Consider the following 110,324-nt stretch of genomic DNA (forward strand, 5'->3'; position numbering starts at 1 on the left):
ATCGATTTGGGAGTACGTGCGTTTCATGGGTGGTTCCTTGCATGCGATAAGCCATTGGTATCGCTACAAAGTCGCACTTCGAATTAGAACCCACCCCCCCACAAGCAAAAGTCGCATAAGATGGATTATGGAACTTATGCTGATATGGGGGATTGCACACCTCCAGCCCGAAAGCAAAACCCGATCAAAGGCTTCAGGCCGAAATCTCGATCACCATGCCATCAAACGCAGGCTCCACATTGGCGGGCGTCTCGGCGCGCACCGCCTCATAGTCCAGCGGGATATGCATATGCGTCAGCACCGCGCGCTGCGGCTGCAGGCGTTCGATCCACTCAAGCGCTTGGCCCAGCGACAGATGGCTCGGATGCGGTCGGTATTGCAGCGCGTCGACCACCAGCACCTCGAGGCCTTCGAGCTGGGTCGCGGTTTCCTCGGGAAAGTCGCTGACATCGGAACAATAAGCGAGCCCGCCGATGCGGAAGCCGAGCGACAGGATGTCTCCATGCACCAGTGTGAGCGGCAGGAACGTGATCGGTCCGCCGGCGCCGTCGATGGTGAACGGCGTGTCGTGGGCGATCACGTGCGGTGTGACGATGGGCGGATAGGAACTGCCGGGCGGCGTCTCGAAGCAATAGCCGAACGCGTCGCGCAGCCTTTCGAGCGTTGGCTTGTCTGCGTGGATGTCGATGCGATGGCGCTGCACCAGGAAGTAGCCGCGCAAATCGTCGATGCCGTGGATATGGTCGGCATGCGGGTGCGTATAGACGACAGCGTCGAGATGCGTCGCACCCGCATCCAGCATCTGCTCGCGGAAATCCGGCCCGGTGTCGATCGCGACGCGCGTTACTTCACCAGATTCTGAAATACGCTCGACGAGCGCCGCCGCACGCCGTCGGCGGCTCTTGGGATTGGAGGGATCGCAATTGCCCCAATCACCGACGATGCGCGGCGTGCCTGGCGACGAGCCGCATCCGGTGATGACGAGGCGCAGGCGATCGGCCATGTCTTACGGCCGCGGCATCTTGGAAAACAGGCGGAAGAAATTGTCCGTGGTGATTTCGGCGATCTCTTCATCCGCAACCCCGATGGCCTTCCCAAGGACCGCCGCCGTCTCCTTCACATAAGCCGGTTCGTTGCGCTTGCCGCGAAATGGCTGCGGCGCAAGATAAGGCGCGTCCGTTTCCACCAGAAGCCTGTCGCGCGGGACGCTTGCAGCGATCTCCCGCAGCTCGTCCGAGCGTTTGAATGTGAGAATGCCGGAGAAAGACACGTAGCCACCGAGCGCAACGCCCGCTTCCGCCAGCCCTCGGCCAGAGGAAAAGCAGTGGAGAACGAAAGGGAAGGCCCCCTTCCCCATCTCGTCCTCCAGGATTGCCGCGACGTCGGCGTCGGCGTCGCGCGCATGGATCACCAGCGGCAGGCCGGTGATGCGCGCCGCAGCGATGTGTGTGCGGAAGCCCTTCGCCTGGGCGTCGCGCGGTGCGTGGTCGTAAAAGTAGTCGAGCCCCGCTTCGCCGATGGCGACGACCTTCGGATGCTGTGCCAGCCGCACGAGTTCGTCGGCCGTCACGTCAAGCTCTTCCGCGGCATTGTGCGGATGCGTGCCGACCGAGCAATAGACCTGCTCATAGGCCTCGGCTATCGCCAGCACCTGTGGGAACTTCTTCACGCGTGTCGAGATCGTCACCATCCGCCCGATGCCGGTTTCAAGCGCGCGCGACACGATCGCGTCGCGCTCCTCGGCGAAATCCGGAAAGTCCAGATGGCAGTGGCTGTCGACAAGCATTTGCGGTCGCTCAGGCTGCGGTTTCCGGCTCGACATAGCGCGGGAAAATCGGCTGCGGCGCAGGCAATGCGTCGCCCGACGTCAGCGCGAACGCGTCCGCCAGATGCGCGAAGTCACGCTGGTCCGCCGGCACGGCAAGCAGGTCCAGCAGCTTGGCTGCCGAACCCGGCACATAGGGCTGGCAGAGGATCGCCACGCGGCGCACGGTTTCGGCCGTGGTCCACAGAACAGTTTCCATGCGCGCGGGATCCGTCTTGCGCAGCGCCCAAGGCTCCTGTCCTGCGAAATAGCGGTTGGCCTCCGCAACGACTGCGAACACCGCCGCCAGCGCCTGGTGGATCGCCTGCACGCCCATCGCCTTGCGGGCTGTTGCAAGCGCATCGTCCGCCATCGCCAACATCGCGGTATCGACGTCCTGCAGCCCGCCTTTCTGCGGCACCACGCCGCCGCAGTTCTTGGCGATCATCGACAGCGAGCGCTGCGCCAGGTTGCCAAGATCGTTGGCAAGATCGGCATTGGTACGGTTCACGATCGCGTCGTGACTGTAGTTACCGTCCTGGCCGAACGGCACTTCGCGCAGCAGGAAGTAGCGCACCTGGTCGAGCCCGTAATGGTCGACGAGCGCAAAGGGATCGATCACGTTGCCGACCGATTTGGACATCTTCTCACCGCGGTTGAAAACGAACCCGTGACCGAAGACGCGCTTCGGCAGCTCGATCCCGGCCGACATCAGGAACGCCGGCCAGTAGATCGTGTGGAAGCGCGTGATGTCCTTGCCGATGACATGAAGGTCAGCCGGCCAGAAGCGCCAAAGATCAGCGTTTTCATCGGGATAACCGACGCCCGTAATGTAGTTTGTAAGCGCGTCTACCCACACATACATCACGTGTTTCTCGTCGCCAGGCACCGGAATGCCCCAGTCGAAGGTCGTGCGCGAGATCGACAGGTCCTTCAGGCCGGACCTGACGAAGCTGACGATCTCGTTGCGGCGCTCGACCGGGCCGATGAAGTCGGGGCGTTCCTCATAAAGCTTGAGCAGCCGGTCGCCATAAGCCGACAGGCGGAAGAAATAGCTCTCCTCCTCCACCCACTCGACGGGTGTGCCCTGCGGGCCGTAACGCACGCCGTCGTCTCGCAGCTCGACCTCGTCCTCGTCGTAATAGGCTTCGTCGCGCACCGAATACCAGCCGGCATAACCGCCCTTGTAGATGTCGCCGTTATCCGCCATCGCCTTCCAGATCGCCTGGGAGGAGCGGTAATGGCGTTCTTCGGTGGTGCGGATGAAGTCGTCGTTGGATGCGCCGAGCGCTTCAGCCATGCGCTTGAACTCGGCCGCATTGCGGTCGGCCAGCTCGCGCGTCGACACGCCTTCCTTGCGCGCGGTCTGGTACATCTTGATGCCGTGCTCGTCGGTTCCGGTCAGGAAGAACACGTCCTTGCCGTCGTGACGCTGGAAACGCGCAAGCGCGTCGGTCGCGATCAGCTCGTAGGCATGGCCGATATGCGGTTTGCCGTTCGGATAGGAAATGGCAGTCGTGATGTAATAGGTCTGGCTTGGCATGGGAGGTCCGGCGATCGGTTTCTGGCGGTCAGATAGCGCATCGCAAAGGCAATGGCTATCCCGGTTCAGGGATTGGCGGCCCGCCACATTCGCTGGAGCAGCCCGCTGACATGCTGCTTCTTGTCGAGATTGTAGGTCTCGGTCTCTTCAATGGCCTGCTCAGCCTCGCGCCACAGCTCCGCAAGGCCGTCTGCACGGGCGCTGTCGCCGGCCAGCGCCGCGCCCCTGGCCTGTTCTGCGATTGCTTCCAGTGCATGCTGGTTGAAGATGGAGAACTGGACGGCTGCATCGCGACCGCTGACCGCCTCGGCCACGCGCCATGCGTCGCCATAGGCATAAGGCCGAGAGCGGAGAACACCGGACACCGCATCGGCGATGTCGAGCCCGCCATACTCGGTCAGCAGCAGCGCATCGCGCACACTCCCCCCTACCCGGGTCGCCAGCGCCGCACGGCCCGCTTCATCCTCCGGCACGGTGGTCTGCGACGCGTCCAGCACCTGCAACAGCGCTGCCGGCTCCAGCGGCTTGAACTTGATCGTCTGGCAGCGCGAGCGGATCGTTGGCAGCAGGCTACCCAGCGAATGCGCAATCAGGATGAAGAGCGTGCGCGGCGGCGGCTCCTCAAGATTCTTGAGCAAGGCATTGGCCGCATTGGTGTTCATGTCATCGGCAGGATCGACGATGGCGATGCGGTACGCGCCGTCATGCGCGGTCATCGACAGGAAGCGGTTGATCTTGCGAATCTCGTCGACGGTCACCACGGATTTGAAACCCTTGGTCTTGTCGTTGACGGGCCGCGTCAGGTGCAGCACCGCCGGATGCGACCCTTGCGCAATCTGGCGGAACAGCGGCGACGATGGGTCACGCTGCGAGAACCGCGGTGGCGCATCGGCGGCTACCGTGTTTGACAGCAGGTGCTGGGCGAGATGGAACGCGAAGGTGGCCTTGCCGATGCCGGGCGGTCCGGCAAGAAGCAGGGCATGGTGCAGCTTGCCCGCGCGGTAGGCGGAGGCGACCTGCACCATCGCCTCGTCATGGCCGACCAGCAGCGGGTTCTCCGCAGGCTCGGCGATGCCGGGGATGGTGTCGAACTGTTCCGGGGCGAGGCGCTCGAAGCTCATGCAGCGCCCTCCTCCGCCATCTCGCTACGCAATACGAGGGGGTGAACCGCCTCGGCGATTGCGGCGGCAACATCTTGCGGCGATTGCCCAGCGTCGATCACCACACAGCGCTCCGGCTCGGCCCTGGCTATGTCCAGGAACGCCTCGCGCCGCCGCCGGTGAACCTCCAGCGTTTCCTTTTCATAGCGGTCCGCGCCATCGCTTCCACGCCGCGCTGTGGCCCGACGCAACCCTTCTTCGGCATCGAGGTCGAGAATGATCGTCAAGTCCGGCACCATGCCATTGATTGCGACTTTCTCCAGTGCTCGCATGAAACCGGCATCGAGATTGCCGGTCACCCCCTGGTAGACGCGGCTGGAATCCATGAAGCGGTCGCACAGCACCACCGCACCGCGCGCCACCGCCGGGCGTATCACCTGCTCGACATGGTCGGAACGCGCCGCTGCGAACAGCAACGCCTCCATGCCTGGGCCGAACGGTTCCGCCGCGCCGGACAAAAGCACGTGACGTACGGCCTCTGCACCAGGCGAGCCGCCTGGCTCGCGCGTCACCAGAACCTCCAGACCGGTGCCTCGCAACGCCTGTGCCAGCGTGACGATCTGGGTCGATTTCCCGGCCCCCTCCCCGCCCTCGAAGGTTATGAAGATACCGCGCGCCACGTCCGCCTTTCAGCCGTTGGTCTTGGATCGGCAACACACCGCCGACTCCGCCTTTGCGTCCTCACATAGGCCACGCACGCGGGAATATCCATTGGCCAGTGCCCGGAACGACACCTAGCGCAGCCAGCCGACCAGCAGCTCTTCGACTGCATCGAGCGCGCGTTGGTGGAGAGCACCGGTCCCCACGCTCTCGGCGGCAAAGAGCGGTGTCTCCTGGCTCATCGTATCGCCGATCCAGACCTTGAGCGTGCCGATTTGGGCGCCCTCTTCCACCGGTGCGACGACCGGCCCCTCATAGACGATCCGCGCGATCAGCCTGTCGCGATTTGTGATCGGCACGAAGATCGAGATGGGCCCGTCTGCACGCAGCGCCACTCCGCCCTTCTCGCCCCCGAAGGTCTTGGCCTCGCCGACCACCTCACCGGCCTCGTAGAGATCGAGTTTTTCGAACGAGCGCATGCCCCAGTCGAGGATGCGTCGCGATTCCTCCGCGCGCTGGTTGTCGCTCTCCATGCCACTCAGTGCGGCGAACAGCCGACGCCCGTCGCGACGCACGGAACCGACGATCGCATAGCCTGACTCTTCGGTAAAACCCGTCTTGAGACCGTCGGCGCCGATGTTCAGCCCAAGCAACGGATTGCGGTTGCGTTGGAGGATCTTGTTCCAGGTGAATTCGGTCTGGCTGTAGTAGCGGTAGAATTCGGGATATTCGCGCCAGATGTGCTGGGCCAGCAGAACGAGTTCGCGTGCCGTGACCACCTGGCCGTCGGCCGGCAAGCCGGTCGAGTTGCGAAACACGGACTTCTCCAGACCGATCTCGCGTGCCCGCTCCGTCATCAGCTGGGCGAAATTCTCCTCCGAACCCGCCATGCCTTCGGCGATGATGATGCAGCCGTCATTGGCTGATTGCACGATCACGCCCTGGATCAGGTCTTCCAGCCGGATAGACGAGCCAAGTTCGGCAAACATGGTGGACGTTCTGGACGGTGCGCCGCCGGTACGCCAGGCGTTCTCGGACACCAGAAATTCGTCATCGAGCGTCAGCCGACCGAGCTTGATGGCGTTGAACACCACTTCCATGGTCATGAGTTTGGCAAGGGAAGCGGGCGGGAACAGCGCGTCAGCGTCTTTGGCATAAAGAACCGTGCCGGTGTCGGCATCGATCATGAATGCCTGTTTGGCCCTGGTCTCGAAGAGCTGTGCCTGTGCCCCAGCACATGCAGCCAGAAGCAACGAAAGCCCTAGAACATAAACGCGAAAACGCGCGAGCCTCACCATTCCAATAACCCCGAACCAGCCCTTGAAGCCCCGAAACTAAAGCATGGGCCATTCCATGGGAACCGCTCTGCCGGCGCGAGATGCAGCCGTGTCGACCGCCGACGGGCGGGCCGCAATGCCGCTCATCATACTCTGCCCTGGAAGATGGCGCTTGCGCCCTACTCGCGTACCGTCATCGCGTCGCTGGCGCCTGCCGCCCATGCAGCCCTGAGCAGGCTGTCGGTTGAAACCCGGCCATCCGAGCGCAGGCTGAGGGCAAACCCGTCGCCGCTCCAGTCGGTTTCGATGGTAGCCTTGCCGGCTGCCTCGAGCGCACGCGCCATCGTTCCGGCTTCGGCCTGGCTGGCATACGTGCCGACCGCGACATATTCCGAGGGGGCGGAAGCCGCCGTATAGCGCTTGTTGAGCGCGGCCAGGAGCGCGGCATTGTCGGGCGCGCTGCCGGCGAAGTCGGCGACCACCTGGGCTGCGCGCTTCACGCGCTCGTCGGCATAGGCCAGCGCTTCGGTGGGCTGCCCGGTACCGAGACGCCTTGCGAGCCCGACGCCAGGTCTTTCTGGCGCGATAGGACCGAAATCAGGCAAGATAGGATCGCCAGGCGCAGCCGCCACGGGCGCCTGGGATGCCTGCTGACCCGGGAAAACCGGCGCGGCCGCGGCAGAAACCGTAGGGGTCGGTCCATTCATGGCAATCATCACGCCGGTGGGCAGGCCATCGGACGGGTCGGGCCCGACACCGCCCGGCTTGTAGGATGCCATCAGGAAAGCGTCATCCTGTCCGTCGAGTGGCGCGCGCCCGACATATTCGACCTCAACTTTCGCCACGCCCTTCTGCGTGTAGTCGAGCAATTCGGCGGCTCGGCGCGACAGGTCTATGATGCGGCCATGCGCGAACGGGCCGCGATCGTTGACGCGAACGATCACCGACGAGCCATTCGCCCTATTGGTAACGCGCGCATAGCTGGGCAGCGGCATCGTCGGATGTGCCGCTGTCAGGTGCGTCATGTCATAGACTTCGCCATTGGCAGTGAGCCGGCCGTGAAAGGCGTCCCCATACCAGGATGCCATGCCGGAATTGCGGTAGTCCGGGTCTTCCTTGGGATGATACCACTTGCCCTTGACCTTGTAGGGCTTGCCGACCTGTTCGCGCCCGCCGCCGCGCGGCAGTCCGGAGCGCTTCATCGACACTCTGGGGCTGGCCTTCACCCCGTATTCCGATTCAGCGAAATATTCCTTGGTCGAGGTGCGCTTTGCCGACGCCGTCTGCGGCCCGGACGTCGAGCACGCCGCAAGCATCATGGATGTGACGGTAATCGTGACGAGGCCAACGCCGCGCGCCGTATGCCCTGCGGGCGCAGATGCCTTGCTTGTCAACGTCCCGAACCCCTCATGCGAAACCACACCGCCTCCTCGAAACCCCGCCGATGCGGTGGTTTACCCGATTACGATGCGTGATGACACCCTCGCGCAAATTGCGCATGCAATGCTTATTACCATGTTAACCGATTGTGACGGGATACGGGCAAGATTATGGCATTCGCTGATCAAACGACGCCAAGCCGCTTGCCGCTTGAATTGGTCGGCCGCCTGACGCATACACGTCGCACCGGAGGGATGGCCGAGCGGTTTAAGGCACCGGTCTTGAAAACCGGCGAGGCAGCGATGTCTCCGTGGGTTCGAATCCCACTCCCTCCGCCACTTGCCCTAGCGAAAGCGTTCTCCCGATCCGGCTGCGGTCGGATTTTTCCGTTGTTTTCGAGGGTTATGCGGGAGGGGCTGAGCACTGGCCGTGCCGCCGCGAGGCCCCGAAGCGGTCTCTCGGGGCCGATATTCTCCGGACCTGTTGCCTGCGCGGATTTAGTCAATTCTATCCAAGTGACTGAAAATATGTCAATTTTTGACTGGCACAGCTAATCACTTCGATTTCAGTGGCATTCGCCGCTATGGAACAGAAATCGAACGCCTGGACCATTCTCTGATGAATGTCAGCTGGAAGTCCCGTTCGATACGTCTTGGCTCGTCTCCCAGTCCGCGTAGGTGCGTCCATCGGGAAGCTTCCAGAGAATTCGGCCGTTTGCGCTCGCGCCGATGACGGTCGCAGCTGCGGCAGATGCGGACGTGAAGCTGTAGTCGCTCGTGAAGATGAGGAAATCACCTTCTTCGCGAAGGACGCCCTTCTCTATGAGGGTGTTCCTGAGGGTAACTGTGCCTCTCGGAATCGTTCGCGTCGTTCGAACTCTCGCCTTCGATCCGGCTGCAACGACAAAGTCCCCGGATGGCCCAATTTCCATATCAGCCGTGAACCCCTCGCCGCGAAAGAAAAACCGGGGGCTCTCATGGGCGCTAGCCTTAGGCAGATCCCGCTCCAACATCGGATCTGGCGTTCGCCCGCGAATTTCACGGAACAGATCCCAACCAAGCGCACCGACTAGCGTTTTTGTCTGATCCACGAACTCCTCCATCGCGGCGCGGTCGGGCAGAGGCAGCTTGCCGGCGTCGTCGGACGGTGTCCGCGAGTTGGGGATGGTCCAGCGCGGATTGCTCCCAACGCCGCGGATCAGGCAAGCCTCGACATAGCGAGCGTGGCTCTTGGTCAGGTTCTCGTCCTTGCTGATGAGGATCACAGTATCGATCCAGAAACCCTTGGCGTCTCGCCCGGCCTCATTTGAGTTGTGATACGACAGGCGAGCGCCGATGCCTTCGGACTCGCCGATGTATGCAAGCTGTCGGTCTTGAACGTCTTCGTCGTTGCCGATGAGGATATATACGCCCGGCCGCTCGATCTCTGGAAAAGCTTCGCGAACCCGTCGAAGCTGGTTGCGGCGGAAGGCTATCGCCTGGATCGTCGACATCGAGATTTGCGCCACCCGAATGCCGTTTGGATCACCATCAAGAAGGAAAATGTTTATCGAGCGAGGCTTGTTCATTCCGCCCCTTTTTCATGCAAGGGTGGTAACAAAAACTCGGTGGAGGCGGCGCGCCCAAAAACTCTTCTCAGTCGTCGATTAGTATCCGGCCCAACCACAGGGCGGAAAATCCAACGTACATGGCGCAGGTAAGTCATTCTAACCAAACCTCTGCCGCCAAGGGCAGTTCATTGAGCTCTGCGCGAGCATCTCGCCATGTCGGGTAATACTCCGTCATCTTTGCTACGAAGCGTTCGCTGTGCTTCGGTTCGATGAGGTGGACCATCTCGTGCAGGACAACATATTCCAGCAGGTCTTTCGGCTTCTTCACCAGCTCGGTGTTGAGGCGAATATTGCGCTGGCGAGGGTTGCACCCGCCCCATTTCGTCTTCATGCGCTGGAGGAAATAGCCGGCGACCTCGACGCCGAGCTTCGCTTCCCACTTTCGTATCAGCGGAGGGATAGCTTCATGTAGCAGTGACCGATGCCACTCCTGCATGACCTCTTCCCGCTTTGCGGGCGAGCTTCCGGGACGTACCGTGAGTGTGATCCTACGATGGTCCAGCCGAACGAAAGGCTTTATGTCCTTCTCAACAATGGAAAGTAGGTAGCGCCGTCCCCACAGATAGTGGCTTTCTCGCTCGACAAATTGGCGCGGTGTTTCCCGGGCCTGCCCGAGCAATTTCGCCTGCTGGTCCCGGATCCAGCCAATCTTGGATGCAGCATAGGCCCGGGCCACTTCCGGGCGGGTCGCCAGAGGCGCAACAAGTGTGACCCGCCCGCTCGGCGGATGCACCGACAGATGGACGTTTTTGATGTCCTTTCGGGTCATCGCGATGGTAATGTCGCCGAGCTGGATCGTTTCCGTCATCAGTAACCCGGCTGATTCTTGATGATTTCGAACAGCGCCAACGTGGCATCGCGGTCGCGGTCAAGAATGGGAAACAGGGCGTTGAGTACCTGCGCCTCGCGTGCCTGGTCGCCCTTCCATCCCGCGGGTGCGCGCTCCCTAACGGCCAGATCGATCCGCAGGGCCAGTGCGGCCTTGTCATCGTCATTTGCAGGGCACTGGAATGTTGAGGCCGATATCGATGCGAGGTTGTTGAAGACGACCGTCGCTTCCCGTTTGCCATGCAGCGCTGAAGGAACGCCAGCGTCGGGTTGCTTTGAAGCCAGCCTCTTAACCAGCTCTTCCGCCTTGCGGAGGAACTCCTCATAGGCGGCTGCGTCTGCCCGGCTCTGCTTGATCAGATCGTCCAAAAGCTTCGACATCTGATCGTAGAATCGGGGATCGGTGAGCTGGTCCCGGATGATTGTTTTGCGGACGTTGTTGATGATCCCCTCGGCAATGGCATTCTTCGTGAGCTTGCCCTTCTCGTTGAGCTTTCGCGCAATTGCGTCGTGGATTCCCGTCTCGATGATGAGCTCGGTCAGCGGGAGCTGGTCCAGCTCCCCCAGGTCGGCCGCCGGGTCGGCTTGGACATAGGTGTTTAGCAGATGCCGCATATCCGCTTCGTAAGGCTTGATGTCGAGCTCCTCGCCCGAGTGCTTCTTGATGGCTGAGCGGATCTCGCCGTAGAACTCCGCTTCCTTCTGCAAGGCGGCCGCGTCGGCGTCAGAGTATCCGGCTTCGGTGAGGTCCTGCGCGATGGCAGCAAAGGCTCGAACAAAGACCGCCACCGCCTTGTAGAACGAAACCCGCAACGGCTCGGTCTCACTGAGCGCGTTTGGGTTCGCAGCATCGCCGCAGAAATAATGAAGAAACTGCTCTACAGGATGAAAATAAAATGACTGAAAATACCAAAAACAACGAAATGGAACCGGACGATCAGCCCGAGGTCGAGCCCATCCCCGAACCTGAAGGCGAAACCGAAATCATCGAGACCGACTTCGAGATTGGACAGGATAACATCGCCAGTTCCTGGAAGCTTGAATTCGACATTCACCAGGTCGTGTTCACCGTTTCGGCGTTGGGGATCGTGGCCTTCACGTTCCTCACGATGGCCTACCAGACCGCGCTGGAGCCGGTGTTCCTGAACGTTCGCGATTGGCTGACCGGCAATCTCGACTGGTTCTTCCTGCTGTCGGGCAACATCTTCGTGCTGCTTTGCCTGTTCCTGATCGTGTCGCCGCTTGGCAAGGTGCGCCTCGGCGGCCCCGACGCGACGCCGTCCTATGGCTATGTCGGCTGGTTCTCGATGCTGTTTGCAGCAGGCATGGGTATCGGGCTGATGTTCTACGGCGTCTCCGAACCGATGAGCCATTTCGGGTCCGCCATGGGCGGCATCAGCGTCGGCGAAGACGGCCTGCGCACCGACTGGGCGCCGCTGGGCGGGGCCGAGGGCGATACCGCCGAGGCCGCGCGCCTTGGCATGGCGGCCACGATCTTTCACTGGGGCCTGCATCCTTGGGCGATCTACGCCGTCGTGGCGCTGGCCCTGTCGCTCTTTGCCTACAACAAAGGCCTGCCGCTGACCTTGCGCTCCTGCTTCTACCCGATCTTCGGAGAAAAGGTCTGGGGCTGGCCGGGCAATGTCATCGACATCCTCGCGATCTTCTCGACGATCTTCGGTCTTGCCACATCGCTGGGGATCGGCGCGCAGCAATCGGCTGCGGGCCTGAACTTCCTGTTCGGCACCTCGACCGCCAACCCCATGCTGGTCACGCTGATCATCGTCATCACGGCACTGGCGCTGGTGTCGGTGGTGGCGGGCCTGGATGCGGGCGTCAAACGGCTGTCGGAACTCAACATGGCGCTGGCGGCGATCTTGCTGATCTTCGTGATCGGTTTTGGCCCGACGATGGAAATCGCCTCCGGGTTCTTCTCCAACCTCGTGGCCTACGGGGAATACCTGCCGGCGCTTTCGATGCCCTTCGGGCGTGAGGACGCGAACTTCACGTCGGGTTGGACGGCCTTCTACTGGGCGTGGTGGATCAGCTGGTCGCCCTTCGTGGGCATGTTCATCGCCCGCGTCAGCCGCGGCCGGACGGTGCGCGAATTCCTGATCGCGGTGCTGATCGTTCCGACTGTGCTTTCAGTGCTGTGGATGACCGCGATGGGCGGCACCGCGATCGGGCAGGTGGTGAATGACGGCTTCACCGGGGTGCAGGACGCGGCGCTGGAACTGAAACTGTTCGAGATGCTGACCCAGCTGCCCCTGACCGGGCTGACATCGCTGATCGGCATCATCCTGGTGGTGGTGTTCTTCGTCACCTCCTCGGACTCCGGCTCGCTGGTGATCGACACCATCGCGGCGGGCGGCAAGGTCAATGCCCCTACACCGCAGCGGGTGTTCTGGGCCAGTTTCGAAGGCCTTGTAGCCATCGCGCTGCTGCTGGGCGGCGGTCTTGTGGCGTTGCAGGCGATGGCGGTCTCGACCGGGCTGCCCTTCACCATCGTGCTGCTGGGCGCGTGCTATTCCATCGTGCGCGGCCTGATGAGCGAACCGCGCTGACACATCGGCAGGGCGGCTTTGGGTCGCCCTGCCGGCCTTTGCGACCATGCCGCGCGGCGCGGTCGATGGCGGTGCGTTTTTCGGCGGTCGGGCCGCGCGTTCGTCGGCACACCCGGTTTATGCTGAGTTCATGGAACAGTTTCATCGCGCCGTCAGGCTTCTCTACACCGGCACGAGCGAAAGCGCCCGCCGCTTTCGCTACGGGCTGATTGCGTTCGATGCGGCCAGCATCGTCTATTTCATCGCGACCGCTGCCCTGCCAGCGACACCGACCATCATGGCACTGAACGCGGTTCTGGGCATCGTCATCTTGCTGGATTTCGCAGCCCGGATGTGGATCGCCCCCAACCGACGTCGCGAATTGCTGCAAGTCCATACCATCGCCGATCTGATCGTTGTCACATCGCTGCTGCTGGCGCCGTTTCTGGCCGAAAACCTCGGGTTCCTGCGCGTTCTGCGCGGGCTCCGATTGATCCGCTCCTACCATCTGCTGCGCGACCTGCGCAGCGAAAGCCTGATCTTCCGCCGTCACGAGGATGCGATCCTGGCGGCTGTCAACCTGTTCGTCTTCATCTTCGTGACCACGTCGGTCGTTTTCGTGCTGACCTTCGACGAGGCGGCCGGCGTGGCGGGCTACATCGACGCGCTTTACTTCACGGTGGCGACGCTGACGACCACAGGCTTCGGCGACATCACCATGACGACGCCGGGCGGCAAGCTGCTGTCGGTATTCATCATGGTCGTGGGCGTGGCGCTTTTCGTGCAGCTTGCACGCGCCATCTTCCAGCCGTCCAAGATCAAATATAAGTGCCCGGAATGCGGTCTGAAGCGGCACGAGCCGGATGCGATCCACTGCAAGCATTGCGGCGAGCCGCTCAAGATCGAAACGGAGGGCGAGACGGGGGCATGAGCGCCCCGGTCTCGCCCGATCACGGGCCGCAAGGCTGCTGCGCCCTGGACGTGAAGGCCGGGCATTATGAAAGAAAGCACATGTCCAAAGAAGCCGATCTCGACCCAAACGAAGAAAAACAAGCCGACGAATATTCGAACGTCCCGACGTCGGTGATTTTCGAGGCGATCCGCCGCGAGGGGGAGCACGAGCTGTCTCGCCCGCTGAGCGCGCTCTGGTGGTCGGGCGTCGCCGCGGGGCTGGCGATCAGCACTTCGGTGCTGGCCAAGGGGTTTCTCGCGTCGATCCTGCCCCACGCCGACTGGGCGGCGGGCGTCACCAACCTCGGCTACACGGTGGGGTTTCTCATCGTGATCCTCGGCCGGATGCAGCTGTTCACCGAGAACACGATCACGCCGATCCTGCCGCTGTTTCTCGCGCCGACGCGGTCGAACTTCGCGCAGACCGCGCGGCTGTGGGGGATCGTGTTCGCGGCCAACATGGCGGGCTGTCTGGCTGCGGCGCTGGTTCTGGTGCACGGGCACATCCTGCCCGATGCACGGTTCGAGGGCATTGTCGCCATTTCGCACCACTATGCAGAAGCCACACCGTTCGAGCATTTCGCCTGGGGCATTCCTGCGGGATTCCTGATCGCCGCGCTGGTCTGGATCTTGCCGCGGATGGAGAGCGCCGGCGAAGTGCTGATGATCGTGATCATCACGTATATCATCGGGTTGGGCGGCATGTCGCACGTGGTGGCGGGCTCGACCGAGCTGTTTGTGCTCGTCATGGGCGGAGAGCTTGGGTTTGCTCCGGCGGTCTTCGGCGGTATCCTTCCGGCGCTCGCCGGAAACGTTCTAGGCGGCACGGGCATCTTCGCGGCGCTGACTTATGCACAGGTGCGCGAGGAGATCTGACGGGCCGAAGCAATCCCCCCCGCCCGGACTGCTTGCAGGACGGACGATCCAGACATCGACGAAAACGCTCCACGCTCTCCGGTTCGTCAGGGTTTGTCGGGGTGGTGATTGTTCGGTGACAGCAGGTTGGTCACGGATTCGGGCAGGTCGGACACCTCGGCCTGTTGCTTCAGATCGCTTTCCTCGGATTTGAGGTCACCCTCGCCAGAGGAGACAGTGGCGGCTTCGGCCGTGTCGTCCGGAATGGCAGCACGCGACGTGTCATCCGCCGCGTCTGCCGCGAAGGGGATCCGCTGCAACGGCACCCCTTCGGGAAAGATCACTTCATGGACGGGTGCTGGCATCGAGATGCCTGCGTCCTGAAGTGCGCGCTTGATCTGGCGCATGACGGACGAGCGGACCTTGAAGAGCGAATAGGATTTGCCGTCGAACCAGAACTGCACCCTTAGGTCCACTGTCGATGGTCCCAGCTCGTCGACGATGGCAGCGGGTTCGGGCTCAGCAAGGACGGCGGGGTGCGCGTTCAGGATCGCAATGATGAGATCCTGAGCCTGCACGATCGAATTGTCGTAGCCGATTCCGACTGTGAATTCGGCGCGCCGGTTTGGATTGCTGGAGAAGTTCGTGACAACACTCTTGAACACCACTGAGTTGGGGATCTGGATGTGGTTGCCGTCCAGTGTCAAAAGGATTGTCGTGCGCATGTTCAGATTCTGAACAATCCCCTGATACTCACCAATCTTGATCCAGTCGCCGGTCCGGAACGGGTTGCGCGCGCTCAACAGGATACTTGCCAGCGAGTTCTCGGCAATCTCGCGGAACGCGAGGCCAACAATAATACCGACAAGACCGGTGCCGCCCAGCACCGTCACGGCTAGCCGGGTCAGCCCGGCTATCTGCAAGACAAGATACAATCCGATCAGGAAGACGGGTAAGGCGATGCCCCGCGCCGCGATGTCCACCAGCAAGGGTGATGTCATCCGGCGGTGCAGCAGTCGCCGCGTCAGGGCGGCCGCGCCGCGGGATAACATCCAAAAAACGATCAGGATCAGGATCGAAACGACCGTCAGGGGCGCGAACCATTGCGCCCGATCGACCAGCCGCTCCAGTTCGCGCCAGGTCGGGGTCAGGTCCCAACTGATCGGGCGCTGCACCGCTATGCGGTTGACCACGGCAACCACGTCCTGCGTGCGTAAGGCGAGTTGTTGTGCCCATTCCCGACGCTCGTCGGTCTCCGTCTGTCCGTCGAGAAACACGATGCCCTGACGCACGGAAACGGAAAGGGGATCAAACCAGCCGCTGGCCTCCAGAATGCTTGTCAGACGATCCGCGATCTGCGTATCGCGGGCTTCAGGCGCGACGGAGATTTCCCTGCCGGTGTCGGCTGTTGTCGCATCGTCGTCGGCTGGAACAGTCTGTGCCTCCACCGCTGTGCCGGCCAGGGTCAGCATGAAGATCGCAAGGATCGCGAGCGGTCTGACGATATTGGACAAACGAATGTGGGCCGACATCGTACACTCCATCCCAAAATCCCGAGGAACACCAAGTCGCGTGGCGCACGGCTTCAACCCGAAGGACAATATCAGCGACCACAGCCGCTTGTCTGCCAGACTTAATCTTGACGCGAGCAGCCTTGTTAGGCCCATTCGCAATGCGACTGGCGGGGTCATTCGTTTTGCACCTCATCGAGGCCTCGGGCGAGGATCGCACCCAGCGCCGCGATGACGGCGAAGCCGAGCAGGACCGGCGCGGGGCCGAAGCGGTCCGCCGCGATCCCGAACAGCCCGCCCGCCAGAAGCGCCGCCCCGATCAGCGTGTTCGAGAGCGCCGTATAGCGGGCGCGGAAGGCGTCCTCGGCCATGTCCGTCAGGTGCAGCTTGCGGCCCGCGCGCACCCCCTCATAGGCGATCTGGGCGGCAAAGATCGCCCCTGCGGCGCCAAACGCGCCGCCAAGCCCGCCGAGCGCGAGGCCCACGCCGCCCACCACCGCGAAGACAAGTGCTCCGAGGGCGCCCGCAGCCATCAGCGTCTGGCGGCTGGAGCGGTCCGACAGCCGCCCCCAGACATAGGACGCCAGTACCGAAGCCGCGGTCGAGGCCATCACCAGTGGCCCCAGTTGGTCGAGCGCGCTGCGCCCCGAGGCCGCCGACAGCATGACGATGAAGGGCGGCGCCAGCGCGGTGACGGCCAGCGCCGCCCGCGCGCCGACAAACAGGCGCAACTGGGCGTCGGTCATGATCGGGTCGATCAGGGCCGCCAGCGATCCGTCGTCACCCTCTGTATCGGGCGCTTTTTCGGGCTCGCGCAGCGTCATGAAGATGGCGGAGGCAAGCAGGAACGCCGCGCCGGCCACCGCGATGATCGCCGCCAGCGGGGCCACCGCCACCTCGAAGAGCCCGGAGGCCATCAATAGCCCCACGCCAAATACCGAGACAGACGCGACCGAGGCAGCAAGTCCGGTGATCGCGCCGCGCCGCGTCTTGGTGATGGTGCGCGCCAGCGCGTCCTTGTAGCTGACGGACGCGGCCGAGCGTGCGATCGCCAGAACCGCGAGACAGCCAAGGATCACCGCGCCCGCCACGGCGCCCGACAGCAGCAGCGCGGCGGCCGCGATGCAGAGCGCGGCCAATCCCTGCACCGCGCTGCCCACCGCCCAGAACCGCTTGCGCTGCGGGCTCGCCTCGACGCGACGGGCCAGCGCCAGTTGCGGCAGGAGCGCGCCCGCCTCGCGCACGGGCACCAGAAGCCCGACCATCGCGCCCGGCGCCGACAGGGCCGTCAGCAGCCAGGACAGGACCAGCTTGGGGTCGATCAGCGCGTCCGCCGTCTTGGTCAGGGTCAACGACACCACATGCACGACCCCGTTGCGCGCCTCGCCAGGCTCGATCTGCGCGGTCTGCGCGCCGGTGATCGCGCCGAAGGCGGATTTGACAGGATCGCTCATCGGGGCTCGAACTTTCCGACGGGGATCTTGAGGTAGCTGTGCCCGTCCGCCTCGGCCTCGGGCAGCCGCCCGCCACGGATGTTCACCTGAAGCGCCGCCAGCATGCGCTCCGGCAGCGGCAGGGTCGCGTCGCGCGCGTCGCGGGTGGCGATGAACTCGGCCTTGCCGATCCCGTCCTTGACATGGCGGTTGCGCAGGCGATGCTCCGCGACCGTCGCCATGTAGTCGGGCGCCGCGTCCTCAGCCGGATAGTCGTGGCCGATGTAAAGCCGCGTGCCGCCCGGCAGGTCGAGGATCGCGCGAATAGAATTCCACAGATCCTCGGTGCTGCCGCCGGGAAAATCCGCCCGGCTGGTGCCGCTCTCGGGCATCATGAGCGTGTCGTGCACGAAGGCCGCGTCGCCCGCAACATAGGTGATCGAGGCCAGCGTGTGACCGGGCGAAAACATGACCCGCACGGGGATTTCGCCCACCATGAACTCGTCGCCTTCCGCGAACAGACGGTCCCATTGCGAGCCATCGGTCGGTACATCGTCGCCGAGGTGATAGAGGTCGCGCCACAGCTTCTGAACGTCCGTCACCTTCTCGCCGATGGCGGTCGGTGCACCGATTTGCCTCGACAGGTAAGGCGCCGCGCTGAAGTGATCGGCATGGGGGTGCGTGTCTAGCACCCAGACCACCTCCAGACCTTCGGCCTTTACATAGGCGAGGATCTCGTCGGCGCTTTCGGTCGTGACGGCGCCGGCCTCGGGGTAGAAATTCCAGACCGGATCGACGATGGCGGCCTTCTTCGTCTCCGGGCAGTGGAAGACGTATTGCAGGCTTCCGGTGGGCCGGTCGAAGAAGGCGCGGACGATGGGAGACATGCGATTTACCTCGATTTTCTGCTCAGTGGGCAAGGACAAGCATCTGGAAGGCCATCATGGCCGAGAAGGCCAGCGTCACGGCGGTCGCCGCCGATCCGTGGCGAACCTTTTCCAGCGCGTCGGGGTAAAGTTCCGAAAACACCATCCAGATCATCGCGCCGGCGGCGAGGCCAAGGCCAACAGGCAGAAAGGGTCGGAAGGTTTCGACGAAGAGATAGGCGGGCGCGGCCATGATCGGCTGCGGCAGGCTGGTGAAGATCGCCCAGAGCGCGGCCTTCCAGACGGGTGAGCCGCGCGGCACCAGCACCAGCGCAATTGCCAGCCCCTCGGGCACGTTGTGGAAGGCGATGGCCGTGGTGATGTAGGTGCCGAGCCCCTCGGAGCCGGCGAAGGACACGCCGACGCCCACGCCTTCGGCAAAGGAATGCGCCGTCATGATGCCGAGGATCAAGAGCGCCTTCGCGGCGCCCGCGCCCTGCAAGTCGGCCACTTCCACGTCGCCCGCGCCCGCGAGCAACCGGTCGGCCAGAACGATCGCGCCCAGCCCCGCAAGCACGCCCACCAGCGTCAGCGTGATGTCGAGCGACACGCCTTCGGCGATCAGGCTGTGGCTGGCGGCCAGCATCAGCCCGGCGGCGGCGGCGTTCGACCAGCCCATCGTCCGGTCGCCAACCTTCCTGACGAACAGGAAAGGCAGCGCGCCCGCGCCGGTCATGATCGCGGTGAGACCCGCCGCGGCGACCACGATCCAGAGGGCTGTGTCCATGCTGAGTCTACAGAAATGCTTCGGTCCGACCCTTCGCTGCCCGCGATCCTTGCGCGGGCGGCGTGGGAAGGACGGTCAGTTGTTGGAGGCGTCGTCGTCTGCCGCGCTCCACGCTTCTGAAAAAGCTCCCCAGGCGTCGGAGAAGCCGGTCTTCAGTTCGTCCCAGGCGCTGCTCGCGCCGGACTCCAGCGCACCGTAGCGCTCGCCGAGGCGGTTGCGCGTCTGCCGCAGGTCGCGCAGCCGCGCCTCGGCGGTCTCGCGCGCGGCGTCAGACATCTCCGACCAGTTCTCACGCAGGGCCTGCTCGCGCCGCTCGATCTCGGCGTCGAGACGGTTGAGTGCCTCGCGCGCCTCGGCCAGCGCCTGGTCGCGCTCCTGCTCCGAATAGGCCGCGATGGCGTCCATCGCGTCGGAGATTTCCGCGCGGACCTCGTCGGCGGTGGTCAGCGCGTCCGAGTCCTGCGCCGCGGCGGGCATGGCGAGCAGAGCTGCGAGCCCTGCCGCCCGCAGAGTATCGAGGAAGGTCATCGGCATTTCCTCACTTGAAGCGGGCCATGGCGCTGTCGAAGGCGCCCGAGATGCTGTCCCAGGCCTTGTCGAAGCCCGCCTTCATGTCGTCCCAGGCGTCGTCGCTGGCCTCGCGCAGCTCCTTCAGCTTGGCCTCGGCCTCGTCACGCTGCGCGCGGGCCTCGTCGAGCTGCTTCTGCGCCTCGATCTTCGCGTCGGCTTCGGCCTCGTCGACCTGCGCCTTCATCTTGTCGATCTCGGCGTTCCATTGATCGATCTTCGCCTTGGCTTTTTCGATATACTGGTCCCGTTCGGACATCGGAGCGATTCCTTCCTGTTGAGGGGGCGTGCATATGCACGCGGTCAAAAGTTATCCGATTGCCTGCTGGTGGAATAGTAGGCTAAGTCCCGACCAGATGGATAAAATCATGGCACGAGGAGGCCGCACCATGTCCGAGACCACGAAACTTACACTGCCCGTCGTCGAGCTTGCCCGCGCGAACGACGAGTTCCGCAAGGTTCTCTGGACCGGCGACAAGACGCAGCTTGTGCTGATGGCTATCCCCGAGGGCGGCGAGATCGGCGGCGAGGTGCACGACGGGCACGACCAGTTGCTCTACTTCGTCGCCGGGTCCGGCGTGGCGAAGATCGGCGAGACCGAGACCGAAATCGCCGATGGCGATGTCAGCATCGTGCCCTCGGGCCAGTTCCACAACTTCCGCAACACCGGGTCAGGGATGCTGAAGCTCTTCACCACCTACAGCCCGCCCGAGCATGAACCCGGCACCGAGCACGCCACCAAGGCCGAAGCCGACGCGGACGAGTGAGCCGGTGAAGGTCGATACCGTTATCGTGGGCGCGGGGAGCGCGGGGCTGTCGGCCCTGCGCGAGGTGCGGCGTTACACCGACGACTTCCTGCTGGTGAACGACGGCCATTGGGGCACGACCTGCGCCGCGGTGGGCTGCATGCCGTCCAAGGCGCTGATCGAGGCGGCGAACGCCTATCATCGCCGCACCAGTCTGGATGAGTTCGGGATTCGGGGCGCGGAGGGGCTGCGCGCGGACATACCCGCGGTGCTGGCACGGGTGCGCAAGATGCGCGACCAGTTTGTGAAGGGGCCGGAAGCGGTGCCCGAAAAGCTGGGCAAGCGCGCCATCGCGGGGCGGGCGCGCCTGCTTGGCCCCGGGCGGCTGGAGGTGAACGGCGATACGATCGAGGCGCGCGCGATCATCCTCGCCCCCGGCAGCAGCCCCGTCGTGCCAGGCCCGTGGCGCGACTTCGGCGACCGTATCCTGACCACCGACACGCTGTTCGAACAGACGGACCTGCCGCGCCGCATCGCCGTCATCGGCATGGGCGCCATCGGGGTCGAGATCGCTCAGGCGCTGGCCCGGCTGGGGCTGGAAGTGGCGGGGTTCGACGCGGTCGAGGCGCTGGCGGGCATCGACGATCCGCAGGTGCTGGCCGCGTTCCGCCCGCTGATCGCGGCCGAAATCGCGCTGCATCTCGGCGCCCCGGCGGAGCTTGAGGATGCGGGCGGCGCGATCCGGGTCACCGGCGCGCAAGGGTGTTTCGAGGCCGACGCAGTTCTGGCGGCGATGGGGCGCAGACCGAATATCGACGGTCTGGGGCTGGAGACGCTCGGCGTATCGCTCGGCGATAACGGCATGCCAGAGGTCGATCCCGCCAGCTTGCGCATCGGCGATCTGCCCGTGTTCCTGACCGGCGACGCGAACGGGTATCGCCCGCTGCTGCACGAGGCCGCGGACGAAGGTCATATCGCCGGCCGCATGGCCGCGCCGGACGCAGGCAGCGCCGGGCTGTGCCGACGCGCCCCGCTGTCCATCGTGTTCTCGTCCCCTCAGGTGGCGCGCGTTGGCTCGCCGCTGTCGGAGCTGGGCGACGCGGACATCGCGACCGGCAGTGCGGATTTCTCGAAACAGGCGCGCGCTAGCATGGCGCAGACCGCCGCCGGCCTGTTGCGCATCCATGCCGAGCGCGAGACCGGACGCCTGCTGGCCGCCGAGATGTGCGTGCCGGGTGGCGAACACCTGGCGCATCTGCTGGCGCTTGCCGTGGAGCAGCACATGACGGTCGCCGACATGCTGGCCATGCCATTCTACCACCCGGTGCTCGAGGAAGGGCTGCGCAACGCGCTGCGCGACCTTGCCAAGGGCGTGGCGGGCGCGGGCGGATCGGATCTCTCCGACTGCAAGGCAATCGGCCATGATGCGCTTGATTGACGCCCATGCGGCGCGCAAGACAAGGCGGAACGGGCCATGATCTCGCGCTATGCCTGGTATCTTCGGGAGTTCCTCAAGAATGTCTGGGTCCGCGTCGTCGGTTTCGCGATCCTGGCCTTGCTCGCGGCTGTCCTTGCCCGGGTCCTTTCGCCGTATCTGCCGCCCGCGCTTGCGCTGCAGACCGGCTCCGAGGCGGTGTCGCAACTCCTCGGCATCCTGACCTCGTCGATGCTGGCGGTGACGACCTTCTCGCTTTCAATCGCGGTTTCGGCCTTCGCCGCGGCTGCGGGGTCGGCCACACCGCGCGCGACGGTGCTGCTGCAGGAGGATCGCACGACGCAAAACGTGCTGGCCACGTTTCTTGGCGCCTTTCTGTTCGGGCTCGTCGGCCTCGTGGCGCTTCACGCAGATTTCTACGATACCTCCGGCAAGGTGGTGGTGTTCCTGTTCACTGTGCTGGTGATCGGCCTCGTCGTCGTCGCGCTGATCCGGTGGATCGGTCACCTGATGCAGTTCGGTCGCATGGGCGACACCCTCGACCGGGTCGAGCGCGCAGCCTGCGACGCTCTGATGCGGCGGTTGGAAAACCCCTTTCTCGGCGGCAGGCCGCTGCGTGATGCGCCGCCCACGGAAGCCGCGATCATCGGTGCAGAAGACACCGGCTACATCCAGCATGTCGACATGCAGGCGCTTCAGGACTGCGGGGAAAGCCTTGAGGCCGATGTGTTTCTTCATCGTCTGCCCGGCAGTTTTGTCGCGCCGGGCACACCACTGCTGTCGGTGAAGTCATCGTCGCTCGACGACAGGCAGCTGGCCGACCTGCGCCATGGCGTCACCATCGGGCCGTCGCGGAAGTTCGACGAGGATCCGCGGTTCGGCGTCATCGTTCTTACCGAGATCGCCTCGCGCGCGTTGTCGCCGGCCGTCAACGATCCGGGCACGGCGATCGACATCATCGGCCGCCATGTCCGGCTTCTGGCGCGGTGGCGCCTGCGCGACGACGCCGAGGTGCGGTTCGACCGGGTTCACGTTCCTCCGATCCTTGTGCAGGATGTGATCGAGGATGCCTTTCGTCCGATCGCGCGCGACGGGGCAGCGCTGCCCGAGGTCCAGATCAGACTGCAGAAGGCGTTGGCCGCATTGCACGGGAGCGCGCCTGACATCTTCGGGCCCGCCTGCATGGCGATGTCACGCGAGGCGATCGCGCGCGCCGAAGCCGCATCGCTTCTACCGGCAGAAATGGCTGCCATCCGCAGCGTCGCGCCCGATCCGATCGAAATTCATGGGCACGTGCCGTGACGCCTTGTCCGTGCTTGGCTTTACCGAGATACGCAAGCCGACCAACTGATTGCAGAAACCAAATCGAAGGAACATGTATCGGCACCAAAGGCGCACATTGAAAAGCAAAAACGCCGTCACGCGCCCGCCATTCCTGGGATTGCAGCAGCACTTGGGATCGTCGTTGCAGTCTTGCGGGCTCACGGCCTGTGGGGTGGCGTACCGCTCGACGAGCAGGCCGTTCCGGCTGCGGCCACACAGGATTGACGAGCTGACGGCCGTCCTCCCGGATATTTCCGTGGCCAGCAACCAGCTGCTCTGGTCGAAGGCAGATAAGGCGAAGCGGCGGGTGCTGGCGGGGCTGCGGCGGTGGGGCTGGTTCGGCCCGGAAGATCAAGGTCCGCGCCCCGAATTCCACATGCTGTCAGAGGCCGCCGCCTCCGGACCCGCCGACATCACAATGGGCCACGCGTCGGGCCTCGTCACGACTAACCTCGCCGAAAGCGATGTCGCCGAGCGGGTGCGCAGACGCGAGGAGATGGGCGAGCCTTGCCGCACGATGGTGGGTCATTTCCGCCACGAGATCGCGCATTTCCTGTTCGAGCGTCTGGCAGTTACGGAGACGTTCAGGGACGGTTTTCACGCGCTCTTCGGCGACGAGACCGCAGATTACGGTGCCGCCCTGATGAGGCACTACGAGGCAGGCCCGCCCGAGGGATGGGAAAACGCCTATATCTCGTCCTACGCATCGGCGCACCCGCACGAGGACTGGGCCGAAAGCGCGGCTCATGCACTGCACCTTGTGGACATGGTCGACAGTTTCGCGGCGGCCCGCCTGTCTTCGGAAGCATTTTCCGGAGCCGGCTATGATGCCTATGCGGAAGAAGACGCCGCACGTCTTCTGACCGCGGCGATGGAGATCGGCGTCGCTCTCAATCATGTGAATCGCGCGCTCGGTGTCAGCGATCTCTACCCATTCGTTACACCCTCCACAGTACTTGAAAAGCTGGCTTTCGCTCAGAAGTGGCTGAAGCTCGGCCAGCCCGCTTGAGCTTGCTTTCCAGATACTATCGCCGAACGTGTCGCGTGCGGGGCATGTGTGAAAACAATAATTTAGACTGGAGAAGGTTGGATATCAGACCCATCCCCTCCGCCAACAGCCATTACTGCCATTTTCACCATCCAAGGTGTCGCCGATCGCCGCGCTCGACGGTGCTTGTGCGCCGCCATGATCCACGGGAAAGCGGGACCAGGTGATTTTCGACCCAGGTGGCTCGCCAAGGGAGCAGACCGCCGCGTGAGACAACGCTGTCATTGCCATATCGTCGTAAATACATGATACAACAGCCAAATCTGTTGGTCTGCTCATGGGGGCGCGTGATGAAATTTGGTCTTTCTCTGGTTCTTATCCTGGCTGCGACACCTTCCATTGCAGAACCGGCGGCCGGAGTTGCCTATCTTCACGACACCTCGGTGGAAGAGCGCCCGCTCTCCATGTCGATCTGGTACCCATCCGAGGAAAAAGCGTCCGCGACCATTGGCGGGAATCCCGTTTTCAAAGGGGTTTCGGCCACGCGTGATGCCCAGTTTCCGAAAGGCGTGCTGCCTCTGGTGGTGGTTTCACACGGAGGATTGCGATCCGCCACCGACTCCGGTGCCTGGCTCAGTTCTTCAATAGCGCAGGCGGGGTATGTTGTGGTCGAACTCAACGGCCCGCGTCCGGACAATGCGGCCATGGCGTTGAACGAAATATGGCAAAGACCGCAGGACATACACCGCGCCATTGATTTGGTGCAGGCCGACGCCACATGGGGCCCACGCATTGACGAAAGCAAAGTTTCCGTCGTGGGCTTTGCACTTGGCGCTACCGCTGCCCTCTCCGTTGCCGGAGCGAAAATGGATGTCGACGAATATATGCGCTCTTGCGCTACTGGCAGCGAATCTGAGGGGCCGGATTGTGGGTGGTATGCTGCACAGGGTGTAACCCTGTCTGAAACTAGTCAGGAAGGTCTGGCAGGGTTGGCACGAGATCCCCGCGTTACCTCGGTGATCGCCATAAACCCGGAATATCCGGCCATATTGGGCAGTATTGCTGAGGACGTTGGCGCGCTGCGGATTTATCTCGGAACGCCCGAGGCGGCAGCCGGCGGCGACCAAGCCGATCGATCCGTCGTCATACCGGACGCGTCCATTTTTGATGCTTTCGCCATCTGCACACCCGCCGGGCCGGATATTCTGGCCGCGGAGGATGGAGATTCATCCATCTGCGGCGTGTCTGCCGAAACACGGGAATCCATCCATCTGGAGACCGCACAGGCGGTCATATCCTTCCTGAGGGATCACAGCGAATAGGCGGAGGCTGACGCCGCTGAAACGGGCAGCAGCGTGCTTGCCTGCGGCACTCTGCCAGACGACCCGGTAGTCGTCCCATGGGTTCGACAGCGCGCTGTCGTGCGATCGACCATCGCTGCATTCAGCTACGGACCCGGTTTGCCCGCGCACATCGGTGAGAGGCCGCCGCGCGGAGATAGCCGAATCCAAGGGATTGCCGCTGATCCCCGGAGGGCGTCAGGAAAGCTTTACAAACGGTGATTTCAACTGATCAATTACATTCCGAGGTGCAGGCCGACATCCGTCAAGCCTGCCGAGAATTCGGTCTCTCTAAGGAGAGTGGTGCGGTCGAGAAGACTCGAACTTCCACGGGTTGCCCCACAGCGACCTCAACGCTGCGCGTCTACCAATTCCGCCACGACCGCACGTCACGAAAGGGCCGGTCGGAACCGGCTCGGCGCATGTAGCAAATCGGTATGCGGGGCACAAGTGCGTCGACACCGATTTGCGTACAATTACGAAAGCCGGACAATGTTCTACGAAACTGGACCTTTTTCCCACGATTCCCCATATCAAGGGGAGCCTCGGGACAGCCAGCCATGATCGAACGAAACCGGATGCAAGCCTTGTTCCTGCCCACCCTCGACAGCCCGCCCGTCGAGTGGCGAATCGAGCCGGGCCTGACGGACTACGAGACCGCCCTTGCGGTGATGGACGAGCGCGCCGCAGCTATCCGGGAGGCTGGCGCACCGGAGCTCGTCTGGCTGGTCGAGCATCCCCCCCTTTACACCGGCGGCACCAGTGCCGATCCGAAGGATCTGCTCGACAAGAACCGCTTTCCCGTCTTTGCGACCGGCCGTGGTGGCGAATACACCTATCACGGCCCAGGCCAACGGGTCGCCTATCTCATGCTCGACCTGAAACGCAGACGCGAGGACGTTCGCGCTTTTGTCGCGGCACTCGAAAGCTGGATCATCGGCTCCCTCGCACGCTTCAACGTGAAGGGAGAGCGGCGCGAAGATCGCGTCGGCGTCTGGGTCACGCGACCCGACCGCCCGCCCCTGCCCGACGGAAGCCCTGCCGAGGACAAGATCGCCGCCATTGGAATTCGCCTGCGCCGATGGGTCAGCCTGCACGGCATCGCCGTCAACGTCGAACCCGATCTGACGCATTTCGGCGGCATCGTCCCGTGCGGGATCGCGGGCTATGGTGTGACCAGCCTGGTCGACCTCGGCCTGCCGGTCACAATGGATGATTACGACGTTGCGCTGAAATCAGCCTTCGAAGAGGTTTTTGGCGCAACGGAAAATTCCCCCGAGCCTCACATCGAGCCAATGAGCAGCGCCATGGCGGTGACGAAGGCGCTCATCGTGACGAGCGAGAGGACATCCTGAACGAACTCGGCCATTTCTCTCTCCTGTATTTGTTGTGTATCCCTTATGTTTCTATTTTGTTCTCATGTCAAGCGCAGACGTGACCATGCGTCAGCGCATCGCGACGCATGCCCGGATAGATGCGGGACCGGCTTTTGATCTCAATGTCCAGTAGACTGTAGGCGTTTCGAACCCGCGCGCCTGCCACTGTCGCCACAACGCTGAAGGCGGCGCCCTTCTCAGACCTCGTTCAGCCCGTTCCTGAAACGGCGGGCGTTGGCGACGTAACTTTCCGCGGATAGACGCAGGCGCGCTGCCGCCTCGCCATCCAGCTCGCGCACGACCTTGGCAGGCGACCCGACGATCAGCGAATTGTCGGGAAAAACCTTGCCCTCGGTGATCAGTGCGCCGGCGCCGATCAGGCAGTTGCGCCCGATGCGCGCGCCGTTGAGTACGATCGCGCCCATACCGACGAGGCTGTTATCACCGATCGTGCAGCCATGAAGGATCGCCCGGTGACCGATCGTGCAGCCCTGCCCCACCGTAAGCGGAAAGCCCATGTCGGTGTGCAGGACGCAATGTTCCTGAACGTTGGATCCGTCGCCGATCTCGATCAGTTCGTTGTCGCCGCGCAGCACCGCGCCGAACCATATGCCCACGGCCCTGCCGAGCTTGACCTTGCCGATCAGCGTCGCATCCGGTGCAATCCAGATTGTCGGCTCGTCATCAATCTGCGGTACGTGGCCATCAAGCGCGTATACGGGCATGTCTTTCCTCCGAACGGGTGCGGATCACCCTAGGAGCCTCAACACGAGAAGCGCAAGTTCAACCGCAAGCACACCGAGAGCCATCGCCCAGATTCCAGCGCCCAACGCGCACAATGCCGCCGCGGTCCAGTCGATGGCGCCTGCCCGCCGTGCGGCAATCACCTCGTTGGTGAGCATGAATGGGCCTGCGGCCACCATCAGCGCCAGTGAGAACCCGAATCGTTCACGCCTGACGAAGGGCGGGTGAAACCCGAGCCGTCGCCCGGCCACGAGCTCGAAAATCGCCCCGGCAAGGCCGCACAACGTCAAACCGACGGCGAAAGCATAAGCCATGAGAGCAAGCGAGTGCATTGTTTACGCTCCGTTTACCATGCGGAGGCGATCTTCCCGACATGGCAATCGGCATCGCAGCAAGAAGCATGCCGGGCATCCCGTCCCGGAAGGGGACGACCACAAAAGGAACAGGCGACGGACGTGCGCGCAGACATGCTGCAGGAATCGCAAGGCGTCGACGCCAGCCCCCTCCGCTCCCGCTTCATGGCGCGCGTATTTGTGGCCTTTCTGGTTCTTGCCGCGCTTTCGGCCATCATCAGCGTGGCTGGCAAATGGTGGGGTCGGTCGATAGCCCTGGCCGGCCACAGCGACGATACCACCATTCGTGAGGTTGTGATCGGCAACAATGTCCTGGCCGTGCCAGCCAACATGATCCGTTTCGAGACGGCTCGCCGCAGCGGCGTCACCGCGCGCCTCGACCTGTACGCGCGCTGGCCGCAGATGGATGGCTACAGCAATGATGCGCGAGACGATTTCAACCACGCAGGCAACACGCGCAATATTCTGTTCCTGTCCTTCGACGAGCCCATCATGTCGCGCGATATGAGCGGCCGGTTCGAGCCGATCTATCGTGCCCTGATCGAAGGAGAAGGGCGCGCCGGACCGGGCGGCCTCACCGTCTATCGGTTTAGCGAGAAATCAGGTTATGTCGATGAAGTGCTCGTCGTCGGCGACGAGGACGGCCCTGCCCCCTTCGTCGCACGCTGCCTTTCGGGCCCGGCTGCGCGCGAGTCGCTCGCGCCTTGCGAGCGCGACATCCACATTGCCGACGGCCTGAACCTCACATACCGCATGCCGGCGGAACTGGCCGGATCATGGCGCGAGGTGGACGCTGCTGTGAAAAAGATGGCGGCCGGCCTGCTGCAGACCGGCCAATAGTGGCTTAGGCCAGATCGACGTCGAGAATCGCCATCGAGAAATTGTAGGAAAGATCGCCGTCGTCATCGTCCCTGAAGATGATGCCGAGAAACTCGTCGTCGAGGTACAGCTCGCACGAATCGTCCTTGCGCGGACGCGCCTTCACCTGAAGCTGCGGGTTCTGGAACGTGCGCTTGAAATAGGCGTCGAGTTTCCTGATTTCTTCGGGTTTCAAACCTGCTCTCCAGTGGGCTCTCTGCTTGCGTTGCAGCGCTTCTGACACGCCGAACACGACCATGTAAAGCCCGCGCCGGAGCTTTCAAGATGCCTGAAGGGAAACGCGCCCGTCAGCTTTCGGCGGCCAGCAGCTGGTCCATCGCTCGCGAAGGCTCGTCGCAGCCGGCTTCCCCGACAATGCGTGCCGGCACGCCGGCCACGGTCTTGTTGTTGGGGATAGATGTCAGCAGCACGGAGCCCGCCGCCACCTTCGAACAATGGCCAACTTCGATATTGCCGAGAATCTTGGCCCCAGCGCCGATCAGCACGCCGTGGCGAATCTTCGGGTGGCGGTCGCCGCCCGCCTTGCCGGTACCGCCAAGCGTTACGCCATGCAGCATAGACACGTTGTCCTCCACAAGCGCCGTCTCTCCCACGACAAGGCCGGTGGCGTGGTCGATGAAGATACCCTTGCCCAGCCGCGACGCCGGATGAATATCGGTCTGGAAAATCGCCGATGACCGGCTCTGCAGATAGAGCGCGAAGTCCTTGCGGCCATTGTGCCACAGCCAGTGCGCCAAACGGTGCGTCTGGATCGCATGGAAACCCTTGAAGTAGAGCACCGGCATCAGGAACCTGTCGCAGGCCGGGTCGCGGTCGTAATAGGCCTGAATGTCGACGCGAACCGTCGTGCTCCATTCCGGCGTCTCGCGCACCATCATTGCATAGGTCTGGCGGATCAGGTCGGCCCCCACATCGGGATGATCGAGCCGTTCCGACAGGCGATGGATGACGGCGCCCTCAAGGCTGTCGTGGTTGAGAATGGTCGAATAGAGAAACGCCGCCAGGAGCGGGTCGCGTTCAACCGCTTCCGTCGCCTCGCGCCGGACCGCCGACCAGATCGGGTCGACCGGCTGGATCGCCTCGGATCGCGCCACGCTGCTGCTGCTCATCGGGACCTCCCGTGTCAAACGCCTTGCTTTGGGCCGGTGCGAACCATAATCCCTTTGCAGTGTCAAATGAACCGCATTTTCCTGAACGTGTGTTCAATGGGATTGGTCGCATGCCGGATCACGTAATCGCGCAAACCGAGTTTCTCAACGTGGCACGCGCCGAAAACGGCGTCGTGACCGTCACGATCGAGAGACCCGCCCGCAAGAACGCCATGTCGCAGGCGATGTGGCAGGCCATGACATCCCTGTTTGAAGGGCTGGCTGGCGATCCCAGCCTACGTGCCGTCATTCTCAACGGCGCCGGGAGCGACTTCTGCGCCGGGGCGGACATTACCGAGTTCGATACCCTTCGCGGCCGTGCGGAAAAGGCACGCCAATACGAAGCCGAAAATTCCGCCACCTTCGCCGCCATCCGGCACTGTCCTGTCCCAACAATCGCGGCGATCAGGGGCATCTGCTTCGGTGGCGGGTTCGGCATGGCGGCTGCGTGCGACCTGCGGATCGCGTCCACCACCGCGCTGTTCAGCGTTCCGGCCGCACGGCTCGGCCTCGCCTATCCCGTCGACGCTATGGCCGACATCGTTCACGCGCTCGGGCCCCAACTGGCCAAATACCTGACTTTCTCGGCTGCACGCCTCGACGCGCAAGGCGCACTGGACGCAGGGTTCCTGCTGGAGATCGTGGAACCTGGCGGCCTCGACCTGCGCGCGACCGAACTCGCGGCAACGATAGCGGCCAACGCACCGCTGTCCGTGAAGGCATCCAAGGCCTCGATCCGTGCAACGCTGACAGGCAGCGCAGCGGATGCGGCCGTTGCAAGTAAGCTTGGCGACGAGACATTTGAAAGCGCCGACTATGCCGAGGGCCGACTGGCCTTCCGTGAAAAGCGAAGAGCGCTTTTTCGGGGCCGTTGAACGCTGCGGGTGGTTCCTGCCAGAATGTTGTCAGCATCCCGACTTGCCCGAATGGCGGTTTTCGGGTGGATGAAGCGATGACCGCTCGTAAACTTCAGCCATGACGATTCTCGTTTCCAACCGCCAGGCCCGCCGACATCTTCTCGCCCTTTGCGGCCTCGATGGCAGCCGGACCGGCCCGATGCGCAAGGATGAATTGGCCGCGACGATCGCCGATCTGGGATTCGTCCAAGTCGACAGCGTCAACGTGCTCGAGCGTGCGCATCACCACATCCTCTTCTCGCGCAGCCAGACCTACCGCCGCCGCGATCTGCAGACGCTGGTGGAAAAGGACGGCGCGCTGTTCGAGAACTGGACCCACGACGCGTCGATCATCCCCAGCGCCTTCTTCCCCTACTGGCGGCACCGCTTCGAGCGGGAGAAGCAGCGGCTGCGCACACGCTGGAAGGGCCATTTCGGCACTGAAGGCTTCGACGACGACCTCACACGCGTGCTTGCTCACATTGCCGACAACGGCCCGGCCATGGCGCGCGATTTCGAGGGCGACAAGCCTTCCTCCGGCTGGTGGGACTGGCATCCCTCCAAGGCCGCGCTCGAGTTCCTGTGGCGCACCGGCGACCTCGCCATCGCCCGACGCGAGGGGTTCCAGAAGGTCTATGACCTGACCGAGCGGGTGATCCCCGACGATCACCGGCGCGACGAAGTCGAGCATGATGCGTTTGTCGACTGGGCATGCCGGCAGGCGCTCATGCGCCTCGGCTTTGCCACGCGGGGCGAGATCGCTGCGTTCTGGGCACTTCTGACGCCGGCTGAAGTCGACGAATGGATCGCCAGGAATCGCGACGAACTGGTGCCGGTACGTGTCGAGAGTGTCGGCGACGGCAAGCCCCGCGTCTGTTTCGCGCTGCCCGGCGCGGCAGAGGCTGCGATTGAGGCTAACGAAGTGCAGGATCGTGTACGCATCCTGAGCCCGTTCGACCCGCTGTTGCGCGACCGTGCGCGCGCAGAGCGGCTGTTCGGCTTCTTTTACCGCATCGAGATCTTCGTGCCCGAAGCCAAGCGGCAATATGGCTACTACGTCTACCCCGTGCTGCGCGGCGAGCAGGCGGTGGGCCGCATCGACGTCAAGGCCGAGCGCGAGAGCGACGCGCTCGTCGTGCGGGCCTTCTGGTCGGAAGCCGGTGTGCGCAACTCCAAGGCGCTTATCTCGAAGCTCGAGGCCGAGCTCGAACGCCTGCGCCGGTTCGCCGGCGTTGGCCGCGTCGAATTTGTCGACGGATGGATGCGATGAGCACCCATGTCATCTTCTGGCGCCGGCTCGACGTGGAAGGTCACGACTGCTGCAGGCTTTCGCCGGTCGACGACGACTGGTCGATCGAGGGTGTCGCCACCTTTCTCCACGAAAACCAGCCAACCTGTCTGCGGTACCGGGTTCTCCTGCGATAAGGGATGGCGCACGCGCAATGCGACCGTATCCGGATGGCTGGGCGACATGCCGATCGAGCTGGAGATCGGACGCTCGGCGAATGGCGCATGGCAGATCAACGGCGTCGATCAGGATGCACCGGCCGAACTTGTCGACCTCGACCTTGGCTTCACCCCGGCAAACAACATCCTGCCGATAAGGCGTCTCGCACTTTCGGTCGGGCAGGAAACGCCTGCCCCGGCCGCCTATCTCGCCTTCCCCGCGCTACACCTGGAACAGCTCGACCAAAGCTATCGCCGCCTTGGTGACTCCCGTTACGCCTACGCCGCACCGCGCTTCGACTATGAAGCAACGCTGGAGGTGGCTGAAATCGGCTTCATCACCGCCTATCCCGGACTTTGGGAAGCCATTGGTTCGCCTTCGACTCAAGCGTCGTAGGTAACGGCGGCCACTGCGTCTTCGCTGCCTGTCTTAAGCCGCTGCGCGGTCGCTCAGGAAGTCCAGCACCGCCGCACTGAACACGTCGTTCTTGTCACCGGCCACCATGTGCCCTGCCCCGCCGACATCGACATAGCTGGCCGACGGCGCGGTCTCGACGAACTCGCGGGCATATTCCTCGTGCACCAGCTCGGATTGCATGCCGCGCACCAGCAGCACAGGCAGGTGCAGCTCTGGCAGGCCCTCAATCACTTCCTCCATGGTCTCGCGCGCATGCAGGTTGATGTTGCGCTCGCTTGTCATGAAGGCCGGGTCCCAGTGCCAGCGATAGCGGCCGTCCGATCCTAGCCGCAGGTTCTTGCGCAAGCCGTCGAGCGAACGCGGGCGCTTGCGGTTGGGCAGATACCCGGCGATCGCCTCGGCTGCTTCCTCCAGCGTCGCGAAGCCGTCTTCCATCCGCTCGCCCATGAAACCCTGGATTTTGGCAACACCTTCCGGATCCATGCGCGGGGTGATGTCAACCAGCACGAGCGAATCGAGCAGTGGCCCGTGCCGCGTCTCCGCGATCAGCATCGAAAGCCCGCCAAGCGAAGCGCCAACGGCCGCCGGCGTTGCGTGAAATCGTTCCTTCGTCTGGCGCACGAGCGCCACGGCATCGGCGCCATAGTCGGCAAAGCTGTAGTTGCCGCTCGGCACCCATTCGCTTTCGCCATGCCCCCGCAGATCAACCGCGATGGCGCGCATGCCGCTTTCGGCGACGCGCCTTGCCGTCGCATCCCACGCGCGGCGGGTCTGTCCACCGCCATGCAGGAAGAGCACCGGCTGTCCATGTCCGTCCCAGAGGTCGGCGACAAGCCGGTTGCCCTCCGCGCCTGCGAATTCGATCGGTGTTGGTGTCATGTAACCGGATGGTCCTTCAGGAATTCCAGCACCTTAGCTTTCCATGAGCGGTCGCCGACAGCGAGCATATGGTCGCGCCCTTCGATATCGAAAGCTTCGGCATCCGGCAGCAGCGCGGCGAGTTTCTGCGCAGAGCCGGCAATGTCGTCCTTCGTGCCGACGCCGATGAGCACGGGCTGGCGGATGCGGCCAAGCTCGTCCTCGGCGACGAGCTCGCGCGACGTCTCGATGCAGGCCGCAAGCGCTTCTCGATCGCTCTTTGTCTGGTCCGCGAAGGTGCGGAACATCCGGCCGCGCGGATGGCTGATCGCCTCCGGGTCGGGCGCAACAAGCGCCTCGGCGATCGGATCCCAGTCGCCGACCCCGTCGACCATGCCGTAGCCCAGCCCGCCGAGGATCAGCGTTGCGACTTTCTCCGGGTGCGCCAGTGCGAGGAAGGTCGAGAGCCGCGCGCCCATCGAATAGCCGAACACATGCGCCTTGCCGATGCCGAGGTGATCGAGCAGCGCGGCCGCGTCCTCGGCCATGACATCGGGAGTGTAGTCGGCGGGATCGTAGCTCTTGGTCGAACGACCATGGCCGCGATTGTCGAGCGCGATGGCGCGATAGCCCGCTTCCGTCAGCGTTTTCACCCAGCCGGGGGCAACCCAGTTGACGTGATGGCTGGATGCGAAGCCATGGATTAGGAACACCGGCTCGCCGGAGCCGCTCGCAGGCTCCCGGTCGATAAAGGCGATCTCGAAGCCGTCGTGTGAAAAGGTCTGCATGAAAGGCAATATCTCCGCAGCGCGGCTTAACCCGCGCCCGCGACCCGGTCGATGAGCGGATGGCGTATGCGCACGCCATCGGAAATGCCGGTCTTTTGCGCCGTGCCGCGTTTCAGTTCAAGCACGAACCGAACAGGTACATCGGGACCAATGGAAGCGAGTGAGAACGGTTCGCCGGGCAGCACCGCCGCAACCAGCCCGTCATCACCGATGAACACGAGATCCAGTGGCATCGGCGTGTTCTTCATCCAGAACGACACGGCGCGCGTCTGCTCGAAGACGAACAGCATGCCATGCATGTCGCCCATGCTGGTGCGGAACATCAGTCCGGCGGACCTTTTCAGGTCGGTGTCCGCCACTTCGATCGTGAAGCTTTGCTCGCCGGCTTCAGCCTCCGCCACAAGCGCGTCCGGGCTGGTCGGCAGCATCATCGGTTGCCCTTCGGCAACCGGAATCTCGCTCAACGCCCGCGGCGCCCCCATGGCAAGGGACGCGGCGATGAAAATCAGAAATATTCGGGCGAAACGCAACATGGACCGTCCTGCCTGCCGGCGGCCGGAAGGAATTGGCATCAATGCGCGACCGGCAGGGTTCCCATATCGGGGTGAATTTCGGCGGCCATAAGGCCCTTGTCCCCCTTACCGAAGCGCACCAGCACCACCTGGCCGGGACGCAGCTCGGTCAATCCGTAGCGCCGCAGGGTTTCCATGTGGATGAAAATGTCCTCGGTGCCCTCGCCGCGCGTCAGGAAGCCGAAACCCTTGGTGCGGTTGAACCACTTCACCAGTGCCCGCTCGAGACCGCTCTCGGCCGTCACGCTGACATGCGTGCGTTCCAGCGGCTGTTCGGCCGGGTGCACCGCATTGGTGTTGTCCATGGAGAGGACTTTGAAAGCCTGAAGGCCACGTTCGCCCCTGCGAACGAGGCAAACCACGCGCGCGCCTTCAAGCGCAGTCTGGAAACCGTCCTTGCGCAGGCAGGTCACATGGAGGAGCACATCGCCCATCCCCGCCTCGTCCGGCAGGATGAACCCGTAACCCTTGGCGACATCGAACCACTTGATCGCACCCGACATTTCAGCGAGCGCTGCCTCATCTCCGTTATCCGGACCCAAGGCTTCGTCAATGGCCGCGTAGCGCCTCTCTGAAGAGGCCTTGTCCCCCATCCCGACACACCTTTCTTCAATTCAGCCAAGTGATTCTGATCGACAGGATAACACCGTGCAATCGTGGGTTAGCAAGAGCCGGTAGGCATTTTTCAACATTTCGCGGCTGACAATACTGTGGTTTGTCTTCGATAAGCCCCGCCTGTCACGCCGACGGTTGCCCCGGATGCCGGCCTGCTCCATATCATGCCTGCAAACACGACCCACCCACAGGAACAATCATGCGCTATCTGCACACCATGGTCCGCGTGAAGGACGTAGACGCTTCGCTCGATTTCTATTGCCGCAAGCTGGGCCTCAAGGAAGTCCGCCGCATCGAGAACGAACAGGGGCGATTCACGCTCATCTTCCTGGCGGCGCCGGAAGACGAACAGGCCGGCATCGCCGACAAGGCGCCGCTGGTCGAACTTACCTATAACTGGGATACGGAAGACTATCAGGGCGGACGCAATTTTGGCCACCTGGCCTATGAGGTCGACGACATCTACGCCACCTGCCAGCACCTGATGGACAACGGCGTCACGATCAACCGTCCGCCTCGCGACGGAAACATGGCTTTCGTGAGGTCGCCGGACGGCATCTCGATTGAACTGCTGCAGAAAGGCCCGGCCAAGCCGAAAGCCGAGCCCTGGGCATCGATGGAAAATACGGGAAACTGGTAGGAAAAGGCTGGGGGCCGCATCAACAGGGCGGCCCTCTGCCATCAGCGTATCGCAAAGCTTCAGCGCTTCCCGCGCTTGGCCTCGTCAATCAGCATGTTTGCAATCTGCATGCGCAGGGCGGCACGCTCGCGAAGTTCTTCCGGCATACGGTCCGGGTGATAACGCAGGGCAAAGCTGCGTCTGGCACGGTCGAGCTCGTCCGGCTTGCTCTTCGGCCCGATCCCGAGTTCACGCGAGATCGAATCAGGGTCGAGGAAAAACAGATCCTCCAGCGCTGGCTGCAGGTTGGCAGGGCTTTGCGGCGCCTGCTTTTCCGTCTTGGTCTGGAACTGTTCAGCGTTGTCGCCGTATTCGCGCATCGCACGATCCGGAAACAGCGCAACGTTTTCAGCCTGAAGCCGCTCTATCTGGGCCAGCATGTCGACACGCAGCGACGGCGCAACGCCGCCCTCCGGCTCGTCGAACTCGGCATCGGCCGTAGCAGCGAGCAGCTGATCCAGCAGCGCACCAAAATCAAGTTCCGCATTTGCGCCCACCGAATTCTCCCGTTCCCAGGCGTTTGCGTCCGTTACCCACGCTAAGCGCATCCGGTTAAAAAGGTTCCCTTAAATTGCTGCGGATTTTCGCGATCCATCATTTCCGCCAGGCAGATGGACGCATGGCAGCCATGCGCATGCTGCACTGCACAATCCGAATGAAGGCATCTATATTCAGCCATCGGGAGGACAAACCGAAGGGAGCCTGACATGGGGTTCTTCACTGAGTTCTTCGTCCGCCCGCGCCCGGTAGAAGCCGAACGATATCGCGCAACGCTTGCCCTGCTCGAATCGATGAGCCCGGCGGATCGTGCGGACATCGGCATCAAACCGGCTGATTTCCCGAGGATCGCCCGCGAAGCGGCAAAACGGCGCCTGTCTTAGCCAGGAGCCTTCTTCTCCTCTCGCAGGGGAAGCGTTACTCTCCGTCAACCACGGAGACCGACGATGTTTCGCCCAGCTCTTGCCTGCATCCTTGCCGCCACAGCGTTTCCGGCGGTCGCCCAGGATGCGGATTATATCGACGACCGTTCCAGCCCGGCCGCGCTGATGCGCTCGCTCTACAACGCGATCAATAGGCGTGAATATGCCCGCGCGTGGAGCTACTTCGCCCAACCGCCAGCTGCCGATCTGGAGGCCTACGCCGCAGGCTATGCGGACACACAGAATGTGGAGCTGATCACCGGACTGGCGCGTGAGGAAGGCACGGCGGGTAGCTTCTACTACCAGCTTCCTGTCGCGATTCGCGCGCAAGCTGGCGACGGCTCAGCCCGTGTGTTCTCCGGCTGCTACACGATGCGCCTACAGGACCCGTCCGTGGCTGGCGATGCGTTCGAGCCGATGCACATCGAAAGCGCCACGCTCCGCCCGAGCGACGCGGAACTCGGCGAGGCGTTGCCGCGTAAATGCGGCGACGGCGAGGAACTGCCTCCGCTCGATCCGGTCGCCGAGCGCGCAAAGGCGATATTCGATGCCGCAGCCGTCGACAAATGCGACATCGCCCCGGCATTCGACGCGGAAGACACGGAACCGGACAGCCACACCCTGACCTTCCGATACGAACATGACGACGACGATCAGCCGGAACGCACGGCGCGGCTGTTCCGCTTCCTGTGCTATCGCGGCGCCTACAACGAATCGCACCTCCACTACCTCTTTACCGAAGAAGACGGCGTCCAACCGTTACATTTCGCCAAGCCGGCGTTCTACATTCACTATGTGGACGACGACCGGGAAGGCGCGGTGGATCACATTGCCCTCGAAGGATTCAGCGCAACTGCCGACCTCGTCAATTCGGCCTTTGACCCGGCAACGCTGACAATCACGGAATTTTCGAAATGGCGCGGCGTGGGCGATGCGGGCACGTCAGGCACCTGGCAATTCAAGGCTGGAACCTTCAGGCTCGTTCACTACGCGGTGGACGGCTCCTATGACGGCGAGATCAATCCGGAAGTCATAGTCGACTACGAATCGGCTCCTTAGCCGGCGCACTCACTCCCCGAATCCCCGCCCCGTTTCGCGCGGGTTGAGCCGGATCAGGCGCGAATCGAGCACAGCCGCCTGCCGGTGGATCACCGCCTTCTGGTAGTCGGGGTCCTTGACCATCTCCACGAAAGCCGCGCCGGACGGGTATTCGGCGATGAAGCAGCGGTCCCAACGCTCCTCCGCCGGACCGATCAGCATCAGCCGGAAATCGCCCGACCACGCGATACGGCCGCCAACACGGCGGAAGATCGGCCCGCTCTCGCGACCGTAGGCGGCGTAGGCTTCCGCCCCCGTCGCCGCGCGACCGTCTGGATACACAGCCTTGTCACGCAGCCGCACGAGGTTGAGCATGTGGATCGGCCCCTCCTCCGCCAGCCGACGAAACGCGCCGAACGTTTCCCGCGTCGGGTCGACATATCCTTCGCTCATGCGGATGCTCCTCCAATTGCAGTCAAATGATCATCACCTTGACGCATCCATCCAGTTCAGCGTGCCGCGCCAGTCGGACATGCGGATAGGCGTGCCGTGGCTGCCGGTCTCGAAGCGTACGAAGCGCGCCGGATAGCCGGGCGATTTCTGCAGGATCGACCGGAAAAAGTGTTCCTGCTGTTCAACGGGGAAAACCCTGTCGTCTCCACCGTGACCGAAGAACACCGGCACCTTGCGCTTGAAGGCGCGGCTGGAAAGAAAGCCTTCGTCCCAGTGCGAGCCGAGCAGGAGCAGACCGCCAAGGCGTGGCGCCACGCGCTCGTTGTCGGCAAGTCGCCAGCAGATACCCCCGCCCATCGAACCGCAGGCAACGAACACCGGCGCCTGGGGCGAGTGCGCGGCATAAAGCGAGATCAGGCTCGCGACCTGGCGCGCACCCGTCGCCCCGAAATCCGAGAAGTCGGTCGTGAGGTAGAGGCCGCCGTTGCGCGCGGCCAGATTCTTGATCCGGTTGAAATTGCCACCGAAAGTGAAGTCGTCCATGCCCTGGCGACGATTGCCGCCCTGCCCGTACAGATAGACCACGATGAACCGCGCGTTCTGCTGCCGTCCGACGGCCATGTGCGGCATGCGCGCGACCTCTGTGGTGGCAAGTAGATCCTGCTGGTCCCGCCGAACAGAAAGGTCGACATAGCGCCCGTTGACCCGCCGCTCCGGTATCTCGTCGCGTTGATTGATGTCGCGCTTGGAACGGTAGTCGACCGCCATGTAGAGGCCGTCGTCTGCCTGCCTGAGCACATGCGGATAGGCAAAAAGGTCGTCCTTGAAAGGTGCGAGCAACTCGGCCTGCGCGATGGACGTCGAAAGGAGCGCGCTGCAAAACGCGACCGCGAGCGTTTTCAGAAGAATACCCGAAAGGAGCGATGGACTCATGAGTGCGACTCTAAGCGAAGAGTGACGCGCGAGGCCAGAGCATCAGTCGGCAGGTTCGCCGCCTGCCAGCGCAAGCGCCTCCGGCGTGTCGATATCGAGGCTCGCGGCAGCACCGATCTCGATGTCAATCACGGGCAACTCGCTGCTTTCAACGATCTGCCGCGCACCGGTGTCGCCCTCAAGCGTCGCCACGGCAGCAAACAGCGACCGTGGCAGGATGACGGGATTGCCCCGCTTGCCGGCGTGGGTCGCCCGAATGATCGCATTGCCATGCTCCCGAACGAAAGCCTTCAAGAGCATGTCGATGTGGGCCGAAGTCACCTCCGGCATGTCGCCAAGCGCGACCAACGCACCCGCGGCGTCTTGCGGAAGCGCCGCAATCCCGGTCTTGAGCGAGGACGCCAAACCGCTGGCGTAGCCGGCGTTGTCGACCAGGCGCACATCGAGGCTGCCAAGGGCCGCCCGTACGCGATCTCCCTCATGACCGGTGACGACAACGACGCTGCGCACCCCCGAATCTGAAAGCGCTTGAGCCGCATGCCGAACGAGCGGCTGGCCGGAAATCCGTGACAGCAGCTTGTTGGGGCCGCCCATGCGCTGGCCACGCCCGGCCGCCAGCAGCACCGCATCCACCACAGCCTTGCGTGACGGCCGCGGCTCGCGCGGCTGAGGTCGCGTCTCGATCTCCATCAGAAGGCCGCCGACACCCATGCCGGCGATCTCGCGGTCTCCGATCGGCAGACCGGCCATGATGCGGTCCAGCACCCAGTCGAAACCGTTGAGCTTGGGGCTGCGTGCGCAGCCCGGTGCCCCGACGATCGGCAGCCCATCCAGTTCACCCAGCACCAGCAGGTTGCCCGGATCGACAGGCATGCCGACACGGCTGACAAAGCCGCCCGCGCCTCTTATCGCTGCCGGGATCACGTCATCTGGGTCCGATACCGCCGATGCCCCGAAGACGATGACCATGTCTGCCTCGCCTTTGAGAGCCGTGATCGCCTCCGCCATCTCTTTGTCGTCGTGCCGCGTACGCGTTTCACGCACGATGATGCTGCCGGAGCGTGCGAGCCGCTCCGCCGTCAGCCGTGCCGTCTTCTCGAGCACACTCGTTTTGACCGACGGCAATACGGTCTGTACAAGCCCTACGCGCCGGGGCTGAAAGCCGTGCAGTCCTATGACACCCCCGCATCCTGCGATGTCGGCCGCACGTTCGACCAGCGTTCCGGCCACCGCGAACGGGATGATCTTCACCGTCGCCAGCATCTGCCCGGCGCTCACAGGAGCAAATTCGGCAAGCGTGGCGAGCGTGATCGCCGGATCGATCGCGTTGATCGCATCGACGGCGGCGCGGTCGACAACGAACAATCCAGCCTTTTCGGCATGCAGGTTGACGCGGCCGGTCGCCGCGCGCCGCACTTCGATGCCCGGTGCGGCAAGGCCGTCGGCAATCTGCGTCGCAGCGGCATTTTCGTCGAGGTCGCCGGGTTCCAGCACCGCAGCGATGACCTCGTTCAGCCCCGCCGCCTTCATGGCAGCGACATCGTCAGCGCCGAGCACAGTTGCCTTGCGCCAGCTCCGACCTTCCACAGCTACGGAATGGGCAAGGACCGCGCCTTCCGCTTCATCGACGCTGACCGGCCCAAATTTCATTCCGCAGCCGCAGCCTTGGCACGTTCGGTACCGCGCGTGCGCAGGGCCTGCACGATCTGGGCCAGCACCGCGACCGCGATCTCTGCCGGGCTCGACGCAGCGATGTCCAGGCCGATCGGCGCGTGTATGCGGTCGATCTGCGCCTGCGTGGCTCCCTGCGACAGCAATCGCTCCACCCGCTTTGCATGGGTTTTGCGGCTGCCGAGCGCACCAACATAGAAGCATCCGGCCTCAAGCGCTGAAAGCAGCGGAAAGTCGTCGATCTTGGGATCATGCGTCACCGCCGCCAGGGCCGTGAACGCATCAAGAGGCTTTCGTCCCAGCACATCCTGCGGCCACTCGGCATGCAGATCGACTTCAGGAAACCGCTCCGGTGTCGCGAAAGCGGTGCGCGGATCGATGATTTCGACATCGAAGCCGGCCAGACGCGCCATCGGCGCCAGCGCCTGGCTGATATGCACCGCCCCGACGACGACGATACGCGGTGGTGGCAGATGTGCATTCAGAAACAGTGTGCGCCCATCGACCTCGATCGCCTGCGAACGCCCCGTGCGAAAGGCCTGCCGCGTCGCCTCGCCAAGCCCGCCCGCAACAGTATCGCTCTCGCGCACCACGCGACCGGAGCCGTCTGCGAGATCCGTCACGAGAATTGCAGCCCTGCGGGCGCGGCGCTCGGCGTTCAGCGTGTTGAGGACGGTCGGGTCCATGCTTCAGCCCAGACGCTCGACGAAGACCCTGATGCGGCCACCGCAGGACAGCCCCACCTGCCAGGCTGTTTCGTCGGCAACACCGAATTCCAGCATTCGCGGAGTCCTGGAGGAGATGATGTCGACCGCTTCGGCGACCACCGCGCCCTCGACGCAACCGCCGGAAACCGATCCGTGGAAATTGCCTTCTGCGTCGATCACGAGGTGGCTGCCGGCCGGACGGGGCGCGGAGCCCCAGGTCTCGACGACCGTGGCGATCGCCACGTCCTTGCCTTCGTTCTTCCATTCCTCCGCGATCATCAGCGGATCGCGTGCTTCGTCGGGTGTCGCAACCTGTGTCATTGGAAGCCTCCAGCCGTAATATGGTCACGCAGGCGCCTACCTGCCAAGACCCAGCCATTGTCGTGGGTCTGCTTCGCGCGAGCGGGAGGCCGAAAGCGCTTGCACGAGATCGGACAACGCCTCCAGCGAATGGACGGGCCGGAACTCGTCGACATGGGGCAGCATCGCCCGCACGCCCCGCGCACGCGCCTCGAACCCGTCGAAACGCAGCAGCGGATTAAGCCATATGAGCCTCCGGCAGGATCGCTTCAGCCGCGCCATCTCCTGTTCGAGCAGCACGGTATCCTCGCGCTCAAGCCCGTCGGTTATGAGAAGCACGATGGCGCCCTGCCCCAGCACACGCCGCGACCATTGATGGTTGAATGTGCGCAGCGTCTCGCCGATGCGCGTGCCGCCCGACCAGTCTTTCACAGACGCCGCGCACTCGGCCAGCGCCTCGTCGGGATCGCGCCGGCGTAACTGCCGCGTCAGGTTCGTCAGCCGCGTCCCGAAGACGAATGTGTGAACCCGGCTGCGGCTTTCGCTCAGCGCATGCAGGAAATGCAGGAAGATGCGACTGTACTGGCTCATCGAGCCGGAAATATCGGCCAGCACGACCAACGGCGGGTGAATCTCGCGCACCGAGCGGAATTTCTGCGGGATCAGGTCGCCCCCGGTCCTCAGCGCTGCGCGCATCATCGCCCGCGCATCGTGGCGCGAACCGTGCGGGTCCGGCCGAAAACGCCGGGTCGCGACGCGGTCATGCGGCAGTTTCAGCCCGGCGATCACGCGTTTCGCTTCGGCAAGTTCACGCGCCGTCATCTGCGCGAAATCCTTCTGTCGCAGGATTTCGTTGCCGGAAACGGTGAAACGCGCGTCGATCTCGATCTCGGGGCGTTCCTGAACCGGCTGGTTCTTGCGATGGCCCTCGAACATCGCATCGGCCACCCGCGTTTCCGCAGCCCGGCTCTTCTCGCGTTCGCGGCTGTCGGGCGCCACAGGCGAGAACATCGCGATCATCTTCTCGATCAGCTCACGCGATTTCCAGAAAAGCCGGAACGCCTCGTCGAAGGTTGCGTGATCCTCGCGTCGATTCACCAGCACGGCATGCAGCGTCCAGTAGAAATCGTCACGCCCGCCTATCCCGGCGGCAAGCACCGCCTCGATGGCATCCTTGACAGCCGCCGGGCCGACCCGCATGCCAGCCTTGCGCAGGGCGCGTGCGAAATAGACGATGTTGTCGGCGATGCGCCCCTGTGGATCGGCCGTCGCGGGTATCGTCGTCTCGACCATCGGAGGCTATTCCGCCGCGGCCAGCTCGGCCTTCACTTCGTCGAGGATGCGGCGTCCCTCGCCCTGCCCGATGCGTGCGATGTCGTCCTGGTATTTCAGCAGTACGCCGATCGTGTCCGAAACGGTTTCTGGATCCAGAGCGACCTTGTCGAGCTCGGTCAGCGCGCCGGCCCAGTCCAGCGTTTCGGCAACGCCTGGAGCCTTGAAAAGGTCGATCTGGCGAAGCTTCTGAACGAAGGAAACCACTTCCGCCGAAAGCCGCGCATTGGCATGCGGCACCTTGCGATGGACGATTTCCAGCTCGCGCGCCGCATCCGGGTAGTCGACCCAGTGGTAGAGGCAGCGCCGCTTCAGCGCGTCGTGAATCTCGCGCGTGCGGTTGGTGGTGATGATGACCAGCGGCGGCTCCGCAGCGCGGATCGTGCCCAGTTCCGGAACCGTCACCTGCCAGTCGGAGAGGATTTCCAGCAGGAACGCCTCGAAGGCCTCGTCGGTGCGGTCGAGCTCGTCTATCAGGAAGACGGGTGCCGCACCCTTGTCGCCCGTCAGCGCATCGAGCACCGGACGGCGGATCAGGTATTTTTCGGAAAAGACGTTGCGCTCCATGGCCACGCGGCTCGTCTCGCCCGTCGCTTCCTCCATGCGGATTTCGATCATCTGCGCGGCGTAGTTCCATTCATAGACCGCCGACGAGACGTCGAGCCCTTCGTAGCACTGCAGGCGGATCAGCCTGCGGCCCAACGCCGACGAAAGCACCTTGGCGATCTCGGTCTTGCCGACACCCGCCTCGCCTTCGAGAAACAGCGGCCGCTGCATGCGCAGGCTCAGGAAAAGCACCGTCGCCAGAGCGCGGTCGGCGACATAATCCGCGCCGGCAAGCATCTCGACTGTCTCGTCGATCGATCCCGGCACCGGGCGCGGCTTTGTATCGGCCATGGTCTCTCCGAATGCCCTATCCGAGAATACGGTAGGCGCGTTGGTGATAAATCAGCGGATCAAGGCTATCGCCGATCCGCACACCTGTCACCTTGCCGAACAGGACGCGATGCGTGGCGAAATCCTTCGCCTCGACAAGCTGGCAATCGAACGTGGCGACTGCTCCGGGCAGGACGGGCGCGCCCGAGGCTTCGGTTTCCCATCGGGCCAGGGCAAAGCGCTCTTCCTGCGACAGGCCGGTAAGGCCGGAGAACGCGTCGGCGAGCGCGCGTTGCTCCGTCGCCAGCGTGTTCAGCGCGAAAACGCCGTTCTGTGCAAAGCAGTCATTGTCCGTCTTGACGCGATTGAGGCAGACCAGGATCGTCGGCGGATCGTCCGAGACGGAACATGCGGCGATCACCGTCACGCCGCGCCGCCCGTAAGGGCCGTCGGTCGTCACCACGTGGACCGCACCCGCAAAACGGCTCATCGCCTCCCGATAGAGGCGTGGCTCGACAGCATTCTTCTTCAGCACCGCGTTTCCCGCATTTTCATCCTGACTGCATATAGGTTCCGGCGAGGATGCAACCAAGCGCCGCACCGGCCCCTGCCCCGCTCTAGCCTGTTGCGCCCTGTCCCACCAGCCTTTACCAAGTTGACGCACTTTCCACGAATTCACGGCGTCGGCAAAGCTTCATGCGTCATCCGGTCCAATCCCTGCTTCTGGCTTGCGCGTTAGCGCTTGCGGGCAGCGGCTATGCGGCGGCGGAGCGGATCGGGCTTGCCGCACCGCTCGAGGGGCAGCTCGCATTGCTGGGCCAGCAGATGCGCGATGGCGCAGAGATCGCCGCACGCCTTGGCGGACATCAATTGATCGCGGAAAACGACGCCTGCGACGCACCCGGCGGGGAGCGCGCCGCGCGCGCCTTCATAGAGGCAGAAGTCCAGATCGCCGTTGGTTTCCTGTGCTCGGAAGCGCTCGAGGCGGCATTGCCGCTGCTGCGCAACGCCAGCATTCCGGTCGTAACCTCCGGCGTGCGCAACAACGGAATCACCGACCGGCGCACACGCGAGGATTGGCTAGTCTGGCGGGCTGCCCCTCGCGCCGACGCCGAGCTTGCGGCAGTCGCTGACATACTCGTTTCGCGCTGGCGCGACGAACTCTTCGCCATCGTCGACGACGGAACCATCTATGGCAGGGAACTGGCCGAGTCCCTGCGGCTGGCCGCAGAACTGGCAGGCCTGCAACCCGTATTCTTCGACACATTCCGTCCGCAGTCGGACAATCAGGTCGGGTTGGTCGGGCGGCTGCGCCGAGCCGGCGCAACTCACATTTTCGTCGGCGGTGAGCGCGACGATGTCGCCATCATTCAACGTGATGCGGCAGGCCTTGACTACGAGCCGACGATTGCCGGCGGCGACGCGTTGCGCGCTGCCGGCGAGATTCCATTGGCCCCCGGAACGCTCATGATTGGCCTGCCGGAATGGGCCGAAATGCTTGACGAGGAAGCGGTCGAGCGCTTCACGGAAGCAGGCGTCATTCCCGAGGGTTACGTCGTTCCCTCCTACGTCTCGGTGGAGATCGCCGCGCAGGCCATGTCGACCGCCGACGCCGCGGACAGGCCGATTGCCGATGTCTTGTCTACCGGCAGTTTCGATACGCTCATCGGAACTCTGTCCTTCGACGACAAGGGCGATCTGTCCGAGAACCTGTTCCAGCTCCTTCGTTACGACGGCGAGCGCTTCCTTCCCGTAGAGTGACTGCATGCCTTTCCGGACCGGACCGAAAAACCTCATCACGGATGTCGCCGGGTTGCGCGTCGGCAATGCGGCGGACGGCCGCCTTAAGAGCGGTGTAACCGTCGTCGTTCCAGACCGCCCGGCCGTCGCCGCCGTTCAGGTTCTGGGCGGCGCGCCGGGCACGCGCGAAACCGATGCGCTGGAGCCCCATAATTCGCTGAAGGAAACCCATGCGCTGGTCCTTTCAGGCGGCTCGGCCTTCGGGCTGGACGCAGCCTCAGGCGTGCAGGCCGCACTTCGCGAGGATGGCGTCGGCGTCGAGGTGCGCGGCCAGCGCGTCCCGATCGTACCGGCGGCCATCCTTTTCGACTTGATCAATGGCGGCGACAAGGATTGGGGCCGCTACCCGCCTTATCGCGACCTCGGCTACGCAGCGGCACGCAACGCATCCGTCGATTTCGAGCTCGGCAGCACGGGCGCCGGCTGCGGCGCGTTGTCCGCTGGCCTCAAGGGCGGGCTCGGCTCGGCCTCGACGGCGCTCGCTAACGGGATCACGGTCGGCGCTCTGGTCGCGGCCAATCCCGTCGGGTCCGTCACAGTCGGCCATTCGGCGCATTTCTGGGCGGCACCCTTCGAGATCGGCAACGAGTTCGGCGGACTGGGCCTGCCCTCGCCGCTGCCGCCCGACGCAGCCGACATACGCTGGAAGTTCGACGCGGAACCGCAACCGGGCGGCAACACCACGATTGCGGTCATCGCCACCGATGCGGTCCTGCCCAAGGCGGCAGCAAAGCGCCTCGCGGTCGCCGCCCACGACGGTTTCGCGCGTGCCATCTGGCCTGCCCATACGCCAGCCGACGGCGATCTCGTCTTCGCGCTTTCGACCGGCGCCAGCGGCATCGAGCTGGATGAACTCGGCGCAATGGAGCTTTCAGCGGTGGCTGGCTCAACGATGGCACGCGCGATCGCGCGCGCTGTTCACGCCGCCACCCCCGCCGAAAACGATCTCTTTCCCGTCTGGAGCTCGCGCCGCGGCTGAATGGCTTGCCGTTTGCACGTTTGCGGGCCATCCTCATCCTGAAACCCGATGGAGAGCCCCGATGAGACTGTTCGCAGCCATTGCCATCTTTGCCGCCACGCAGTTCTGCGCCGTATCGGCGCGCGCCGGGGACACTGCCGAACTCAACATTCTCGGCTTCACCGCAAATGGCGGCGTCTTCGCGTTCGAGGAGTTCGGTATCCAGGACGGCTCGGGCTTCCCTTATGCCAACCGGTTCTACATCGACACGGCAACGGACAGCTTCCTGCCCGGCACACCGATCCGCGTGCGCATCGATGACGAAACCGCGTCCCTAGACGATGCGCGCGCGCAGGCGCGTTCGCAGGGCGAGGCGATCGCATCGCAGGCCGAGCTCGAGGCCAATCGTGGCCTCACCGCGGGTGCCAGCCCGGTCACGGAATTGTCCGGCGATCCTCACCGTATGGCGGTCAATCCGCGCGCTGTCTTCCCGGCAATCGATACGCCGCTCGAGCTGCGCCTCGAGGAATTCGCGCTTGAAGGTCCTGAACTCTGCGAATCTTTTGGCACCGTGATGGGCTACCGCCTGATCCGGGTCGGCGTCGCGCCCGGCGAGGCGGCTTCGCTGCTGCATGAGGACACATCCATTCCATCTAGCCGCAACTGTCCGCTCGGCTACCGCATCGGGGCAATCCAGACGTTCTTTCCCGAAGGCGGCGATCCGGTCTTCGCGGCGCTGATCGCGGTTCGCTCCGTCGGCTTCGAGGGACCGGATCACCGCTGGATAGCGGTGCCCGGCAAACTCTGAGCGAACTGTCGCGTTGAGGAATCCGCGCAGCTCTGTTAGGGAGCGCGCATCCTTCCCACGCAGTCAGGACGAGCCTCATGATCCCGCGCTATTCGCGACCAGAAATGGTTTCCATCTGGTCGCAGGAAACCAAGTTCAGGATCTGGTTCGAGATCGAAGCCTACGCCTGCGACGCGCTTGCCGAACTCGGTGTCATCCCGAAGGAAGCAGCCAGGACCATCTGGGAAAAAGGCGGCGCGGCGAAGTTCGACGTCGAGCGCATCGACGAGATCGAGCGCGAGACCAAGCATGACGTCATCGCCTTCCTGACCCACCTTGCCGAATTTGTCGGGCCGGATTCGCGTTTCATCCATCAGGGCATGACATCGTCCGACGTGCTCGACACCTGCCTCTCGGTTCAGCTTTCGCGCGCGGCCGACCTGCTGCTGGCCGATCTCGACGCGTTGCTGGCGGCGCTCAAGAAGCGCGCTTACGAGCACAAGGACACCGTCACCATTGGCCGCAGCCACGGCATCCATGCCGAGCCGACGACCTTCGGCGTCAAGCTGGCGCAGGCCTATGCGGAGTTCGAGCGCTGCCGCGAGCGCCTCGTCCATGCCCGCTCCGAAATCGCCACCTGCGCCATTTCCGGTGCGGTCGGCACCTTCGCCAACATCGATCCGCGCGTCGAGGAACATGTCGCCGAAAAGCTCGGTCTGACGCCCGAGCCGGTGTCGACCCAGGTCATCCCCCGCGACCGCCACGCGATGTTCTTCGCCACGCTCGGCGTCATCGCCTCGTCGGTCGAGCGGCTGGCAACCGAAATCCGCCATCTGCAGCGGACGGAAGTGCTTGAAGCCGAGGAATATTTCTCGCCGGGCCAGAAGGGCTCGTCGGCCATGCCGCACAAGCGCAATCCGGTCCTGACCGAGAACTTGACCGGCCTCGCCCGTCTGGTGCGCGGCATGGCGCTGCCTGCGATGGAAAACGTGGCGCTCTGGCACGAGCGCGACATCTCGCATTCGTCGGTCGAGCGCATGATCGGGCCGGATGCCACGATCACCCTCGATTTCGCGCTGGCGCGGCTGACAGGCGTGGTCGAGAAGCTCCTTGTCTACCCGGACAACATGCTGAAGAACATGAACAAGTTCCGCGGGCTGATCCACTCCCAGCGGGTGCTGCTGGCGCTTACACAGGCAGGCGTTTCACGCGAGGATTCCTACCGTCTCGTCCAGCGCAACGCGATGAAGGTGTGGGAGCACGGGGCGGACTTCCTCGAGGAGCTGCTGGCCGACGCCGACGTTCGCGCCGCACTGCCGGAAGACGTCATTCGTGAGAAATTCGACCTCGGCTACCACACCAAGCACGTCGACACGATTTTCAAGCGCGTTTTCGGCGAAAGCTGAGGGCTGCACCGCCGGCCGGTGCGTCCTTCGAGGCTCGCTCCGCTCGCACCGCAGGATGAGGGATGTTGTGCATCAACCCCGGTTCTGTCGAGATGTATCGAGCCAGCCATGTGCGGGTTCGACAGACCACCGTCCTCATCCTGAGGTGCGAGCGCAGCGAGCCTCGAAGGACGCACGACATATTCCTCTCTCAGCGGCAGAATCACCTGGCCGGCAGCACCCTGATTTCGTTGCCCCAAGGGTCGCGCGAAGCGGTTTCCGCCGTTGCGTCCTTCGATAACAGCTCCACGAAGCCAAGCCCGGTTCGATCCATTTCACGCGGCCCTGCGCCCCTGCTCCGCCAGGAATTGGCCCCGATATGGTGGTGATAGCCGCCTGAAGACAGGAACACCGCCTGCCCGCCAAGGCTTTGCATCGTGTCGAAGCCTTGCTCGTCCCTCCACCACTGTTCGGCGGCCTGCGCATCGCCGACGCGCAGGTGCACGTGGCCGACGACGGTTCCGTCAGGCGCAGCCTTCCATTCAGGCTCGTCGCTTGAAAGTTCGCCCATGAGGTTGGCAACATCCAGAGCCTCGGTGGCCATCCGCACCGACGGACCGTCGAAAATCCAGCTTTCGCGCGGCCGGTCGGCATAAATCTCGATGCCGTTGCCTTCGGGGTCGGTCAGGTAGATCGCCTCGCTCACCAAGTGGTCTGAGGCACCGTCCACCGGAATGCGTGTCTCGATGGCATGTCGGGTCCAGCGCGCGAGATCCTTGCGCGTTGGCAGCAGAAAGGCCGTGTGGAAAAGTCCCGCGGAACGCGGATCATCCTGACGAAGCGTCGACGATTCCTCGATTTCAAGCAATTCACGATCGCCGGCGCCAAGCACGACGATATTGCCGGCACGGCGAAGCTCCGTAAGGCCGAGGACCGATTTGTAGTAATCGGCAACACGCGAGCCGTCGCGCGCCATCAGTCCGACGCGGCCGATACTCACCGGGGTGGTGGCCGCAAAGGGAAGGTTTTCCATTGCTGTCTCCGTTCGGGCCGGCAACGCGCTTGCTGTGACCGCAAGCGCGGCGATGCCACCCGTCATCTGGCGTCTCGTGAGTTTCATCCGTCAATGTCCCTTGAGACGTTGTTGGTTGCAGCAAAGATCGTGCACCGCAATGGCATGCGCAAGCATGCTTCCGGCGACACGCCGTTCACCGACAGCCGACTGTTGCAACCGGCCGGCAGGCTCGCTACATGGCCGCCCATGAAGGTCAAGGACGCAGACATACTCATCATACCGGGCTACACCAATTCGGGGCCCGACCACTGGCAATCGCGCTGGGAACAGAAGCTGTCGACCGCCCGCCGTGTCGAGCAGGCCGAATGGTCCAAGCCGGTGCGCGACGACTGGGTGGCGGCCACGGCCCGGGCCATCGACCAGGCTGAGCGCCCCGTCGTGCTGGTCGCCCACTCGCTCGGCATCCCGACGGCAATCCATGCGCTTGCCGAAAGCGGCAAGGCGGTGGCCGGCGCTTTCTTCGTCGCCCCGCCCGATGTCGCCAATCCGGCGATCCGCCCGAAGCACCTGATGACGTTCGGACCATATCCGCGCGATCCACTGCCGTTTCCGTCGATCACCGTCGCCAGCCGCAACGACCCGTTCTGCAAGTTCGAGGTTGCAGAGGACATCGCGGCCGCCTGGGGTTCGCTATTCATCGACGCCGGCGAATCCGGTCACCTGAACGCGGAATCGGGCCATGGTCCGTGGCCGGAAGGCTCGCTGACCTTCGCGCATTTCATGTCGAGGCTCTGAGCGGCTACTTGATCGACGTCCGTGCGGCTTCGATCAGCATGCCCGCGCCCAATGCCATGTAGCGCGCCTCGTTGCCCATCGCGATCAGCCTGAAGCCCATTTCGACATAACGGCCGACAAGCGCCGGATCGACGACGTAGATCGCGGCATGCTTGCCCACGGCGCGCGTGCGCTGCCCGATGTCGCCGATCGCCTGCATCATGTCTTCCAGGCCGGGGTTCATCGTCGCGCCGTTGCTCCAGGCGATCGAAAAGTCGGACGGCCCCACAAGCACCCCGTCGATGCCCGGCACGGCAAGAATGTCGTCCAGGATCTTGAGCGCCTCGCGGGTCTCGATCATTGCAAACGCAAGCGTCTCGGCATTGGCATTGGCCAGCCAGGCCGCCGAATCGGCAGTCTTTCCGCGCGACATCGCATAGGTCGGCCCCCACGAACGCTGGCCGATTGGCGGATATTTCATCGCTGCGGCGAAGAGCCTGGCATCCTCCAGCGAATTGACCATCGGCGCGATGACGGCTTCGGCCCCGAAATCGAGCGCGCGACTGGCCATGTCGAACCGCCCCACGGGAATGCGCACAAGGCCAGGCTTGCCTGCCGCCGTGATCGGCAGCAGCGCACGCAGAACGCTGTCCTCGTGGTGCCCGCCATGCTGCATGTCGAGCGTCACCGCATCGAATGGCCCGCCGGCCAGAGCCTCCACGGTGAAGGCGTCGGGAACCCCGGACCAGGCGGTGAATACGGTTTCGCCTGCTGACAGGCGCGATGCGAGCGACATGAATGAGAAATCCTCGTGGCGTGGGGCCCGATTGAACCAGATCGCCGACCACGGGGCAAAGAAAAACCGCCCGGCAAGCGGGCGGTTCTTCATGCATCGCGATCGTGGTTCAGGACTTACGGACCTGTTCGACCGCCTGATCGAGCAATTCGTCCATGGTGCGGCGAATCTGGTGATCCGACTGGTCGACACCCGCATCGTCGAAATCCTTGCGGACCTTGCGGAAAACGTCGTGATCGCCGGCTTCCTCGAAGTCCGAGTTGATCACTTCCTTGGCATAGGCCTCGGCAGCCTCGCCCGTCTTGCCCAGCTTCTCGGCCGCCCACAGGCCCAGCATCTTGTTGCGGCGGGCCATGGCGCGGAACTTCAGTTCCTCGTCGTGGGCGAACTTGTTTTCGAATGCTTTCTCGCGGTCGTCCATGCTGGCCATGGGGCATCCTCCGGCTGGGCGTCGAATCCAGACGCCGAATTATGTTCCCGTTCCTCAAACCAAATGGCTGCCCCGCGGTCAATACGCAGTTGGCCTTCGCCGCTGCGGCATTTGGCATTGGATAGGTCGACAGCCGGGGAAATGCCGATTGAGGAAACCGTGCGATTGCGCTAGAGAGCCGCTATATTCCGCAAGCCCGAGCCACGCGGGCCTCGCAACAGGAGCCCTGCCCCGCACGGCTCGCAAGACAGAGATCGCCATGAACCGTCGCCGACGCATTTACGAAGGCAAGGCAAAGATCCTCTATGAAGGACCCGAGCCTGGCACCCTGATCCAGTTCTTCAAGGACGACGCCACCGCCTTCAACAAGAAGAAACACGAAGTGGTCGACGGCAAGGGCGTGCTCAACAACCGCATTTCCGAGCACATCTTCACCCACCTTAACCGCATCGGCATACCGACTCACTTCATCAAGCGGCTCAACATGCGCGAGCAGTTGATCAAGGAGGTGGAGATCGTCCCGCTCGAGGTGGTGGTGCGCAACATCGCCGCCGGCTCCCTCGCCAAGCGGCTGGGCATCGAGGAAGGCACGGTTCTGCCGCGCTCGATCATCGAATTCTACTACAAGGCCGACGCGCTAGACGACCCGATGGTCTCCGAAGAGCACATCACGGCATTCGGTTGGGCGAGCCCGCAGGAAATCGACGACATCATGGCGCTCGCCATCCGCGTCAACGACTTCCTGTCCGGTCTCTTCCTAGGAGTCGGCATCCAGCTTGTCGACTTCAAGGTCGAGTTCGGCCGGCTCTACGAAGGCGACATGATGCGGATCATTCTCGCCGACGAGATTTCGCCCGATTCGTGCCGTCTCTGGGACACCGCCACGAACGACAAGCTCGACAAGGACCGTTTCCGCCGCGACATGGGCGGCCTCGTCGAGGCTTATCAGGAAGTCGCCCGCCGTCTGGGCATCATGAACGAGAACGAGCCGCCGCGCCCGACAGGACCTGTTCTCGTCTCGTCCAAGCCCGACAAGGGCAGCGTCCACTAACCGCCGGGAAACGTGCAGATATGATCAAGGCCCGAGTGACCGTCACCCTCAAGAACGGCGTCCTCGACCCGCAGGGCAAGGCAATCGAGGGCGCGCTCGGCGCGCTCGATTTTTCCGGCGTCGCCTCAGTGCGCCAGGGCAAGGTCTTCGACCTCGAACTGGAAGGCGCCGACCGCTCCAAGGCCGAAGCCGACCTCAAGGCGATGTGCGAGAAGCTGCTCGCCAACACGGTGATCGAGAACTACCAGGTGGAGCTCGCTTGAGGTGAAAGCCGCCGTCGTCCTTCTCCCCGGCCTCAATCGCGACCGCGACATGATCGCGGCCTTGACCAAGATCGGCGGCAAGCCGCCCCGAACCGTCTGGCAGACCGACACCGAGATCACGGATGTCGACCTGATCGTCATTCCTGGCGGCTTCTCCTTCGGCGATTACCTGCGCTGCGGCGCGATCGCCGCGCGCATGCCGGTCATGCGCGCCGTCGCCGAGCAGGCAAAACGCGGCGTCATGGTGATGGGCGTCTGCAACGGCTTCCAGATTCTGCTCGAAGCCGGCCTGCTGCCGGGTGCGTTGATGCGCAACGCATCGCTGAAATTCGTCTGCCGCGAAGTGAAGCTTCAGGTCGCAAACGCCAACACCGCCTTTACGAGCGGCTACGCACCGGGCCAGATCATCTGCTGTCCCGTCGCGCACCACGACGGCAACTATTTCGCCGATCCGGAAACGCTCGCCCGCATCGAGGGCGAAGGCCAGGTCGTGTTCCGCTATGCCGAGGGGACCAACCCCAACGGCTCGATCAACGACATTGCCGGCATCGTGAGCGGGACCGGCAACGTGCTTGGCCTGATGCCGCACCCTGAAAACCTGATCGAGGCCGCGCACGGCGGCCACGATGGGCGCGCGCTGTTCGAAAGTGTGCTGGGAGCCGCCGCGTGAAGCTGGCCGCCGGCGTCGCTGTTCTGACCATGCTCACGCTGGCCGCCGGCTGTCAGTCGGAATCTCGCGACACGAGCACCCCGAGCAACGGGAAAAGCGCGGCTCTTCGCAACATGGAGCAGGTGGCGATTGCAGCCCATCGTTGCTGGTTTGCCAGCGGCGATCCGACGTTCCGCGACTACAGCTTTGCAAACGAACTGAACTCGTTCAGCGGCAGGCCGCGCTTCCTGCTGGTTCCCAAGGGCAATTTCGGCGGCAAGCCGCTGCTGGTGGTTCAGGCGGAAGGTAGCGCCGGTGCTGTCACCACCTTCGGTCCGCTGCTTGAACAGCCGAACGGCTCGCGAATCGCGGGCGATGTGCGCCGCTGGTCCGGCGGCGACAGCGCCTGCGCCTGAAAACCTAATCCCAGATCGCCCGCCTGGCTTCCCTTGCCGCATCGGGTCGCGAAACGCCGATGTCCTTCAATTGCGCATCGGTCATCTCGAGCAGCAGGCGACGACTGCGCTGACGCTCGGCCCGGAAGCTGATCCCACGTATCGCGCGCCAGAAGGCGCCGGCGACCCGGCGTAGATACTCTTGCCTCCAGCGGCGCAGAGTGACGATCTCTGGCGCATTGTTCTTCTGCATTGCATGAATTGTCTTCATTGTACCAGTCCTTGGTCCAAGCCGCGCTTGATGGCCCGATGCGGTATTTGGATTGACTCTCAATGGGGTGCAATATACGAAATTGACACCATGACAAATTGGCTCCCCGACCTTTCACACGGTTCCGGCCCGCTCTATGCACGGCTCGCCGACCGCATCGAGGCCGATATCGGCCAGGGCGTCCTGCCGGCCGGCGCCAAGCTACCGCCGCAGCGCGACCTCGCCTACGATCTCGGGGTGACAATCGGAACCGTCGGTCGTGCCTACGGTCTGCTGCGCGAGCGCGGCCTTGTCAGCGGCGAGGTAGGGCGCGGCACATATGTTCTCGGCCAAGGCGAGCCGGCCACGGTTCCAATTGCGCCTTCCTTCGGTGGTACGCGCAGCGCGATCCCGGGCGACGACAAGCTGCGCATGGACAGCACCGCAGCGCCCGAGGTGGGCCAGGCGTCGATCATCGGCGAGCTTGGCCACCAGATCGTCCGTCAACATCCCGATGCCATCGTGAACTATGTGCGGGCCCCTGCCCCCGATTGGCTCGACGCGGGAACCCGCTGGCTGGCGACGGGCGCGTGGAGGCCATCGCCGGAAACGATCGTGCCCACGCTTGGCGGCCATGCGGGGATTCTCGCCGTGATCGCTGCCGTGACGGCGCCGGGCGACCGGATTGCGTTCGACCAGCTCACCTATTCGTCGATCGCGCGCAGCGCCAACCTCATCGGCCGGCGCATAGTATCAATCGGTGCAGACGGGGATGGTACCGACCCCGGCGATTTCGAGCGGCTCTGCGCGCAGCAGCACCCGAAGCTGGTCTTCCTCATTCCCGGTCTGCACAATCCGACGCTGGCGGTCATGCCCGAAAGCCGCAGGCGGGCGATCGTCGAAATCGCACGCAAGCACAATGTCTGGCTGGTGGAAGACGCGATCTACGCGGCCCTGCTCGACGACCAGCCGGTCTCGATCGCCGAATTGGCCCCGGAGCGTACGTTCCACGTCGGCGGCCTGTCCAAGACGGTGGCGGCAGGCGTTCGTGCCGGCTGGGTCGCGTGCCCGCCGCATCTCGCTCCCCGCGTGCAGGTTGCCTACAAGATGCTGACGGGCGGAAACCCGTTCCTGATGATCGAGCTAGCCGCGCGCCTCGTGCTCTCCGGTCAAGCCGATGCAATCCGCTCCCGCGTCGCGGCGGAGCTTCAGCTACGCGAAAAACGCGCCCGCGAGCTCCTTGCCGGCCACGACTTTGCCTCCCACCGTCATGCGCCGTTCCTGTGGTTGAAACTGGCGGAGCCATGGCTGTCAGGAACCTTTCGACAGGCGGCCGCCAATGAGGGTGTGCTGATCGACGACGAGGACGAATTCAAGAGCGGCCGCACCGAGCAGGTTTACCATCGCGTGCGCGTCGGCTTTTCGTCGCTGCCGCGTGCCGACGCCGAGGATGGCTTCAATCGGCTGCGCTCGCTGCTCGACAATCCGATGGCGGGTTACGACAGCTACGGCTGAATGCCCCGCACCCAGACGCTGCAATTTCTGCGGTTTTCGACGTTTTTCGGCTCCAGACGACTGTATCCTTGCAGCCGCACGCGCTATGGGGAGCCCTGAGACTCATCAGGCCTTCTCACCGGAACCGACCGCTGCCTATGACCATCCCCAACGACGTCAAGATCACGCCGGAACTCGTTGCCGCACACGGCCTCAAACCGGACGAATATCAGCGCATCCTCGACCTGATCGGCCGCGAGCCGAGCTTCACGGAGCTGGGTATCTTCTCGGCGATGTGGAACGAGCACTGTTCCTACAAATCCTCGAAGAAGTGGCTGCGGACCTTGCCGACTTCCGGGCCGCGCGTCATCCAGGGCCCCGGTGAAAATGCCGGCGTGGTCGACATCGGCGACGGGCAGGCCGTGGTCTTCAAGATGGAGAGCCACAACCACCCCTCCTACATCGAGCCATATCAGGGCGCGGCCACCGGCGTCGGCGGCATCCTGCGCGACGTGTTCACCATGGGCGCGCGCCCGGTCGCTGCCATGAACGCACTGCGCTTCGGCGAGCCTGACCATCCCAAAACCCGCCACCTCGTTTCAGGCGTGGTCGCCGGCGTCGGCGGCTACGGCAATTCGTTCGGCGTCCCGACGGTGGGCGGCGAAGTGCAGTTCGATGCCCGCTACAACGGCAACTGCCTCGTCAATGCCTTTGCAGCGGGCCTCGCCGACACGGACGCGATCTTCTACTCGAAGGCATCGGGCGTCGGGCTCCCCGTTGTCTATCTCGGCGCCAAGACCGGCCGTGACGGCGTCGGCGGCGCGACGATGGCGTCGGCCGAATTCGATGAATCCATCGAGGAGAAACGCCCGACGGTGCAGGTGGGCGATCCGTTCACCGAAAAATGTCTGCTGGAGGCCTGCCTCGAGCTGATGGCGTCCGGTGCGGTCATCGCCATTCAGGACATGGGCGCAGCGGGCCTGACCTGCTCCGCCGTCGAGATGGGCGCCAAGGGCGACCTCGGCATCCGTCTCGATCTTGACAGGGTGCCGGTGCGCGAGGAGCGCATGTCGGCCTACGAGATGATGCTGTCGGAAAGCCAGGAGCGCATGCTCATGGTGCTGCGGCCGGAAAAGGAGCAGGAAGCCGAAGCGATCTTCCGCAAATGGGGTCTCGATTTCGCGATTGTCGGCGAGACCACCGACGACCTGCGCTTCCGCGTCTTCCATCAGGGCGAGGAGGTCGCGGACCTTCCGATCAAGGAACTGGGCGACGAAGCGCCCGAATACGATCGGCCGTGGGTGGAGCCGAAGGTCCCTGCCCCGCTTTCGAGCGCCGATCTGCCGGAGCTCGACATCGCCGACGCGCTTCTCTCGCTGCTCGGCTCGCCGAACCAGTCGTCGCGCCGCTGGGTGTGGGAACAGTACGACACCCTGATTCAGGGCAACTCGCTGCAGCTTCCCGGCGGCGACGCCGGTGTCGTCCGCGTCGAGGGTCACGACACGAAGGCGCTCGCCTTCTCGTCCGACGTCAATCCTCGCTATTGCGAGGCCGGTCCTTTCGAGGGCGGCAAGCAGGCCGTAGCCGAATGCTGGCGCAACCTCAGCGCCACCGGTGCGCTGCCGCTGGCGGCGACCGACAACCTTAATTTCGGCAATCCCGAGCGGCCCGAAATCATGGGTCAGCTTGTCCATGCCATCAAGGGCATCGGTGAAGCGTGCCGCGCGCTCGAGTTCCCGATCGTTTCGGGCAATGTCTCGCTCTACAACGAGACCAGCGGCCGCGGCATCCTGCCGACTCCGACGATCGGCGGCGTCGGACTCATCGACGACTGGTCGAAGATGGCGCGCATCGGCTTTGCCGCCGAAGGCGAAGCCATCGTGCTGGTCGGCGCGCCGGGACCGTGGGGCGGGCATCTCGGCCAGTCCGCGCTGCTGCGCGACGTTCTCGGGCGCCGCGAAGGCCCGCCGCCGCCTGTGGACCTGGCCCATGAAAAGCGCGCGGGCGACTTCGTTCGCAAGCTGATCCGCAGCGGCATCGCGACCGCATCGCACGATTGTTCGGACGGCGGGCTCGCCGTCGCGCTCGCCGAAATGGCGATGGCCTCCGGCATCGGCGCCGAGATCACCGCGCCGGAAGGCAATGCGGTCGAAGTGTTCTTCGGCGAGGATCAGGGGCGCTACGTGCTCACGATGCCCGAAGACGCATTTGCCGCGCTTGCCGCCGAGCCCGGCATCGCCTGTGTGCGGATCGGCACGACGGCCGGCGCATCCTTGAAGCTCGGCATGGCCCGTGCCATATCGGTAGCAGAACTGAAGACGGCGCATGAGGGCTGGTTTCCGGCCTTCATGGGGCAGTAAACGGGGTATTTGCAATGGCAATGGACGCGCACGAGATCGAACGGCTGATCAAGGAAGGCATTCCGGACGCCGTCGTCACGATCCGCGATCTTGCCGGCGACGGAGACCACTATGCCGCCGAAGTCGTCGCCGAGAGCTTCCGTGGCAAGAGCCGCGTGCAGCAGCACCAGATGGTCTACGAAGCGCTGAAGGGCAACATGGGCGGCGTCCTGCACGCCCTGGCCCTGCAGACCAGCATACCCGACTGAACATTGCGCCCCGCACGCTTGTGCAATAGATAGGGGCAAGCCAAACATTCCGCCGGGCCTTGAACCCGGCCAGAAAGGACGAGCCAGATGAGCGAGATCGCCGGATTCATCGACAACGAAGTCAAGAGCAACGACGTGGTGCTCTTCATGAAGGGCACGCCCGGCTTCCCGCAGTGCGGCTTTTCGGGTCAGGTGGTGCAGATTCTCGATTACCTCGGCGTCGACTACAAGGGCGTCAACATTCTGACGTCTGACGAACTTCGCCAGGGCATCAAGGACTATTCCAACTGGCCGACGATCCCGCAGCTTTACGTGAAGGGCGAATTCGTCGGCGGCTGCGACATCATCCGCGAGATGTTCCAGGCCGGAGAGCTTCAGGGCTTCATGACCGAAAAGGGCGTAACCGTCCGCGGCGCAGCCTGACGCGCCACTAACATATCCGAATCCCGGTTTCCGGGGTTCCACGACGAGTATGCGCCGGCCCGCCGGCGCATTTCTTTTTTTCGATCATCGTCTGGAACAATTGCCATGGACCAAACAGCCTCGACGGCGCCAACGCCGGCGCTCGCCATCCCGCGCTGGGAACTTATCGCCATTGCCGCCGGGCTGATGGCGCTCAATGCGCTCGCCATCGACATCATGCTGCCGGGCCTGCAAGAGATCGGCGCCAGCCTGGGCGTCGCCGATGAAAACGCGCGCCAGTATGTCATCACCGCCTACATCACCGGTTTTGGCCTTGCCCAGCTTTTCTTCGGGCCGATTTCCGATCGCTTCGGACGCCGCACGCCGCTGCTTGTCGGCCTCTTCATCTATGTCGGGGCGGCAGCAGTCTGCGTATTCGTGCCCAGTTTTGGGGGCCTTCTCGCGCTGCGCTTCATCCAGGGCCTGGGTGCTGCCTCGACCCGCGTCATCGCGATGTCGGTCGTGCGCGATGTCTACGGCGGCCGCGCCATGGCGGAAGTGATGTCGCTGGTGTTCATGGTGTTCATGATCGTGCCCGTGATCGCTCCGGGCATCGGACAGGTGATCATGCTTTTTTCGGAATGGCACATGATCTTCGTATTCATGACGGTCGTGTCGCTTGCGATCACGCTTTGGGTGCTGTTCAGACTGCCCGAGACGCTCCACGACGAGTTCCGACGCCCGTTCACCGTCAGGGTGATCGCCGACGGTTTCCGTATCGTTCTTACCAACCGCCCGGCGGTCTGCTACACTATCGCGTTGACGGCGATCTTCGGCGCGCTGTTCGGCTTCATCAACTCGTCCCAGCAGATCTACGTGGGGATCTACGGCGTCGGCGCGATGTTCCCGGTCTATTTCGCTGCCGTTGCCGGCCTGATGGCCGTCTCGTCCTTCCTCAATTCGCGACTGGTCGGCCGTTTCGGCATGCGGCGCCTGGCGCACGGCGCCTTGCTGGGTTTCACGTTGGTGACGGCCTTTGCCTTGGTGCTGACCCTGTTCGGCTCGATGCCGCTCTGGGCCTTCGTCACCATTTTCGCTCTGGCGATGGTGCAGTTTGCCTGGATCGGTGCCAATTTCAACGCGCTGGCGATGGAGCCACTGGGCCACGTCGCCGGCACCGCATCGTCGGTGCAGGGCTTTCTGCAGACGGTCGGCGGTGGGCTGATCGGCGCGGCGATCGGCCAGGCGTTCGACGGCACGGTCATGCCCATGGCGGCAGGCTATTTCTTCGCCGCCGCCTTCGCGCTCGTCATGGTGCTGATCGCCGAGAAGGGGCGGCTGTTCCAGTCCCAGAATCCGCCCGTTTAGCTGCTGCCGAGCGCGGCGAAATCGAACAACGTGCGGTCGAGCAGATGGCTTGGCCGCACATGGCCAAGGGCCCGGATCATCGTGTCCTTGCGCCCCGGCATCCGGCGTTCGATATCCTCCAGCATCGCTTTCATCGCGTTGCGTTGCAGCCCGTCCTGGCTGCCGCACAGGTCGCAGGGAATGATCGGGAACGCCATCGCCTCGGCGAATCGCGCCAGATCCGCCTCACCACAGTATGCGAGCGGCCGCAGGACGGTGAGGTCTCCCTCATCATTGACGAGCTTGGGCGGCATGGCAGCCAGTCGCCCGCCGTGAAACAGGTTGAGGAAAAAGGTCTCCAGAATGTCCTCGCGGTGGTGCCCCAGCACCAGCGCGGCGCATCCCTCCTCGCGCGCCACACGGTAGAGATGCCCTCGCCGCAACCGCGAGCACAGCGAACAGTAGGTGCGGTTTTCCGGGATCTTGTCGGTGACGATGGAATACGTGTCCTGATACTCGATCCGGTGCTCGACCCCGATGGACGTGAGGTAATCCGGGAGGATGTGCTTGGGAAAATTCGGCTGCCCCTGATCCAGATTGCAGGCCAGAAGCTCGACCGGCAGCAGCCCCCGCCATTTGAGATCGAGCAGGATCGCCAGCAGGCCATAGGAATCCTTGCCGCCCGAAAGCGCCACCAGCCAGCGTTCGCCCGGCTTCACCATCGAGAAATCTTCGAGAGCCTGTCGCGTATCGCGCAGCAGCCGCTTGCGCAGCTTGTTGAACTCGACCGACGACGGCGCGTTGCGGAACAGGGCGAAATCGGCCGTTCCGCCGTCGTCCGGTTCGTGCTGCTTCACTTTGAGCGTCTGCATCTCGCCTCGAGGCCTGTTTGCTGATTGGGCCACAAAGCACAGCCGTCCGCGCCGTGCAACGCGCGAGACGGTTGTTGCGGGGATAGCTGGCCGCTGTTAAGAGCCCCCGACGAAGCCTCTGGAAACAAATCCCGCATGGCCAAAGCATCGCAATCTCCCGCCCTGTCCGTCATCGTGCCGGTGCTCAACGAGGAAGACGCGATTCCCGCGTTCCTCCAGCGCACGGTGCCGATTCTGGAGGCGGTGTGTCGCGACAGGCTCGGCGGACGTCCTTATGAGATCGTCTTTATCGACGACGGCAGTTCGGACGACACCGCCCGCATCACGATCGCGGCCGGCGAACGCAATCCGTCCATCAAGCTCATTCGCCTGTCCCGTAGCTTCGGCAAGGAGGCTGCTCTGGCGGCAGGGTTGAGCCATGTTGACGGCGATGCCGTGATCCCGATGGACGTGGACCTGCAGGATCCGCCTGAAGTCGTTCCTGCCATGGTGGAAGCCTGGCTCGAGGGCGCGGAGGTCGTCAACGGCGTGCGCTCCAGCCGGCGCGAGGACACCTGGTTCAAGCGTTCGACCGCCAGGCTTTTCTACAGGCTCTACAACGCGGCTTCCGACATTCCCATCAAGCGCAATGTCGGCGATTTCCGGCTGCTCGACCGGGCTGTCGTCGATGCATTGAACACGCTCGCCGAAGGGTCCCGTTTCACAAAGGGGCTCTATTCCTGGGTCGGCTATCGAAATGTCGATGTCGAGTATGAGCGCCCTGCCCGGCTGCATGGCGAAACCAAGTGGTCGTACCGCCGGCTGATCCGCTTTGCGCTCGACGGGCTTATTGCCTCGACCACCGCCCCACTGCGCATCTGGAGCGTTGCCGGGCTGCTGATCGGCCTCTGCGCCTTCATCTACGCAGGGTTTCTCGTCGTCCGCACGATGATCTGGGGCGCGGACACCCCGGGCTACGCCTCGACAATGGTCGTCATCCTGCTCCTCGGCGGCCTCAACCTTCTATCGCTGGGCATCATGGGCGAATATGTCGGCCGTATCTCGCAGGAGGTGCGCGGCCGGCCGCTCTACGTCGTGCGCGACGTGCACGGCATCCCGTCTTCTGAAAAGCGCAGACCACGTGCAAGGGTCCGCAAGCCGGAGAAACAGAGCGAACGATAAACGGCTGGCCGAGGCGATGTCGCAGGCTGACGGGTCGAGACCCTCAGCCTTCCGAGGCAGGTTCCGCCGTCTCGGGATAACGGAAGAAAACGCTGTATTCCCAGCGCGACGGCCCGCCCGCACCTTCCACCGCGGGAAGGGTCAGTTCGGCAGTTGAATCGACGCGCCCCAAAAGCCCCGCGGCGGCGGCATCGCAACCACTTGCTTGCGATGGCGCACGGCAGATGAAGACGGCGCCCTGGCGCTCGATGTCTCCCTGCGTCACCCACGGCGAAGTCTCGAGATTGCCCTCGACCGCGTAAGGCGTATCGGACGCGTAGAAGGACAGGCTGTTCGCGAGGAAATCGACCGGCGACGCCGCGATGGCGAGCCGCGAGCCCGTTTCCTCGCGCCAGCGGTCCTGCACCAGCGTGGCAAGCTCGGCAACCGGCTCCACGGTGTTGGACGTCGCGCGCTCCAGCAGGTCGCCGCGCAGCCATGGTGTCACGGCCGACATGATCGCGCAGAAGACGATCACCGTCGCAGGCGCAGCATACCAGAAATGAACGGCGTTGCTCGGCGAAACCGCGAGCGCCAGCAGGATCGGTACGGTGAAGAAGAACGGTATCACCCACAGCGAGGAAAGCTGCGCGCTGAGCGTCAGCGCGAATAGGATGGTGAGAACGAGCGAGCCTGGACCGATGAAGAGCAGTGCCCGCCCTTGCCGCGTCGCGGTCAGGCCGCGCCAGCCTTCCGGCATCGAGATGATGGATCGCTCGGGCCTCTTGCGCCAGTAGAGAAGTGCGACGATCACGCCCGGCAGCGAATAGAGCAGGAAGGCGATGACGAAGTCAGCGGCACTGCCTACGGCGGATCCAAATGTTCCGTCGCCCTGCTCGGCGGCATAGGTAACGGTCCTGAAGCCCGATTGCACCACCCACCATGCATGCGGCGTAACCACGAGCGCACCGATTGCCGTTGCCGCCCACGGCAGCACCGTCTTGAGCAAGGGCCTTGTCTCGCGATCCCAGATCATGTGCGCGGCAAGCGCGGCAGCGAGCACCAGCGAGTGGTATTTCACCAGCATCGCCAGCCCGCAGAACAGCCCGGTCAGGCAGGCGTCCAGCAGCCTCTGCTTCTCGATCGTCCGCAGATAGAACAGGAATGCCAGCGTCCAGAAGGGCATCATGCCCGCATTGGCGTTGTAGTCCAGCGCGTGAAAACTGAGCGGCGGCATCACGAAGATCATCGCCACCGCGATGACCTGCTGCCATTCCGTCAGGAACCGCCGCGACACGAGCCACATCGCCCATGCCGTCACGGCCATGTTCACGGTCGAAAGAAGATAATAGGCCGCGTTGGTGCGCGGGAATATCTCGAACCAGAGCGCCGTGATCCAGCCGAAGAGCGGCGGATGCTTCTGGTATCCGAGTTGCCAGGTAATGCCCCAGGCAAAATTCTCGACCATGTCGCCGTGGCGGTCGAGATTGTACTGGGCGAAGTCGCGCTGGATGGTCCAGAAGCCGACATAGACGGCCAGCAGGACCAGCACCCACAACGACACACCGCCCGGAGGGCTCAAAAGCCCTCGGGCGCCGATGGCGGAGACCGGTTCGGTGCGTGGTTCCGCCATCGATTGTCCTTCGCTTGAGGGACGCTTAGCGGGAATAGAACTCGACGACGAGGTTGGGTTCCATCTGCACCGCGAACGGCACGTCGGCCAGGCCCGGCACGCGATTGAAGGTTGCGACCATCTTGTTGTGGTCGACCTCGATGTAGTCTGGCACGTCGCGCTCTGCGAGCTGAACCGACTCCAGCACGATGACGAGCTGCTTCGACTTCTCGCGCACCTCGATCACGTCGCCCGGCTTGCAGCGGTAGGAACCGATGTTCACCCGGCGGCCGTTGACGTTGACGTGGCCGTGGTTGACGAACTGGCGCGCCGCGAAGATCGTCGGCACGAACTTGGCGCGGTAGACGACCGCGTCCAGGCGCGATTCGAGCAGGCCGATGAGGTTGTCCGGCGTATCGCCCTTGCGGCGGTCGGCTTCCTCGTAGGTCTTGCGGAACTGCTTTTCGGAGATGTCGCCGTAATGGCCCTTCAGCTTCTGCTTGGCGCGGAGCTGCAGGCCGAAGTCGGACATCTTGCCCTTGCGGCGCTGGCCGTGCTGGCCGGGGCCGTATTCACGACGGTTGACCGGGGACTTCGGGCGGCCCCAGATGTTCTCGCCCATGCGGCGATCGAGTTTGTACTTGGCGGATTCGCGCTTGCTCATCGCATTTCCTCAAAAAGTTGCGACCCGATGCTCACACATCGGATCAAGGAAACGCGCCCTCCTCTGGCCCCCTTTTTCGGAGCCTGACAGGGCACCCCACGCACGCTTTGCGGAGATGCCCACGGGACACGTCAGTGAACCGCCGGACATTGCTGCCCGGCGCTGGCGGTGGGATATGGCAAAGCCGGTTGTTTGTCAACGCGCCGCGCGCGTGGCGCAATCGAGCATTTCGCGATTGCAGTTCGCGGCCGGCGATCCTAGACTTTTACCGTTCTCAGGGCGGGGTGGAAATCCCCACCGGCGGTATGCGGCAATTGCCGCGAGCCCGCGAGCGCCTTCCACAAGGAAGGGTCAGCAGATCAGGTGAGATGCCTGGGCCGACGGTCATAGTCCGGATGAAAGAGAACGCACGGCTGCGGTTGGCGCAATGCGCGTGGTCGCCGCCGTTCGTGATCGCCTTGGGTGACGTGTCTGTTTGCCAAAGGAGATCATGATGACACCCACCCGCTATGCCTTCATCAAAGCCAACTGGCACGCCGATATTGTCGAGCGTGCGCTGGAAGGTTTCTGCGAACTCGTCCCCGCCGAGCAGGTAGACGTGTTCGACGTGCCCGGCGCCTTCGAAATGCCGCTGCTGGCGCGAGACCTTGCCGCCAGTGGACGCTACGGGGCGGTCGCGGCGGCCGCTTTCGTTGTCGACGGCGGCATCTACCGCCATGAATTCGTTGCGCAGGCCGTCGTCGACGGTTTGATGCGCGCCGGCATGGACACCGGCGTGCCGGTCCTTTCGGTGTCGCTGACCCCGCATCAGTATCAGGAGACCGATCACCATCGGCAAATCTACCGCGCGCACTTCGTCGAGAAGGGTCGCGAGGCGGCCCGGGCGGCCTTGATGATCGGCAGCACCCGCGCAGCGCTGGCCGCTCAGGGTCAGACGGTGGAGGATGTCGCCGCCTGAAGCCCGAAGCCTCGCACCAGCTTCACGACGGACGGCGCCGGAGACTGCGAGGTGAAGACGGCAACGTCCGGCTGCTCCGGCAAAGCGTCCCGGCGCGGCCGTCCATCCCGTGCGAGCAGCGACAGGGCGCGGCGGGCAATGGCCTCGGCCGGATCGATCCAGTCGACCGGCCACGGCGCCGTCTTGCGCATGCGATTGACGAGAAAGGGATAGTGCGTGCAGGCCAGCACGACGATATCCGTGCGCCTGCCGCCCTCCTCCATGAAGCAAGGGTCGATTTCGGCACGCACGGCCTCCTCGTCGACAAAACCCTCGCGCATATAAGTCTCGGCCAAGGCGGCGAGCCGGACGCTGCCGACCAGCCGGACATGGCATTTGGCTGCCCATTCATGGATGAGGTCGCGGGTGTACTGGCGCTTGACCGTGCCCGGCGTTGCGAGCACCGAGACCAGCCCGGAGCGGGTCCGCTCCGCTGCCGGCTTGATCGCCGGAACGGTGCCGACAAACGGCGTATCGGGGAATGCCGCCCGCAGGTCGGCAAGCACCAGTGTGGAGGCCGTGTTGCAGGCGATCACTGCGATTTCCGGATCGTGCTCGGCAATCAACCTCGAAAACAGTTCGACGATCCGCGCCCGAAGCGCGGCCTCTTCCCAGTCGCCATAGGGAAAACCGGCATCGTCGGCGACATAGACGAAGCGGCGGTCCGGCATCAGCACCCGCGCCTCGCGCAGCACCGTCAGCCCTCCGACACCCGAATCGAACAACAGGACCGGGCGATCACTCACGGTCACGCTCTCCGGTTTTCTCAGCCGGGGCTGCATGGGTCTTGGCGTCGACCGTCGCCTTGCGCTCCGGATAGGCCGCGCCCCGCGGCTCCTTCGGCGAGAAATAGTCGAGCGAGGAGATCACGCCGCGCAGCACCTTGATCTCGGCCTCGGCAAAGCCGGGGCGTGTCAGAACCGCGCGCAGATTGTCGACCATCTTCGGCTTCTTGGTCGGCGGACGGAAATAACCGCGCACCGATAGCGCCTCTTCCAGATGATCCAAAAACCCTTGAAGCGAAGCCTTGGGTGCAGGCTCCATGCGCGGCCCCTCGAACGCGGTCTGCGTCTCGCTCTCCAGACCGGACTTCATCCATTCATAGGACATCAGCAACACCGCCTGCGCGATGTTGAGCGACGCGAAGGCTGGATTCACCGGAAACGTCACGATCTCGTCCGCAAGGCCGACTTCGTCGTTGTAAAGCCCGAACCGCTCCCGCCCGAACAGGATGCCGGTCTTCTGGCCGCCCACGAAACGTTCGCGCAGGATCCGGCCGGCCTCGACCGGTCCGCGCACCGGCTTGAAGCCGTCGCGTTCCCGCGCCGTGGTGGCGATCACATAGTTCAGGTCGGCAATGGCCTCCGGCAGCGACGCAAACACGCTCACGCCGTCGATCACGTGGTCGGCCTTGGATGCGGCCGCACGCGCCTTCTCGCTGGGCCAGCCATCGCGCGGATTGACGATGCGCAGCTCCGCCAGACCGAAATTGGCCATCGCGCGCGCAACCATGCCGATATTCTCGCCGAGCTGCGGCTCGACGAGCACGATCGCCGGCCCTTCCTGGATCAACTGTTTCTCGCGCGCGGTGCCTGCCATTATTCTCCCCGGCTTGAAAGCCTGCTCCAGTGGCACAGTTTGACGGAAAACGGAACGGGCTCAGCCAAGGATGAACCGCCGCATCGCGTCCGCCACCGTGTCCGGCTTCTCGTGCAGCACCCAATGGCTTGCGCCGGCAATCCGCTGAACGGTCAATCGCGGCGCAAAGCGATCGAGCCCTTCGAGACAGGCCGGAAGCAACGCCTGATCTGCCTCGCCCCACAGCACCAGATGCGGCATCGGCACCGCGAATTGATCCTCCGGCATATCCAGGATCATCGCCTGGCCGGTCGTCTCGCCGGGCGTCGGCACGACGAGGGGTGACGCGCGATACCAGTTCAGCATGCCGGTGAGCGCGCCCGGCTGTCGCCAGGTTTCGCGATAGGCCGCCTTCATCGCATCATCGAAGAAATCGGCCGCGGAAAATCCCTCGACCATGCGGATCAATCGGCGAAAATCGTCCTGCGACAGAAGCGCCTCCGCGTCTTCGGCCCGCAGCCGATGGATATACTGGCTGGCCTGCCGCTGGGCCTCGTCCTCCAGCAACGCACGCTGAAAGCAGACCGGATGCACGCCATTGGCGATCACCAGATGCGAAACGCGGTTCGGATGGGCCATCGCATAGGCATAGGCGACCGATGCACCCCAGTCATGGCCGGCAAGCACGAAGGGTCGATCCGGCGAAAGCCTGTCTGCAAGCGAGGCGAGATCGCCGACCATATGCTTCACGCGATAGCGCTCGACGCCTTCCGGTTTCGATGAAAGGTTGAAGCCGCGCTGATCGGGTGCCGCCACGCAAAAATCATCGGCCAGCGCAGCCATGACGTCGGCCCAGGCCGCCCAGTATTCGGGAAAGCCATGCAGGCAGATCACCAGCGGCGCGTCCGGCTCACCCGCCATCGCCACGTTGAGCGAGACGGCACCGGCTTCGTGTTGCAGGAAGCGGAATTCCATTCGTTTCCTCCACATGGCGCGCGGACCGCATTCGATCCGCCGCATGGCTTTGCCTTCCCGCCGCCCGATGTTATAGGGGCCGCATTTCCAGTTCGAAACCTGCGGGACGTTCCGTCCCCTCTCCCAGAAACGAGGCATTTCCTATGGCGAAGATCAAGGTGGAAAATCCGGTCGTCGAGCTCGACGGCGACGAGATGACCCGCATCATCTGGCAGTTCATCAAGGACAAGCTGATCCACCCCTATCTCGACCTTGATCTCGAATATTACGATCTGGGCATGGAAAACCGCGACGCCACCGACGACCAGGTGACGATCGACGCGGCCAACGCCATCAAGAAGCACGGCGTCGGCGTCAAGTGCGCCACCATCACGCCCGACGAGGCACGCGTCGAGGAATTCGGCCTCAAGAAGATGTGGCGCTCGCCGAACGGCACCATCCGCAACATCCTCGGCGGCGTCATCTTCCGCGAGCCAATCATCTGCAAGAACGTGCCGCGCCTCGTCCCCGGCTGGACCAAGCCGATCGTCGTCGGCCGTCACGCCTATGGCGACCAGTACCGCGCGACCGACTTCAAGTTCCCCGGCAAGGGCAAGCTGACCATGAAGTTCGTCGGCGAGGATGGCCAGGTCATCGAGCACGAAGTGTTCGAAGCGCCGGCAGCCGGCATCGCCATGGGCATGTACAACCTCGACGAATCGATCCGCGATTTCGCCCGCGCATCGCTGAACTACGGCCTGTTGCGCGGCTGGCCGGTCTATCTGTCGACCAAGAATACCATCCTCAAGGTCTATGACGGCCGCTTCAAGGACATCTTCCAGGAGATCTACGAGCAGGAGTTCGAGGCCGCCTTCAAGGAAAAGAAGATCTGGTACGAGCACCGCCTGATCGACGACATGGTGGCTGCAAGCCTCAAGTGGTCCGGCGGCTACATCTGGGCCTGCAAGAACTACGACGGCGACGTCCAGTCCGATACGGTCGCGCAGGGCTTCGGCTCGCTCGGCCTGATGACCTCGGTGCTGATGACGCCGGACGGCAAGACCGTGGAGGCCGAGGCTGCCCACGGCACCGTTACCCGCCACTACCGCCAGCACCAGAAGGGCGAGGAGACCTCGACCAACTCGATCGCCTCGATCTTCGCCTGGACCCGTGGCCTCGCTCACCGCGCCAAGCTCGACGGCAATGACGAACTCAAGCGCTTCGCCGACACGCTCGAGCAGGTCTGCATCCAGACGGTCGAATCCGGCTTCATGACCAAGGATCTCGCGCTGCTGATCGGCGCCGATCAGCCGTGGCTGTCGACAACCGGCTTCCTCGACAAGATCGACGAGAACCTCCAGAAGGCGATGGCTGCCTGAGACAGATGGGCCGGGCGAAGCTCTATGGCGCCGACTACAGCGTCTATGTGCGCATCGCCCGGCTCGCCCTGATTGAAAAGAACGTCGACCACGAACTCATTCCGGTCGACGTCTTTTCGGCGGAGGGCCTGCCCTCCTGGTATCTTGCAATCAATCCCTTCGGCCGCATTCCGGCCTTCGAGCACGACGGCCTCGTTCTCTACGAAACGGCTGCGATTGCGCGCTATATCGACGAGGCGTTCCAAGGGCAGTCGCTTCAACCCGACGATCCGCGCGCCCGCGCAGCGATGAACCAGATCGTCGGCCTGCTCGATTCCTACGCCTACCGGACACTGGTCTGGAACATCTATGTCGAGCGGGTGAGCCGCCCGCGCGAGGGAACGCCGTCCGACGAAGGCAGGATCGCTGCGGCCCTGCCGGTTGCCGAAACCTGCCTCGCCGCGCTCGACGGATTGAAGCGGCCCGGCCCGTTCCTTCTCGGCGAGAGATTGACGCTCGCCGACCTCCATGCCGCGCCTATCTTTGCCTGTTTCCTCAAGGCCCCGGAAGGCCGGCAGATGCTGACGCGCTTTCCGCAGCTCGCCCGGTGGTGGGAGGCCGTATCAGAGCTGCCCAGCTTCACTGCAACTGAGCCCACCAGCTGATCATCGGCGGCAGCTTTGCCGACTACCTGTGCCGACGAGGTGCGTCCTTCGAGGCTCGCTTCGCTCGCACCTCAGGATGAGGAAGGTGGGTTGATCGAGCCCATTACGCAGAGGGCTCGATGCAGGCAACAGACCAGCCTTCGAGCCCTTGAGCTTACCGGGGATGCACGACATCCCTCATCCTGAGGTGCGAGCGAAGCGAGCCTCGAAGGACGCACCAAAACATGCGGACGGTACGTCCCTTGCCGGATGGAGTCGGCCTCAGGCGGCGAGCACCGCCCTGACCGCTTGGATCGCGTCGTCCGCGCGATTGCCGTCGGGGCCGCCGGCCTGCGCCATGTCGGGACGGCCGCCACCGCCCTGCCCCCCGATCGCGGCGGAGGCCTGGCGCACCAGGTCGACAGCAGAGAACCGGCCGGTCAAATCGTCGGTGACGCCGACCACGACGCTGGCCTTGCCATCGTCCGAGGTGCCGACGAAGACCACGACGCCGGAGCCCAGCGACTTCTTGCCCTCGTCGGCGAGCGGCTTCAGGTCCCTGGGCGAAACGCCGGAAACGACGCGGCCAAGGAAACCGACGCCGCCCACACTTTCGCCCTCATTGCCGCCGCCTGCAGCGGACCCGCCGCCAAGCGCCAGCTTCTTGCGCGCATCGGCCAGTTCCCGCTCCATCTTGCGACGCTCGTCGAGGACAGCTTCGAGACGCGAAACCACGTCGGCCGGCGCGACCTTGAGCGCCGCTGCCGCTGCCTTGAGCCGCCGGTCCTGTTCGTCTAGGTGCAGGCGCGCGGCCTCGCCCGTCAGCGCTTCGATGCGGCGCACGCCCGATGCGACCGCACCTTCCGACACCAGCCGCACGATGCCGATATCGCCGGTTGCCGAAACATGGGTGCCGCCGCAGAGCTCGACCGAATAGGGCTTGCTCGCCTTGTCGCCATGGAGTGCCGTGCCCATCCGCACGACGCGCACCTCGTCACCGTATTTCTCGCCGAACAGCGCCATGGCGCCCTCCGCGATCGCGTCATCGACGGCCATCAGCCGCGTCGTCACCGGCGCATTCTGCAGCACGATTTCGTTGGCGTAGGTCTCGATGCGCTCCAGCTCCGCGGCCGAAATCGGCTTGGGATGCGAGAAATCGAAGCGCAGCCTGTCGGGCGCGACAAGCGAGCCCTTCTGCGCCACATGGGTGCCCAGCACCTCGCGCAGCGCCTCGTGCACGAGATGGGTTGCCGAATGGTTGGCGCGGATCTTCGTGCGGCGCGCATGGTCGACCTTCATCTCGACCGACGTGCCCTTGGCGACGGTGCCAGCAACGACCCGCCCGGAATGAACGAAAACGCCGTCACCCTTCTTCTGGGTGTCGGTGATCTCGATCGAGAAGCCTTCGCCGGTCATCGTGCCGGTATCGCCCACCTGGCCGCCGGATTCGCCATAGAACGGCGTCTGGTTGACGACGATGGCAACCTCCTCACCGGCAGGCACCGAGTCCACCTCCTGCCCGTCCTTGACCAGTGCGGTCACGACGCCTTCAGCCGTTTCGGTGTCGTAGCCGAGGAATTCAGTTGCCCCGACGCGGTCGCGCACGCCAAACCAGATCGTCTCGGTCGCCGCTTCGCCCGAACCGGCCCAGCTCGCCCGCGCCTCCGCCTTCTGGCGTTCCATCGCGGCATCGAAGCCAGCGGTATCGACAGCGATATCGCGCTGGCGCAGCGCGTCCTGCGTCAGGTCGAGCGGGAAACCATAGGTGTCGTAGAGCTTGAAGGCCGTCTCGCCGTCGAGCCGGTCGCCTGCGCCAAGCGTTTCCGTGGCATCAGCCAGAAGCCCGAGGCCGCGCGCCAGCGTCTTGCGGAAGCGCGTTTCCTCCAGCTTGAGCGTTTCGGTAATCAGCGCTTCGCCGCGCACCAGCTCTGGATAGGCGCTGCCCATCTCGCGCACCAGCGCCGGCACCAGCCGGTACATCAGCGGGTCGGACGCGCCGAGGAGCTGCGCGTGGCGCATGGCGCGGCGCATGATGCGGCGCACCACATAGCCGCGCCCCTCGTTCGAAGGCAGCACGCCGTCGGCGATCAGGAAGCACGACGAACGCAGGTGATCGGCGATCACGCGGTACGATGCGACGTTGCCGGTCTCGGGCCGCTTGCCCAGCACCGATGCCGTTGCCTCGATGAGCCCCTTGAAAAGGTCCGTCTCGAAAACGCTATCGACCCCCTGAAGGATCGACGCCATCCGCTCCAGCCCCATGCCCGTGTCGATCGACGGGCGCGGCAGCGGCACCTGTACGCCGGGCTCCGGCTGGTCGAACTGCATGAAGACCAGGTTCCAGAACTCGAGGAAGCGGTCGCCGTCTTCCTCAGGCGATCCGGGCGGGCCGCCCCAGATATGTTCGCCCCGGTCGATGAAGATTTCCGAGCACGGGCCGCACGGGCCGGTATCCCCCATCGCCCAGAAATTGTCGCTGGTGGCGATACGAATGATGCGGTCGTCGGAAAAGCCGGCGATCTTCTTCCAGTGGTCGGCCGCTTCCTCGTCGGTGTGATAGACCGTGACCAGCAGCTTGTCCTTCGACAGCCCGAAATCCTTGGTGATCAGGTTCCAGGCAAGCTCGATGGCCTGTTCCTTGAAATAGTCGCCGAACGAGAAATTGCCGAGCATCTCGAAGAATGTGAGATGCCGCGCGGTATAGCCCACATTGTCGAGATCATTGTGCTTGCCGCCGGCGCGCACGCTCTTCTGCGCCGTCGTGGCGCGCGAATAGGGCCGAGACTCCAGCCCGGTAAAGACGTTCTTGAACTGCACCATGCCGGCATTCGTGAACATCAGCGTCGGGTCGTTGCGCGGCACGAGCGGCGATGATGCCACCACCTCGTGTCCGTTCTTCCGGAAATAGTCGAGAAAGGTCGACCGGATGTCGTTGACGCCACTCATGCTCATGCCTTCGTGAAGGGGCCGCAACCCGCCGCGGCCTTGGATCGGATGTGGTTTGGCTTTTAGCGCTGCCGAATCCGACTGTCCAGAAATCCCGCACGGACCAGCCCCCGACAACGAAACAACCGCCGGCAGGGTCTGCCGGCGGTTGCGGTAACAGAAACAGGATGGCGCGTGGCGGCCTACATGCCCGAAGCCTCTTCGATGTCGCCACCGTCCTGGTCGCCGGGGCCGCCATTATCCAGGAACTTCTCGGCGATCAGCCCTGCATTCTGGCGCAGCGACAGTTCGATCTCGACCGCCGTGTCGGGGTTGTCGCGCAGAAACTGCTTGGCGTTCTCCCGGCCTTGACCCAGGCGCTGCGAATTGTAGGAGAACCAGGCGCCCGACTTCTCGACGATGCCGGCCTTGACGCCAAGGTCGATCAGCTCGCCGGTCTTCGACACGCCCTCTCCATACATGATGTCGAATTCGACCTGCTTGAAGGGCGGCGCCAGCTTGTTCTTGACCACCTTGACACGGGTCTGGTTGCCGACCACCTCGTCACGATCCTTCACCGCGCCGATGCGGCGGATATCGAGACGCACCGAGGCATAGAACTTGAGCGCGTTGCCGCCGGTCGTGGTCTCGGGCGAGCCGAACATGACGCCGATCTTCATGCGGATCTGGTTGATGAAGATGACCATCGTGTTGGAGCGCGAGATCGAAGCAGTCAGCTTGCGCAGCGCCTGGCTCATCAGGCGAGCCTGCAGGCCAGGCAGCGAATCGCCCATCTCGCCCTCGATTTCGGCGCGCGGCGTCAATGCTGCGACCGAGTCCACCACGAGCACATCGATCGCGCCGGAGCGTACCAGCGTGTCGCAGATTTCCAGCGCCTGCTCGCCAGTGTCAGGCTGCGAGATCAGCAGATTCTCGAGGTCCACGCCCAGCTTCCGTGCATAGACCGGGTCGAGTGCATGCTCGGCGTCGACAAAGGCGCAGATGCCGCCCTTCTTCTGCGCTTCGGCCACCGTGTGCAGCGCCATCGTGGTCTTGCCGGAGCTTTCCGGCCCGTAAATCTCGATGATGCGCCCCTTGGGCAGTCCGCCCACGCCAAGCGCGATGTCGAGCCCCAGCGAGCCGGTCGACACCGTTTCGATCTCGACCACCTGCTCGTTCGCACCGAGCCGCATGATCGAACCCTTGCCGAACGCGCGCTCGATCTGCGAGAGCGCTGCATCCAGAGCCTTTGATTTGTCCACCGAACCGTCCTCAACAAGCCGCAATGAATTTTGAGCCATGATACCTTACCCCTTGGTCTTGAGCGAAGCCGGTCAGTCCGGTGTCCCTGAAATTTTTGTACCTTTTTTGTTCACGCTTGGCAAGGGGTATCAAATTATTGAAATGAAATGATTTTCTGAATATGTTCCATTTTTGTCCAATCCCTCTGCTCTTGGCAGCCTTTTACATTGCCAAAGATATTTCGCTGCCGGTGCCGGGCTTCTTGCATGGTCCGATTCGCCCGATCCCGCTTGCCGGGATGACGCGCGCCTCCTAGTGTCGCGGCTCTTCGATCCAACATGTCTCCAATCATGACCCGCCCCAGACTCTTCGCCGCCGGAGCGGCTCACATCGACCGCCGCGGCCGACTTGCCGGCGCCTACGTACCTGCGTCGTCCAATCCCGGGACAATGAGCGAGGAAGTCGGCGGCGGCGCCTTCAACGCCTTGCGCAATGCCGTCCGCCACGGCGTGGACGGTTCGATCCTGTCGCTGCGCGGCGGCGACGTGGCCGCAGACGCCGTCGCCCGCGCCATCACCGAAGCTTCGGTGGAGGATCTGTCGGCAATCTTCCTCGACAGGACGACGCCGAGCTACACCGCACTGATCGATGCCGAAGGCGAACTGATCGCGGGCTTCGCCGACATGAGCCTCTACGATATCGGCTTTCCGAAACAGGTCCGCCGCAGCAAGGTGCGCAATGCGGTGGCAGGTGCGGATGCCGTCTTGTGCGAGGCCAACATGCCGGCAACGGCGGCCGAGGCGCTGGTCAATCAGGCCGGCAGCCTGCCGGTTTTTGCAATCGGCATCTCGCCTGCCAAGGTCGGGCGCTTCGTCGGCGTTCTGGCCCGGCTCTCCTGCCTGTTCATGAATGCCAACGAGGCGCGCACGCTTGCGGATCTCGGGAGCGGCGCGGATGTTGTCGAGGCGGCGCGCGTCTTGCGCGGCAAAGGTCTCGCGCGTGCAGTCATCACGTCCGGCAGCGCACCACTGACGGCGTTCGACGCCGGCGGCATTTTCACCATCGCCCCCTCCCCGGCACGCTTCGTAGCCGACGTCACCGGCGCCGGTGACGCGATCGCCGGCGTGACGGTGGCCCACCTGATGTGCGGCCTCGGCTTCGCCGAAGCGCTTCGCCACGGCATGGCCGCTGCCCGGCTGACAGTCGAGGCATCGCAGGTGGTGGCGGATTACGACAACGAGGCATTCGAGGCCGCACTTGCGCTTGTCGGCCACCCTGCCCTCGTGGCATGAGCGCCTCGAACAAGGAGACCCGCATGCCGACCCCCGAACATATCGATGTCGCCCCCGAGGTTGCCGCAGCGCTCGCCGGTGGTGGCGCCGTGGTGGCGCTTGAAAGCACCATCATCACCCACGGCATGCCCTGGCCACAGAACAATGCCATGGCGGCTCGGGTGGAAGAGATCATCCGCGAGGAAGGCGCGACCCCGGCAACCATCGCGGTGGTGGACGGACGCCTGAAGATAGGCCTGTCGGCAACCGAACGCGAAGCGCTCGCCCAGACACAGGGCGCGCTGAAACTGTCGCGCGCCGATCTGGCCTTCGCGGTCGCCGAGGGTCGCACCGGCGGCACGACGGTTGCGGCAACCATGATCGCGGCACACATGGCCGGCATTTCCGTGTTCGCCACAGGCGGCATCGGTGGCGTGCACAAGGGAGCCGAAAAGAGCTTCGACATTTCGGCCGATCTCGATGAGCTCTCGCGTACGCCCGTCATCGTGGTTTCCGCCGGCGCCAAGGCGATCCTCGACATCGAAAAGACGCTGGAGGTGCTGGAGACGCGGGGCGTACCTGTGGTGGGCTACGGCACAGACGTGATGCCGGCCTTCTGGTCGCGCACCTCGCCCTTTGCCGCACCGCTGCGGCTGGACAGTGCGGAAGCGATCGCGCGTTTCCAGCGCACGCGGGCCGAGCTCGGCATCGGCGGCGGCATGCTGATCGCCAATCCTGTGCCGGCGGACGCCGAAATCCTGGCCGATGTCATGGCGGTCCACATTGCTGCGGCCCAGGCCGAGCTCGATAAAAAGGGCGTCACCGGCAAGGCAGTGACGCCCTATCTTCTGTCGCGAATGCTGGACCTGACGGACGGCGCGAGCCTTGCGACCAACATCGCGCTGGTCGAGAACAACGCCCGCCTGGCCGCCCGTATCGCGAAGGCCCTCTAGCCGGGCCTCCGCGTTGCCGGTCAGGAGATCGGCACGAGGTGGATCTCGACGCGGCGGTTCTGCGCGCGTCCGTCCGGCGTGTCGTTGCCGGCGACCGGCTGAGACGCGCCGAAGCCGTTGATCGCGAAGCGACGTCCATCGACCCCCTGCTGGCCCAGATAGGTCGCCACTGAGGACGCACGGCGCTGCGACAGGCCGAGATTATGCTGCGCGCTGCCGGTGGAATCCGTGTGGCCGTTGATGTCCACCAGCGTGCGATTGTACTTGTTGAGCACCAGCGCCACGGCGTTGAGCGTATTGTAGAACGCAGGCGTCACCTGGTCCTGGTCGGTGGCGAAGGTGATGTTGGACGGCATGTTGAGCACGATGTTGTTGCCCTGCCGGGTGACCGAAACGCCGGTGCCCTGCAGGTAGCCGCGAAGTTCCGCTTCCTGCTGGTCCATGTAGCCGCCGATCGCGCCGCCTGCCAGCGCGCCGATACCCGCCCCGATCAGCGCGTTGCGGCGGTCGTTGCCGCCAGCCAGCGTGCCCAGTCCCGCGCCCGCCAGCGCGCCGAGCGCCGCGCCGCCTGCGGTACGTGAAACCTGCTGTTCGCCGGTATAGGGGTTGGTTGTGCAGCCGGCCAGAAACACACCGGCAGCCATGCCGATCATTATCTTTTTCATGTGAATACCCTCTCCTGAATGTCGCGATTCCGCGAATCCCGGCTCGTTCTAGCACAGAATGCGGCAAAATCCCGGCTTGCGGCCTTCGCTCAGTCGCGCGGCCCGCAGGCAATCATTACAAGGCCGGCGAGCAACAGCATTGTCCCCGCCACTTCGCGCAAACCGACCCGCCGCAGCTCGATGCCGAAGGCGCCGACATGGTCGTAGGCGAGCGCCGCCAGCAACTGCCCGCACACGACCGCAGCGGCAAAGGCCGCAACGCCGATGCGCGGCACCGCGTAAAGCGTCAGCAGAAGCAGCCCGGTTCCAATAAGGCCGCCCGCCCACAGCCAGACGGGCATGCTCAAGACTGCGCCCAGCCGGGGCACGCCGGTTCCTGCGAGCACACCGGCTGCCAGAAGCACGCAAAGGCCGACGGCAAAGGCGACGGTCGCGGCCTGTATCGGTCCGCCGGCGTGAAACGCGATACGCGTAAGAATTGGCCCCTGCGCGGAAAGCAGCGCGCCCGCGGCGAATGCCAGCAGCACCAGCCACGGATGCTGCATCCTCAGAGAGCCTTGTACATGATGGTCGTGCCGTCGAGCTTGTCGGCGGCAAAGGGATCGCGGCAGAAGTTCGGGATGACGCCGACCGTCTGATAGCCGAGCGAAGCGTAGAGCGGCTCGGCGCGGTCGCCGGTGCGGGTGTCGAGCGTCAGCAGGCTGCGCCTGAGCAGGCGGGCGTGCGCTTCCAGCTCGGCCATCAAGGCGCGCGCAAGGCCGCGGCGGCGGAAGTCCGGGTGCACCAGAAGCTTGCGCACCTCGGCGCGGTGCGGCTGGTTCGGCGGCGTATCATGGTCGAGCTGGACACTGCCGGCAATCCGGCCTTCCGTTTCCGCCACAAGAAGCAGCGAGGAGCCCGCAGCAACACCCGGCAGAATCTTACCGCGCCAGAATGCCTCGGCATCGTCTATCGAAAACGGCATGATGAAACTGATGCTCGCGCCATCATGCACGCAGGCCTGCAGCAGGGCGGAGAATTCGCCGATGCGCCGGTCAAGCATCGCGGCATCGCAGGCAAGGATTTCGAACCGGCGGTCTGTCATTCGCCTGTCTCACACCATGAAGAGAACGTAGCGCGCCCCGCGGTCCTGCGGAGTCACGAAGCTGCTTGCCCCGAAAAGCTGGTAGCGCAGGCAATCCCCGGGCGTGAGACTGTGGCTTCGCCCTTCGACGGTGACCTCGAGAGCCCCCTCCAGCAGATAGAGGTGATGCTCCATGCCTTGCCGAGGCGGTCCGTCATAGTCGAGCCGGGTCGCAGGCTCGAGCACGCACTCAAGCGCCTCTCCTGCCAGATTGGTGGCTGGCGGCGAGACCGAACGGCGGAGAAAGCCCGCCTCCGCGTCGTTCCAAACCGGCTGTTCCGCCTGCCGCACGACTGGCGCAAACCCCTCTTCCACCATCAGCATCAATCGTGAAAGCGTCATCCCGTAAGCCGAGCAGAGCCGTCCGAGCACGGCCGTGGTCGGGCTGGTCTCGCCATTTTCCAGCCGCGACAGGGTCGCACGGCTGACCTCGCTGCGCGCCGCCAGTTCATCAAGCGACCAGCCACGCTCGCCGCGCAGCGCCTTCAGCCGCTGCGCAATCAGTTGATCAACCGAATCCGCCATGTTCAGCGCATCTCTCATAAAGGAGAATATTTCCCGAATATGAGATGAAGTCAAGTTGCCGGGCTGTAGACGTACCTGCTATGCCTCTGCGGTTGGAAGGTGCTGAACCAGCCGTTCCACTGCCTGGTCCGCGGCATCCTGAAACGGCTCCAGCACCAAGTCCGCGCCCGCAGCGATCAGTGCCGGCACTTCCTGCGCCTTGTGCGAAGTCAGCGCGATCCGCCCGCCATATCCACTGGCCCTCAGCGCGCCGACAAGCTGCAGTCGTGCATCGTCATGCGTAACACCGGTCTCATGGGCCGGCGTCGAAGACACCACGACACCGGTGTGTTCCAGCGGCAGTGACGCCAGGAATTCGGCATCGCTGGCATCCCCGAACTCAGCATCCATGCCCAGGGCCCGCGCCTGTCGCACGGCCTGCGGATTGAAGTCTATGCCCAGAACCTTCGCGCCTGTCGCAGCCAGCCGCGACCCTATCGCCGTGCCAAAGCGGCCGAGCCCGAAAAGGATGACGTCGTAGCGCGTGCCGGTGGTTGAATCTGCAGCCTGCTCGCGGTGCAACGTCCGCCGCTCGAAAGGCCACAACAGCGGTTCGCAAAGCGCGTAGAGCCGATGCGAATAGGTGATCATGTAGGTGGAAAGCGCGATGGTCACTATGCCGATCAGCGTGACGAGCCCGAGTATCGAGGCATCGAGATGGCCGAGTGACACCCCCATGGCAATGAAGATCAAGGAGAACTCGCTGATCTGCGCCACCGTCAGGCCAGCCAGAAATCCGGTGCGCTTGCGAAATCCCATCGCCCCCATGATCGCCAGGACGACGAGCGGGTTGCCGACAAGCACGAACAGCGAAAACAGGAACGCGGCCGGCAGGTCGGAGCCGAGCTGCCCGATGTCGAGCCCCGTGCCCAGCGCGATGAAAAAGAACAGCAGAAGGAAATCCCGCAGCGGTGCCAGCCGGGCACCGATCGCGTCGCGAAACCGTGTCGAGGCTAGCGCGACGCCGGCCAGCAGCCCGCCGAGTTCCTTGCCGAAACCCGCCACCTCGCCGATTGCGGCGAAGCATGCGGCCAGCGCGATCGCATAGCAGATCAGCAGTTCGGGCGCGCTTGCCATGCGCTCGGTCAGGGGGTCCGCGATAAAACGGACGAAAACGAGTACGAAGGCCACCAGCACGACGCCGCTTGCCACCACGCGAAGGATCGCGCCTACACCGCCGGCCTCGGCGCCGCTGGCCGTCCCCACGCCGACGGCGGAAAGCACGATCATCGCGAGCACGACCACCAGGTCCTGCACGATCAGGAAGCCGAGCGCGACCTGTCCATGCAGCGAATCGATCTCGCGCTTGTCGGAAAGAAGCTTCACGATGATGATGGTGCTCGAAAACGTGAGCGCCACGGCAATGTAGAGGCTTTCCGTCGGCGAATAGCCAAGCGCCAGACCGATGGCAAAGCCGATCACGGAGGTGAACACCACCTGCCCCAGGCCCGTCGTCAGCGAGACGACGCCCAGCGAGCGGATCAGCTTCACGTCGAGCTTGATGCCGACCAGGAAAAGCAGCACCGCCACGCCGAGCTCGGCGAGCAGCTCGATTTCGGCATGCGAGCGTACGAGGTCGAATGCCGAAGGCCCTGCCGCAAGCCCGACAGCGATGAAACTGACGATCAGCGGTTGGCGCAGCAGCACACCGACCAGCCCCACCGCCGCGGCAACTGCAAGCAACAGGGCGATTTCGCCGAAGGCGGAATACTCCATGGTCATGTCCATTTCTTTGCCCGTGGGCCGTTTGTAACAACTAAGCCAAAGGCTCGGGCAGCTTTTCGAAGGTGCCGAAATGAAACTGCTGCACCGCGCCCCATGGCGTCGTGTGCTCATTCCTGCGTGTCGAGATCAGCGAGAACCCCTCGCCCAGCACAGCCCGAAGGCTCGCCGCGTCGTGACGCGCCACCGGCAGGCCGCTGCATTTTTCGGGACCGTCCGGCGCAAAAGTTCCGATCACGGCCCTGCCGCCCGTCTTCAAGGCGCGCGCCATCACCCGAACATAGGCTCGCTGGTCTTCAGGATCCGTCAGGAAATGAAACGCCGCACGGTCATGCCAGAGGTCATAGGACCGCTTTGGCTGCCATTCTGTCACATCTCCAGCGACCCATTCGACATTCCCGGCGCCGGCCAGTCTCTTCTTCGCGGTGCCGAGCGCCGCTGCAGAAAGATCCAGAATGGTAATGTGCGCCTGCTCGCTCGCCACCAACGCGTCGACGAGGCGCGACGTGCCGCCGCCAATGTCGACGACAGCCATCTCGGGCCGAAGGCCGGCCTCGCCGAGCAAAGCCAGCGATAGCGCCGGTGCGTCTTCGTACCAGCTTAGCTGGTTCTCTTCCTTGCTGGTGTAGACCCGCTGCCAATGCGCCTGTCGCTCGCTCATGGCCCCTCTCCTGTTATGCCTAGCTACCGCCCGAAATCGACTTTGCACAAGGCATCCTCGCTCGAATCGGCTATGTTGCCCATCAGGCGCCGCCCGCGCCTCCACCCTCCCGACGGGGAAGCATTTTTCATGCAGGGCGACGAACCCTCGAACCGACTGGTCGAGCACCCGCATAAGGAGGGATTGCAGGCATCGCTCGCATCAGGAGGTTTGTCCGATGATCCTTTCGGCACCGATTTATCGTCTCAAGCGCAATGCGCGGCTGCTGGCGCGCGAGCAGCGCATTCCACTTCACGCCGCCCTCGACAGGGTCGCTCATGGCGAAGGCTATTCAAGCTGGAGCCTGCTTGCCGCCCGGGCGGCCAGGCCAACCGCGGGATTATCCGCGCGGCTGAACGCCGGCGACCTCGTCCTGCTGGGCGCGCGGCCCGGTCAGGGCAAGACCCTGCTCGGCCTCGAGCTTGCCATTGAGGCCATGAAAGCGGCACGCCGCGCCTTCTTCTTCTCGCTCGAATACAACGAACGCGACGTAAGCGAGCGGTTTCGCGCATTGGGCACCAACCCGTCGCTCTATGCGGACCTCTTTGTATTCGACGGCTCGGATGGAATCTGCGCCGACCACATCATCGCCAGGCTGGCAGACGCGCCGCGCGGCACCCTTGCGGTGATCGACTATCTGCAACTGCTGGATCAGAAACGCACCAACCCGGAACTGGCGGCGCAGGTAGCGGCATTGAAATCCTTCGCAGATCGGCGAGGCTTGACCATTGTCGTTCTTTCCCAGATCGACCGTGCCTACGACCCGGCAGAAAAACCTTTTCCAGATGCTGCTGACATCCGGCTGCCGAACCCGCTCGACCTGACGCTGTTCGACCGGATGTGCTTCCTGAACGCCGGTCGCATCCACCTCGGGGAAACAGGCCGAAGCTGACCAGCCCGTCTCATGCCCGGCCACCCTGGACGAGCCCTATGGCGGCCAATGCCAGCGACAGGCCGGAGGCAGCTGTTCGAACCTGGTTCCAGAACTGCCAGCGTTCGGAATAGTCCTGCCAGATCGTCCGGGCGGCCTCGATGTCGCCCGGCACGGCCACCGCGGCAAGAGCCTCGTTCATCGGCACGTTGACGCTGATGGTCAGAAACAGCCCGAAGACGAGATAGACGAGCGATGCCGCAGCGAACCAGCCTGCCGGTGCTTTGCGCCCGCCCAGGAAAAACATGGCTGCGGTGACCGCAAGCACGATCGGCGTCAGAAAGAAGGCTGGAAAGAACACGGCATTGCGCACCGAGCCGTTCATCGCCTGCATGGCCGCAATCGCAACGCGCGGATCCGTCGCGTCCAGCCCCCACATCGTGGAACAGACCCACGCGTAGAAGAACCCGAAGATCGCGCCGCAGAACAGGATCGACACGACGGCAAGTGTGGTTTCGGTCCTCGACATGACAGCCTCTCCAAATCCGTAAAGTTATATACGCCTTTACCGAGACGTATAGTCGTGTACGCTTATTGTCAATGAGACAGCGGGGATCTTGATGCGTGACGAAGCAAGGGCCGAGCGGCAGGCCGAGATCGAGGAGGCGGCATATCGGGTGGTGCGCGCGCGCGGCTATCGCGGCGCGTCGATGCTGGCCGTGGCCCGCGAAGCCAAGGCTTCCAACGAAACGCTCTATCGCTGGTATGGCGACAAGCGAGGTCTGTTTCGCGCCATGGTCGAGAGCAATGCCGAAGCAACGCGGACGGAACTGAAGCGTGCACTCGACCGTGGTGCCGATCCTCTGGAGAGCCTGGAGACGATCGCGCCGATACTCCTCTCGATGCTCCTCGGCGAGCGCGCGATCTCGCTCAATCGAGCCGCGGCGGCCGACGAAAGCGGCGAGTTGGGTGCGGCACTGGCTGCAGGCGGGCGCGACTCGGTCCTGCCCTTGATCGAGGAGTTGATGCGCCGGGGTCTGACGAACCGCTCGATCGTAGCGCCCTCTGCCCGCACGGCTGCGGAATGGTTCGTCAGCCTGCTGATCGGCGACCAGCAGATCAGGCGCGTCATCCATGCCGTACCGGCGCCTTCGAAGGCTGTCGTAAGCGCGCGGTCGGAAGAAGCGCTGCAGGCATTTCGCAAACTCTGCAGCGGCTGATTGCTCGGCTTGTAGCGTTTTCGCCGACAGCCCTGTGCCGCAGTGCGCCATCGGACTGGTCAAAAATGCTGCAAGTGCTAAGTGGCTATCGTAACGGTACTGTGCGCAGCAGTTCGCATGAAGCGGAGACGGATGCATGAAACACAGGGTGGTCGTCGTCGGAGCCGGATTCGCCGGTCTGCAGCTCGTACAGGGTCTCAAGGGCGCAGGCTGCGACATCACCTTGATCGACCAGCGCAATCACCACCTGTTCCAGCCCCTGCTCTATCAGGTTGCCACGACGCTGCTGGCAACCTCCGAGATCGCGTGGCCGATCCGCCGGGTGATGCGGTCTCGCGAAGACGTCACAACCCTGCTTGCCACCGTCACCGGCGTCGATCGCGTTGCGCGCGAGGTGATCCTCGGCGCGGACACCCGCATTCCCTTCGACACGCTGGTCGTCGCTACCGGCGCGCGTCACGCCTATTTCGGCAATGACCACTGGGAGGCGGACGCACCTGGCCTAAAGACGTTGGAAGATGCCACCACGATTCGCCGCCGGCTGCTGCTTGCCTTCGAGCGCGCCGAACTGACCGACGACGAGGCCGAGAGGCAAGCGCAGCTCACCTTCGCCGTCGTGGGCGCCGGCGCAACGGGCGTCGAGCTCGCCGGCATCATTGCCGAGCTGGCGCACCGCATCCTGCCGCGCGAATTCCGCCATATCGACACGCATCGCGCCAGGGTGCTGCTGATCGAAGCTGGTCCGCGTATCCTGCCGGCCTTCAGGAAGGATCTGGCGGACTATGCGACGCGCGCGCTCGAGCGACGGGGCGTCGAGGTGCTGACCGGTGTCCCGGTGACCGACTGCACGGCCGAAGGCATCATGCTCGGCGATAAGCCCATTCCCTCACGTACCATCATCTGGGCAGCGGGCGTGCAGGCTTCTCCTGCCTCGCAATGGCTGGACGCCGAGGCCGACCGCGCCGGCCGCGTCAAGGTCACCGACACGCTCACACTGCCGGACGACCCGGCCATTTTCGTGCTCGGCGATACTGCCAATGTCGAGTCCGGCGGCAAGCAGGTGCCCGGCATTGCACCCGCCGCCAAACAGCAGGGCAAATACGCCGCCAGGCTCATCCGCAGCCGTCTCGACGGCAAGGCCGCACCTGCACCGTTCCACTACCGGCATATGGGCGATCTTGCCACGATCGGCCAGAACGCCGCCATCATCGACTTCGGCCGCTTCCAGATGAAGGGCTTGCTGGCATGGTGGGTGTGGGGCATCGCCCACATCTATTTCCTGATCGGCGGCCGATCGCGGCTGATGGTGTCGATAAGCTGGCTCTGGAGCTACTTGTCCGGGCAGAACTCCGCGCGGCTCATCACCCAGAAGGAGACGTTGCGGCGTTGAAGACCGCCGTCGCTTCTAAGTCAGACGAAGGCCAGCGCAGGCACGAAGTGGCACGCCATTTTCGAGAGCGTCGTGGCAAGCGCCTGCGCATAGTCGCGCGTTACCTTGGGATGCGTCGGCAGCGACAACATTGAGCGCACAAGCCTCGAAATGTTGCGCGAACGGCCGCTGACACTCGAAAACGCCTCGGTCTCATGGGCGTTCGGATACACCGAGAGCCCGATATGGTAGCCGCGCTCGATCATCTGCCGGTAAATCCGGTCGCGCCGCTCGGGAGCGACGAGTATCGGATAGAAGGTGAAACACGAGCCTGCGCGCACCGCGTCGCTGGCCTCGGGCGCTACCCTGCGGTCAGCGAAGAACCGGTCATAGACCGCCGCAATCATGCGCCGATGTGCAAGCCGCTGCCCAACCGTATCCAGCTTGCGCACGAGTTCGCCCAGCACGCCCGGCCTCGGGCGGCTAAGAACGGTCTCTTCGATCGCTTCCGTTTCGCGCCGGACGAAGCATAGCGCCTCCTGCGCCGATCCGGTGCGTGTTTTACGCCTGATGGTGGGGAAGGTTACTCCGGAAAAAATGCCCGGCCGCGTCGCGAGATCGTATTTCAGCACGGCCAGCATATGTTCCCTGTATTGGGCCGGCGTCAGTTCGGGGAAAGTAGCCAGTTCATCGTTCATATAGGCCGCGATGTCCTCGCGGTCGGTCGCAAGCGCCCCGCCCCAGACATAGTTGAGCGACTTGAAGCCGGACATGCTGAAGACGCTCGCATCCGTGATCGTCCCCATCCGCCGCCCCCGATAGTCACCTTCCAGCGCAATGGCGCAATCGTCGAAAAGCAGCGCATCACGCTGCCGGCACAGCGCCCTTATATCGTCGATGCGCTCCTGATTGACGTGGTAGTGGGTAACGATCACGCAGCAGGTCTTGTCATCCACGATCTCGGCGAGATGGTCGAAATCGACATTCGTCGAATCCGGCAACGTATCGACGAAGACAGGTTCGCAACCTGCAAAGCGCACCATGTTGATGACATCGGGGATGGTATGGGGCAGCATCACCACCCGGTTTCGTCCGGGTGCCTGCCGCCTTGCAAACTTTGCCGCAAGGTGAATGCCCGCTCGCGCCCGCCCGAGCGGCACGATTTTCACCCCGCCGCCGAGGAAATCGGCGAGCCGGGACTTGAAAGCCGCCTCCGCACCGACACCGCCATCCAGCAGCGGCCGGAGATAACGCATAGGATAAATGACCTGTTTCGGTGTGGCGGACATCGTCCCGGTCTCGTGTTACATTATCATTCTGCCGCAACGGCGTGCGTCTGCACCTCAGCGGCCACGTGTCTTGCAAGGCGGACGGCGAGCGCGATTGCCGAAAAGGTCGGGTTTGCCTGACCGGAGGTTGGGAAGACCGCGCTGCCGGCGACAAAAAGGTTCGGCGAACCGAACACACGGCAGTCGCCATCAACGACGCCAGCACGCTGGTTGGCGCCCATGCGGGCCGTACCGATCTGGTGAACGCCGTCAGGCGCCTGCGCTAGGACGCGCGCAGCCATGTCGGTGTCCTCACACAGCCATTCCAGCTGGCCGAGCCCGGTGCGCGCAGCCCAGTCGCGAAGGAGTTGGTGGGTGCGGATGATCGGCAGAACGTCTGCCTCGGACACCCGCATGTCGATGCGCGCCCGCGGCATGCCGAGCTCGTCTTGCTGATTGGAAAGGGTGATGCGCGAATCTGGATGCGGCAGATGCTCGGCATGGTAGTGGACGCCATAGCGCCGCCCTGCATTGCGAACATGAAGTCCCGGCAGTCGGGTCTCGGCGAGGAACCGCCCATGCAGGAAGCGCGGCATGAAGCGCAGCAGTTCCGGCAGTCCGGTGACGAGATTGCCAAGGTGCGGCGCGACCGCTGCCCGCGGTGTCGAGTTGCGTTCACGCAGGTGCTCGCTGACCAGACGGCGACCGACCGCCGGCATGCTGAGCGCGAGATAGGCCAGCGACAGCACCGCACTGCGGTGAGCCGCGTCGCGGAAGGGCGGCATGAATGGCCAGAAGGAGATGTTTGTGAGGTTCTCCCGGCGCTGAACGAAGTCGGACGCAATAATGCGGCGTCGGGCGTAGCGGCCGTGTGCGCCCCTGAAGAAATCGAAGCCTGCATCGAGCGTCCCGCTCGTAAGCCGCATCTGCGCGATTTCGCCTGAGAGATGACCCATATAGTGGCGCCCGAGCGGACCATCGAGGCCGCCGAAACGGCCGGGAGCAGTGCGCTGGACACCAAGTAGCAGTCGGGCCGTTTCGATACCGCCGCAGGCAACGATGAAGACCTTCGCCTTCACGGTGGCGACCTTACCGGTTCTGCGCCGCACGATCACCGAGGCTATTCGGCCGTCAGCGTCGAACTCCATGCCCGTGACCGTTGCATCCAGATGCAGGGCGATACGACGCGAGCGCATTATCTCGTCTTCATGCGCGGTGCGAAAACTCGCCGGCTCGGCAAAGCGGATCAGGTTCGAGCATCGGAAGCTGCGATCGTCGACAGCAACACCCGGTGGCTCGTCTTCGAAGACCGGCGGGCCGCAACTGGCATAGCTACACGCGTCGGCGAAGTAACGGGCAAAATCGCGATACTCGAGCGGCCAGGATGCTGAGGTAAGACCCGGACGACGCTCGAAGTCGATCGGATCGAGCGGCACGCAGCCAGCGCCCCAGAGGTTCGAAGTCCCGCCAAAACTGCGTTGGACCGCGACCGTCATCTCGGCATGCATCGGTGAGTCCACGATCTCTGCCCGTGACTGCTGGCACGCTTCCTCGCTGGCCATATGCGCGCCGGATTCGAGCAGCGTCACGGTCTGCCCGCCACGCGCCAGCTCAAGCGCCGTGACGATCCCAACCGGCCCGGAACCGATAATACAAATATTGTGGTCGCGGACGGAAAGCTCGTCCTGCAAGTCTGCCAGCATCGTGAACCGCCCTGCCCGGTTGGCCCGCCGGGATCGATTGTATGGGTCCTGCGCTTGATGCCAAAGTGTCAGCCCCGCGACTTCGGCTGTCTAGGGGTACACCGGTCCCCCAATCGGAGAGGGTCTGACTGTCTTTGCAGTGCATTTGCCCCGCCAGACTGCTTGATCTCACCGGTACCGGAAGATTGCGGACGTACACATGACGCGGGTGCGCCTTCTTGCTGAAACACCCCGTTCCCGGGGGCGAGCGGGAACGGACCGCCCAACGCCACATTGGCGATGGGTGCCGACACCACCCTGGTTCCAACCAACCTCATGGTCGGATTTCCATAACCGTGGCGTGGCGGGCAACGGCGTGCGAAAGGCGGTTAATAGATCGAGGAACGGCCCTTACCGGTCCTGTAGCGCCAAACGTGCGCCAAGCGCACAGTAGATGCCTCCGACAACCTTGCCTTGCCATTTCAGAACAGCCGGGTTGCGACGCAGGAAGCTGCCGAGGCACCCGGCTGCGACCGAGTATACGATTGTGCTGAAAAACCCGATTGCTGCGAACAGCACACCGAGAATGGTGAGTTGTACAACGACGTGACCGTTCTCTGGCCTGACGAACTGAGGTAGGAATGCCAGGAAGAAGAGTGCTGTTTTGGGATTCAGAACTTCGGCGAGTATTGCCTGACGGAAAGCCTGCGGCGCGGTGATCGGGAGACGTCCCTGCCCAAGATCGACTGGAGCCTTGTCCAGAATAGCCTTGAAGCCCAAGTAAACGAGATAGGCTGCTCCAAGATATTTCACGATGCTGAAGAGTGTCGCGGAGGCAGCAATGATCGCGGAAATTCCAGCAACGGCCATGACCGTGTGGATGATGTCGCCAGCGGTGATTCCAGCCCCCGTTGCAATCCCCACTTTCGTACCCGACGTCGTGGCGCGGGCGACTGTGAGGAGGGTTGCGGGCCCGGGAATGAAAACGAACCCGAGTACAATGAGCGAGTAGGTTATCAGCACCGTCTGGTCGATCATTTTAGCTGTCCTCCATGCACCGCAGATCAGCAATCCACATTCGGCGTCTGAAAACAAGAAACATTCAGACGGCAAATGAGGCGAAGCGCGATCTGACAACGGCTGGTTTCAGGCAATAATTCGAAGACGGTAAAGCGACGAAAGCAAAAATCGCCGGCGCCCCCACAAGACCCCGGCCCTTTAAACCAGTTCCACCTCCACCACGCCCTGCACGGCCTTCATCGCGGAGGCCAGTTGCGGGGTGATGCGGTAGCGGTCGGGCAGTGCGACCTCGATCTCGCCCTGCCCCTCGCCCTTGATGACGATGAAGGAGACCTGCCCCTCGCCGCGTGTGCCGAGCTGCGATGCGACGGTGCCGACCGGGGTCGCGTCGCGCAGGTAGATGCGCATTTCCTTCTGGTGGCGCACGGCCTCGTCCTCCAGCGCCTGCGCGGTCTGGATGCGCAGGTTGACGCCTTCGGGCCGGTCCTCGGCCGCAACGGTGATGACGACCGAACGGCCGGGCTCCAGCACGTCGCGGAACTGCGCCAGCGTCTCCGAAAACAGCACCGCCTCGAACTGGCCGGTCGTGTCGGAGAAGTTGACGACGCCCATCTTGTTGCCGGTGCGGGTCTTGCGCTCCTGCTTCGAGGTGATCGTGCCTGCAAGCCGGCCGGCCGTCGCCCCGCGCTTCACGGCCGCCTGGAACTCCGCCCAATTCTGCACCCGCATCTTTTCCAGCAGCGCCTTGTATTCGTCGAGCGGATGCGCCGAGAGATAGAAACCTACGGCCGCGAATTCGCGGTGCAGCCGGTCGGCCGGCAGCCACGGCTCGCAAGGCGGCAAAACCAGCTTTTCCGGTTGAGCGCCAAGGGCGGCGCCAAAAATGTCGGACTGGCCGGAGGCGGCGTTTTCCTGCGCACGCGACGCCATGCCCATCATCCGCTCCAGCCCGGCGAACAGCGAGGCGCGGTCGTGGCCGAAGCAGTCGAAGGCGCCGGCCGCGATCAGGCTTTCGAAGACGCGCTTGCCGACGATGCGCGGGTCGATGCGCGAGCAGAAGTCCTCAAGCGATTCGAACTGCTTCTCCTTGCGCTTTTCCACGATGTGGTCGACGGCCGCCTCGCCCACGCCCTTGATGGCGGCCAGCGCGTAGTAGATGCGGTTTTCGCCGACCTCGAACGGCCGGTGCGAAGTCCTCACCGACGGCGGCACGACCTCGATGCCGAGCCGCATCGCGTCGGCACGGAAATCGGCCAGCTTGTCGGTGTTGTTCATGTCGAGCGTCATCGACGCCGCCAGGAACTCCACCGGATAATGCGCCTTCAGATAGGCTGTCTGGTAGGAGACGATGGCGTAGGCGGCGGCGTGCGACTTGTTGAAGCCGTAGTCGGCGAATTTCGCCAGCAGGTCGAAGATGAAGTTCGCCTGCGGCTTGGCCACACCGCGCGAGGTCGCACCCTCGACGAAGATGCCGCGCTGTTTTTCCATCTCGGCGCGGATTTTCTTGCCCATGGCGCGGCGCAAGAGATCGGCCTGTCCGAGCGTGTAGCCGGCAAGCTCCTGCGCGATCTGCATCACCTGCTCCTGATAGACGATGACGCCCTGCGTCTCCTTCACCAGGTGGTCGATCTTGGGGTGGATCGAGGCGATCTCCTCCTCGCCATGCTTGCGGGCGTTGTAGGTGGGGATGTTCTCCATCGGTCCGGGGCGGTAGAGCGCGACCAGCGCGATGATGTCCTCGATGCGGTCGGGCTTCATGCCGATCAGCGCCTTGCGCATGCCCGCCGATTCCACCTGGAACACGCCGACGACCTCGCCGCGCGACAGCATCGCGTAGGTGTCGGGATCGTCATAGGGGATGGACGATAGGTCGATGTCGACGCCGCGCCGGCGGATGAGCTTCACCGCCGTCTCCAGTACCGTCAGCGTCTTGAGCCCGAGGAAGTCGAACTTCACCAGCCCAGCCTGCTCCACCCACTTCATGTTGAACTGGGTGACCGGCATGTCGGAACGCGGATCGCGATACATCGGCACCAGTTCCGACAGCGGCCGGTCGCCGATGACGATGCCGGCGGCGTGCGTCGAGGCATGGCGATAGAGCCCTTCCAGCTTCATCGCCGTGTCGAGCAGGTTCTGCACGACCGGTTCCTTCTCCACCTCCTCGGCAAAGCGCGGCTCGGCCTCCACCGCATCCTTCAGCTTGACAGGGTTGGCGGGGTTGGCCGGCACCATCTTGCACAGCCGGTCGACCTGGCCGTAGGGCATCTGCAGCACACGGCCGACGTCGCGCAGCACCGCGCGCGCCTGCAGCGTTCCAAAAGTGATGATCTGGCCGACCTGGTCGCGGCCGTACTTCTCCTGCACGTAGCGGATCACCTCCTCGCGGCGGTCCTGGCAAAAGTCGATGTCGAAGTCGGGCATCGACACGCGGTCGGGATTGAGGAAGCGCTCGAACAGCAGAGAGAAGCGCAACGGATCCACGTCGGTGATCGTCAGCGCATAGGCGACCAGCGAGCCTGCGCCCGAACCACGGCCGGGGCCGACGGGAATCTCGTGCGCCTTGGCCCATTGGATGAAGTCGGCAACGATCAGGAAGTAGCCCGGAAACTTCATCCGGGTGATAATGCCGATCTCGAATTCCAGCCGTTCGCGATAATCCGCCTCGGTGTAGCCTTCCGTCGGGCCATGGGCGGCAAGGCGCTTGTCCAGCCCCTCTCGCGCCTGGCGTGCCAGTTCTTCCGCCTCAGCCTCGATCGCGGCTTCGGCATCGGCCGCGTCCGCGCCGGTGAAGCGCGGCAGGATCGGCTTGCGCGTCTGCGTGTAATAGGAACAGCGCATGGCGATCTCGACCGTCGAGTCGATTGCCTCCGGCAGGTCGGCGAAAAGCGCCGTCATCTCTGCCTGGGACTTGAGATGATGGTCCGGTGTCAGCCGGCGGCGGTCGTCGACGGCAACCACCGAGCCCTCGGCGATCGCCAGCAACGCATCATGCGCTTCGTAGTCGTCGGCGGCTGGAAAGAAAGCCTCGTTGGTGGCCACCAATGGCAGGTCGTGGGCATAGGCAAGATCGATGGAGGTAGCCTCGACGGCCTTGTCGTAGCCGCGGTAGCGCTGCAGTTCGACATAGAGCCGGTCGCCGAAAGCGTTTTTCAGGAACAGAAGTCGCGCCTCGGCCTGCGCGCGGCTGTCGGCCTTGAGCATCGCACCCACCGGCCCGCGCTCGGCGCCCGTAAGACAGATGATGCCGTCGGCAAGCGCCGGCAGCCAGTCCGCGTCGACATGCGGCGGCAGGCCGGCCGGCACGTCGAGATAGGCGCGGGAAACCAGCCGCACGAGATTGGCATAGCCGGCTTCGGTGGCGGCGAGCAGCACCAGCGGCTCCACCGCCGGGCCCTGGCGCCGGTGGCCGTTGTGCCGTTGCCCCTCGCCTGACTGTTCGGCAAAGGCCACGTCGAGCTGGCACCCCACGATCGGCTGCACACCGTCCTTCACCGCCTTCTGCGCGAATTCCAGCGCACCGAACAGATTGTTGGTGTCGGTCACGGCAATTGCCGGAGCCCGGTCCTTCACCGCGTGCCCGATGATCTTGCCGAGCGGCAGCGCCCCTTCCAGCAGCGAATAGGGCGAGTGAACCCGCAGGTGAACGAAGGGCCGCGCGGCCGGGGTCGCCACTGCCCCGGCAGCGCCTTGTGCTTCGCGTAGAATCGGATCGCGCGAGGGTCGTTCGGCCATTTTCATCCAATCGAAGACTCAAGGGAGGACTGGCGCAATAGTCCCCAATTGCACCAGCGACGTCGAGTCCCGATCGGCCACCCTGCCCCGTCCGTCAACATGCAATCGACGGCGGGAACCATGCCTACATGGCGGCAAGACGCACCAGGGTTTCACCGTCGGCGTCGAGCAGCAGCAGCTTCTGTTCAGCGGGTACCAGTCGGAAGGTTGCAACACGGCTGAGTGCATCGAAGAACTTCTGTTCTTGGTTCATCAGCGCCTCGGGACAGGCCATCTGCGTCGCGACGACCGGGCTGAGGGTCAGCTTTTCGCCTTCGATGGAGGCAGTGCTGCCATAGCTGTTGCAGCCGCCGCGACCGGAAACCCGCCCGTCTTCGGCAATTTCGAGCGTCGTCTGCGCATTGTCGATGACCCCGCCGCCAAGAATGTCTTCCGCCAGCCATCTGCCGAACGGCGAATCCGCCGCTGCACCGTCGTCCGGCTGCGCCGCGACGCGCTCGACGCGAATCTCCACCGGGCCAGCCTCATCCCCGTCGCCAAGCACCGAATGCCGGGTCGTGTTGATGAACATCAGCGTGTCGCCGTCAAGGATGCGCGCCTGCAACGCATAGCTGTTGCGCGGCTCGATCAAGGCGGGGTCGTAGCTGATCCTATAGGCAATCGGGCTCGCCGTCGCATCCTTGATCTCGGTGCGTCCGATCACCGTTGCGGGCGCATCGGCAAGCGAGACGTCGACGAGTTCGACCTCAACACGCGCGCCGGCCGGCAGCATCATGCGCTCGCGATAGACGACATTGCCTTCGATCGTGCGATCCTGCGCGTCGGGAGCATCGGCGCGGGCAGAGACTGCACTCGCGGCAAAGGCGCCCGCCGAAAGGGCCAGCAGAGTGCGGCGCGTGAATTGCGATTGCGACATGACGGTTCTCCTTGACTGATTGGCAGCGTCAAACCCCAACATTGTGGCAAAGATCGTTCCGACCGTACCGCAGCAGCCGCGTGACGACATCTGAAGGGCTTCGATGTGACAATTTGCCGGCCTGCCAGACGCGTTCCATTGGGCGACACCGCGCTTGATGCAGGCGGCATTTCCTGAAAAGTTGCCGCAAGACAAGAAACGCCAAGAGGAATCGCCCCATGAAGACACGCGCCGCCGTCGCCGTTGCCGCCGGAAAACCGCTGGAGATCATGGAGGTCGATCTGGAAGGCCCGCGCGAGGGCGAGGTGCTGATCGAAGTGAAGGCGACCGGCATCTGCCATACCGATGAGTTCACCCTGTCGGGCGCCGATCCCGAAGGCATATTCCCGGCCATCCTCGGCCATGAGGGTGCCGGCGTGGTCGTCGATGTCGGCCCCGGCGTGACCAGCGTGAAGAAGGGCGACCACGTCATCCCGCTCTACACGCCCGAGTGCCGTTCCTGCCCGTCCTGTCTGTCGCGCAAGACCAACCTCTGCACCGCCATCCGCGCCACGCAGGGACAGGGCCTGATGCCGGACGGCACGTCGCGCTTCTCGATCGGCAAGGACAAGATTTTCCACTACATGGGCTGCTCGACCTTCGCCAACCACACCGTGTTGCCGGAAATCGCGGTGGCCAAGGTCAACCCGGACGCGCCGTTCGACAAGATCTGCTATATCGGCTGCGGCGTGACGACGGGCATCGGCGCGGTCATCAACACCGCCAAGGTGGAGATCGGCGCGACAGCGGCCGTCTTCGGGCTCGGCGGTATCGGCCTCAATGTCATCCAGGGCCTGCGCCTTGCCGGTGCCGACATGATCATCGGCGTTGACCTCAACAACGACAAGAAGGCCTGGGGCGAGAAGTTCGGCATGACGCATTTCGTCAATCCGACCGAGATCGACGGCGACGTGGTGGCCCATATCGTCAACATGACCAAGCGCGGGGCCGACCAGATCGGCGGTGCCGACTACACCTTCGACTGCACGGGCAACGTGAAGGTCATGCGCCAGGCCCTTGAATGCGCTCATCGGGGCTGGGGTGAATCGATCGTCATCGGCGTTGCCGGCGCCGGCCAGGAAATCTCCACGCGGCCGTTCCAGCTCGTTACCGGCCGTGTGTGGAAGGGCACCGCCTTCGGCGGCGCGCGTGGCCGTACCGACGTGCCGAAAATCGTCGACTGGTACATGGACGGCAAGATCCAGATCGACCCGATGATCACCCACACCCTGAAGCTCGAAGACATCAACAAGGGTTTCGACCTGATGCATGCCGGCGAGAGCATCCGAAGCGTCGTGGTGTACTAGAAGCCGCCCGATGTACCGGTTGAGACAAATGTGATATCGATACGACCGAGGTGAAAGCAGAAGCACGCGGGAGGCAGAGGTGTGGCGTCTCGGGACTGTACTGGCGACCGCTTCGATAGTTCTCGGGTCGACCGCCACGCAGGCATCCGCGCAGTTCAGCGGAACGTTTGAGTTCCGTTGGCTCTCCGATCCGACGAACCGTCATCGACAGATGCAGCTCGTCTCGGCTGTATCCTTCAAGGACAAGGCCGGCCGGGTCTGGAATGTGCCGCAAGGTGCCAAGATCGACGGGGCCTCCATCCCCAGCGCGCTGTGGACCTTCGCCGGCTCCCCCTTCGTCGGCAATTATCGCCGTGCCTCGGTGATCCACGACCACTATTGCGATCTTCGCACGGAACGCGCCGAAGACGTCCATCGCATGTTTCGGGATGCCATGGAGGCCGATGGCGTCACCTATCCCGAACGCTACAGCAAATATCTCGCCGTGCGGGCCTATACCGCATTTACCGGCGCCTGCGGCGCCCCGTCGAACGAACTCAACGAATTGAGTACCGAAGTCCCCGTGGCGGGCTTTGACACATCCGAAGAGCTTATCGCGACGCTCGAATCCTTCACGCTGGAGGAAAGCCTCGGCACATCCGTGCAAGGCAGGGTCGAAGAAGTGTTGAGCGTAGTGGAACTCGAAAACCCGGTGACCTACGCAACCCTGACCGAGTTCCGCAGGGTCCCTACAGCCGAGAACTATCAGCGCCTTGAGGAGGCCGTGCGGATCGAGGCGCCGACGGAAGATGAAATCGAAGCGCTCGCACTGCTGGCGAACGCGACCGTGCCGGAAGGCAGCATCGAACTTCCCCCGCGCTAAAGCATGTCTCCCGAAAGTGGGAACCGGTTTCGGGATAAAGACATACGTAAAACAGGAAGCTAGAGCGCGAAGCGCGAATCTGAAAGATCGCGACGCGCATCTGGCGGGCTGGACAGACCAGGATCCGCCCCATAGGGGAACCACGCGACCTCTCCGCGCATTTTGCGCCTGAAGGGCGTTTGCGACGAAGGGCGAGATCGACATCATGAAAACCCGCAACAAGGGCCTGCTGCTGTTGGCCGGCATTTCACTGCTGGCGCTTGCGGCATGCAGCGATGAACAGGAGACGGTGGTCCAGACCGAGGAACCGCCGGCTACCGTCGAGGCACCGGAGGCTGCGCCCAGCGAGGAGGAGCGCACCGATCGCGCGATGCGCCAGATCGGCGAAGGTGCCGACGCCATTCTTCAAGGGGCCGGCGAATTGGCGCGCGATGCCCGCGAACGGACCGAGCGCCTTCTGGAAGATGCCGGACCGGCTCTCGACAGGGCCGGAAAGGTTGCGCGCGATATCGGGGCGTCGCTGGACGAGATCGGCAAGCAGGCGCTGCGCGACTTCGAGTCGGGCGTCGAGATGCTGCAACGCCGGATCGAGGAGTCCGACGGCACCGTCGAGACCTCGCCCGGCGATCCAGCGGCGGTTCTAGCGCCGGCCGACCAGTTGCGCGCCGATACCCGCGCCGCAGCGCGGGCCGGCCCGGCCGGCGTAGGTCCCGCCTATGTCGGCGTATGGGCTGGCGATGCGGCATCATGCGGCGCCATAGACGTGGAGCCGTTGGAAATGATGGCCGTCATCACCCCGACGACGATCCGCCGCTATGAAAGCGTGTGCAACTTCGAGGAAGCGGCGATGTCCGGCGGTTCGACAACGCTGGCAGCCTCCTGTATCGCGGAAGGCGATACCGAGGAGCGCCAGATCATACTGACGATGCCTGATGACGACACGCTTGAGATAGGCCAGCCGGGCGGCGGCACCGCTGCACGCCTCGTGCGCTGTCACCTGCCAGAATAGCCGATCAGCCAAGGGCGAGCATGCCGCAGATATTCGTCGATGCCGATGCCTGTCCGGTCAAGGACGAGGTGGTGAAGGTCGCCGCGCGCCACGAGCTCGTGGTGACCTTCGTCTCCAATGGCGGCCTGCGCCCTTCCCGCGATCCGATGATCCGCAACGTTGTGGTTTCCAAGGGTGCCGACGCGGCCGACGACTGGATCGTGGAAACCGCCGCAAACAACGACATAGCGATCACGGCGGACGTGCCGCTGGCCGCGCGTCTCGTTCCGCTCGGCGTCCATGTGCTGGGGCCGACCGGGCGCCCGTTCTCGCCGGAATCGATCGGCATGGCGGTTGCCATGCGTGACCTGAAACAGCATTTGCGCGAGACCGGCGAAATCAGGGGCTTCAACCCCGGCTTTTCGGCCCGCGACCGCTCTGCCTTCCTGTCGGCGCTCGACCAGACGGTGCGGCGCGCAATCAAGGCGACCGAAGCTTAGGCTAAGCCGGCTGAACCCTGCTGGTCACGCCCGCCAGTTTCGATTGACAGTGTCCTGCGCGTCATGCTCCGATCCGGCACGGGGAGGAAAAAACGACAATAAGGGAACACTGGAGAGTCCGATGATACGAAGCGTTATCGCAGCGTCCCTGCTGCTGGGGACAGCGTTTGCCGCGAGCCCCTCACTTGCACAGACCCAGGTATCGATAGGCATCAGCGGCTGGACGGGCTTCGCGCCCCTGACGCTCGCCAAGGAAGCCGGTATCTTCGAGAAGAACGGCGTTTCCGCCGAGATCAAGAAGATACCCCAGAAGGATCGCCATCTGGCGATAGCGTCAGGCGACATCCAGTGCGCGGCCACCACGGTCGAAACCTTCATGATCTGGAACGCCAACGGCGTGCCGATCAAGCAGCTTTTCCAGCTCGATATGTCGCACGGCGCCGACGGCATGGCGGTGCGCAACGATGTCGAATCCATCGCCGATCTGAAGGGCAAGACTGTCGCTGCTTCCGCGCCGGGAACATCTCCCTATTTCGTGCTGGCATGGATGCTCAACGAAAACGGGCTTTCGCTCGACGATGTCACGGTGGTCAACCTGGAGCCGTCGGCGGCGGCGCAGGCGTTCGTGGCCGGCCAGAACGATGCCGCGATGACGTATGAGCCCTACCTCTCCACCGTCCGAGACAATCCGGATGCGGGCAAGATCATCGCCACCACGCTCGACTATCCGATCGTCATGGACACGTTCGGCTGTACGCCGGAATTCATCGCGGAAAATCCCGAAGCAGTGAAGGCGATGGCCGCAAGCTATTATGAGGCGCTCGAGATGATCGAGAGCGATCAGGACGAAGCCTATGGCATCATGGGCGCCGACGTGAACCAGGACGCCCCGGCGTTCGGCAAGTCCGCCGCCTATCTGGAGTGGCAGGGCAAGGACTCGAACAAGGCCTTCATGTCGGGCGGCATCCAGGAATTCTACGACAAGGCCGGCCCGCTGCTGGAGAAGATCGGCATAATCCGCGAAATCCCGGCGACCGACACGTTGATCGATACGAGCTGGATGGACTGAGCGCCCTCGTATAGTTCAGTCCGAGGCAGCCGCGCCGGCCTTCGCTGGCGCGGCATATCGCATTTCATCGACAACGAGACGATCGGTCCATGAGTTCTTCACCGATGACGGATTCACAAACAGTCCGGCGCGGTCGCAGCGTCGGCTCACGCCCATACCACCTGCGCCCGCTCAAACCCGTGCCGCTGTCCACGCGCGTCATCCTGGGCGTCTCCTTCTTCGTGCTCTTCGTCGCGGGATGGTCGCTGGCGACCTATGGCGGCTATGTATCGCCCATCTTCCTGGCGAGCCCCACGCGCATGATCGAGGAAGGGTGGCTGCTGCTGACACGCTTCGGTTTCATGCACGACATCGGCATGACGATCTGGCGTGTCGTCGGCGGTTTCGTCCTGGCGGCGATCGTGGCCGTACCGCTCGGCATCGCCATGGGCGCTTGGAAAACAGTTGAAGCCTTCTTCGAGCCGTTCGTCTCCTTCGCGCGCTACCTCCCGGCGTCCGCCTTCATTCCGCTTCTGATCCTCTGGGCCGGCATCGGCGAGGCGCAGAAGCTTCTCGTCATCTTCATCGGGTCCGTATTCCAGATCATCCTGATGGTGGCGGTGACCGTCGGCCAGACCCGGCGCGACCTGGTGGAGGCCGCCTACACGCTCGGATCCAGCGATGCCAGCGTGGTCTGGCGGGTGCTGCTTCCGGCTTCCGCGCCGCAGATCGCGGAGACGCTGCGCCTCGTCCTCGGCTGGGCCTGGACCTACGTCATCGTCGCCGAGCTGATCGGCTCTTCGTCCGGCATCGGGCATATGATCGTAGACTCGCAGGCGCTCTTGAACACCGGCCAGATCATCTTCGGCATTATCGTCATCGGCCTGATCGGGCTGGTCTCGGACTTCCTGTTCAAGGCGGCGAACCGCCGGCTGTTTCCATGGAGCCTCGCATGATCACCGCGGCAGTGAACATCACCGGCGTGGAGCGCATCTTTCCCGCACAGGCAGGCGGCAGCCCCGTGACCGCGCTGACGCCGATCGACATTCACGTGAAGGAGAACGACTTCGTCACCATCCTCGGGCCTTCCGGCTGCGGCAAGTCCACGCTGCTGCGGATCGTTGCCGGTCTGGACGAGCCGACCAACGGCCTCGTCGAAATCCGTGGCGACGTCGTCGTTGGGCCGGGCGCGGACCGAGGCATGGTGTTCCAGTCCTATACGCTCTTTCCGTGGCTGACGGTGGAGCGCAACATCGAGTTCGGCCTGCGCGAAAAAGGCATGCCGGCCGGCGAGCGGCGCGACATCGTCCGCGACTACATCGCCAAGATCGGCCTCACCGGCTTCGAGAACCACTATCCGAAGCAGCTTTCCGGCGGCATGCAGCAGCGTGTCGCGATCGCGCGGGCGCTCGCCAACGACCCTGCGATCCTGCTTCTGGACGAACCGTTTGGCGCGCTCGACCACCAGACACGCGGCCTGATGCAGGAACTTCTCCTCAACATCTGGGAGGCCGACCGCAAGACTGTCCTTTTCGTCACCCACGACATCGAGGAAGCGATCTTCCTGGGCAGCCGCTGTCTCGTGATGAGCGCGCGGCCGGGACGCATAAAGGCCGACATTTCGATCCCCCTGCCCTATCCGCGTCATTACCGGATGAAGGCCGAGCCCGGTTTCCTCGACCTCAAGGTGCGGCTGACGGACGAAATCCGCGAGGAGGCGATGAAGGTCGCGTGAGCGTGTCGACAGCGGGCGTCACATCGGCTACCCCGGGGTCCATGAAAACTCTATCGACCTCCCTCTCCCACGGCGGCGTTCAGGGCGTTTATTCTCACGCCTCCGAGACCTGCGCCTGTGACATGACCTTCGCCGTTTTCGTGCCGCAGCAGGCCGCGCAGGGCCCCCTGCCCGTGCTCTGGTATCTCTCCGGGCTGACCTGCACGCACCAGAACGTGATGGACAAGGGTGAATATCGGCAGCTCGCGGCCGAACTGGGCCTCATCGTCGTCTGTCCCGACACCAGCCCGCGCGGTGAAGCCGTGCCCGACGAGAAGGACAACTGGCAGTTCGGCGCCGGCGCCGGCTTTTACGTCGACGCAACCGAGGCGCCCTATGCCGCGAACTACCGGATGTATTCCTACGTAACGCAGGAATTGCCGGCGCTGATCGCGCGCGAATTTCCCGCCGACATGGAGCGCCAGGGCATTTTCGGCCATTCCATGGGTGGCCATGGCGCGCTGACCATCGCCCTGAAACACTCCGACCGCTTCCGCTCGGCGTCCGCCTTCGCGCCGATCGTGCAGCCATCGACGGCCGGCTGGTCGAAACCCGCCTTCCAGAAATATCTCGGCGAGGACGAAACAGCCTGGCGCGCCTATGATGCCTGTGCGCTGGTCGAGGACGGCGCGCGGTTCCCGGAGTTCCTGATCGATCAAGGCAAGGCCGACGGTTTCCTCGACGAGGGCCTGCGCCCCTGGCTGTTCGAGGATGCCTGCCGCAAGGCCGGCATTCCGCTTTCGCTGAACATGCGCGAAGGCTACGACCATTCCTATTTCTTCATTTCGACCTTCATGGATGACCACTTGCGCTGGCACGCACAGCGGCTTGTCTGACCTCCAAGGGTTGCGCCTGCCCGACCGATCCCTATGCTAGCCGCGCAGCCTGCGTGTCATGCGGGCGCGATTTCACCACAACAAGGAGGTGGGTGGGTGCCCGACACCGCGACGATCTATTCCGACATTCCCGATACAGACACGCTCGGCGGCAGGCTATCGCGCGCCAGGGACGCAGTCGGGCTTTCCGCTGCGCAACTTGCCCGCCGCATCGGCGTGCAGTCATCGACCATCCAGGCATGGGAAAGCGACCGCTCCCAGCCGCGCGCCAACCGGCTTTCCATGCTGGCAGGCGTCTTGAATGTCAGCCTCTCATGGCTGCTCTACGGCGTCGGCACCTCGCCTATCGAGGAAACGGGGGCCGAACTGGCCGAAAGCGTCGCCTTTCAACTCGACCGCCTCAAGCGCCTGCACCAGGAAACCGCCGAGGTTATCGGGCAGATCGAGCGTGATCTGGGCCGCATGGCCGCCTACGATTGACGGTCTCTATCGACTGATCGGGATAAGCGTTGCGAGCAGGTGACATCGCCTCTCGCATCGGCTAGAAACGACTCGTCCTGGGCAGCGATGCCCTGCCGGCTTGCGGGAGAGAGCAGCGAAAGCTGCCGCCGAAGGGGAAATCGCCCGAAATCTCTCAGGCAAAAGAACCGTAGGCCGGTCAAGACGCTCTGGAAAGTCGGGGGAAACCCCGCGCCGAAGGTGTAAGGGCGACCGACAGAGTTCCGGTCGTACCAAGTCTCTCAGGCTTCCGACAGAGGGGCGCGAACTGCCGCTTCAGCGGCTGGTTGGTGCTGTTCTGGAGGATGAATGACCGATACGGGCGAACTTTTTCAACTGCCGCTGAAAGACCTGCACGAGGCCGCCGGTGCGCGCTTCGGGGGGTTTGCCGGCTGGTCGATGCCGATCACCTACCCGCTCGGCGTGCTCAAGGAGCACCTGCACACGCGGGAAAAGGCCGGCCTTTTCGATATTTCCCACATGAAACTGTTCCTCGTGACAGGGTCACAGGCGGCGGCCGCGCTGGCGCGCGCATGCCCGCTCGATCCCGCTGCGCTGAACGAGGGCCAGTCGAAATACACCTTCTTCCTGAACGACGAGGCCGGCATCCTCGACGACCTCATCGTCACCCGTCTTGGGGCGGAGCGCTTCATGGTCGTCGCCAATGCTGGCAACGCGGCCGCAGACGAAAAGCACCTGAAGCAGGTCGCCGCGTCCTTCGACTGCACGACCGAGCCGCTTGAGCGCGTCTTCCTGGCGTTGCAGGGGCCTGCAGCCGAAGGCGCACTCTCCAGGGCCGGCGTCGATCTTTCGGCACTGACCTTCATGCACGGGCTGGAGCCGCGTGAAGGCTGGTTTGCCAGCCGCTCCGGCTATACCGGCGAGGATGGATTCGAGATCGCCCTGCCCTGGGCCGAGGCGAAAGCCTTCGCCGAAGCTCTGCTTGCCGACGAAAACGTCGAGTGGATCGGTCTTGCAGCCCGCGACAGTCTGCGGCTCGAAGCCGGGCTCTGCCTGCACGGGCAGGACATTACGCCCGAGACGACGCCGGTCGATGCCGGCCTGATGTGGGCGATAGCCAAGCCGCTGCGTGAAAACGGCAGTTTCATCGGCGCCGATGCTCTGAGCGCGGCACTTGCGGCGGGGCCACGGCGCAAGCGCGTCGGACTGAAGCCGGAAGGCCGCCAGCCGGTGCGCGCTGGCGCTGACCTGTTCGACGGCGACGGCAACCCGGCCGGCAGCGTGACCTCCGGCGGCTTCGGCCCTTCGGCAGGCTTCCCCGTCGCGATGGGCTACGTGCCGGCCGCCCTCGCGGCGCCTGGCAGCAGACTTTTCGCAGAGGTGCGCGGCAACCGCGTGCCGATCGACATTCATCCCCTTCCCTTCACGCAGCATCGCTACCGCAAAGGATAGACCCCGATGGCAACCACCTATTTCACCGAAGATCATGAATGGCTGCGCGTCGAGGGCGGTGTCGCCACGGTGGGCATCACGGATTACGCGCAGGAGCAGCTCGGCGACCTCGTTTTCGTGGAACTGCCCGAGGTCGGCAAAGCCGTATCCAAGGGCGACGCGGCCGTGGTGGTCGAGTCCGTCAAGGCTGCCTCCGACGTCTACGCACCGGCCGACGGGGAGATCACCGAGGTCAACGACAAGCTTTCGTCCGACCCGGCGCTGGTCAACTCTTCGGCGGCAGCGGACGGCTGGCTCTGGAAGATGAAGCTTGCCGACGAAAGCCAGCTCGAGGGCCTGATGGACGAGGCCGGCTACAAGGCGATGATCGGCTGAAGGACGAAATCATGAACGAAAGACAAGCCATCTTTGCCGACCGTCACGTCGGCCCCGGCCCGCAGGACGTACGCGCCATGCTCGCCGCCCTCGGCGTCCCATCGGTCGAGACCCTCATCACCCAGGCAGTGCCGAAGTCCATCAGGCTCGACCGCCCCCTCGACTTGCCCGAGCCCGCAAGCGAAGCCGAAGCGCTCTCCGAGCTTGGCGAGAAGATGGGCCGCAACGTGGTGCTGAAAAGCTTCATCGGTGCGGGCTACCATGGCGTGAACGTGCCGCCGGTCATCCAGCGCAACCTGTTCGAGAACCCGGCCTGGTACACGGCATACACGCCCTACCAGTCCGAGATCAGCCAGGGGCGGCTGGAGATGCTGTTCAACTTCCAGACGCTGGTGAGCGAGCTGACCGGCCTGCCGGTGGCCTCCGCCTCGCTGCTGGACGAGGCGACCGCCGTTGCCGAGGCCGTCGGCATCGCGTGGCGGCATCACCGTTCCAAGCGCAACGACGTGGTTCTTGCCGGTGCGCTGCACGGGCAGATTCTCGACGTGGTCAGGACGCGCGCGGAACCGCTCGGCATCAACATAGGTGCCGACGGGATCGGCGCGGAGACGACAGCCGTCATCGTGCCGTGGCCGGACACCCACGGGGTCTATGGCGACCACAAGGATACGATTGCCAGGGCGAAGGAAGCCGGCGCCATCGTCATCTTCGTGGCCGATCCGCTGGCGCTGACCCTGACCGAGACGCCGGCCTCGCGGGGTGCGGACATCGCGGTCGGCTCCATGCAGCGCTACGGCGTGCCGATGGGCTATGGCGGCCCGCATGCTGCCTATTGCGCGGTCTCCGACCAGCTTACCCGGCTGATGCCGGGCCGGCTCGTCGGCCAGTCGACCGACGCGCATGGCAGGCCGGGCTACCGCCTTGCGCTGCAGACGCGCGAGCAGCACATCCGCCGCGACAAGGCGACCTCCAACATCTGCACGGCGCAGGCGCTGCTTGCCAACATGGCAGTCGCCTACGCGATCTGGCACGGGCCGGAAGGCCTGCAGGCCATCGCAAGGCGGGTGAACGGGCTGGCCGCACGGCTGGCGGCTGGCTTGTCGGCGGCGGGCGTCGAAATCGCGGGGACAACGATCTTCGACACGGTGACCGTCACGGTTTCCGGCAAGGCCCGCGACATAGCTGGAAAGGCGGAAAAGGCTGGGCTTCTGCTGCGCGTGATCGACGCCGACCGGATCGGGATCACCTTCGACGAGACCTCGACCGAAGCCGATCTTCAAACCATCGGCGAGCTCTTCGGCGCTTCGATTCCGGACGATGCCTCCGCCTCGCTGCCAGGCAAAGCGCGCGACAAGGGCTTCCTCACCCAGCCGGTTTTCCACGAGAACCGGTCGGAAACGGAAATGATGCGCTTCCTGCGCCGGCTTGCCGACAAGGATCTCGCGCTCGACCGCGCGATGATCCCGCTGGGCTCCTGCACGATGAAGCTCAACGCGGCCGCCGAGATGATGCCGGTGAGCTGGCCGAATGTCGGCAATCTGCATCCCTTCGCGCCCGAAGCGCATGCGCAGGGCTATCGCGCGATGATCGACGAGCTGGAAGGCTGGCTTGCCGAAATCACTGGCTTTGCCGCCGTCTCGCTGCAGCCCAACGCCGGCAGCCAGGGTGAATATGCCGGGCTTCTGGCCATCCGCCGCTATCACCGCGAGCGCGGGGATGCGGGCCGCACAGTCTGCCTCATCCCCTCCTCCGCGCACGGCACCAACCCGGCGAGTGCGGCCATGGCCGGCATGGACGTGGTGGTGGTGAAATGCACGGAAGAGGGTGACATCGACGTCGACGACCTCAAGGCAAAGGCCGCGCAGTTCTCGGACCGGCTCGCCGCGCTGATGATCACCTACCCCTCAACGCACGGCGTGTTCGAGGAAGGCGTCCGCGACATCTGCGCGCTGGTGCATGAGCATGGCGGGCAGGTCTATCTCGACGGCGCCAACCTCAATGCCGTGGTCGGCCTTGCCCGGCCCGGCGATCTCGGTGCCGACGTCTGCCACATGAACCTGCACAAGACCTTCTGCATCCCGCATGGCGGCGGCGGCCCGGGCATCGGCCCGATCGGCGTCGCGGCCCATCTGGCGCCGTTCCTCCCGGGTCACGTGGCAGGCGGCACCGAGCAGGCGGTGGCCGCTGCCCCGTTCGGCTCGGCGTCGATCCTGCCGATCACCTGGATGTACATCCGCATGATGGGTGCTTCAGGGCTGAAGCGTGCAACGGAGACGGCGATCCTGTCGGCCAACTACGTCGCCGAGCGCCTGAAAGCCCACTATCCGGTGCTCTACAAGGGTCGTAACGGCCGTGTGGCGCACGAGTGCATCCTCGATACGCGCGTGCTCAAGGACAGCGCGGGCGTAACCGTGGAAGACATCGCCAAGCGGCTGATCGATTACGGTTTCCACGCACCGACCATGTCGTGGCCGGTCGCTGGAACGCTGATGGTGGAGCCGACGGAAAGCGAGCCGAAGCGCGAGCTCGACCGCTTCTGCGACGCCATGATCGGCATCGCGTCGGAAGCCGGCAAGGTCGCCGACGGCTCATGGCCGAAAGATGACAACCCGCTCGTCAACGCGCCGCACACCGCGGCCGAAGCCATGGCCGATGAGTGGGCTCATGCCTATCCGCGTTCGGTCGCAGCCTTCCCCGCTGGCGAAACGGACTTCGCCGCAAAATACTGGCCGCCGGTCTCCCGCATCGACAATGTCGGCGGCGACCGCAACCTCGTCTGCGCCTGCCCGCCGGTGGAAGCGCTGGCGAGCTGAGCAGAATTTCTCCCGCCGCCTGTCGGACTGACAGGCGGCGATACGTCCTCGGGTGGCAGGGGCAAGACGCTTCTGCCCTTTCAACCCATGCGAGGATGAGGAGAAAACCCCATGGAAACCCATACCGCGCCACGCCCCGTCGCGAAGGACAGGAACAGCCCTCTGCGCCACATCACGCCCTGTCTCTGGTTCGACGACAAGGCGGAGGACGCCGCCAACTTCTACGTCTCGATCTTCCCCAACTCACACATCAGGACGATCAGCCGCTACGGCTCCGAAGGCAAGGAAATCCACGGCAAGGAAGAAGGCGCCGTGATGACCGTGGCGTTCACGCTCGACGGCCAGGATTTCGTAGGCCTCAATGGCGGGCCGCACTTCACCTTCGATGAAGCGATCTCGTTCCAGATTCCGTGCGCAGACCAGGAAGAGGTCGACTACTACTGGGCCAGGCTCAGCGAAGGCGGCCAGGAAGGGCCATGCGGCTGGGTCAAGGACAGGTTCGGCCTGTCGTGGCAGGTGGTGCCGAACGCGCTGCTGGAGATGATGCAGGATACCGACGCGGCCAAGGTTGCGCGCGTCACGGCTGCGTTCCTGCAGATGAAGAAGTTCGACATCGCGATGCTGCGCTCAGCCTTCGAAGGCTGAAACCGGCGGGCCGGTCGTCGCTAGGCGATCGGCTCGCCCTCGGCGGGCGACGCATGTGCCGGCATATGCGATTTTGCGAATGTGACGCCGGCTTCCGCACGCGCCAGCCGCGCCACGCCAAACGCCAGCGCGAAAGCAGCGGTGAAGACCAGCACCAGCCGCAACCAGCGTGGCAACCCGCCAAACTGCGTTGCACCGCCTGTGCTCGCTCCCGAGCCGGTTCCAATCGTTGCCATAGTCGCGTGTTTCAAAGCCTCTGCCCCTGCACTTCCACCATTTTTGTGTTACGGGCGAAGCTGGAGGCGAAAGCTGAACAAATTCGCCCCCTGAAGCGGCACAAAACGGGCTTATTCGTCAGGCTGGTTAGCCTTCGGTAAGACCGATCCGTAAAATTGGAGCCATTCGACACGACCGCGGCCCCGGCCGCGAACGTATCAGGAACTCCCGTCGCCTTGACCGCCGAACCGTGGCAGTATCGGCAGTGATTCGCGGCATATCGAACGACAGGCATTCATGGACGACGCAAACGATCTCTTCGCCAACCTAGCCGACGGCCCGACCGCGCAGCGCGCGCCTGCACGCCCGGTCGACCCGCTGGTTCAGGCCGCCAAAGCAAAGCAGCCGCAGCAGAAGGATGGCAGCGAAGGCTACAGCGCGGCCGACATCGAGGTTCTGGAAGGGCTGGAGCCGGTGCGGCGCCGGCCGGGTATGTATATCGGCGGCACCGACGAGAAGGCGCTTCACCACCTCTTCGCCGAGGTGATCGACAATTCGATGGACGAGGCGGTCGCCGGCCATGCGACCTTCATCGAGGTCGAGCTGGACGCCGAAGGCTTCATCACCGTCACCGACAACGGCCGCGGTATACCGGTCGACCCGCACCCGAAGTTCAAGGACAAGTCGGCGCTCGAAGTCATCATGACGACGCTGCACGCCGGCGGCAAATTCGACTCCAAGGTCTACGAAACCTCCGGCGGCCTGCACGGCGTCGGCGTCTCGGTCGTCAACGCGCTGTCCGACGTGCTCGAAGTCGAGGTCGCGCGCGGCCGCAAGCTCTACCGTCAGCGCTTCTCGCGCGGCGTGCCGCAGGGGCCGCTGGAAAACCTCGGCGACGTGCACAACCGGCGCGGCACCCGCACCCGCTTCCATCCCGACGCGGACATATTCGGCAAGAACGCGAAGTTCGAGCCGGCGCGGCTCTACCGTATGGCCCGCTCCAAGGCCTATCTCTTCGGCGGCGTGGAAATCCGCTGGTCGTGCGACCCGGCATTGATCCCGGAAAAGGATGAGACGCCGGCCAAGGCCGTCTTTCACTTTCCCGGCGGATTGAAGGATTATCTGGCCGCATCGCTCGGCTCCGACTTCCAGGTAACCCGCGAAATCTTCGCCGGCAAGAGCGAGAAGCAGGGCGGCCACGGCTCCATGGAATGGGCGGTCACCTGGTATGGCGGCGACGGCTTCCTGAACTCCTACTGTAACACCATCCCGACGCCGGAAGGCGGCACCCACGAGATGGGCTTCCGCAACGTGCTGACGCGCGGACTGAAAGCCTATGCGGATCTGGTCGGCAACAAGCGCGCCTCGGTCGTCACCGGCGAGGACGTGATGATCTCGGCCGCCGGCATGCTGTCGGTGTTCATCCGCGAACCGGAATTCGTCGGCCAGACCAAGGACCGGCTGGCGACCGTGGAGGCGCAGCGGATCGTGGAGACGGCGATCCGCGACGCCTTCGACCACTGGCTCGCCGACAATCCGCAGGAAGCCTCAAAGCTGCTCGACTGGGTGATCGCGCGTGCTGACGAACGCGTACGCCGCCGCCAGGAGAAGGAAGTCAGCCGCAAGAGCGCGGTGCGCAAGCTGCGCCTGCCGGGCAAGCTGGCTGACTGCACGCAGGGCGCGGCGCAAGGCGCGGAACTCTTCATCGTCGAGGGCGACTCGGCCGGCGGTTCCGCCAAGCAGGCGCGCGACCGCGCCAGCCAGGCGGTGCTGCCTCTGCGGGGCAAGATCCTGAACGTGGCCAGCGCCGGCCACGACAAGCTTTCAGCAAATCAGCAGATCGCGGACATCATCCAGGCGCTGGGCTGCGGCACGCGCTCGAAATACCGCGACGAGGACCTGCGCTACGATCGCATCATCATCATGACGGATGCCGACGTCGACGGCGCGCATATCGCCTCGCTGCTGATTACCTTCTTCTATCAGGAGATGCCGCAGCTCATCAAAGGCGGCCATCTCTACATGGCCGTGCCGCCGCTCTATCGCATCAGCCAGGGCGGCAAGACGATGTATGCGCGCGACGACGCCCACAAGGACGAGCTCGTGAAGAGCGAATTCACAGGCCGCGGCAAGATCGAGATCGGCCGCTTCAAGGGCCTGGGCGAGATGATGGCCGGCCAGCTCAAGGAAACGACCATGGACCGGCGCAAGCGCACGCTGCTGCGGGTCGATGTGGACGAGACCGATCCGGAAGGGACGCGCGCGTCCGTAGACGCGTTGATGGGCACCAAGCCCGAAGCCCGGTTCCGCTTCATCCAGGAGCGTGCCGAGTTCGTCGAAGAGCTCGACATCTGAGCCGCCCCCTTTCGTACATCAGGAAATCACCATGCCTCTGAGGATTGTCTACGTCTCCACGCTCGAGCGGCATGTGACCGAGGCCGAACTTGCCGCGCTCGTGGACAAGGCTGCCGCCTTCAACACGAGCCATGGGATCACCGGCATCCTCGCCGTCGAGGACAGGCGCGTGTGCCAGATTCTCGAAGGTCCGGACGCCGCCGTGGATGCGCTGTTCGCGTCCATCAAGCGCGATGACCGGCACTCCGGCATCGTAGAGCTCGTACGCCACGGCATCGACGCAACCACTTTCGATGACTGGGGCATGGTTCGTCGCGGCATGCTCGACATCGTCGTCGCCGCCTACGCGGCATAGGACGGGAGCGGCAAACCGCCGGTCCCGTCTCTCGCTTGGTCAAGCCCGCGCAGCGCTGTGGCCGTCTCGTCGGATGCGCCGGATGATCAACCAGTCGACCAGAAGCATCACGATCAGTGATGCTCCGACCAGCGGAAAGATCACGCCACCGACGAAAAGGATCGCCAACAGCCCGCGAAACACGCGCGGATCGGATGGCTCCGGTGGCACGCCGAGCGAGCCGGCCGGCCGCCGCTTCCACCACATGATCCCGGCCGCGACCGACATCAGCACGATCGCCGCACAC

Annotated in this window: 114 protein-coding genes, 2 tRNA genes and 2 riboswitches (1 of these 118 running past the window's edge); of the genes, 56 read left to right on the top strand and 60 right to left on the bottom strand. The window is 64.0% G+C overall.

The annotated features are described in order from the left end of the window. Positions 1-193: 193 nt before the first annotated feature. The 7 genes from ACVJNE_RS19070 to ACVJNE_RS19100 form a co-directional block, all read right to left on the bottom strand. Positions 194-1,003 (bottom strand): MBL fold metallo-hydrolase, encoded by an 810-nt coding sequence (locus tag ACVJNE_RS19070; protein ID WP_499568148.1) that lies wholly within the window; start codon positions 1,001-1,003, stop codon positions 194-196. 3 nt (positions 1,004-1,006) lie between these two features. Beyond that, entirely contained in the window at positions 1,007-1,786 is a 780-nt protein-coding gene (locus tag ACVJNE_RS19075) for a TatD family hydrolase (RefSeq protein WP_499568150.1), read from the bottom strand. Positions 1,787-1,796: 10 nt separating this feature from the next. Further along, positions 1,797-3,347, bottom strand: coding sequence for a methionine--tRNA ligase (gene metG, locus ACVJNE_RS19080; RefSeq protein WP_499568152.1), 1,551 nt, complete (start codon positions 3,345-3,347; stop codon positions 1,797-1,799). 65 nt (positions 3,348-3,412) lie between these two features. Continuing rightward, the gene (locus tag ACVJNE_RS19085; RefSeq protein WP_499568154.1) at positions 3,413-4,468 is read right to left on the bottom strand and encodes a DNA polymerase III subunit delta'; all 1,056 of its coding nucleotides are present in this window, start codon (positions 4,466-4,468) and stop codon (positions 3,413-3,415) included. Further along, positions 4,465-5,127: a dTMP kinase gene (gene tmk, locus ACVJNE_RS19090; RefSeq protein WP_499568156.1), complete on the bottom strand. Its 663-nt coding sequence runs from the start codon at positions 5,125-5,127 to the stop codon at positions 4,465-4,467. The genes ACVJNE_RS19085 and tmk overlap by 4 nt, the downstream gene beginning before the upstream one ends. A 114-nt stretch (positions 5,128-5,241) precedes the next feature. Continuing rightward, a complete protein-coding gene (locus ACVJNE_RS19095; RefSeq protein WP_499568158.1) occupies positions 5,242-6,405 on the bottom strand; it encodes a D-alanyl-D-alanine carboxypeptidase family protein in 1,164 nt (387 codons plus the stop codon). 158 nt (positions 6,406-6,563) lie between these two features. Continuing rightward, on the bottom strand, positions 6,564-7,778 hold the full coding sequence (locus ACVJNE_RS19100; RefSeq protein WP_499568160.1) for a septal ring lytic transglycosylase RlpA family protein: 1,215 nt from the start codon (positions 7,776-7,778) through the stop codon (positions 6,564-6,566). Between the two features lie 234 nt (positions 7,779-8,012). Between ACVJNE_RS19100 and ACVJNE_RS19105 the strand changes: the two genes are divergently transcribed. Next, positions 8,013-8,102, top strand: a tRNA-Ser gene (locus ACVJNE_RS19105). A 287-nt stretch (positions 8,103-8,389) separates the two neighbouring features. Here ACVJNE_RS19105 and ACVJNE_RS19110 read toward each other — a convergent pair. From ACVJNE_RS19110 to ACVJNE_RS19120, 3 genes are all read right to left on the bottom strand, one after another. Next, positions 8,390-9,331, bottom strand: coding sequence for a GIY-YIG nuclease family protein (locus ACVJNE_RS19110; protein WP_115379899.1), 942 nt, complete (start codon positions 9,329-9,331; stop codon positions 8,390-8,392). Positions 9,332-9,464: 133 nt separating this feature from the next. After that, positions 9,465-10,181 (bottom strand): M48 family metallopeptidase, encoded by a 717-nt coding sequence (locus tag ACVJNE_RS19115; protein ID WP_499568162.1) that lies wholly within the window; start codon positions 10,179-10,181, stop codon positions 9,465-9,467. Beyond that, a complete protein-coding gene (locus tag ACVJNE_RS19120; RefSeq protein WP_499568164.1) occupies positions 10,181-11,014 on the bottom strand; it encodes a hypothetical protein in 834 nt (277 codons plus the stop codon). Before ACVJNE_RS19120 ends, ACVJNE_RS19115 begins: the two co-directional genes overlap by 1 nt. 83 nt (positions 11,015-11,097) lie before the next feature. Between ACVJNE_RS19120 and ACVJNE_RS19125 the strand changes: the two genes are divergently transcribed. The 3 genes from ACVJNE_RS19125 to ACVJNE_RS19135 all read left to right on the top strand — a co-directional run bounded on the left by ACVJNE_RS19125 (position 11,098) and on the right by ACVJNE_RS19135 (position 14,571). Then, positions 11,098-12,765: a BCCT family transporter gene (locus ACVJNE_RS19125; protein ID WP_115395397.1), complete on the top strand. Its 1,668-nt coding sequence runs from the start codon at positions 11,098-11,100 to the stop codon at positions 12,763-12,765. Between the two features lie 130 nt (positions 12,766-12,895). Next, positions 12,896-13,675: an ion channel gene (locus ACVJNE_RS19130; RefSeq protein WP_499568166.1), complete on the top strand. Its 780-nt coding sequence runs from the start codon at positions 12,896-12,898 to the stop codon at positions 13,673-13,675. Beyond that, the gene (locus tag ACVJNE_RS19135) at positions 13,672-14,571 is read left to right on the top strand and encodes a formate/nitrite transporter family protein (protein WP_499568168.1); all 900 of its coding nucleotides are present in this window, start codon (positions 13,672-13,674) and stop codon (positions 14,569-14,571) included. The genes ACVJNE_RS19130 and ACVJNE_RS19135 overlap by 4 nt, the downstream gene beginning before the upstream one ends. 86 nt (positions 14,572-14,657) lie before the next feature. On the opposite strand, the gene ACVJNE_RS19140 is transcribed toward ACVJNE_RS19135, so the two are convergent. The 6 genes from ACVJNE_RS19140 to ACVJNE_RS19165 form a co-directional block, all read right to left on the bottom strand. Continuing rightward, complete coding sequence (locus ACVJNE_RS19140) at positions 14,658-16,082, bottom strand: mechanosensitive ion channel domain-containing protein (RefSeq protein WP_499568170.1); 1,425 nt, start codon at positions 16,080-16,082, stop codon at positions 14,658-14,660. 155 nt (positions 16,083-16,237) lie between these two features. Further along, positions 16,238-17,515: an MFS transporter gene (locus tag ACVJNE_RS19145; protein ID WP_499568171.1), complete on the bottom strand. Its 1,278-nt coding sequence runs from the start codon at positions 17,513-17,515 to the stop codon at positions 16,238-16,240. Beyond that, positions 17,512-18,381, bottom strand: a complete 870-nt coding sequence (locus tag ACVJNE_RS19150) for an MBL fold metallo-hydrolase (RefSeq protein WP_499568173.1) — start codon at positions 18,379-18,381, stop codon at positions 17,512-17,514. Before ACVJNE_RS19150 ends, ACVJNE_RS19145 begins: the two co-directional genes overlap by 4 nt. A 22-nt stretch (positions 18,382-18,403) precedes the next feature. Continuing rightward, on the bottom strand, positions 18,404-19,147 hold the full coding sequence (locus tag ACVJNE_RS19155) for a ZIP family metal transporter (protein ID WP_499568174.1): 744 nt from the start codon (positions 19,145-19,147) through the stop codon (positions 18,404-18,406). Between the two features lie 75 nt (positions 19,148-19,222). Then, on the bottom strand, positions 19,223-19,675 hold the full coding sequence (locus ACVJNE_RS19160) for a sll1863 family stress response protein (protein ID WP_499568176.1): 453 nt from the start codon (positions 19,673-19,675) through the stop codon (positions 19,223-19,225). 10 nt (positions 19,676-19,685) lie between these two features. After that, on the bottom strand, positions 19,686-19,973 hold the full coding sequence (locus ACVJNE_RS19165; protein WP_499568178.1) for a sll1863 family stress response protein: 288 nt from the start codon (positions 19,971-19,973) through the stop codon (positions 19,686-19,688). A gap of 130 nt (positions 19,974-20,103) precedes the next feature. Between ACVJNE_RS19165 and ACVJNE_RS19170 the strand changes: the two genes are divergently transcribed. From ACVJNE_RS19170 to ACVJNE_RS19190, 5 genes are all read left to right on the top strand, one after another. Continuing rightward, a complete protein-coding gene (locus ACVJNE_RS19170; RefSeq protein WP_499568180.1) occupies positions 20,104-20,481 on the top strand; it encodes a cupin domain-containing protein in 378 nt (125 codons plus the stop codon). Between the two features lie 4 nt (positions 20,482-20,485). Then, positions 20,486-21,898 carry a dihydrolipoyl dehydrogenase gene (locus tag ACVJNE_RS19175; RefSeq protein ID WP_499568181.1) on the top strand — a complete coding sequence of 471 codons (1,413 nt, stop codon included), beginning with the start codon at positions 20,486-20,488 and terminating at the stop codon, positions 21,896-21,898. A 36-nt stretch (positions 21,899-21,934) separates the two neighbouring features. Continuing rightward, on the top strand, positions 21,935-23,197 hold the full coding sequence (locus ACVJNE_RS19180) for a DUF2254 domain-containing protein (protein WP_499568183.1): 1,263 nt from the start codon (positions 21,935-21,937) through the stop codon (positions 23,195-23,197). Positions 23,198-23,474: 277 nt separating this feature from the next. Further along, on the top strand, positions 23,475-24,227 hold the full coding sequence (locus tag ACVJNE_RS19185; protein ID WP_499568185.1) for a putative zinc-binding metallopeptidase: 753 nt from the start codon (positions 23,475-23,477) through the stop codon (positions 24,225-24,227). 329 nt (positions 24,228-24,556) lie between these two features. After that, positions 24,557-25,528: an alpha/beta hydrolase family protein gene (locus ACVJNE_RS19190; RefSeq protein WP_499568188.1), complete on the top strand. Its 972-nt coding sequence runs from the start codon at positions 24,557-24,559 to the stop codon at positions 25,526-25,528. Between the two features lie 319 nt (positions 25,529-25,847). On the opposite strand, the gene ACVJNE_RS19195 is transcribed toward ACVJNE_RS19190, so the two are convergent. Beyond that, positions 25,848-25,932, bottom strand: a tRNA-Leu gene (locus tag ACVJNE_RS19195). Positions 25,933-26,106: 174 nt separating this feature from the next. Here ACVJNE_RS19195 and lipB point away from each other — a divergent pair. Continuing rightward, on the top strand, positions 26,107-26,901 hold the full coding sequence (gene lipB, locus ACVJNE_RS19200) for a lipoyl(octanoyl) transferase LipB (RefSeq protein WP_499568190.1): 795 nt from the start codon (positions 26,107-26,109) through the stop codon (positions 26,899-26,901). A 218-nt stretch (positions 26,902-27,119) separates the two neighbouring features. Here lipB and ACVJNE_RS19205 read toward each other — a convergent pair whose 3' ends face one another. Both ACVJNE_RS19205 and ACVJNE_RS19210 read right to left on the bottom strand, forming a co-directional pair. Next, entirely contained in the window at positions 27,120-27,647 is a 528-nt protein-coding gene (locus ACVJNE_RS19205; protein ID WP_499568192.1) for a gamma carbonic anhydrase family protein, read from the bottom strand. Positions 27,648-27,671: 24 nt separating this feature from the next. Then, positions 27,672-27,998 carry a DUF6949 family protein gene (locus ACVJNE_RS19210; RefSeq protein WP_499568193.1) on the bottom strand — a complete coding sequence of 109 codons (327 nt, stop codon included), beginning with the start codon at positions 27,996-27,998 and terminating at the stop codon, positions 27,672-27,674. Between the two features lie 135 nt (positions 27,999-28,133). Between ACVJNE_RS19210 and ACVJNE_RS19215 the strand changes: the two genes are divergently transcribed. Beyond that, positions 28,134-28,859 (top strand): hypothetical protein, encoded by a 726-nt coding sequence (locus ACVJNE_RS19215; RefSeq protein ID WP_499568480.1) that lies wholly within the window; start codon positions 28,134-28,136, stop codon positions 28,857-28,859. 4 nt (positions 28,860-28,863) lie between these two features. On the opposite strand, the gene ACVJNE_RS19220 is transcribed toward ACVJNE_RS19215, so the two are convergent. Both ACVJNE_RS19220 and cysE read right to left on the bottom strand, forming a co-directional pair. Further along, a complete protein-coding gene (locus ACVJNE_RS19220; protein ID WP_173191588.1) occupies positions 28,864-29,073 on the bottom strand; it encodes a DUF3126 family protein in 210 nt (69 codons plus the stop codon). A gap of 112 nt (positions 29,074-29,185) precedes the next feature. Beyond that, entirely contained in the window at positions 29,186-30,007 is an 822-nt protein-coding gene (cysE, locus tag ACVJNE_RS19225) for a serine O-acetyltransferase (RefSeq protein WP_173191590.1), read from the bottom strand. A 110-nt stretch (positions 30,008-30,117) separates the two neighbouring features. Here cysE and ACVJNE_RS19230 point away from each other — a divergent pair, with 110 nt between their 5' ends. The 4 genes from ACVJNE_RS19230 (at position 30,118) to ACVJNE_RS19245 (ending at position 32,785) form a co-directional block, all read left to right on the top strand. Next, positions 30,118-30,921 carry an enoyl-CoA hydratase-related protein gene (locus tag ACVJNE_RS19230; protein ID WP_499568196.1) on the top strand — a complete coding sequence of 268 codons (804 nt, stop codon included), beginning with the start codon at positions 30,118-30,120 and terminating at the stop codon, positions 30,919-30,921. Between the two features lie 100 nt (positions 30,922-31,021). Next, positions 31,022-32,212, top strand: coding sequence for a winged helix-turn-helix domain-containing protein (locus ACVJNE_RS19235; RefSeq protein WP_499568198.1), 1,191 nt, complete (start codon positions 31,022-31,024; stop codon positions 32,210-32,212). After that, positions 32,209-32,367, top strand: coding sequence for a putative glycolipid-binding domain-containing protein (locus tag ACVJNE_RS19240; protein ID WP_499568200.1), 159 nt, complete (start codon positions 32,209-32,211; stop codon positions 32,365-32,367). Before ACVJNE_RS19235 ends, ACVJNE_RS19240 begins: the two co-directional genes overlap by 4 nt. Before the next feature lie 46 nt (positions 32,368-32,413). Continuing rightward, positions 32,414-32,785, top strand: coding sequence for a putative glycolipid-binding domain-containing protein (locus tag ACVJNE_RS19245; RefSeq protein ID WP_499568202.1), 372 nt, complete (start codon positions 32,414-32,416; stop codon positions 32,783-32,785). Between the two features lie 33 nt (positions 32,786-32,818). Here ACVJNE_RS19245 and ACVJNE_RS19250 read toward each other — a convergent pair whose 3' ends face one another. Genes ACVJNE_RS19250 through ACVJNE_RS19265 form a run of 4 tightly spaced genes read right to left on the bottom strand, consistent with a single transcriptional unit; the run spans position 32,819 to position 35,617 of the window. Next, positions 32,819-33,685, bottom strand: a complete 867-nt coding sequence (locus ACVJNE_RS19250) for an alpha/beta fold hydrolase (RefSeq protein ID WP_499568203.1) — start codon at positions 33,683-33,685, stop codon at positions 32,819-32,821. Beyond that, entirely contained in the window at positions 33,682-34,452 is a 771-nt protein-coding gene (locus ACVJNE_RS19255) for an alpha/beta fold hydrolase (protein WP_499568205.1), read from the bottom strand. Before ACVJNE_RS19255 ends, ACVJNE_RS19250 begins: the two co-directional genes overlap by 4 nt. A gap of 26 nt (positions 34,453-34,478) precedes the next feature. After that, positions 34,479-34,985 carry a DUF192 domain-containing protein gene (locus tag ACVJNE_RS19260; RefSeq protein WP_499568207.1) on the bottom strand — a complete coding sequence of 169 codons (507 nt, stop codon included), beginning with the start codon at positions 34,983-34,985 and terminating at the stop codon, positions 34,479-34,481. Between the two features lie 38 nt (positions 34,986-35,023). Next, on the bottom strand, positions 35,024-35,617 hold the full coding sequence (locus ACVJNE_RS19265; protein WP_499568209.1) for a cold-shock protein: 594 nt from the start codon (positions 35,615-35,617) through the stop codon (positions 35,024-35,026). A 221-nt stretch (positions 35,618-35,838) separates the two neighbouring features. Here ACVJNE_RS19265 and gloA point away from each other — a divergent pair, with 221 nt between their 5' ends. Further along, positions 35,839-36,279 carry a lactoylglutathione lyase gene (gloA, locus tag ACVJNE_RS19270; RefSeq protein ID WP_499568210.1) on the top strand — a complete coding sequence of 147 codons (441 nt, stop codon included), beginning with the start codon at positions 35,839-35,841 and terminating at the stop codon, positions 36,277-36,279. A 59-nt stretch (positions 36,280-36,338) separates the two neighbouring features. Here gloA and ACVJNE_RS19275 read toward each other — a convergent pair whose 3' ends face one another. Beyond that, the gene (locus tag ACVJNE_RS19275; protein WP_444559524.1) at positions 36,339-36,815 is read right to left on the bottom strand and encodes a hypothetical protein; all 477 of its coding nucleotides are present in this window, start codon (positions 36,813-36,815) and stop codon (positions 36,339-36,341) included. Between the two features lie 210 nt (positions 36,816-37,025). On the opposite strand from ACVJNE_RS19275, the gene ACVJNE_RS19280 reads away from it, so the two are divergent. Together ACVJNE_RS19280 and ACVJNE_RS19285 are read left to right on the top strand one after the other, a co-directional pair. Next, on the top strand, positions 37,026-37,199 hold the full coding sequence (locus ACVJNE_RS19280) for a hypothetical protein (RefSeq protein ID WP_499568212.1): 174 nt from the start codon (positions 37,026-37,028) through the stop codon (positions 37,197-37,199). Between the two features lie 63 nt (positions 37,200-37,262). Beyond that, entirely contained in the window at positions 37,263-38,297 is a 1,035-nt protein-coding gene (locus ACVJNE_RS19285; RefSeq protein WP_499568214.1) for a DUF1176 domain-containing protein, read from the top strand. Between the two features lie 9 nt (positions 38,298-38,306). On the opposite strand, the gene ACVJNE_RS19290 is transcribed toward ACVJNE_RS19285, so the two are convergent. From ACVJNE_RS19290 to ACVJNE_RS19325, 8 genes are read right to left on the bottom strand one after another with little or no spacing between them, the layout of a single operon-like run. After that, positions 38,307-38,729 (bottom strand): DUF1330 domain-containing protein, encoded by a 423-nt coding sequence (locus ACVJNE_RS19290; protein ID WP_499568216.1) that lies wholly within the window; start codon positions 38,727-38,729, stop codon positions 38,307-38,309. Between the two features lie 33 nt (positions 38,730-38,762). After that, on the bottom strand, positions 38,763-39,662 hold the full coding sequence (locus tag ACVJNE_RS19295; RefSeq protein WP_499568218.1) for an alpha/beta hydrolase: 900 nt from the start codon (positions 39,660-39,662) through the stop codon (positions 38,763-38,765). A gap of 42 nt (positions 39,663-39,704) precedes the next feature. After that, entirely contained in the window at positions 39,705-41,312 is a 1,608-nt protein-coding gene (locus ACVJNE_RS19300) for an NTP transferase domain-containing protein (protein ID WP_499568220.1), read from the bottom strand. Next, positions 41,309-42,019: an XdhC family protein gene (locus ACVJNE_RS19305; RefSeq protein WP_499568221.1), complete on the bottom strand. Its 711-nt coding sequence runs from the start codon at positions 42,017-42,019 to the stop codon at positions 41,309-41,311. The genes ACVJNE_RS19300 and ACVJNE_RS19305 overlap by 4 nt, the downstream gene beginning before the upstream one ends. Positions 42,020-42,022: 3 nt before the next feature. Beyond that, the gene (locus tag ACVJNE_RS19310) at positions 42,023-42,361 is read right to left on the bottom strand and encodes an XdhC family protein (RefSeq protein WP_499568223.1); all 339 of its coding nucleotides are present in this window, start codon (positions 42,359-42,361) and stop codon (positions 42,023-42,025) included. A 36-nt stretch (positions 42,362-42,397) separates the two neighbouring features. Then, complete coding sequence (locus ACVJNE_RS19315; RefSeq protein ID WP_499568225.1) at positions 42,398-43,633, bottom strand: vWA domain-containing protein; 1,236 nt, start codon at positions 43,631-43,633, stop codon at positions 42,398-42,400. Between the two features lie 6 nt (positions 43,634-43,639). Further along, positions 43,640-44,569, bottom strand: coding sequence for an AAA family ATPase (locus ACVJNE_RS19320; protein WP_368803132.1), 930 nt, complete (start codon positions 44,567-44,569; stop codon positions 43,640-43,642). 16 nt (positions 44,570-44,585) lie between these two features. After that, on the bottom strand, positions 44,586-45,083 hold the full coding sequence (locus ACVJNE_RS19325) for a flavin reductase (protein WP_499568227.1): 498 nt from the start codon (positions 45,081-45,083) through the stop codon (positions 44,586-44,588). A 161-nt stretch (positions 45,084-45,244) separates the two neighbouring features. Between ACVJNE_RS19325 and ACVJNE_RS19330 the strand changes: the two genes are divergently transcribed. The 4 genes from ACVJNE_RS19330 (at position 45,245) to purB (ending at position 49,499) form a co-directional block, all read left to right on the top strand. Continuing rightward, positions 45,245-46,309, top strand: coding sequence for a branched-chain amino acid ABC transporter substrate-binding protein (locus tag ACVJNE_RS19330; protein ID WP_499568229.1), 1,065 nt, complete (start codon positions 45,245-45,247; stop codon positions 46,307-46,309). A gap of 4 nt (positions 46,310-46,313) precedes the next feature. After that, entirely contained in the window at positions 46,314-47,327 is a 1,014-nt protein-coding gene (locus ACVJNE_RS19335) for a P1 family peptidase (protein WP_499568231.1), read from the top strand. 61 nt (positions 47,328-47,388) lie between these two features. Then, positions 47,389-48,114, top strand: coding sequence for a DUF2259 domain-containing protein (locus ACVJNE_RS19340; protein WP_499568232.1), 726 nt, complete (start codon positions 47,389-47,391; stop codon positions 48,112-48,114). Positions 48,115-48,191: 77 nt separating this feature from the next. Then, entirely contained in the window at positions 48,192-49,499 is a 1,308-nt protein-coding gene (gene purB, locus ACVJNE_RS19345; RefSeq protein WP_499568234.1) for an adenylosuccinate lyase, read from the top strand. Between the two features lie 202 nt (positions 49,500-49,701). Here purB and ACVJNE_RS19350 read toward each other — a convergent pair whose 3' ends face one another. Further along, the gene (locus ACVJNE_RS19350) at positions 49,702-50,598 is read right to left on the bottom strand and encodes a VOC family protein (RefSeq protein ID WP_499568236.1); all 897 of its coding nucleotides are present in this window, start codon (positions 50,596-50,598) and stop codon (positions 49,702-49,704) included. Positions 50,599-50,739: 141 nt separating this feature from the next. Here ACVJNE_RS19350 and ACVJNE_RS19355 point away from each other — a divergent pair, with 141 nt between their 5' ends. Further along, positions 50,740-51,288: an RBBP9/YdeN family alpha/beta hydrolase gene (locus ACVJNE_RS19355; RefSeq protein ID WP_499568482.1), complete on the top strand. Its 549-nt coding sequence runs from the start codon at positions 50,740-50,742 to the stop codon at positions 51,286-51,288. Positions 51,289-51,292: 4 nt separating this feature from the next. Here ACVJNE_RS19355 and ACVJNE_RS19360 read toward each other — a convergent pair whose 3' ends face one another. Beyond that, positions 51,293-52,063, bottom strand: a complete 771-nt coding sequence (locus ACVJNE_RS19360; RefSeq protein WP_499568484.1) for an HpcH/HpaI aldolase family protein — start codon at positions 52,061-52,063, stop codon at positions 51,293-51,295. A gap of 109 nt (positions 52,064-52,172) precedes the next feature. Next, complete coding sequence (locus ACVJNE_RS19365) at positions 52,173-52,493, bottom strand: DUF1476 domain-containing protein (RefSeq protein WP_499568238.1); 321 nt, start codon at positions 52,491-52,493, stop codon at positions 52,173-52,175. A gap of 259 nt (positions 52,494-52,752) precedes the next feature. On the opposite strand from ACVJNE_RS19365, the gene purC reads away from it, so the two are divergent. The 4 genes from purC to ACVJNE_RS19385 are packed head-to-tail and all read left to right on the top strand — an operon-like array spanning position 52,753 to position 54,872. Then, positions 52,753-53,544 (top strand): phosphoribosylaminoimidazolesuccinocarboxamide synthase, encoded by a 792-nt coding sequence (purC, locus tag ACVJNE_RS19370; RefSeq protein WP_173191627.1) that lies wholly within the window; start codon positions 52,753-52,755, stop codon positions 53,542-53,544. 20 nt (positions 53,545-53,564) lie between these two features. Further along, entirely contained in the window at positions 53,565-53,807 is a 243-nt protein-coding gene (purS, locus tag ACVJNE_RS19375) for a phosphoribosylformylglycinamidine synthase subunit PurS (protein WP_421925358.1), read from the top strand. 1 nt (position 53,808) lies between these two features. Beyond that, entirely contained in the window at positions 53,809-54,477 is a 669-nt protein-coding gene (gene purQ, locus ACVJNE_RS19380; protein ID WP_499568241.1) for a phosphoribosylformylglycinamidine synthase subunit PurQ, read from the top strand. A 29-nt stretch (positions 54,478-54,506) separates the two neighbouring features. Then, positions 54,507-54,872, top strand: coding sequence for a hypothetical protein (locus ACVJNE_RS19385; protein WP_499568486.1), 366 nt, complete (start codon positions 54,507-54,509; stop codon positions 54,870-54,872). Positions 54,873-54,876: 4 nt separating this feature from the next. Here ACVJNE_RS19385 and ACVJNE_RS19390 read toward each other — a convergent pair whose 3' ends face one another. Next, positions 54,877-55,122 (bottom strand): DUF1127 domain-containing protein, encoded by a 246-nt coding sequence (locus ACVJNE_RS19390; protein ID WP_499568243.1) that lies wholly within the window; start codon positions 55,120-55,122, stop codon positions 54,877-54,879. A 90-nt stretch (positions 55,123-55,212) separates the two neighbouring features. On the opposite strand from ACVJNE_RS19390, the gene ACVJNE_RS19395 reads away from it, so the two are divergent. The 5 genes from ACVJNE_RS19395 (at position 55,213) to ACVJNE_RS19415 (ending at position 60,973) form a co-directional block, all read left to right on the top strand. Continuing rightward, positions 55,213-56,616 (top strand): aminotransferase-like domain-containing protein, encoded by a 1,404-nt coding sequence (locus tag ACVJNE_RS19395; protein ID WP_499568245.1) that lies wholly within the window; start codon positions 55,213-55,215, stop codon positions 56,614-56,616. 137 nt (positions 56,617-56,753) lie between these two features. Then, positions 56,754-58,955: a phosphoribosylformylglycinamidine synthase subunit PurL gene (gene purL / locus ACVJNE_RS19400; RefSeq protein ID WP_499568247.1), complete on the top strand. Its 2,202-nt coding sequence runs from the start codon at positions 56,754-56,756 to the stop codon at positions 58,953-58,955. Positions 58,956-58,969: 14 nt separating this feature from the next. Then, positions 58,970-59,203 carry a BolA/IbaG family iron-sulfur metabolism protein gene (locus tag ACVJNE_RS19405; protein ID WP_368803145.1) on the top strand — a complete coding sequence of 78 codons (234 nt, stop codon included), beginning with the start codon at positions 58,970-58,972 and terminating at the stop codon, positions 59,201-59,203. Positions 59,204-59,290: 87 nt separating this feature from the next. Further along, positions 59,291-59,626, top strand: coding sequence for a Grx4 family monothiol glutaredoxin (gene grxD / locus ACVJNE_RS19410; protein WP_173191637.1), 336 nt, complete (start codon positions 59,291-59,293; stop codon positions 59,624-59,626). Positions 59,627-59,731: 105 nt separating this feature from the next. Beyond that, positions 59,732-60,973 (top strand): multidrug effflux MFS transporter, encoded by a 1,242-nt coding sequence (locus ACVJNE_RS19415; protein ID WP_499568249.1) that lies wholly within the window; start codon positions 59,732-59,734, stop codon positions 60,971-60,973. On the opposite strand, the gene ttcA is transcribed toward ACVJNE_RS19415, so the two are convergent. Then, a complete protein-coding gene (ttcA, locus tag ACVJNE_RS19420; protein ID WP_499568251.1) occupies positions 60,970-61,824 on the bottom strand; it encodes a tRNA 2-thiocytidine(32) synthetase TtcA in 855 nt (284 codons plus the stop codon). The two genes, ACVJNE_RS19415 and ttcA, sit on opposite strands and share 4 nt — an antisense overlap. Before the next feature lie 135 nt (positions 61,825-61,959). Between ttcA and ACVJNE_RS19425 the strand changes: the two genes are divergently transcribed. Further along, a complete protein-coding gene (locus tag ACVJNE_RS19425) occupies positions 61,960-62,985 on the top strand; it encodes a glycosyltransferase family 2 protein (protein WP_499568253.1) in 1,026 nt (341 codons plus the stop codon). A gap of 43 nt (positions 62,986-63,028) precedes the next feature. On the opposite strand, the gene ACVJNE_RS19430 is transcribed toward ACVJNE_RS19425, so the two are convergent. Both ACVJNE_RS19430 and rpsD read right to left on the bottom strand, forming a co-directional pair. Beyond that, the gene (locus ACVJNE_RS19430) at positions 63,029-64,597 is read right to left on the bottom strand and encodes a glycosyltransferase family 39 protein (protein WP_499568254.1); all 1,569 of its coding nucleotides are present in this window, start codon (positions 64,595-64,597) and stop codon (positions 63,029-63,031) included. 25 nt (positions 64,598-64,622) lie between these two features. Then, positions 64,623-65,240 (bottom strand): 30S ribosomal protein S4, encoded by a 618-nt coding sequence (gene rpsD / locus ACVJNE_RS19435; protein WP_173191654.1) that lies wholly within the window; start codon positions 65,238-65,240, stop codon positions 64,623-64,625. Between the two features lie 266 nt (positions 65,241-65,506). Further along, a riboswitch (FMN riboswitch) is annotated at positions 65,507-65,651 on the top strand. An 82-nt stretch (positions 65,652-65,733) separates the two neighbouring features. On the opposite strand from rpsD, the gene ACVJNE_RS19440 reads away from it, so the two are divergent. Beyond that, positions 65,734-66,198 (top strand): 6,7-dimethyl-8-ribityllumazine synthase, encoded by a 465-nt coding sequence (locus ACVJNE_RS19440; RefSeq protein ID WP_499568488.1) that lies wholly within the window; start codon positions 65,734-65,736, stop codon positions 66,196-66,198. On the opposite strand, the gene murI is transcribed toward ACVJNE_RS19440, so the two are convergent. The 3 genes from murI to ACVJNE_RS19455 are packed head-to-tail and all read right to left on the bottom strand — an operon-like array spanning position 66,171 to position 68,790. Then, positions 66,171-66,983 carry a glutamate racemase gene (gene murI, locus ACVJNE_RS19445; RefSeq protein WP_499568256.1) on the bottom strand — a complete coding sequence of 271 codons (813 nt, stop codon included), beginning with the start codon at positions 66,981-66,983 and terminating at the stop codon, positions 66,171-66,173. The genes ACVJNE_RS19440 and murI overlap by 28 nt on opposite strands. After that, positions 66,976-67,836, bottom strand: coding sequence for an RNA methyltransferase (locus ACVJNE_RS19450; RefSeq protein WP_499568258.1), 861 nt, complete (start codon positions 67,834-67,836; stop codon positions 66,976-66,978). Before ACVJNE_RS19450 ends, murI begins: the two co-directional genes overlap by 8 nt. A 60-nt stretch (positions 67,837-67,896) precedes the next feature. Then, complete coding sequence (locus ACVJNE_RS19455) at positions 67,897-68,790, bottom strand: alpha/beta fold hydrolase (protein WP_499568260.1); 894 nt, start codon at positions 68,788-68,790, stop codon at positions 67,897-67,899. Positions 68,791-68,933: 143 nt separating this feature from the next. Between ACVJNE_RS19455 and ACVJNE_RS19460 the strand changes: the two genes are divergently transcribed. Further along, a complete protein-coding gene (locus ACVJNE_RS19460; protein ID WP_499568262.1) occupies positions 68,934-70,148 on the top strand; it encodes an NADP-dependent isocitrate dehydrogenase in 1,215 nt (404 codons plus the stop codon). 5 nt (positions 70,149-70,153) lie between these two features. Then, the gene (locus ACVJNE_RS19465; RefSeq protein WP_499568263.1) at positions 70,154-70,792 is read left to right on the top strand and encodes a glutathione S-transferase family protein; all 639 of its coding nucleotides are present in this window, start codon (positions 70,154-70,156) and stop codon (positions 70,790-70,792) included. A gap of 261 nt (positions 70,793-71,053) precedes the next feature. Here ACVJNE_RS19465 and alaS read toward each other — a convergent pair whose 3' ends face one another. Then, positions 71,054-73,717 carry an alanine--tRNA ligase gene (gene alaS / locus ACVJNE_RS19470; protein ID WP_499568265.1) on the bottom strand — a complete coding sequence of 888 codons (2,664 nt, stop codon included), beginning with the start codon at positions 73,715-73,717 and terminating at the stop codon, positions 71,054-71,056. A 182-nt stretch (positions 73,718-73,899) separates the two neighbouring features. Further along, positions 73,900-74,997 (bottom strand): recombinase RecA, encoded by a 1,098-nt coding sequence (recA, locus tag ACVJNE_RS19475; protein ID WP_499568267.1) that lies wholly within the window; start codon positions 74,995-74,997, stop codon positions 73,900-73,902. 291 nt (positions 74,998-75,288) lie between these two features. Here recA and ACVJNE_RS19480 point away from each other — a divergent pair, with 291 nt between their 5' ends. Together ACVJNE_RS19480 and ACVJNE_RS19485 are read left to right on the top strand one after the other, a co-directional pair. Further along, positions 75,289-76,230, top strand: coding sequence for a carbohydrate kinase family protein (locus tag ACVJNE_RS19480; protein ID WP_499568268.1), 942 nt, complete (start codon positions 75,289-75,291; stop codon positions 76,228-76,230). A gap of 23 nt (positions 76,231-76,253) precedes the next feature. Beyond that, positions 76,254-77,162, top strand: coding sequence for a pseudouridine-5'-phosphate glycosidase (locus ACVJNE_RS19485; protein WP_499568270.1), 909 nt, complete (start codon positions 76,254-76,256; stop codon positions 77,160-77,162). A gap of 20 nt (positions 77,163-77,182) precedes the next feature. Here the strand turns inward: ACVJNE_RS19485 and ACVJNE_RS19490 are convergent, their stop codons facing one another. The 6 genes from ACVJNE_RS19490 to ACVJNE_RS19515 all read right to left on the bottom strand — a co-directional run bounded on the left by ACVJNE_RS19490 (position 77,183) and on the right by ACVJNE_RS19515 (position 81,897). After that, positions 77,183-77,827, bottom strand: coding sequence for a YiaD family glycine zipper/OmpA-like lipoprotein (locus tag ACVJNE_RS19490; protein ID WP_444725698.1), 645 nt, complete (start codon positions 77,825-77,827; stop codon positions 77,183-77,185). An 89-nt stretch (positions 77,828-77,916) separates the two neighbouring features. Further along, on the bottom strand, positions 77,917-78,372 hold the full coding sequence (locus ACVJNE_RS19495; RefSeq protein ID WP_499568272.1) for a DMT family transporter: 456 nt from the start codon (positions 78,370-78,372) through the stop codon (positions 77,917-77,919). A 2-nt stretch (positions 78,373-78,374) separates the two neighbouring features. Next, positions 78,375-78,911, bottom strand: a complete 537-nt coding sequence (locus tag ACVJNE_RS19500) for a GNAT family N-acetyltransferase (RefSeq protein WP_499568274.1) — start codon at positions 78,909-78,911, stop codon at positions 78,375-78,377. Between the two features lie 9 nt (positions 78,912-78,920). Further along, a complete protein-coding gene (locus ACVJNE_RS19505; protein ID WP_499568276.1) occupies positions 78,921-79,475 on the bottom strand; it encodes a helix-turn-helix domain-containing protein in 555 nt (184 codons plus the stop codon). Between the two features lie 78 nt (positions 79,476-79,553). Continuing rightward, a complete protein-coding gene (locus tag ACVJNE_RS19510) occupies positions 79,554-81,236 on the bottom strand; it encodes a cation:proton antiporter (RefSeq protein ID WP_499568278.1) in 1,683 nt (560 codons plus the stop codon). A 34-nt stretch (positions 81,237-81,270) separates the two neighbouring features. After that, a complete protein-coding gene (locus ACVJNE_RS19515) occupies positions 81,271-81,897 on the bottom strand; it encodes a class I SAM-dependent methyltransferase (RefSeq protein WP_499568280.1) in 627 nt (208 codons plus the stop codon). 217 nt (positions 81,898-82,114) lie between these two features. Between ACVJNE_RS19515 and ACVJNE_RS19520 the strand changes: the two genes are divergently transcribed. After that, complete coding sequence (locus ACVJNE_RS19520) at positions 82,115-82,828, top strand: DNA helicase (protein WP_499568282.1); 714 nt, start codon at positions 82,115-82,117, stop codon at positions 82,826-82,828. Positions 82,829-82,838: 10 nt separating this feature from the next. Here the strand turns inward: ACVJNE_RS19520 and ACVJNE_RS19525 are convergent, their stop codons facing one another. After that, positions 82,839-83,336 (bottom strand): anthrone oxygenase family protein, encoded by a 498-nt coding sequence (locus ACVJNE_RS19525; RefSeq protein ID WP_499568283.1) that lies wholly within the window; start codon positions 83,334-83,336, stop codon positions 82,839-82,841. 91 nt (positions 83,337-83,427) lie between these two features. On the opposite strand from ACVJNE_RS19525, the gene ACVJNE_RS19530 reads away from it, so the two are divergent. Both ACVJNE_RS19530 and ACVJNE_RS19535 read left to right on the top strand, forming a co-directional pair. Then, positions 83,428-84,027: a TetR/AcrR family transcriptional regulator gene (locus ACVJNE_RS19530; RefSeq protein WP_499568285.1), complete on the top strand. Its 600-nt coding sequence runs from the start codon at positions 83,428-83,430 to the stop codon at positions 84,025-84,027. Positions 84,028-84,163: 136 nt separating this feature from the next. Continuing rightward, complete coding sequence (locus tag ACVJNE_RS19535; RefSeq protein ID WP_499568287.1) at positions 84,164-85,417, top strand: NAD(P)/FAD-dependent oxidoreductase; 1,254 nt, start codon at positions 84,164-84,166, stop codon at positions 85,415-85,417. Positions 85,418-85,437: 20 nt separating this feature from the next. Here ACVJNE_RS19535 and ACVJNE_RS19540 read toward each other — a convergent pair whose 3' ends face one another. The 5 genes from ACVJNE_RS19540 to ACVJNE_RS19560 all read right to left on the bottom strand — a co-directional run bounded on the left by ACVJNE_RS19540 (position 85,438) and on the right by ACVJNE_RS19560 (position 94,014). Continuing rightward, positions 85,438-86,652, bottom strand: a complete 1,215-nt coding sequence (locus tag ACVJNE_RS19540; RefSeq protein ID WP_499568289.1) for a DegT/DnrJ/EryC1/StrS family aminotransferase — start codon at positions 86,650-86,652, stop codon at positions 85,438-85,440. A gap of 56 nt (positions 86,653-86,708) precedes the next feature. Beyond that, entirely contained in the window at positions 86,709-88,367 is a 1,659-nt protein-coding gene (locus ACVJNE_RS19545; protein WP_499568291.1) for an FAD-dependent oxidoreductase, read from the bottom strand. A 390-nt stretch (positions 88,368-88,757) separates the two neighbouring features. Beyond that, the gene (locus ACVJNE_RS19550) at positions 88,758-89,384 is read right to left on the bottom strand and encodes a LysE family translocator (protein WP_368803174.1); all 627 of its coding nucleotides are present in this window, start codon (positions 89,382-89,384) and stop codon (positions 88,758-88,760) included. Between the two features lie 180 nt (positions 89,385-89,564). Next, positions 89,565-93,098: a DNA polymerase III subunit alpha gene (gene dnaE, locus ACVJNE_RS19555; protein WP_499568293.1), complete on the bottom strand. Its 3,534-nt coding sequence runs from the start codon at positions 93,096-93,098 to the stop codon at positions 89,565-89,567. A gap of 124 nt (positions 93,099-93,222) precedes the next feature. After that, positions 93,223-94,014, bottom strand: a complete 792-nt coding sequence (locus tag ACVJNE_RS19560; RefSeq protein WP_499568295.1) for a YbaY family lipoprotein — start codon at positions 94,012-94,014, stop codon at positions 93,223-93,225. A 218-nt stretch (positions 94,015-94,232) separates the two neighbouring features. Between ACVJNE_RS19560 and ACVJNE_RS19565 the strand changes: the two genes are divergently transcribed. The 13 genes from ACVJNE_RS19565 to ACVJNE_RS19625 all read left to right on the top strand — a co-directional run bounded on the left by ACVJNE_RS19565 (position 94,233) and on the right by ACVJNE_RS19625 (position 107,112). After that, positions 94,233-95,360: an S-(hydroxymethyl)glutathione dehydrogenase/class III alcohol dehydrogenase gene (locus ACVJNE_RS19565; RefSeq protein WP_444725682.1), complete on the top strand. Its 1,128-nt coding sequence runs from the start codon at positions 94,233-94,235 to the stop codon at positions 95,358-95,360. Positions 95,361-95,439: 79 nt separating this feature from the next. Continuing rightward, positions 95,440-96,222, top strand: coding sequence for a DUF1353 domain-containing protein (locus ACVJNE_RS19570; RefSeq protein ID WP_499568297.1), 783 nt, complete (start codon positions 95,440-95,442; stop codon positions 96,220-96,222). Positions 96,223-96,427: 205 nt separating this feature from the next. Next, positions 96,428-97,231 carry a hypothetical protein gene (locus tag ACVJNE_RS19575; RefSeq protein WP_499568299.1) on the top strand — a complete coding sequence of 268 codons (804 nt, stop codon included), beginning with the start codon at positions 96,428-96,430 and terminating at the stop codon, positions 97,229-97,231. A gap of 20 nt (positions 97,232-97,251) precedes the next feature. Further along, the gene (locus ACVJNE_RS19580) at positions 97,252-97,710 is read left to right on the top strand and encodes a YaiI/YqxD family protein (protein WP_499568301.1); all 459 of its coding nucleotides are present in this window, start codon (positions 97,252-97,254) and stop codon (positions 97,708-97,710) included. Between the two features lie 121 nt (positions 97,711-97,831). Beyond that, on the top strand, positions 97,832-98,779 hold the full coding sequence (locus tag ACVJNE_RS19585; protein ID WP_499568303.1) for an ABC transporter substrate-binding protein: 948 nt from the start codon (positions 97,832-97,834) through the stop codon (positions 98,777-98,779). Positions 98,780-98,940: 161 nt separating this feature from the next. Beyond that, complete coding sequence (locus tag ACVJNE_RS19590; protein WP_379015540.1) at positions 98,941-99,714, top strand: ABC transporter permease; 774 nt, start codon at positions 98,941-98,943, stop codon at positions 99,712-99,714. Continuing rightward, positions 99,711-100,493, top strand: coding sequence for an ABC transporter ATP-binding protein (locus ACVJNE_RS19595; protein ID WP_499568304.1), 783 nt, complete (start codon positions 99,711-99,713; stop codon positions 100,491-100,493). The genes ACVJNE_RS19590 and ACVJNE_RS19595 overlap by 4 nt, the downstream gene beginning before the upstream one ends. Positions 100,494-100,534: 41 nt before the next feature. Further along, positions 100,535-101,368 carry an S-formylglutathione hydrolase gene (gene fghA / locus ACVJNE_RS19600; protein WP_499568306.1) on the top strand — a complete coding sequence of 278 codons (834 nt, stop codon included), beginning with the start codon at positions 100,535-100,537 and terminating at the stop codon, positions 101,366-101,368. 96 nt (positions 101,369-101,464) lie between these two features. Further along, positions 101,465-101,848, top strand: coding sequence for a helix-turn-helix domain-containing protein (locus ACVJNE_RS19605; protein ID WP_312860621.1), 384 nt, complete (start codon positions 101,465-101,467; stop codon positions 101,846-101,848). A gap of 93 nt (positions 101,849-101,941) precedes the next feature. Further along, positions 101,942-102,028, top strand: a riboswitch (glycine riboswitch). A gap of 147 nt (positions 102,029-102,175) precedes the next feature. Next, complete coding sequence (gene gcvT, locus ACVJNE_RS19610) at positions 102,176-103,279, top strand: glycine cleavage system aminomethyltransferase GcvT (RefSeq protein ID WP_499568308.1); 1,104 nt, start codon at positions 102,176-102,178, stop codon at positions 103,277-103,279. 6 nt (positions 103,280-103,285) lie between these two features. Continuing rightward, positions 103,286-103,654: a glycine cleavage system protein GcvH gene (gene gcvH, locus ACVJNE_RS19615; RefSeq protein ID WP_499568310.1), complete on the top strand. Its 369-nt coding sequence runs from the start codon at positions 103,286-103,288 to the stop codon at positions 103,652-103,654. An 11-nt stretch (positions 103,655-103,665) separates the two neighbouring features. Further along, positions 103,666-106,467, top strand: a complete 2,802-nt coding sequence (gene gcvP / locus ACVJNE_RS19620; RefSeq protein WP_499568312.1) for an aminomethyl-transferring glycine dehydrogenase — start codon at positions 103,666-103,668, stop codon at positions 106,465-106,467. A 111-nt stretch (positions 106,468-106,578) separates the two neighbouring features. Beyond that, positions 106,579-107,112, top strand: coding sequence for a VOC family protein (locus ACVJNE_RS19625; RefSeq protein ID WP_499568314.1), 534 nt, complete (start codon positions 106,579-106,581; stop codon positions 107,110-107,112). Positions 107,113-107,132: 20 nt separating this feature from the next. Here the strand turns inward: ACVJNE_RS19625 and ACVJNE_RS19630 are convergent, their stop codons facing one another. Continuing rightward, positions 107,133-107,348, bottom strand: coding sequence for a hypothetical protein (locus ACVJNE_RS19630; RefSeq protein WP_499568315.1), 216 nt, complete (start codon positions 107,346-107,348; stop codon positions 107,133-107,135). A 277-nt stretch (positions 107,349-107,625) separates the two neighbouring features. Here ACVJNE_RS19630 and parE point away from each other — a divergent pair, with 277 nt between their 5' ends. Both parE and ACVJNE_RS19640 read left to right on the top strand, forming a co-directional pair. After that, a complete protein-coding gene (gene parE, locus ACVJNE_RS19635; protein ID WP_499568317.1) occupies positions 107,626-109,683 on the top strand; it encodes a DNA topoisomerase IV subunit B in 2,058 nt (685 codons plus the stop codon). A gap of 31 nt (positions 109,684-109,714) precedes the next feature. Continuing rightward, entirely contained in the window at positions 109,715-110,038 is a 324-nt protein-coding gene (locus tag ACVJNE_RS19640) for a BLUF domain-containing protein (protein ID WP_499568319.1), read from the top strand. 39 nt (positions 110,039-110,077) lie between these two features. Here ACVJNE_RS19640 and ACVJNE_RS19645 read toward each other — a convergent pair whose 3' ends face one another. Further along, positions 110,078-110,324: the final stretch of a PepSY-associated TM helix domain-containing protein gene (locus tag ACVJNE_RS19645; RefSeq protein ID WP_499568320.1), read on the bottom strand. It continues 1,133 nt past the right edge of the window; only the last 247 of its 1,380 coding nucleotides appear in the window; its start codon lies off the right edge, out of view; it ends in the stop codon at positions 110,078-110,080.

It is taken from the genome of Mesorhizobium sp. DxT, from assembly GCF_058448885.1.

Bases quoted from the DNA above. Each gene is read 5' to 3' on its own strand.
- ACVJNE_RS19070 (WP_499568148.1), bottom strand. From the start codon at position 1,003: ATGGCCGATCGCCTGCGCCTCGTCATCACCGGATGCGGCTCGTCGCCA.
- ACVJNE_RS19075 (WP_499568150.1), bottom strand. From the start codon at position 1,786: ATGCTTGTCGACAGCCACTGCCATCTGGACTTTCCGGATTTCGCCGAG.
- metG (WP_499568152.1), bottom strand. From the start codon at position 3,347: ATGCCAAGCCAGACCTATTACATCACGACTGCCATTTCCTATCCGAAC.
- ACVJNE_RS19085 (WP_499568154.1), bottom strand. From the start codon at position 4,468: ATGAGCTTCGAGCGCCTCGCCCCGGAACAGTTCGACACCATCCCCGGC.
- ACVJNE_RS19095 (WP_499568158.1), bottom strand. From the start codon at position 6,405: ATGGTGAGGCTCGCGCGTTTTCGCGTTTATGTTCTAGGGCTTTCGTTG.
- ACVJNE_RS19110 (WP_115379899.1), bottom strand. From the start codon at position 9,331: ATGAACAAGCCTCGCTCGATAAACATTTTCCTTCTTGATGGTGATCCA.
- ACVJNE_RS19115 (WP_499568162.1), bottom strand. From the start codon at position 10,181: ATGACGGAAACGATCCAGCTCGGCGACATTACCATCGCGATGACCCGA.
- ACVJNE_RS19125 (WP_115395397.1), top strand. From the start codon at position 11,098: ATGACTGAAAATACCAAAAACAACGAAATGGAACCGGACGATCAGCCC.
- ACVJNE_RS19130 (WP_499568166.1), top strand. From the start codon at position 12,896: ATGGAACAGTTTCATCGCGCCGTCAGGCTTCTCTACACCGGCACGAGC.
- ACVJNE_RS19135 (WP_499568168.1), top strand. From the start codon at position 13,672: ATGAGCGCCCCGGTCTCGCCCGATCACGGGCCGCAAGGCTGCTGCGCC.
- ACVJNE_RS19140 (WP_499568170.1), bottom strand. From the start codon at position 16,082: ATGTCGGCCCACATTCGTTTGTCCAATATCGTCAGACCGCTCGCGATC.
- ACVJNE_RS19145 (WP_499568171.1), bottom strand. From the start codon at position 17,515: ATGAGCGATCCTGTCAAATCCGCCTTCGGCGCGATCACCGGCGCGCAG.
- ACVJNE_RS19150 (WP_499568173.1), bottom strand. From the start codon at position 18,381: ATGTCTCCCATCGTCCGCGCCTTCTTCGACCGGCCCACCGGAAGCCTG.
- ACVJNE_RS19155 (WP_499568174.1), bottom strand. From the start codon at position 19,147: ATGGACACAGCCCTCTGGATCGTGGTCGCCGCGGCGGGTCTCACCGCG.
- ACVJNE_RS19160 (WP_499568176.1), bottom strand. From the start codon at position 19,675: ATGACCTTCCTCGATACTCTGCGGGCGGCAGGGCTCGCAGCTCTGCTC.
- ACVJNE_RS19165 (WP_499568178.1), bottom strand. From the start codon at position 19,973: ATGTCCGAACGGGACCAGTATATCGAAAAAGCCAAGGCGAAGATCGAT.
- ACVJNE_RS19170 (WP_499568180.1), top strand. From the start codon at position 20,104: ATGTCCGAGACCACGAAACTTACACTGCCCGTCGTCGAGCTTGCCCGC.
- ACVJNE_RS19180 (WP_499568183.1), top strand. From the start codon at position 21,935: ATGATCTCGCGCTATGCCTGGTATCTTCGGGAGTTCCTCAAGAATGTC.
- ACVJNE_RS19190 (WP_499568188.1), top strand. From the start codon at position 24,557: ATGAAATTTGGTCTTTCTCTGGTTCTTATCCTGGCTGCGACACCTTCC.
- lipB (WP_499568190.1), top strand. From the start codon at position 26,107: ATGATCGAACGAAACCGGATGCAAGCCTTGTTCCTGCCCACCCTCGAC.
- ACVJNE_RS19205 (WP_499568192.1), bottom strand. From the start codon at position 27,647: ATGCCCGTATACGCGCTTGATGGCCACGTACCGCAGATTGATGACGAG.
- ACVJNE_RS19210 (WP_499568193.1), bottom strand. From the start codon at position 27,998: ATGCACTCGCTTGCTCTCATGGCTTATGCTTTCGCCGTCGGTTTGACG.
- ACVJNE_RS19215 (WP_499568480.1), top strand. From the start codon at position 28,134: ATGCTGCAGGAATCGCAAGGCGTCGACGCCAGCCCCCTCCGCTCCCGC.
- cysE (WP_173191590.1), bottom strand. From the start codon at position 30,007: ATGAGCAGCAGCAGCGTGGCGCGATCCGAGGCGATCCAGCCGGTCGAC.
- ACVJNE_RS19230 (WP_499568196.1), top strand. From the start codon at position 30,118: ATGCCGGATCACGTAATCGCGCAAACCGAGTTTCTCAACGTGGCACGC.
- ACVJNE_RS19235 (WP_499568198.1), top strand. From the start codon at position 31,022: ATGACGATTCTCGTTTCCAACCGCCAGGCCCGCCGACATCTTCTCGCC.
- ACVJNE_RS19240 (WP_499568200.1), top strand. From the start codon at position 32,209: ATGAGCACCCATGTCATCTTCTGGCGCCGGCTCGACGTGGAAGGTCAC.
- ACVJNE_RS19245 (WP_499568202.1), top strand. From the start codon at position 32,414: ATGCCGATCGAGCTGGAGATCGGACGCTCGGCGAATGGCGCATGGCAG.
- ACVJNE_RS19250 (WP_499568203.1), bottom strand. From the start codon at position 33,685: ATGACACCAACACCGATCGAATTCGCAGGCGCGGAGGGCAACCGGCTT.
- ACVJNE_RS19255 (WP_499568205.1), bottom strand. From the start codon at position 34,452: ATGCAGACCTTTTCACACGACGGCTTCGAGATCGCCTTTATCGACCGG.
- ACVJNE_RS19260 (WP_499568207.1), bottom strand. From the start codon at position 34,985: ATGTTGCGTTTCGCCCGAATATTTCTGATTTTCATCGCCGCGTCCCTT.
- ACVJNE_RS19265 (WP_499568209.1), bottom strand. From the start codon at position 35,617: ATGGGGGACAAGGCCTCTTCAGAGAGGCGCTACGCGGCCATTGACGAA.
- gloA (WP_499568210.1), top strand. From the start codon at position 35,839: ATGCGCTATCTGCACACCATGGTCCGCGTGAAGGACGTAGACGCTTCG.
- ACVJNE_RS19280 (WP_499568212.1), top strand. From the start codon at position 37,026: ATGGGGTTCTTCACTGAGTTCTTCGTCCGCCCGCGCCCGGTAGAAGCC.
- ACVJNE_RS19285 (WP_499568214.1), top strand. From the start codon at position 37,263: ATGTTTCGCCCAGCTCTTGCCTGCATCCTTGCCGCCACAGCGTTTCCG.
- ACVJNE_RS19290 (WP_499568216.1), bottom strand. From the start codon at position 38,729: ATGAGCGAAGGATATGTCGACCCGACGCGGGAAACGTTCGGCGCGTTT.
- ACVJNE_RS19295 (WP_499568218.1), bottom strand. From the start codon at position 39,662: ATGAGTCCATCGCTCCTTTCGGGTATTCTTCTGAAAACGCTCGCGGTC.
- ACVJNE_RS19300 (WP_499568220.1), bottom strand. From the start codon at position 41,312: ATGAAATTTGGGCCGGTCAGCGTCGATGAAGCGGAAGGCGCGGTCCTT.
- ACVJNE_RS19305 (WP_499568221.1), bottom strand. From the start codon at position 42,019: ATGGACCCGACCGTCCTCAACACGCTGAACGCCGAGCGCCGCGCCCGC.
- ACVJNE_RS19310 (WP_499568223.1), bottom strand. From the start codon at position 42,361: ATGACACAGGTTGCGACACCCGACGAAGCACGCGATCCGCTGATGATC.
- ACVJNE_RS19315 (WP_499568225.1), bottom strand. From the start codon at position 43,633: ATGGTCGAGACGACGATACCCGCGACGGCCGATCCACAGGGGCGCATC.
- ACVJNE_RS19320 (WP_368803132.1), bottom strand. From the start codon at position 44,569: ATGGCCGATACAAAGCCGCGCCCGGTGCCGGGATCGATCGACGAGACA.
- ACVJNE_RS19330 (WP_499568229.1), top strand. From the start codon at position 45,245: ATGCGTCATCCGGTCCAATCCCTGCTTCTGGCTTGCGCGTTAGCGCTT.
- ACVJNE_RS19335 (WP_499568231.1), top strand. From the start codon at position 46,314: ATGCCTTTCCGGACCGGACCGAAAAACCTCATCACGGATGTCGCCGGG.
- ACVJNE_RS19340 (WP_499568232.1), top strand. From the start codon at position 47,389: ATGAGACTGTTCGCAGCCATTGCCATCTTTGCCGCCACGCAGTTCTGC.
- purB (WP_499568234.1), top strand. From the start codon at position 48,192: ATGATCCCGCGCTATTCGCGACCAGAAATGGTTTCCATCTGGTCGCAG.
- ACVJNE_RS19350 (WP_499568236.1), bottom strand. From the start codon at position 50,598: ATGAAACTCACGAGACGCCAGATGACGGGTGGCATCGCCGCGCTTGCG.
- ACVJNE_RS19355 (WP_499568482.1), top strand. From the start codon at position 50,740: ATGAAGGTCAAGGACGCAGACATACTCATCATACCGGGCTACACCAAT.
- ACVJNE_RS19360 (WP_499568484.1), bottom strand. From the start codon at position 52,063: ATGTCGCTCGCATCGCGCCTGTCAGCAGGCGAAACCGTATTCACCGCC.
- ACVJNE_RS19365 (WP_499568238.1), bottom strand. From the start codon at position 52,493: ATGGCCAGCATGGACGACCGCGAGAAAGCATTCGAAAACAAGTTCGCC.
- purC (WP_173191627.1), top strand. From the start codon at position 52,753: ATGAACCGTCGCCGACGCATTTACGAAGGCAAGGCAAAGATCCTCTAT.
- purS (WP_421925358.1), top strand. From the start codon at position 53,565: ATGATCAAGGCCCGAGTGACCGTCACCCTCAAGAACGGCGTCCTCGAC.
- ACVJNE_RS19385 (WP_499568486.1), top strand. From the start codon at position 54,507: ATGCTCACGCTGGCCGCCGGCTGTCAGTCGGAATCTCGCGACACGAGC.
- ACVJNE_RS19390 (WP_499568243.1), bottom strand. From the start codon at position 55,122: ATGAAGACAATTCATGCAATGCAGAAGAACAATGCGCCAGAGATCGTC.
- ACVJNE_RS19395 (WP_499568245.1), top strand. From the start codon at position 55,213: ATGACAAATTGGCTCCCCGACCTTTCACACGGTTCCGGCCCGCTCTAT.
- purL (WP_499568247.1), top strand. From the start codon at position 56,754: ATGACCATCCCCAACGACGTCAAGATCACGCCGGAACTCGTTGCCGCA.
- ACVJNE_RS19405 (WP_368803145.1), top strand. From the start codon at position 58,970: ATGGCAATGGACGCGCACGAGATCGAACGGCTGATCAAGGAAGGCATT.
- grxD (WP_173191637.1), top strand. From the start codon at position 59,291: ATGAGCGAGATCGCCGGATTCATCGACAACGAAGTCAAGAGCAACGAC.
- ACVJNE_RS19415 (WP_499568249.1), top strand. From the start codon at position 59,732: ATGGACCAAACAGCCTCGACGGCGCCAACGCCGGCGCTCGCCATCCCG.
- ttcA (WP_499568251.1), bottom strand. From the start codon at position 61,824: ATGCAGACGCTCAAAGTGAAGCAGCACGAACCGGACGACGGCGGAACG.
- ACVJNE_RS19425 (WP_499568253.1), top strand. From the start codon at position 61,960: ATGGCCAAAGCATCGCAATCTCCCGCCCTGTCCGTCATCGTGCCGGTG.
- ACVJNE_RS19430 (WP_499568254.1), bottom strand. From the start codon at position 64,597: ATGGCGGAACCACGCACCGAACCGGTCTCCGCCATCGGCGCCCGAGGG.
- rpsD (WP_173191654.1), bottom strand. From the start codon at position 65,240: ATGAGCAAGCGCGAATCCGCCAAGTACAAACTCGATCGCCGCATGGGC.
- ACVJNE_RS19440 (WP_499568488.1), top strand. From the start codon at position 65,734: ATGACACCCACCCGCTATGCCTTCATCAAAGCCAACTGGCACGCCGAT.
- ACVJNE_RS19450 (WP_499568258.1), bottom strand. From the start codon at position 67,836: ATGGCAGGCACCGCGCGCGAGAAACAGTTGATCCAGGAAGGGCCGGCG.
- ACVJNE_RS19455 (WP_499568260.1), bottom strand. From the start codon at position 68,790: ATGGAATTCCGCTTCCTGCAACACGAAGCCGGTGCCGTCTCGCTCAAC.
- ACVJNE_RS19460 (WP_499568262.1), top strand. From the start codon at position 68,934: ATGGCGAAGATCAAGGTGGAAAATCCGGTCGTCGAGCTCGACGGCGAC.
- ACVJNE_RS19465 (WP_499568263.1), top strand. From the start codon at position 70,154: ATGGGCCGGGCGAAGCTCTATGGCGCCGACTACAGCGTCTATGTGCGC.
- alaS (WP_499568265.1), bottom strand. From the start codon at position 73,717: ATGAGTGGCGTCAACGACATCCGGTCGACCTTTCTCGACTATTTCCGG.
- recA (WP_499568267.1), bottom strand. From the start codon at position 74,997: ATGGCTCAAAATTCATTGCGGCTTGTTGAGGACGGTTCGGTGGACAAA.
- ACVJNE_RS19480 (WP_499568268.1), top strand. From the start codon at position 75,289: ATGACCCGCCCCAGACTCTTCGCCGCCGGAGCGGCTCACATCGACCGC.
- ACVJNE_RS19485 (WP_499568270.1), top strand. From the start codon at position 76,254: ATGCCGACCCCCGAACATATCGATGTCGCCCCCGAGGTTGCCGCAGCG.
- ACVJNE_RS19490 (WP_444725698.1), bottom strand. From the start codon at position 77,827: ATGAAAAAGATAATGATCGGCATGGCTGCCGGTGTGTTTCTGGCCGGC.
- ACVJNE_RS19495 (WP_499568272.1), bottom strand. From the start codon at position 78,372: ATGCAGCATCCGTGGCTGGTGCTGCTGGCATTCGCCGCGGGCGCGCTG.
- ACVJNE_RS19500 (WP_499568274.1), bottom strand. From the start codon at position 78,911: ATGACAGACCGCCGGTTCGAAATCCTTGCCTGCGATGCCGCGATGCTT.
- ACVJNE_RS19505 (WP_499568276.1), bottom strand. From the start codon at position 79,475: ATGGCGGATTCGGTTGATCAACTGATTGCGCAGCGGCTGAAGGCGCTG.
- ACVJNE_RS19510 (WP_499568278.1), bottom strand. From the start codon at position 81,236: ATGACCATGGAGTATTCCGCCTTCGGCGAAATCGCCCTGTTGCTTGCA.
- ACVJNE_RS19515 (WP_499568280.1), bottom strand. From the start codon at position 81,897: ATGAGCGAGCGACAGGCGCATTGGCAGCGGGTCTACACCAGCAAGGAA.
- ACVJNE_RS19520 (WP_499568282.1), top strand. From the start codon at position 82,115: ATGATCCTTTCGGCACCGATTTATCGTCTCAAGCGCAATGCGCGGCTG.
- ACVJNE_RS19525 (WP_499568283.1), bottom strand. From the start codon at position 83,336: ATGTCGAGGACCGAAACCACACTTGCCGTCGTGTCGATCCTGTTCTGC.
- ACVJNE_RS19530 (WP_499568285.1), top strand. From the start codon at position 83,428: ATGCGTGACGAAGCAAGGGCCGAGCGGCAGGCCGAGATCGAGGAGGCG.
- ACVJNE_RS19535 (WP_499568287.1), top strand. From the start codon at position 84,164: ATGAAACACAGGGTGGTCGTCGTCGGAGCCGGATTCGCCGGTCTGCAG.
- ACVJNE_RS19540 (WP_499568289.1), bottom strand. From the start codon at position 86,652: ATGCGTTATCTCCGGCCGCTGCTGGATGGCGGTGTCGGTGCGGAGGCG.
- ACVJNE_RS19545 (WP_499568291.1), bottom strand. From the start codon at position 88,367: ATGCTGGCAGACTTGCAGGACGAGCTTTCCGTCCGCGACCACAATATT.
- ACVJNE_RS19550 (WP_368803174.1), bottom strand. From the start codon at position 89,384: ATGATCGACCAGACGGTGCTGATAACCTACTCGCTCATTGTACTCGGG.
- dnaE (WP_499568293.1), bottom strand. From the start codon at position 93,098: ATGGCCGAACGACCCTCGCGCGATCCGATTCTACGCGAAGCACAAGGC.
- ACVJNE_RS19560 (WP_499568295.1), bottom strand. From the start codon at position 94,014: ATGTCGCAATCGCAATTCACGCGCCGCACTCTGCTGGCCCTTTCGGCG.
- ACVJNE_RS19565 (WP_444725682.1), top strand. From the start codon at position 94,233: ATGAAGACACGCGCCGCCGTCGCCGTTGCCGCCGGAAAACCGCTGGAG.
- ACVJNE_RS19575 (WP_499568299.1), top strand. From the start codon at position 96,428: ATGAAAACCCGCAACAAGGGCCTGCTGCTGTTGGCCGGCATTTCACTG.
- ACVJNE_RS19580 (WP_499568301.1), top strand. From the start codon at position 97,252: ATGCCGCAGATATTCGTCGATGCCGATGCCTGTCCGGTCAAGGACGAG.
- ACVJNE_RS19585 (WP_499568303.1), top strand. From the start codon at position 97,832: ATGATACGAAGCGTTATCGCAGCGTCCCTGCTGCTGGGGACAGCGTTT.
- ACVJNE_RS19595 (WP_499568304.1), top strand. From the start codon at position 99,711: ATGATCACCGCGGCAGTGAACATCACCGGCGTGGAGCGCATCTTTCCC.
- fghA (WP_499568306.1), top strand. From the start codon at position 100,535: ATGAAAACTCTATCGACCTCCCTCTCCCACGGCGGCGTTCAGGGCGTT.
- gcvT (WP_499568308.1), top strand. From the start codon at position 102,176: ATGACCGATACGGGCGAACTTTTTCAACTGCCGCTGAAAGACCTGCAC.
- gcvH (WP_499568310.1), top strand. From the start codon at position 103,286: ATGGCAACCACCTATTTCACCGAAGATCATGAATGGCTGCGCGTCGAG.
- gcvP (WP_499568312.1), top strand. From the start codon at position 103,666: ATGAACGAAAGACAAGCCATCTTTGCCGACCGTCACGTCGGCCCCGGC.
- ACVJNE_RS19625 (WP_499568314.1), top strand. From the start codon at position 106,579: ATGGAAACCCATACCGCGCCACGCCCCGTCGCGAAGGACAGGAACAGC.
- ACVJNE_RS19630 (WP_499568315.1), bottom strand. From the start codon at position 107,348: ATGGCAACGATTGGAACCGGCTCGGGAGCGAGCACAGGCGGTGCAACG.
- parE (WP_499568317.1), top strand. From the start codon at position 107,626: ATGGACGACGCAAACGATCTCTTCGCCAACCTAGCCGACGGCCCGACC.
- ACVJNE_RS19640 (WP_499568319.1), top strand. From the start codon at position 109,715: ATGCCTCTGAGGATTGTCTACGTCTCCACGCTCGAGCGGCATGTGACC.